Below are 115,343 nucleotides of genomic sequence, written 5' to 3'. Positions count from 1 at the left end.
CCGGACGAGGGTGGTATAGTTGTGCAAACAGAAGTGGTATGAACATGTACGAATACCGCTTCAACACAACATCTCAAAGGAGGGCATTTACTATGAACAAGAAGATCTGGGCAGGCGTGTTTGCCGCATCCATGCTGTTCTCGATGAGCGGATATGCGATGGCCGGAGAGACGGAGGCATCAACGGAGGAAGACCAGACCAAGATTATGGTCGATACGACTCAGTATAAAAAGGACAGGCCGGATGGCGGATATACATTTGCGTATACCTGCATGGATGGATCCAATCCGTTCTTCGTCACGATTCAGAACGAGATTGAGAAGAAACTGAAGGAGAACGGGGACACACTGATCACATCTGATCCGGCGAATGATGTCACGCTTCAGATTTCTCAGATGGAAGACGCAATCTCTCAGAAGCCGGACGGGTATTTCGTCAACCCGGCAGAGGCAGAGGGAATTGTACCGGCGCTGGATGAAGTGAAGGCAGCAGGGATCCCGATGGTCAACTTCGACACAGAGGTTGCGGACATGAAGGATTATGTTGTTTCCTACACGGGGTCTGATAACTACAATGCCGGCAAGGTCTGCGGCGAGGATCTTGTCAAGCAGTGCCCGGACGGCGGCGATATCATTGTTCTTGATTCCCCGACCATGAATTCCATCGTTGACAGAACAAAGGGCTTCCTCGATGCAATCGACGGCCATGGATTCAACATCGTGGCGCAGCAGGATGCGAAGGGCAATCTTCAGGAAGCACAGAAGATCGCTGATGACCTGCTTCAGGCTCATCCGGATGTTGTTGCTATCTTCGGCGGAAACGACCCGACGGCTCTTGGTGCACTGGCATCTGCGGAGGGTGCAGGTCTCAAGAAGGTTCTGATCTATGGTGTTGACGGATCTCCTGATTTCAAGGCAGAGATGTCCAAGGAAGGTTCCCTGCTCCGTGCTACCGGTGCTCAGTCCCCGATTTCCATCGCTGACAAGGCTGTTGAAATCATGTATGACATCATGGCAGGCAAGGAAGTTCAGTTCAGATATCCGGTTGATACATTCCTGATCAGCCCTGAGAATGTTGCTGACTATGGCACTGATGGATGGCAGTAATGATGGGATTCTGAAAATCAGGCAGCTGCAGGAAGGTAGGAACCTGAATCATACTGTAAACATACGGTGATGACAAGACCCGCTGCCGCTGGGCAGCGGGTCTTGTTGGGTCTGGCATCCTGCCAGAATGTAAAACTGCTCTCCGGCGACAGCCCGGGGAACACAGAAAGGAAGGTGGCGGAATTGGCTGAAGAGAAAATCCTGCTGCAGATGAAACATATCACAAAAACATTCCCGGGTGTCAAGGCACTCTCTGATGTCAGCCTTGAGGTAAAAGCTGGAGAGGTACATGCATTGCTCGGTGAAAATGGTGCTGGAAAGTCCACTTTGATTAAAGTGCTTGGAGGCATCTATCATGCGGACAGCGGAGAAATCTACATTAACGGGGAAAAGAAGGAAATCAACAGTGTTCCGGATGCGGAGAAGAGTGGAATTGCCATCATCCATCAGGAACTGGTGCTTGTTCCTTACATGACGGTCGCGGAGAACATCTTCCTCGGCAGAGAGATCATGAAGGGGAAATTTGTCAACCGGAAGGAGATGGAGAAGCGGGCGCAGGCACTCCTGGACGAGTATCACATGCATGTCAGTGCTTCCGATCTTCTGGTGAATCTGACCATTGCACAGCAGCAGATGGTTGAAATCGTGAAAGCGGTATCAACAGATTCAAAGATCATCGTCATGGATGAACCGACCTCCTCCATCTCAGACAATGAGGTCGAGCAGCTCTTCGGCATCATCCGGAATCTGACATCAAGAGGTGTTGGAATTATCTACATTTCCCACAAGATGAGTGAGCTGCAGCAGATCTGCGACAGAGTCACGGTCATGCGGGATGGTACGAAGGTTGGCACGAAAGAAGTGAAGACAACTTCAAACGACGAGCTGATTGCCATGATGGTTGGCCGTACGCTGACCAGCTATTATACGAGAGATTTCCAGACGGGCGGCGACGTGATTTTAAGAGCAGAGCATATCTCGGATGGGGATATGGCGAAGGATGTCACGTTTGAGGCACGGAAGGGAGAAATCCTGGGTTTTGCCGGACTTGTCGGAGCCGGTCGAAGCGAGACAATGAGGGTGATTTTCGGACTCGGAAAACATCGCAGCGGCAAGGTTTACATCGATGGCAAAGAAGTAAAGATCAATTCTCCGGTCGATGCAATGAAAAATGGCATCGCGCTCGTACCAGAGGATCGGAAACTTGATGGACTGTATATGGTACAGGATATCGCCTACAATACGACGATTGAGGTTCTGGAGACCTTCATGCATGGCATGAATGTCGATCAGAAGAAGGAAGAGGAAATTACACAGAAGTATATTGATATGCTTTCTATCAAAACGCCTTCTCAGGAGCAGAAGGTGGGAAACCTTTCAGGCGGAAATCAACAGAAGGTTATGATTGCAAGATGGCTGGCGACCAATCCGAAGATTCTGATTCTGGATGAGCCTACCAGAGGAGTCGATGTGGGTGCAAAGGCGGAAATCTATGCAATCATGAACGAACTGACAAAACACGGACTTACCATTCTGATGATCTCATCAGAACTTCCTGAGATTATCAATATGAGTGATCGCGTATATGTATTTTCAGAGGGGATTGTAACAGGCTGTCTGGACCACTCAGAGGTCAGCCAGGAAGCCATCATGAAACTGGCGGCTTCGTGAGAAGCGTCCTTGGATGTATCGAAAAGAACAGCTTCCTGTAGGGAAGATAAAATACCTGTGATGAAGGAGGATCCTAAATCATGTCCAAGAATATAAAAACCTATTTCCATGAGAATGCGGGCATACTGGCTGCGCTGGTTGCCCTGTGCATTCTGCTGGCAATTCTGCCTGCAACAAGCAAGTCATTTGTCTCGACACGGAATTTCTTCAATGTGCTGAGACAGGTCTCTACGAATATGTTCCTTGCCTGTGGTATGACGATGGTCATTATCCTTGGCGGAATCGATCTGTCGGTCGGTTCCATCATTGCCCTGGCAGGCTGCGTGGAAGCCGGAATGGTTGTCCATCTGAATATGCCGCTTCCGCTGGCAATCCTGATTGCACTTGCCATCGGTCTTGGCGTTGGTATGTTTAACGGCTATGTTGTCTCGACAACAACAATTCCGGCCTTCATCGTTACCCTGGCAACGATGAATATCTGCCGCGGACTTGCATATGTGTATACAGGCGGATCTCCGGTTCGTGTCATGACAGACGCATGGAAGTTTATCGGCGCCGGTTATATCGGCCCGTTCCCGACACCCGTCATCATCATGATTGCCATTCTGATCATCACTGCAATCATCATGAACAAGACAAAGCTCGGACGTCATATCTATGCAGTAGGTGGCAATGCGCAGGCAGCAGAGTATTCTGGAATTAACGTTCGCAAGGTGAAGTTTCTTGTACACTCTTATTCCGGACTGATGGCAGGACTTGCCGGTGTTGTTCTGGCATCCCGCATGTACTCCGGTCAGCCGACTGCAGGAGACGGCGCGGAGATGGATGCGATCGCGGCAACCGTTGTAGGCGGAACCTCCATGGCCGGTGGTTCCGGAAAGATTGGCGGAACAATCGTTGGTGCACTGATCATCGGTGTTCTGAACAATGGCCTGAATCTGATGAATGTCAACTCGTTCTGGCAGTATGTTGTGAAGGGTGTTGTTATCCTTGGCGCTGTCTATGTAGACTTCCTCAGAAACAAGAACAAAAAGTGATCGAGGGGTTCTGGGAAGATGGAGAACAGGAAGATTGTGACAGCCGGCTATGTGTCGCTTGATATCACGCCATCGATCAGGGCAGCCTCCGGAGTGACGCTTCATGATATGATCCGTCCGGGGAAGCTGATCCAGGTCGGAAAGGTAACCGCTGCCCCGGGAGGCTGCGTGAGCAATACCGGTCTTGCGCTCCACAAACTCGGAAGCGACGTCAGCCTTGTTGCGAAGATCGGGGACGATGCGTTCGGGCGGATTCTGACAGAAGCGTACAACCGAAAAGGCGTAAGGCCGGACTTTCTGGTATCGGAGGATACGGAAACTTCTTACACACTTGTCCTGGCTGCCCCGGGCAGTGACCGGTGCTTCCTGGCAGATGCCGGTGCAAACGATACACTGACGGCGGATGAGCTGAGCTATGAGGAGATCGGGGAAGCCCAGTATTTTCACTTTGGTTATCCAACGCTGATGCGTCGGTTCTATCTGAACGAGGGCAGCCAGACCGTGGAGATGGTGAAGAAGGTAAAGGCGCTCGGACTGGTTACAAGCCTTGATATGGCAGCCATCGATCCGTCAAGCGAGGCCGGCGCACAGGACTGGAAGACGATTCTGGCGAACGTTCTTCCATATGTCGACTTCTTTGTCCCGAGCATCGAGGAGCTTTGCTTTATACTCGACCGGGATAAGTATAATTCCTGGCAAAAACAGTATCAGGATGATATCTGTATGCATCTTTCGCTGAGCCGGGATGTAATTCCGCTGGCGCAGAAGGCGCTCGATCTGGGCTGCAGAGCAGTCCTTCTGAAATGCGGGGCAGCCGGGTTATACCTGAAAACGGGGACCGAGGAAGAGATGAAGCAGATCTCGCCACACTTTCAGGGAGAAGGCTGGGGCGGACTGTCGATCTTCGAGGACAGCTATGTGCCGGATCAGATTTTATCAGGGACGGGCGCCGGGGATACCGCGATTGCAGCTTTTCTGTACAGCCTGAGCCATGACTTCAGCCCGGAGGTGTGTCTGGAGATGGCGGCAGGGTGTGGCGCGATGTGTATTACTCAGTACGATGCGCTTTCCGGCCTGATTCCGGCGGACCGGCTTTTGGAAAGGATCCGCAGCGGCTGGGCAAAACAGAAGATGATACACGAGTGATGGAGGAAACGATATGCTGGTCACATTGAAGAGTATTCTGCGTCTTGCAGAAGCAGACAATAAGGCGATTGCGGCATTCAATGTCACAACACTGGAAGGAATCCGCGCGGTGATTGCAGCGGCTGAGGAAACAGGACAGCCGGTTATTCTTCAGTTTGCCAATGCCGCTCACAGCGGGTATATATCTCTGCACGAAATCGGGCAGATCATGCTGCTGTACGCGGATGAAGCGAAAGTGCCGGTCTGCGTGCATCTGGATCACGGTGCCAATCTGGAGGAAGTGCATGAGGCGCTGGAGCTGGGGTTCACGAGTGTCATGATTGATGGCTCCGCGCTTCCCTATGAGAAGAATGTCGCAGTGACCGACGCAACGGTCGAACTTGCGCAGGGGTTCGGTGCATCGGTAGAGGCTGAGATTGGTTCCATGGGCAGGGAAGAGTTCCTCTCTGCGGGCGGATCGGAGGCTGATCTGGGCGAAAGCTCTTACACGGATCCGGATCAGGCAGCCCGCTTCGTAAAGGATACGGGCATTGATGCGCTGGCGTGCTCCTTCGGAACGGTTCACGGCATTTATCTCAAGGCTCCGAAGCTGGATGTGGATCGGATCAAGGTGATCCTTGAAAAGACCGGAAAGCCGGTGGTGATGCACGGAGGATCCGGTCTGAGCGATGAGGACTTCCGCAGATGCATCCAGAATGGTGTACGGAAGATCAACTTCTACACGTATGCTGCAAAATTCGCAGGGGATGCTGTCCGTGAGCACGTGTCGGAGGCAGGAGACGGGAACGTATATTTCCATGATATCGCGACCTGGGGGATGGAGTCGATGAAAAAGACATACATCCATACAATTTCGGTATTCTCGAATCTGAAGGAGAACTGAGGATATGAAGCGATCTGGAATCAATGCGGTAATCATCGGGGAGGATTTCCAGACAATCGCAATGAATCCCCATATCGGCTTCTGTACAATGAGTACCCTGTGGCGGAAAACTGATCAGATCAAACACAGTGTGCTTACGCTTACACCTTGAATGGAGAAGCGGAAACGTGAAGCAAAAAAACGGCGGTCAGTCCGGGACTTGGATTTTTCAGGCCCTGTGAACTGACCGCCATTTCTATATTCAGGACTCCTTCGGGAACTCTGAGGTGTAGTGCGAGCATATAATTGCACCTTCTGAGATACGGACACGGAATCAATTCTTAAATGCACTCATTCGATTTTAGCAATTCTTGTGTTCTTTGTATTCAAGAGCCTTCGCTTCGATTGTCTTTTCTATTGTTTGTTTCCGCCTACAGAAAAACCCAATAATAGTCTGGAGCTGGGTATTGCTGACTTGGACAACATCCTAACAGGTTTTGAGTATTATAAAAAGTAAAAAGTAGCTACAAATGAATGCATGAAATTATTTTCCGTAGAAGAGTATAGTAGGATGAGACGAAAAGATGAATATTATTTGATTATATACGATATATTAAGACAATATGCATAATAATCTATATAGTAATTATACTTAATGCACAATAATATATATTGAAACAAGAAAAATGTTGACAAATTAAACATCGATGCTATTATATGTATAAATGAAATATAATTTCTCGAGCAACATGGAATAAAATTTTATTCCTATTATAGTTATTATTTTATAAGGAGGGCATATGCGTTACAACAGATTTAGTAAAGCCATGACGTACGGTCTTGCGGGGGCGATGGCGCTCGGGCTTGGCGTAGGGGGAACAGCTTTTGCGGGAGAAACAGAGGCTTCTGCACCGGCAAGCGATGTTACGCTGGAATTTCAACAGTGGTGGGGAGTTGAACTGCCAGATGGTGCACTTGATGAGATCTGTAAAGGTTTCACAGATAAAACCGGCATTAAGATTGAAACATTAAGTAATCCGTATGCTGATACAAAAACGCAGATTGCAGCTGGCGCTGCAGCTGGGACAATGGCAGATGTTGTTGGATTGGATGGATCTTGGGTATATGATTTTGCAAAGCAGGGAGCAATTGCAAACTTGAGTGACTTGATGAAGGCAGATAGCTATGATGATAGTCAGCTTTCGGATCAGATTAAATACGAAGGCAGCACTTATATGATCCCAGTTGTTAATTTTGCATACCCCCTTTATTACAATAAGGATATTCTTGATAAAGCGGGCGTAACAGAAGTACCCTCAACTTGGACGGAATTCCTGGATGCATGTCAGAAGATAAAAGATAATACTGATGCGGCAGGATATTGCATTCCATTGAACACAGAGGCTCCGAATGGAATTCAGAATCAGTTCTCTTCCTGGGTTTGGGCATCGGGTGGATCGCTTTTGAAGGATGGAAAGCCGTCATTGACAGATAATGAAACATTGACGAAAGTGACAGAACTCTTCAAGACTATGTATGATAAGGGATATCTTTCTTCTGGTGTTGAAGCAATGAAGGAACAGGATATGGTCAATGAATTTGAAAATGGCCGTCTTGCGTTCATGGTTGATGGAATATCCCATCTTACAACAATCACAAAAGAATCTCCAGATATCAATTTTGACTATGCAAAGATGCCTGTAATGGATGGGTTTACTGGTAAGAGCGGAATGGATGTTGCAAACTGGGGAATTGGTATTGCAGAGAATTGCGAACATAAGACCGAAGCAATGCAGTTTGTTGAGTATCTGATGAGCCCCGAAATCAATGCAAAGCTTGCACAGCTTGCAAATGCTTTCCCGGGTAACAGTAATGCGAAGCCAGATTATTCTTCAAATGATGAGCGTTTCCAGAAGGCATACGAGTTCTTTAATGAAGGTTATGCAATTAATGAGTTTACTGGAGCACCTACTGCTGAAGATCTGATGAGGAGCTTCAATGAACAGCTTGTTCTTTTCCTCGATGGCGACACTTCTTCATCTGCGGATGCACTTTCAGCTATCCAGGGTGAGTGGCAAAGCGTTTATGGAAGCTGAATAGATAATAGATGTATTTAGATAGATAATGTGGGGGCTGCAGCGCAGTGCAGCCCCCTTTTATGAAGGAGCATGGAATATGTCGAATACTCGATTTAAATGGGATAAGAAAGGGAGAAGACGGATCGGCATCTCGTATGCATATTTGGCTCCTACTCTGATTTTGATGGTTATTCTCTTAATGGTCCCCATCATAATGGTCATTAGGTATTCTTTTTTTGATAACGTTATCGTAAATAAAAACCCAGTATTTGTTGGGCTTCAAAACTATAAGACTGTTTTAACAGATAAAAAATTCTGGGAAGCGGTAGGTCATACTTTGTATTTTGTCATTGTAAGCATTATTGCTCACATGATTATAGGAATGGCCTTTGCATTAGTATTGAACACTAGATACCTTAGTAGCACAACAAAAGGAATTTTTCGTGTGCTATTTGCCCTTCCGTGGATGTTTACAGCATCTGTCATAGCTATATTATGGAGAATGCTACTGGATCCGAATGGAGTGTTGAATTTTTTCATCCAGGCACTTCATCTCTCGAAACAACAGGTTCTTTTTCTTGCATCTAGAGACGTTGCATTACGGTCGGTCACTTTAATTAATATATGGTCAGGCTATCCATTTTATATGATTAGTATTTTAGCCGGACTCCAAGGAGTTTCAACGGATATTTATGAAGCCTCCGCATTAGATGGTGCAAATAGTGTCCAAACGTTTCTTCATGTTACAATCCCATCAATTAAACCGATTCTAATCAGTTTAATCATGCTGGACTTTGTATGGACTTTGCAACAATTTGCGTTGATTTGGATGACTACAGGAGGCGGGCCGGTAAATGCAACAGAGACAGTAAGCACATATATTTATAAATATGCTTTTACAAAGTACCAATATTCAATTGCTTCAACAGGTGCAGTTATTCTTCTGATTGTATGTACGATTATCGGTATCTTCTATGTAAAACGTCAGATAGCTGAGGAGTAAGGTATGGTTGGACGGAAAAAGGTATCAGGTAAAATAATAGTATTAATTATTTTGATAATTGGTACGATCTGGGCGGGATTTCCAATCTTCTGGATGATTGATAATTCGTTTAAACCAAATGCGGAGATCTTTGCGAAACCGCCAATTTGGTTTTCAAAGTCATTTAACTTCGAAGCATATGCAAAAATTTTCCAGAATCCGACAGAGATCAGATTCTTTTTGAATTCATACTTGGTTACGGCTTGTGTTGTGGTATTGACTTTGGTAATAGGTCTTTTAGCAGCATATTCTTTTTCTAGATTTGATTTTCCTGGAAAAAAAGTGATTAATACAATTATTGTTGCGGTCCAGGCAGTACCACCGATTACTTTGCTGATCCCGTATCTGAGTCTCATTGTTGCAATAAAATTATATAATACTCTGTTTGCACTAATACTAACTTACCTTGTGACAACGCTTCCATATTGCATCCTGATGATGACGGGATATTTTAACACGATTCCGAAGTCACTTGATGAGGCTGTAAAAATAGATGGAGGCAGTACATGGACAGCACTGTGGAAGATACTTGTTCCAACGGCAGTTCCAGGAATGGTTTCTGTGGGAATGTATACTTTCATGAATGCTTGGAATGAGTATTTGTTTGCGTTAGCATTAACAAAGACGAATGATATGAGAACTGTTCCAGTGGGGATTAATCTTTTAATGGGGCAGCATGCATATGAGTGGAATCAGATGATGGCGATGAGTGTTCTGGGATCACTCCCAGTGTTAGTATTATTCCTTATCTTCCAGAAGTACTTTATCGCAGGAATGACAGCTGGCGCTGTTAAAAACTGATTGAATTGATCAACAGGTGTGAAAGATGGAGAAATCATTTACAGAAAAGTATGCAGGTGCATTTCAATCCTTAGAGCAGAATATAGCAAAACGAAGGAGTAACCATGTATTAACAGCAATGGGATTTACAAGCAACTTGGATTTACTTTGCGATTTTAGCACGAGTCGGCTTAATTCACTTCTTGATGAATTCCTTTCGGGCGAACATTTATCTGAGTTTAAAAGCGTTTCATGCATTCATTCGATGGAGGATTTGTTACACACGATTTGTTACTTTTGCATGAATGGAATTGGCGGAGAGGTGGATGTTGAAAATACGGAGATCATTCGGCAAGCTTTTCACTTTAAAAATGGTATGGGAGGGACTGCGGTTCAGGCAGCACTTGCATTATCAGAACTAGGAGCTGAATCTTTAGTTCACCTTACAGATGACTCGAAGGAAGTGTGTGCGTTACTAGATACGTCGAATATATTTGTGGTAAATCATGACATACTTACGCATACAGGGAATCTTCAACAGACGCATGAACAGGAGCTGCATTTCATTATCCAGTTTCGGAAGGGAGAAGTGATAAGGCTAGGAAGTGAAGAAGTGACGATTCCGACTTCTAATCGCTTGATTTTGACAAAAAATACAGTCAATAAGACGGTTCCATTATCTGAGGAATATTTTGGGTGGATCGAACGAAATGCAAAGAGGGTATCAAGTATCGTACTTTCAAGTTTTAACTGCATATTGGAGCCAGAGATCTTACTGAATAGGATTCATCGGGTTCAACAGCATGTGCAGCAATACAAGGCATCTAATTCTTCGGGAATAGTTTATTATGAGGACGCACATTATCATGATAAGATTGTCAGAAGGATGGTCCTTGATAATCTCTACCCGTGTGTAGATATTGTCGGTATGAATGAGGAAGAGCTTCGCTATACGTTGGATCAAATGTATAGTTTGAATATTGATACTGATAATATATTGGATTGTATTGAAGGTATACATATATTGTTGAACAAGTTTCGAATCCAAAAGGGAATTATTGTTCATACTAAAGACTATGCAATGTATGTTGGAAGACCGTTAGGTGCGGATATTGAGAGCGGATTAATGTATGGTAATATTCTGGCAACCGCAAAGGCAAAAAATGGGTGGTATGGAACTCCAGAGCAGGTAAAAGCTGTTCTTGGCTTGGAGATGAGCGCTAAAGGTCTGGAAAATCGAGCAGTGATTGAAAAGAATACTTATAACGAGGAAGTAGTTCTGGTACCCTCTCGTTATATTGACAAACCTAAATATACTATTGGCTTAGGCGATTCTTTTGTGGGCGGTCTACAGATGTGCTTCTGAATTATTATGGGTGGTAGAGTGACAGATAAAGAAGTATTGGAAGTAATCCGAACGAGTTATATGAAATCTTCGCCGGCTGAGAGAAGAATCATGGATTATATCATGCGTCATCCGACGGAGATAATAAACTGTAATGTCTCAGACTTGGCAGGAAGAAGTGGGACAAGTGATGCAACAGTTGTACGACTTTGTCATAACCTGGGATATAACGGATATAGTCAGTTTCGTCTATCACTCGCAATGGATCTTGGGAGCAAGAAAATAGACGGACGGCCGTCATCGCCTGGAGGTGATATCAAAGGGATGATTGAAGATTTTTGTGATTCTATAACAGCGGTCGGAAAATCTATCAATCAAAGGACACTAGAGTTAAGCACCGGGTTAATCAAACATGCTGGATGTGTCCATTTACTGGCAGTGGGAAATACGGCAAATATTACACAATATATGGGGTTCCGGTTAGAAAAAATTGGGATAAAAAGTTCATATTATCGCGATCCTTTGTATACGATTAGCCAGTTAAGCTTTGCGGACAAAGACGATATTCTGATATCGATCTCAAAATCTGGAGAGTCTTCATCTGTAATTGAAGGAACACAGCTTGCGAAGGATAAAGGGCTTCCGATTATTGCTATCACCGCTGTATCGAGTTCATCTCTCTCCAAGTTGTCAGACTATGTATTTCTAAGCAATGGTGTGGCAAGCTCCGAGTGTTTTCATAAGGTCTATTCATATCTCAATGAGATAGTAATTGTGGACACCTTATTAAATTTCCTGGTAAATGACTGAATTCCATAAAAGGTGTTCAGGTCATGATAACATATTAGTTCAAGCACAAATATTAGGAGGATAGTAATTATGTTATTGAACATGAAGGAACTTCTCGAGGTAGCAGATAAAAATAAGTTTGCGATTCCAGCATTCAATATTGCCGATTATGCAATGTTTAACGGAATCATGGATATTTCTGAGAGAATGAATGCACCAGTGATTGTAGAGATTCATCCAACAGAATTAAAGCATATCGGTTCAGACGTTATTGAAGGAATGATTAAGCGTGCATCTCTATCTCCGATTCCAGTTGTAATCCATCTGGATCATGGAGATTCCTTCAAAAGTGTTATGGCAGCAATTAGGGCAGGGTTTTCTTCGGTCATGATTGATGCATCGGCACTTCCGTTTGATGAAAATGTTGCGATAACAAAAAAGGTCGTTGAAGCAGCCCATGCAGCGGTTTCTTATACGACTGTAGAGGCAGAAGATGATCCCAGAAAGGCAGATGATCCAGAAGATAAGAATCATTGGCATTATGCACAGTCGTACCATTTTGCAAATGTTTCAGTAGAAGCTGAATTGGGAACGATTGGTGTCATTGATGAGAAAAACAAGATTGTCGATAACTCAGTTATTAAATACACAGAGCCGGAAGATGCATTGAGATTCGTAAAGGAAACAGGATGCGATACGTTGGCAATTGCAATTGGTACTTCTCATGGAGACTATCCGAAGGATCAGGTTCCAGAACTGAAACTTGATCGTCTGAAGGCGATTAAAAAGGCATTAGTTGATGCTGGACTGGACACGAAGCTTGTTCTTCATGGAGGATCTGGCAATAAGCCAGAGGAGCTGCAGGAGGCATCCAGACTTGGAATCAATAAAATCAATATTTCAACAGACATAAAAAAACCGTACTACAATAAGATGCGAGAGGTTCTTCAGGACACATCGCTTCGTGAACCGAATGCAATTCAGCCGCCTTGCGTTCAGTCGATGCAGGTAGTGGCTGCCGAGAGAATTCGCTGGTTCGGCTCGGAAGGAAAGGCATCATTGTATTGACATCTGACCTTTCTATACAAAATGAGAAGTAATGCATTTTAGGAAAAATATTTAAAATAGATACTGGCCTGCTCCTTCGGGACGGTCCACGGTATTTATCTCAAGGCCCCAAAGCTGGACGTCGACCGGATCAAGGTGATCCTTGAAAAGACCGGAAAGCCGGTGGTGATGCACGGAGGATCCGGTCTGAGCGATGAGGACTTCCGCAGATGCATCCAGAATGGTGTACGGAAGATCAACTTCTACACGTATGCTGCAAAATTCGCAGGGGATGCTGTCCGTGAGCACGTGTCGGAGGCAGGAGACGGGAACGTATATTTCCATGATATCGCGACCTGGGGGATGGAGTCGATGAAAAAGACATACATCCATACAATTTCGGTATTCTCGAATCTGAAGGAGAGCTGAGGATATGAAGCGATCTGAAATCAATGCGGTCATCAAAGAGATGGAAGGGATGCTGAGGGAGCACAGATGTTTTCTGCCGCCTTTCTGCACTTTTACACCTGAGGACTGGAAAAGCAAGAATCATGAGTACGATGAGATCCGTGACAATATGCTTGGATGGGACATCACGGATTTCGGCCTCGGAGACTTCAACAAGTGCGGGTTTGCGCTGATTACCCTTCGGAATGGGAACCAGCACAACCCAAAGTACAAGAAGGTATATGCAGAGAAGTATATCTACATGCGGGATGATATGTATGCGCCGATGCATTACCATGATTATAAGTCGGAGGATATTATCAACCGTGGCGGCGGCGTTCTGCAGATCAAGGTTTACCTGGATGACGGCAAGGGCGGCCTTTCTGACAAGGATGTGGAAGTGCAGTCGGATGGAAGAAGGTACATGGTGCCGGCGGGTACAGCGGTTACGCTGAACCCGGGTCAGTCGATCACAATCTATCCGCACCTGTATCATGAATTCCATGGCGTACCGGGAACAGGCAATATCCTGATCGGGGAAGTCTCGCAGTGCAATGATGATGAGCACGATAATTTCTTCTATGATAAGCGTGTCGGAAGGTTCCCGGCCATCGACGAGGATGAACCTCCGTATCGGCTGCTGTGCAATGAGTACCCTGCAGCGGAAAATTGATCAAATTGAAGTAGGAACGTGAAATAAAAAACGGCGGTCAGTCCGGGAACTGGATATTTCAGGTCCTGTGGACTGGCCGCCGCTTCTATATTCGGGATTTATATTCAGGATTCCTTCGGAAGCTCTGAGGTGCAGTGCGGGCATCTGGTTGCATCTACCGGAATCTCGCTCTTGCAGAACGGACAGATCTTCGTGGTTGGAGCCTCTGCCGGCTTCGGTTTCTCGAAGGTATCGTGAGCCTTGTTGATTCCCTTGATGACCATGAACAGGACAAAGGCAATCAGCAGGAACTGGATGACATTCTGGATGAAGCTGCCATAGGCAAATACAGCAGCGCCGGCGTCCTTCGCGGCATTCAGGCTGGCGTAATGTTCACCGTTCAGTGCGATGAACATACTGGAGAAATCGATCTTGCCTGTTGCGATCGAAATCACCGGCATGATGATGTCGTTGACCAGTGAGTTGACGATGGTGCTGAACGCGCCGCCGACGATGACACCGACAGCCATATCGACGACGTTTCCGCGCGATATGAACTCTCTGAATTCCTTCATAAGACTCATGGTAATCTTCCTCCCTCTGCAGATAGCGAACGGATACGGATTGCGGCGCCTGGCCGGAAGGGATTCCTCCTGTCACACAAGCCATGGCTGCCATAAACAAACACAGTATAGCATCACGCCAGATAGCTGCCAAGCAGGATGATGAATGAACCAGGGAGGTCAGGCCTCCTGCTCTTCCTTTGCAAGTTTCACCAGGCGGCTGGTTCCGAGTCTGTCTGCGCCGAGCCGGATGAAGGTCTCTGCATCATCAAATGAGGAAATCCCGCCGGCTGCCTTGATGCGCACCTGCCCGCCAACGTACTGCGCAAACAACCTGACATCCTCAAAGGTGGCACCGGCCGTCGAAAACCCGGTCGAGGTTTTGATGAAGTCTGCTCCGGCCTGCGTGACGATCCTGCACATCCGTATTTTTTCCTCTTCTGTAAGCAAACAGGTCTCGATGATAACCTTCAGGATGTGGCTGCCGCAGATTTCCTTCAGGGTCCGGATTTCATTCTGAACGTATGAATCATCGCCCTCTTTCAGCGCGCCGATGTTGATCACCATATCGATCTCATCCGCACCGCCGTCAAGCGCTTCCTTTGTCTCGAATGCTTTTACCGCAGTGGTTGTGTTTCCGTTTGGAAAGCCGATTACCGTGCAGATGCGCATCTGGTCTTTGACATACTCCTTTGCCTGTCTCACATAACAGGGCGGAATGCAGACGGAGGCTGTCTGATAGCGAATCGCATCGTCACAGAGCGATCTGATCTGATCCCAGGTGGCAGTCTGCTTGAGAAGTGTGTGGTCGACTTTTTTTAAAATCTCTTCATGATTCATTCTGGGTGATTCCACCTTTCTCCTTCGTTTGATATGATTATGTTACCATAAGTGAGCATCAATATGCTATGAAATAAAGATGTTGAAGTCAGACGGAAGGAGCAGATTCTATGCGGTTTATTCATATGGCGGATGTGCATCTGGGCTGCACCCCGGACGGAAAGACGGAGTGGGGCAGCCAGAGGCGCCGGGAGATCTGGGAGACGTTTCAGGAATCTGTTCATGACGCAGCAGATATGCATGCAGACCTGGTGCTGATTGCCGGGGACCTGTTTCACAACCCACCGGATGAGCAGATGCTCCGGGAGGTCAGTTACCTGTTCTCGTCCTGCCCGGGCGTATGCTTTGCGCTGATTGCCGGGAATCATGACTGCATGACAAAGGAAAGTGCGTGGCGGCGGTTTCATTTCCCTGAAAATGTCGCTGTGCTTGGTTCTGATGGCTGCGAGTGTATTACGTTCACGCAGTTTGGCTGCGAGGTGTACGGTTTTTCGTATGACCGTCCCCAGATTGACAAGCCGCTCTATGACGGGCTTATGCCAGATGAGAATGGTGCCTTTCATATCCTGCTGGCGCACGGGGGTGATGCGCTTCACATTCCGTATCGGACGGAGGAGATGGAGCGCTCCGGGTTTGACTATATCGCGCTGGGACATATCCACAAGCCGCAGATCCTTCTGAAGGACAGAGCCGCCTACAGCGGGGCGCTTTCGCCAATTGATGCGGGCGATGAAGGACCGCATGGCTATATCGTCGGGGAGACACATGGGCATTCCGTCCATCTTCGGTTCGTGGAGAAGGCGAAGCGGGAGTATGTCACGATGACGGTTACGGTGAATGAGGAAGACACAGCGCTTTCGCTCCGGGACGAGGTCGTATCTGCGATCAGAAAACGCGGCAGTGACAATATCTACAAGATCGTGCTCAGGGGACAGTGCAGAATCGGGGTTCATTTTGACACAGAGCTGCTTGCCGGCTGTGGGATGATTCTGAGCGTCAGTGACCAGACAACGCCGGCGCTTCATCTGGAAATGCTCCGGCAGACATACAAGGGGCAGCTGATCGGCCGCTACATTGAAAGCTTCGAGCAGGATGCGCAGCGGAATTGCGTGGCAGAACGCCAGCCTGCCGGTTCTGACATTTCTTCCAGCCAGACGGATGCGTCTTATGACCAGAGACTGCTGGCGGGGCTGTCGGATGTGCAGCGAAAGGCCCTGATGGCCGGCCTGGAAGCGCTGCTTGCCGGGAGAAACTGAGGATACCGGCACGGTCCTGCCGGGCAGAATAATAACGCTGCCAGGGAGGACTATGGCATGACCGGGGCAACCGGTGGATTGATCAGGCAGAGCAACGGCGTGGCAGGCAGCAGAAATAACGCGCGGGGCGATGCAGGAGGAGAGCGGTATGCAGATTCTTGAGTGCTGGCTGAAGCATTACGGGAAGTTCTCGGATATGCGGATTTCATTTCATGCGGGGCTTAACATTATAGAAGGCGGAAATGAATCCGGGAAGAGTACGATTCTTTCGTTTATCTGTGCAATGCTGTACGGAATCCAGAAAACAAGATCGAAGAATCTCGATGAATATCAGCTTCGGCAGCCGTGGGACAATCCGGACTATTTTGCAGGTGTGATGAAGGTGCATAAGGGGAATTCCATCTACCGGATCGAGCGGAATTTTCTGAAGAAGGATGAAAGTCTTCGCGTTGTCTGTGAGACAGAGAGCCGGGAGCTTGAGAATCCGGAGGCCTTTCTCACAGAGCTGACAGGCGGCATGAGTGAGGGGGATTTTCTGAATACATTCTATATCCGGCAGGCACAAGCCCGGACTGACAGCCAGCTGGGCGAGCATCTTAGGGATTACCTGGTTCGTGTGGAGCAGGCGGGCAGCACGCAGACAGATGTCACGGCGGCGGTTGACCAGCTGAAAAAGAGACATCGGGAGCTTCAGGCGGAAAAAAAACAGAAGCTTGACAAGATTTCCGGGCTTGTGGCCGATAACCTGCAGGAGGCTGAATTTGTGCGCGCGGAAATCGGACGCCTGCAGGCTCGGCTTAGGGAAAGTCAGCAGGACCGCCCGGTTACCTTTGAGAGGAGGCTCCAGACCGGATTCGGGCAGTCTGCCGCGCCTGAGACAGATAACAGGCAGGAAGGCCATGCAGACGGACAGCCGTTAGCCGGGCAAACAGCGGGCATAGCGCCGGACACAAGCTGGAGGCAGGGCAGCGCAGCCACACAATCTGCAGGAGGCGAGCCGGGCACAGGCCGGGGACAGGGCAGTGCAGCCACACAGTCAGCAGGAGGCGAGCCGGACACAGGCCGGGGACAGGGCAGTGCAGCCACACAGTCAGCAGGAGGCGAGCCGGACACAGGCTGGGGGCAGAGCAGTGCAGCCACGCAGTCATCAGGCGGCGAGGCGGACACAGGACTGGAGCGGGTTCCGCCGGTTCTGCCGGTCCTTCTTGCTGCGGCGGCTGTGATGGCGGTGCTGTGTAGCGTCTTTGCACAGAGTGGCATTCTCCGCATTCTTCTTTTTGCCCTTGCCGGCATCTTTGCGGTCCTGGGACTTCTCGCGGCGCTCCGGATCCGGAAAGAGGAGCTTCAGAGTGAACGGAGCCGGCGCAGACTTCGAAAGGCCGAGCGGTCAGTGAAACGATACACAGTTCTGAATCGTCTGCTTGGCTACAGGGATCATTCTGTTGATCCGGAGCTGGAGGCGCGGATGCGCCGACTTGACCGCAGGCGCGAGGACGTCATGCGCGAGGAGGAAAAACGCTCCCGGCAGGAGATGGCGGCGGATGTTGCCAGGATTATGGCAGATGAACGGCAGAGAAGAGCTGAACAGCCCGCGGGGACTGAACAGCAGCCGACAGCCGGCAGGCGTGATGCGTTGGGACAAGAGAATACCGCGCAGGGGCAGGCGGCGGCTTCCGGCCAGCACGGTGCGCAGGGACAGGAGACTGCAGCGCTGAGGGAGGCGGCGGCCTTTGGGCGGAACGATGCGCTGGAGCGAGAGCTGACGGAAAAGCAGCAGAAGCTGGTTCAGCTGGACGAAGCCTTCGGAAAGCTGTCCGGGGAGAAGGACAGCCTTCGGAAACAGGATGAGGATCTGGATGCGCTGAGCCTTGCGATTGAGCGGATTCAGCGCCTGTCCGGTGCGATTTACCGGGAGACGGGAGAAGAATTCTCGCGGAGGGTATCCGAGCTGCTCGTTCAGATGACAGGGGGCAGGTACAGCAGCATTTCTCTGGACGACCGGATGGATGTCAACATCAATACCCCGGACCGGCTGCTGAAAATCTCCCAGGTGAGCTTCGGGACGATGAACCAGATCTACTTTGCGCTGCGCATTGCGGCAGGAGAGCTTTTATCAGGAGGGAAAAATCTGCCGCTTCTGCTGGATGAGCCCTTTGCCATGTACGATGACGAGCGTCTGAAGAACGCGCTGACGTTCCTGGCGGGAAGCGGGAGACAGACACTGCTGTTTACCTGCCAGAGCCGGGAGAAGCTGCTGGCCGGAAAGCTCGAAGCTCTGTAAAGAGGGTAGAAGTTTCTGACAGGAAAGCTCGAAGCCCTGTGAAGTCGGCGGAGGGCTTACGGAAAACCGTATCGCGGGTCAGAATCCGGCCCGGCATCAGCCGAAAAACTGTCAGCTTGACAGCCGGATTGTTTCTTCTTATTCTAACCGTGCCGGCAGAAGATGCCGGTCTGGAATTGGACAGATGCCGGACAGGCATATCGAACAGTGAACAGGGACAGGAGGCTTGCATGGAACTGAGATCACTTGCCGCAGAACTTTCAGGAAATCCGTACCCGGGGCGTGGGATTGTTGTCGGGGTTTCCGAGGATGGGAAAAGCGCCGTCACAGCGTATTTCATCATGGGCAGAAGCGCAAACAGCCGTAACCGCATATTTGTTCAGGATGGAGAGGGGATCCGGACGCAGGCATTTGATCCGTCGAAGATGGAAGACCCGAGCCTGATCATCTATGCGCCGGTCAGAGTGCTTGGAACCAATACCATCGTGACAAATGGAGATCAGACCGACACGGTGTGGGAGGGACTTCAGAAGGGACAGACCTTTGGCCAGTCGCTCAGATGCCGCGAGTTTGAGCCGGACGGTCCGAATTATACGCCGAGGATATCCGCACTGCTGAGTGTGCGGGAAGGTTATTTTGAATACAGGATGTCCATCCTGAAAAGCGCGGACGGGGATCCGTCCTCCTGCGAGCGGTTCACATTCGATTATGAACATCCGAAGGCAGGTGTCGGGCACTTTATCCACACGTATATTTCGGATGGCAATCCGCTCCCGAGCTTTGAGGGAGAGCCGACAAAGGTCGGGATTTCCGGAGATATTGATGCCTTCACGACTCTGGTCTGGAAGAATCTGAATGCGGAGAACAAGGTGTCTCTGTTTGTCCGTTACATCAACATCGAAACAGGACGATACGAATCGAGAATTGTCAATAAAAACCAGGGAGGCGCAGTATGAATGAAATTCAGCTGAAGTATGGATGCAACCCGAATCAGAAGCCGGCCAGAATCTTCATGGAGGATGGATCTGACCTTCCGGTGACCGTTCTGAACGGACGCCCGGGATACATCAATTTCCTGGATGCGCTCAACGGCTGGCAGCTTGTCAGCGAGCTGAAGCGCGAGACCGGCCTCCCGGCGGCCACTTCTTTCAAGCACGTTTCTCCGGCAGGCGCGGCAGTCGGTCTTCCACTGACGGAAACGCTCCGGAAAATCTACTGGGTAGATGACATGAAGGAAGACCTTTCCCCGCTTGCCTGTGCCTATATCCGGGCGAGAGGTGCGGACAGGATGAGCTCGTTCGGGGATTTCATCTCTCTTTCGGACATCTGCGATGAGGACACTGCTTCCGTCATCCGCAGGGAGGTATCCGACGGCGTCATCGCACCGGGATACACGGAGAAGGCGCTGGAGATCCTGAAGGGAAAGAAGAAGGGCAGCTATGTTGTCATTCAGATCGATCCCTCCTATCAGCCGGCTGCGATCGAACACAAGCAGGTGTTCGGAGTGACCTTCGAGCAGGGCAGACAGAACCTGGTCATCGATGATGCATTTCTCTCGAATATTGTGACAAAGAATAAGGAGCTGACACCGGAGGCGGTCCGGGATATCAAGATCTCCCTGATTACACTGAAGTATACGCAGTCTAACTCCGTCTGCTACGTCAAGGACGGACAGGCGATCGGAATCGGGGCCGGGCAGCAGTCCAGAATCCACTGCACCCGCCTGGCAGGTTCCAAGGCGGACAACTGGTGGCTGAGACAGTCTCCGAGGGTGCTGAACCTGCCCTTCCGTGATGATGTGCACCGTGCGGACCGCGACAATGCGATCGATGTCTACATGGGAGAGTGGCCGGAGGACGTGCTCGAGGACGGTGCCTGGGAGCGTGTTTTCACAAGAAAACCGGAGCCGCTCACAGCGCAGGAAAAGAGAGAATGGCTGAGTCAGCTCAAGGATGTCACCTTGGGATCAGATGCTTTCTTCCCGTTCTCCGACAACATCGAGCGGGCGTACAGAAGCGGCGTGAAGTATGTGGCGGAGCCGGGCGGATCGATCCGGGACGACGCTGTCATCGAGTGCTGTGACAAATATGGCATGGCGATGGTCTTCACAGGCATCCGGCTGTTCCATCACTGAAAGCGGCGCATCCCGCATCCATAGAAAACCGATTGTCAGCAAATGATAAGCGGGCTGCCTTCTGCGGAAATCCATCCGCAGCGGGCAGCCCGCTTTTTCTGTTTTTATATATCCGGGGTATGATCGCTGCACCTGCAGCAGCGGGAGTACCCCTTATTTGCTCTTTCAACGGTATAATCAACAAGGCTTTACATTTCTGCAGCGCCAGGAGTACCCTCCGCAGCGTCAGGGGTGTCTCCTCCGTCGGTATTCGTCCAATCTGGTTCTGTCTCCTCCGGTGCGTCAGAAGATCAGGCAATGCCAAGTCATGTCCTCTGCAGTCAGGAGCATGTGGCGGTCAGACACTGGTTTCCGCGTCTGTGGCTCTCACTACGCCCTTCTTGGCGAGAAATTTGTTGATCCGGTCCACCGGATTCAGCAGCTCGCTGAGGGAACCGTCGTGGTTCAGGGTATCAATGATCAGCGCGATGAACTTGGACAGGTCACAGCTCTGGTACCATTCCCGCTCCAGAAGGCCCGGCTTCTGATAGGTCAGGTTTGTCGTCAGGATGGCATTGAACAGCCCCTTCTTGTAGGCCTTATCGAACTTCTCCAGCCCGTCTGTGAACAGTCCGAAGGTTGCACAGATGAAGATCCGTTCTGCCTTGCGCTTTTTGAGCTGCTTCGCAATCTCAATGACGCCTTCGCCGGAGGAGATCATGTCATCGATGATGACGACATCCTTACCGGCCACGTCCGCACCGAGGAATTCGTGTGCAACGATCGGGTGCTGCCCGTTCACGGTGGTGGTATAATCTCTTCTCTTGTAAAACATGCCCATATCGACGCCGAGTACGTTGGCCATATAGATGGCACGTGAAGCGCCTCCCTCGTCCGGGCTGACAATCAGCAGTCTGTCCGGAGAAACGTCAAATGTCGGACACGCGCGATACAGTCCCTTGATGAACTGGTAGATCGGCCGGAAGTTCTCGAAGCCGGAGAGCGGGATCGCGTTCTGGATTCTCGGCTCATGTGCATCGAAGGTGATGATATTTTCGACGCCCATCTGGACCAGATCCTTCAGTGCCTGCGCGCAGTCCAGCGACTCACGTCCGTTTCTGCCGGTCTGGCGGCTCTCATACAGGTACGGCATGATGATATTGATCCGTCTGGCCTTGCCGCCGATGGCGGAAATCATCCGCTCCAGATCCAGAAAATGATCGTCCGGGGACATATGGTTCGTTTTGCCGCGCATCTTGTAGGTGAGACTGTAATTGCAGACGTCGATCAGAATATACAGATCTTCACCGCGGATGGAGTCGTAGATGATTCCCTTGCCTTCCCCGCTTCCGAATCTCGGATTCTCCGTACGGATCAGGTAGTTGTCCCGGGCGTATCCTTCAAGCTGCGGGAGGGCCTTGTGCCGGTGATCCCGCTCGGACCTCCATTCTACGATGTAATCGTTCACCTTGCTGCCGAGCTCTTTGCTCGACTGCAGAGCAATGATCCCAAGGTCGCCGACCGGAAGAGATTCACGATTTCGCTTTGCGGCTGTAGTCATAGTATTCTCCTGTATATGTAGTTCAAAGGCGCCGGCACGCTGCTTTACACCTGCATGGCACGCAGCCGTCCGGATACCCCATAAGGGCTGCCATCCGGACCGTCCGCCGGGCAGTTCATCACGGTGCAGTTCCCATGCCGCGTACATTTTACCATGAAGGGGGAAATGGTCAAGTGTGTCCCAGACTGTCTGCCATCCGTTTCTGAATCCGGATATCCCTTCCGAAGAGGTTCAGCAGCTGAAAATTCTCCAGAATCCGTGACATGATGCGCGGCGAATAGATATCCGACAGCTCCTGCGGAGAAAGGTTCGTCGAAATGATGATGCCTTTCCCTGCGCTGAGCCTTCCGTTCAGCATTCCGAAGAATTCACTCTTGGTGAAATCGTTCGGCAGTTCGGTTCCGAGATCGTCGATGATCAGAAGGTCACTTGTCAGTAGGTACTCCGGATCAAACGAGGAGACGGGGTCAGCCGCCCCCTGACGGTCAGCATCTCCGGAGCGGAAGCGGAGATCCGCCAGGCGGTCAAAGAGCTCCTTCGCCGAGTAGTACATCACGGAGTGGGCGCTGTTCATCAGCTCTCTGGCGATACAGTGGGAGAGAAAGGTCTTTCCCCTTCCGGACTCGCCGTACAGAAGCAGGTAAGGGTGCTGTTGTGAATCGTACCGCGTGGCAAAATCCCGGCACACGCTCAGGACATGCTCCATCGACTTGCGGGAGGACATGCCTGTCGCCGGGCTGATCAGATCCTCCGGATACCAGTCCAGGGAAAACGTCTCAAAGTTTTCCTTTTGAAGGATATCCGCCAGACCGGACTGCGTGTAGAAAAGATTCACAACTGCCTGACGGAAGCAGTGGCACTGCTTCTGCCCGACGAAGCCGGTGTCGCGGCAGTCTGGGCACTGCCAGACCGGATCCAGATAGTCCTCCGGAAAACCGTGCCGGCTCAGGAGCGACCGCTTCCGAGCCTCCGGGGACATGGCTGCCGGGGAGGCAGCTGCTTCCGCATCCTCTGGGTCCAGACGCGGAGAAGCGCCTGCCTGTATCAGCGCGCCGGATTCGCCCTGCGCCCTGGACCTTATGGACGGAGCAGAACCTGACTGGACTGGGGACCCGGCATCCACGGTTTCCTTCGGTTCCAGTCCGAAAAGTCCGCGCAGCCGCCTGACGGCAGCGTCCGCGACGCCTGCATCGATCGATGCAAGCTCCGGAATGGCCGCATAGGCCTTGCGCCGGCGCTCCTCCATGATGCGGTGGTCTTCAATCTGTCTTCTGTCATACAGACGCATGACAGCATCGTACTGTGATCTGGTAAGACTCATACTATTCTCAAGACTCCTGTTTCTGATTCTTCATGATCTGCAGCCCGATTGCGTTCCAGTCCAGATCCTCGTGGCCATAGCTGCTGAAATGCCCGCCTGCCTGAAGCCGGCTTTTTGACTGTCCGGCTCGTTTCTGCCCGCTTTTCGGCTTTTCCACATTCTTCTGGTCGGACTTGGAGGCCTCATGGTCGGCGTCCAGCCTGGCAACATCCTGCAGTGAGCGGACGGAAGCATTGTGCCAGCGCGTCAGGATGCTGTCTGCATAGCTCAGGCTGGGGGAGGAGGCCTGGAGCACCGTCCGCCGGCAGGCTTCCTTGATGAGATCGAGCGAGAATGCATATTCCGACAGCCATTTGTCCATCAGGGCAGTCTCGGCGGGAGCCGGTTTCCGGGTCAGCCCAAGCTCGCGCAGGATCACGGTGTAGTCACCGCCGAAGCTGCGCGACTCATCCTTCGCCTGCTGGACGGTCGTGATGTTCTGCGCAACCCAGTTCTGCGCAACTGTCTCCATGTACCGCACGCTTGTGTGCCCCTTGCCGATGCAGTATTCGAGCAGATACTCGACCAGATCGGCGGACATGTCCAGATCGTTTACAAAATAGTCGATCATGCTCATCTCCGCGGACGAGAGATTCCGCTGGAAATAGATCTCGGCAACGTAGTACAGCTTTCCAAGCTCAGCACGCTTGAGCTGGCGGCTTTGCTTGTGCTGGTGAGCCTCCTCGACCGGAGGTGTCCCGGAGGCCTCTGAGCCGGTGGATGCCGGGATATTTGCCGGATGCATCTCATTTGTCTGCTGCCGCGAATCAGACTGTGGAAGAGGAGTCTCTGCCTGGCTCCCGGCGCCGGACTGAGGCAGACCGGTCTCAGAAGGCATAGAAGCGGCGGTGACGCGGACGGATGCACCTTTTGTCTGAAAAGCTGCGCCTGCAGGGGCACAGCTGCATGACCTCAGAACAATCTGGGAGATCTGGCCGGAGGCATCCTGCACCAGGTCCACCAGTCCCTGTGTTTTCCAATAGTTCAACGCCCGGCGGACATCTCCCTCGGTCTGCTCGAAGAAATCTGCGATGCCGGGGATCGAGACATCCCGGCCCGGGCAGGCGCAGCGGACAAGATACAGGTATATTTTGACAAATTCACCATTGGCGTCTGCCATATAGTGGTCGATGAACAAATTATCAATCAGCGTGACGCCATTATCGGACGGACTGGTTACGATCATGGATCAAGAGCTCCCTTCAGAATCTGATTCCGGTTTGTCTGTGACGAACAGTATAACACAGGAACCGGGAAGACAGCCGCCGGGAAGGCGGCGACTTATCCCCACTTTATCCGCAGAAAAATCCACACCCGTGCTGGCGGCTGTAAAAAGAACACCCCTGCGGGAACGCAGGGGTGAGTGTGGATCATACAGTGCAGGGCGGCATCCTTACTGTCCGCCTGCCAGCAGCTCCTCTCCGATCTTCACGACATCGCCGGCACCCATCGTGATGACCAGGTCTCCGGGCTGAACGCTTTCAGCAAGAAAGTCTTCAATCTGGTGGAAAGACGGGAAATAGTAGGCGTCCGTTCCGAGGTTTGCGATATTCTGCCGGAGCGTGTCGGAGCTGATCCCCAGGTTGTCCTTCTCACGGGCGGCGAAGATATCTGCCAGCACAACCGTATCCGCCATCGACAGCGCGTCCGCAAAGTCATTCATGAGCGCTTTTGTCCGGGTATAGGTATGAGGCTGGAAGACGCACCAGATCTTCCGGTGCGGATAGTTTTCCGCTGCCTTCAGCGTTGCGCGGATTTCCGTCGGGTGATGCGCGTAGTCATCAATGATGGTCGCACCCTTCCACTCGCCTTTGATCTGGAAACGGCGGTCTGCCCCACCGAAGGAAAGAAGGCCCTCCCGGACATCTTCCATGGAGATGCCGAGCAGGTCGGAGACGGCGATGGCTGCTGTGGCGTTCTGGATATTGTGTTCACCCGGGATTTCGAGACGGAAATGGCCGAGGTTTTTCCCGTGATGGCTTACGTCGAAGGAACCGATCCCCCGCTCATCATAGGTAATATTCACCGGATAGTAGTCGGAGCCTTCTGTGCCGTAGGTGACCACATCGGCACTGATGCCCTCTGTGATCTCCGCAGGATTCGGAATTGCGCCGCTGATGACAAGCGTTCCGCCCTTCCTGATATTGCAGGCAAAACGGTGGAAGGAATGGCGGATGTCGTCCAGATCCTTGAAAAAGTCCAGGTGATCCGCGTCGATGTTCAGAATCAGTCCGATTTTCGGGTAGAGGCTCAGGAAGCTGTTCGTGTACTCGCAGGCTTCCGTGATGAAATTCTCTGAATCCCCGACGCGGATATTTCCGCCAATCTCCTTCAGGATTCCCCCGACGGAAATGGTCGGATCCATGGCGGCCTGCAGCTGGATGCAGGAGAGCATGGAGGTCGTGGTTGTCTTGCCGTGTGTTCCGGATATGGCGATGGAATTGTCATAGTTCGCCATAATCTGACCGAGTAGCTGTGCCCGCGTGAGCATCGGCTTGCGGAGGCGTACAGCTTCTGAGAACTCGGGATTGTCCGGATGGATGGCTGCGGTGTAGACGATGACGTCAGCCTCCGGGCGGATATTTTCAGCCTTCTGGGGATAGTCAATCCGGATTCCCTTTGCCTCAAGCGCCTCCGTCATCCTGGACTTCTTCGCATCCGAGCCGGTGACGGTGAATCCTTCCTTGACAAGAACGGATGCAAGTCCGCTCATGGAAATCCCGCCGATTCCGATAAAATGGACATGGCAGGGATGAATGAAATCAATCTGATACACGATTGTGAAACTCCTTCCTTGCGTTTGAATGATGCATCCACAGTATACGCTATTGTCCGTGGTTTGAAAATAGCAGCAGTTGAGTGCAGAGCTTCCGGGGCAACATGCGCAGGACCCCGGAAGGGAAAAGCAGAAAAGGAGTCGGACGGAATGCACAGCTACCGGGGCAATATGCACAGGCCCTTGGAAGGGGAAAAGGCGGGGGAGTTACTGCTTTCATATGCATATACAATGTAAATATTTGCAAGTGTGTATGTATCTTGAAATAACTGAACAATAAGAACAAAAAACGCGCGATATGTTTTATGAATTTGTGAAAATTGTTCACATGCCAAAAGCGATTGTGGTATAATATTGTCATCTAACAAATAAATGACAGGGGGTAGGGGTGATAGCGTGATGAAAAAAGAGATGATCGCAATGCTTCTTGCGGGCGGTCAGGGGTCACGCCTCGGCGTACTGACGGCGAAGGTTGCAAAGCCGGCTGTTACGTTCGGGGGAAAGTACCGGATCATCGATTTTCCGCTCAGCAACTGCATCAATTCGGGAATCGATACAGTCGGTGTTCTGACACAGTATCAGCCTCTGAGACTCAATACTCATATCGGCATCGGCATTCCATGGGATCTGGACCGCAATGAGGGCGGCGTCACAATTCTCCCGCCGTATGAGAAGGCGGGGAAGACGGAGTGGTATACAGGAACTGCGAATGCGATTTACCAGAATCTGGCTTACATGGAGCAGTATCATCCGGATTATGTGCTGATCTTATCCGGCGACCATATCTACAAGATGGATTATGAGGTGATGCTTGACTACCATAAATCGCATAACGCGGATGTGACAGTTGCCGTCATGCCGGTTCCGCAGGAGGATGCCTCCCGGTTTGGAATTGTGATTACGGACGGGAAGGGTAAAATCCAGGAATTTCAGGAGAAGCCGGAACATCCGAAGAGCAATCTGGCATCGATGGGCATCTATATCTTCAGCTGGCCGGTCCTGAGGGATGCGCTGGTGGCGCTGTCCGAGCAGGAAAACTGTGATTTCGGCAAGCATGTCATTCCATACTGCTTCAACAGCGGACGGAATCTGTGCGCATATGAATTCAATGGCTACTGGAAGGATGTCGGGACGCTCGGCTCGTACTGGGAAGCCAACATGGAGCTGATCGATATCGTGCCGGAATTCAATCTCTACGAGGAATTCTGGAAGATCTATACAAAGAACGACATCATTCCGCCGCAGTACATTTCGCCGGATGCGCGGCTGTACCGGTGCCTGATCGGGAACGGGACAGAGGTCAGCGGAGAGGTGACCAATTCCGTCATCGGCAACGGGGTCATGATCGGACGCGGAGCAAAGATCCGGGACTCCATCGTGATGCATGGCGCGGTGATCGAAGACGGGGCGGTCCTGGACAAGGCGATCGTTGCGGAGAATGCCCATATCGGACAGGGAGCGGTCATAGGCTGCGGAGACGCGGTACCGAACCGGGTGAAGCCGAAGATCTACGGCTATGGCCTTGCAGTTGTAGGGGAGGACACGGAGGTTCCCCCGAATGTGCGCATCGGGCGCAATACTGCTGTAACCGGCAGGACAGTTCCGGAGGATTACCCGGACGGACAGCTCGCCAGCGGCGGGATTCTGGATAAGGCAGGTGTTGTGTCATGAGAGCGGTAGGTATGATCCTTGCGGGCGGCAACAGCTACCGCATGAGGGAGTTATCCAACAAGAGAGCGATCGCGGCGATGCCGATTGCGGGCAGCTTCAGAAGCATTGACTTTGCACTCAGTTCAATGTCTAATTCGAGGATCCAGAAGGTAGCGGTCCTGACGCAGTATAATTCACGTTCCCTGAACGAGCATCTGAGCTCCTCCAAGTGGTGGGACTTCGGAAGAAAGCAGGGCGGGCTGTTTGTCTTTCCGCCGACCGTGACGGCAGACAACAGCTTCTGGTACAGAGGAACGGCGGATGCGCTTTACCAGAATCTGGATTTTTTGAAAAACTGCCATGAGCCGTATGTGGTGATTGCCTCAGGGGATGGGGTTTATAAGCTTGATTTTAACAAGGTGCTCGAGTATCATATCGCCAAGAAGGCGGATATCACGGTCGTGTGCAAGCAGCTCCCGCCGGGAGAAGACGTCTCCAGGTTCGGCGTCCTGAGGATGAATGAGAACTGCAGGATTGAGCAGTTTGAGGAAAAGCCGATGGCTTCCGACGCAAATACGATATCGTGCGGAATCTATGTGGTGCGGAGACGGCAGCTGATCGAGCTGATTGAGAAGAGTGCAGAGGAAGGGAGGTTTGATTTCGTCCGTGACATCCTGATCCGCTACAAGGGAGTCAGGAAGATCTTCGGGTATAAGATTGACAGCTACTGGAGCAACATTGCGTCAGTGGAATCTTATTTCCGGACGAACATGGATTTCCTGAAGAAGGAGGTCCGAGATTACTTCTTCCGGGAATACCCGGAAGTCCATTCAAAAGTCGATGATCTTCCGCCGGCGAAGTACAATCCGGGAAGCGAGGTAAAAAACAGTCTCATTTCCGCGGGATCGATCATCAATGGCGCTGTTGAAAATTCGATTTTATTCAGCAATGTATTTGTAGGAGAAAACTGTGTAATCAAGAACTCCATCGTGCTGAGCGATGTGTATCTTGGTGACAATGTTCATTTGGAAAACTGCATCGTGGAAAGTCGCGACACCATTCGCGCCAATACTTATTATAACGGAGATGATGGTATCAAGATCGTCATCGAGTCAGATGAACGTTACGTCCTATAATCAAAAGTAGGGATAGAAAGGCATGTCTGATAGGTGATTTGTATGACGATTACTGATGTAAGAGTAAGGAAGTTCTCCAAAGAAGGCAAGATGAAGGCTGTGGTTTCGATCACGATCGACGGCGAGTTCGTCGTCCATGACATCAAGGTGATCGAAGGCGAGAAGGGGCTGTTTATTGCGATGCCTTCCCGCAAGACTGCGGAGGGGGAGTACCGGGATATCGCGCATCCGATCAATTCCGAGACCCGCCAGCAGATGCAGGACATCATCCTGACCGAGTACGAGAAAGCCATTCAGACGACCGAAGAGTAGACCGGAATGTATTTCTGATGACGGATCCATCACAAACACAAACAGTAATAGATCTGTGAGATGAGCCGTGGGACAAGGGTCCTGCGGCTTTTCTTGCGAACGCCCAGGCGAGCTAGTATACTGGAAAACGACTGTCGGCGGGGCAGAACTGTACAGGCCGGAGATCCTGCGCAGCCGGATGCCTGCGAAAAGGTCTGATTCGCATCTGCGGCAGGAATGGATACCGATATCATGCATAGTCGTCTGCCCAAAGTGGCAGGGCTGTAAGGAGGGGGGTGCAGGAGATGCACCGGGAGGAAATGAGATGCTGAGAGCAATCGGCGCGCTGATCATGGCGGCCCTTTATCTGATTGTGACACTGCCGTATCTGGGAATTCTGGGACTGCTCAGGAAAAAGTGGCCGACGCTCGGCGACCGGACAAGCTTCCGGATGGTGCAGTTCGGCTTCCGGATGGTAAAGCTGCCCTGCGGGATCAGGCTGGATACCTGCGGACTTGAAAATATTCCGAAGGACAGGCCGGTGCTGTTTGTCGGGAACCACAGGAGTTATTTTGATGTGATCCTGACCTATCCGCAGCTGCCGCCGATCACGGCGTTCGTGGCCAAGAGCGACTTTGAGAAGGTGCCGATCCTGCCGATCTGGATGAAACGGCTGTACTGCGAGTTTCTCGTAAAGGATGACATCAGACAGAACCTTGAGAGCATTGTGAGGGCAATCGGAACCGTGAAGAAGGGTGTCTCGATGTTCATCTTCCCGGAGGGGAAGCGGAACACCGGCGATGATGAGCGGGAGCTTCTGCCATTTCATGAGGGTTCATTCAAGATCGTGACCAAGACGAAGTGCGCGATCGTGCCGGTAGCCATCTGCGGGACGAGAGATCTCTTTGAGAATCATTTCCCGAAGGTGAAAGGCGGGCATGTCATCATCGAATACGGAAAACCGATTGAGACAGCCGGTATGTCCCGGGAGGAGCTGAAGGGGATCGGCGCAAAGACCCGGGAGATCGTTCAGGAGATGGTCGTGAAGAACCATGACAGGCTTTGAATCCTGGAAGGCCCGGCAGGAGAAGGCACGATTCAGAAAGTCTTAAGTCTTTCTTCAGGGATCGTGCCGGGAAGATTTGTTAATATATATTTATGATTACACGTCGTGCCGGACTTTTGACACGATGATCATGGGATAGTCTGATGGAAGGGAGTGCGGGATGTACAATATTCTTGTCTGCGACGATGAGAAGGAGATCACGGATGCGATCGAGATCTACCTCAGCCAGGAAGGCTACAGGGTGCTGAAGGCTTACAACGGGAAGCAGGCGCTGGAGATCATGAAGAAGGAAGAGATCCATCTTCTGATCATTGATCTGATGATGCCGGAGATGGACGGCATTCATGCGATCCTGGAGATCCGGAAGACATCCAGCATTCCGATTATCGTGCTGTCGGCGAAGTCCCAGGATGCTGACAAGATTCTCGGCCTGAATGTCGGGGCGGACGATTATGTCACAAAGCCGTTCAACCCGCTGGAGCTTGTCGCGCGCGTCAAGAGTCAGATGCGACGGTATACGGCGCTGGGAAACATCGCAGAGAACGTCTCAGAGGAGGAGAATGTCTTCCACTCCGGCGGACTGGTCATTGACGACAACAAGAAGGAAGTGACGGTGGACGGAGAGCCGATCCGTCTGACCCGGATTGAGTACAACATCCTGCTGTTTCTACTGCAGAACAAGGGAAAGGTGTTCTCCATCGAGCAGATCTACGAGAAGATCTGGAAGGAGGAGGCATTCTGCGCAGACAATACGGTGACCGTGCATATCCGCCATATCCGGGAGAAGATCGAGATCGATCCGAAGAACCCGAAGTACCTGAAGGTGATGTGGGGAATCGGCTACAAGGTGGAGGACCTGGATTCCTGAAGGTAGACAGCGCAGAGGGCGGAAGCAGAGGCTGCCCGGGGATGCGGGCCGCCTCCGGACAGCTGCAGGCGCAGGGCGGACAAACAGAAAGATGCGATTCATGAAGAAAAAAGCGGGTAAGAGCAGCAAGACCAGAGCAGCGGACAGAAAACAGAACAGCAGACAGTTCAGCATGGGCCTGAAGACGGGAATTGCCTGCCTTCAGGCCTTGTGCGTTGCGATCATCACGGTCTGCACGCTGACAGTAGGCTACTGGACGGACAATACGTATAACCTGGCAGAGCTGGGGAGACCCTTCGAGGAGACGTCCATCTTTCTGAATGATGTGGAGCGGATTGTCCGCGCAAAGATCGACTGTACGAGAAATGAAGTCCTGTTCGAGACCGGCGGCGAGGAGGATCTCAGCAAAAAGATCGATATCCGCCAGTATGTGGCGGGCGTCAGCGATACGGCCAATCAGAATGAGAATACGACCTATCTGCTCTCGGACCTGATCAATTTCTACCCGAATACCGGGGCGCTCGAGGAGATCGTCGAGAAGCTGGACAACTCGGAAAACCCGTCGGATGCCTCATTTGACAACCTGGCATCCCTTGCATCCGGGATGGAGAAGATCCTTCCTGTGTCAGGCAGCACGCTCGCGGACACGGCGAAGCTGTCCGGGAGTCCGTACACGAAGCTGTCTGAGTACTACAGCGATCTGTGCCAGACAAGTGCGGACCTGTACAGACGGTACCAGAGCTATACGGCCGAGCACAGTAACCCGAAGGGGGAGGCGCACCAGAAGGCGCCGGGGAACATCTGCTATTTTGCGGAGAACACGACCACCAAGGCGTACTATACGAATCTGGATGCGAGAAGCTGCTCGGAGGCGAAGAGTCTGATCGCAAAGTCGGATGATCTGAAGTTTCTGTTCGAGGGGGTCCGGACGATGAACATCATGGTTGCGGACACGGAGCATTCCCTGAACAAGACAGTTACATCGAAGTTTATCGATACAGTGTTCCTGGGATCAAATGAACGGATTGTCATCGCCTACGAGCCGGGATATCCGGTCGGGGACACCCTGCATCAGGACTACCTGGCGTATCAGAGCCGCAGACCGGTTGCGGTCGGCGCTGTCGTCCTGGGTATGCTGTCCGCTCTGTGCCTGCTGGCACTGCTGGTGCTCGGAGGAATGGTGACTGGCAGGAGGGATTCGGAAACACTGGAGCAGGAGGGCTGGTTTGACCGGATTCCGACGGAAATCGCGGCCGGAATGCTGCTCGGCGTGGTTATGATCTGGTACTGGGTGATGCAGCGTCTGAAGGGAACGATGTTTTTCCCGGCGGATCACCTGAAAAGCTGGTATGTTGTGCTGACCGTGACGGAGTATCTGCTCGGTGTGAGCGGACTCTACAGCATCATCAGGAGACGCCGGCATCAGACATTTGCGACCAACTCTGTCATCTACACAGTCGTCCATGTCAGTCAGCAGGTGATCAATGCCCGCGTGACATCCGGAAAGCTTCTGATGGTCTACTCCCTCTTTATTGCCGCGAACTTCCTGTTTTTGCGCGTCTTCGGCACCATCGGCATCGTTATAGTCCTAGTGCTGGACATGGGCCTGATTCTATACCTGATGCGGGATCAGGTCGGCAAGCTCAGCGTCCGGCAGGGACTCAGGGAGATTTCGAAGGGCAGGCTGGACTACAAGATCGACACGCACGGGCTGACCGGGGACAGCCTGGAGATGGCAAGAGCGGTTAACGAGATGGGGGACGGCCTTCAGGAGGCCGTCGACTCCATTGTGAAAAATGAGCGCCTGAAGGCGGAGCTGATCACGAATGTGTCCCACGACCTGAAGACACCGCTGACCTCTGTGATCAACTATGTGGATCTGCTGAAACGGCTGGATCTGAAGGATGAGCGGGCGAAGGAGTACATCGATGTCCTGGACCATAAATCCCAGCGTCTCAAGTCGCTGATCTCGGACCTGATCGATGCCAGCAAGATCAGTTCGGGCAACATTGAGCTGGATATGCAGCCGCTTGATCTGAGGTCGATGCTGATGATGGCGGAGGGTGAGTTTGAGGAGCGGTTAGAGGATGCGAAGCTGACGGTCCGGATGTCGCTTCCGGAGAGTGCGGAGATGATTTCTGCGGACGGCTCCCAGCTGTACCGGGTGCTGGACAATCTCTTTTCCAATACGGCGAAGTATGCAAAGGAGGGGACGGAGGTCCGCCTCACGATGACGCAGGAGGACGGGTATGTACAGGTGCTGCTTTCCAATACCTCCCGCGACTATCTGGAGAAGAGCGGAGACGAGCTCCTCGAGCGGTTTGTCCGGGGCGACCAGGCAAGGAGCAGCTCGGAGGGCTCGGGCCTCGGACTTTCCATCGCAAAGAACCTGACGGAGCTTATGGGCGGACAGTTCGGCGTAAAAGCCTGCGGCTATACGTTTGAAACCTCACTCAGGTTTCCGGTGCTTTCCGAGTCCGGCTCGTAACTTCAGGCTCCGCGCCGGAGACATGGCCGGCAGCGCCGACACCTGTGTCGGAGGCCTGGCTGGCAGTACCGGCATCTGTGTCGGAGGCCCGGCTGGCAGCGCCGGCACTTGTGTCGGAGGCCTGGCTGGCAGTACCGGCATCTGTGTCGGAGGCCCGGCTGGCAGCGCCGGCACCTGCGCCGGAGAGCCGGTTCGCAGCACCGGTACCGGTGGCGGCGTTTTCGTGAAAGTTTGGTGAATTCTGCCGCATTTGCCTTGCAGATAAATTTAATTGTGCTATCGTGATTACAGTCGCTTCGGCCCGGATGTACCCTGGACGCGGGATGCTTCCGGGCGGGGCAATACGATCTGCAAGGAGTGGGAGATTTTGAGAAATTCGAACTGGCGGGAGCGCTTTCAGAACTTTATGGAGGGACGGTACGGGCAGGACGAGCTGTCTCATTTTCTGCTCGTCGTGACTCTGATTGTCATCATCATCAATTTCTTCACGCACTCAGCCTTTCTTGGGATTGTCGCCGGGCTTCTTCTGGTCTGGGTGTACGTCCGGATGCTTTCAAAGGACACCGCGAGGAGAGCAGAGGAAAACAGGCGCTATCTGGATGTGAAGGACAGGGTAGTTTCATTTTTCAAAGGATTCGGAAGCCGGAGCGGGCATGATTCCTCCGCACAGGCGGATTTCCGCATCTACCGCTGCCCGAAGTGCGGACAGAAGATCCGCATTCCTAAGGGACACGGCATGGTGGAGATTACCTGTCCGAAGTGCAGAACAAGGTTCCGCAAGCGTACCTGAGAGGGGACGCTGCGGAACCGCTTTTGTATCAAAAACCGGAAGGCGGAAGGGCGGCGGGATGAATGTTTGGGTATATCACATTGAACAAGCCGGAGATGAAGGTGAAGAACCTGGAAGTTTATCAGGCCTGCTACTGCGGCCTGTGTCATGAGCTCCAGCACCGCTTCGGCGTGAAGGCGCAGCTGCTGCTGAGCTACGACTGTACGTTTCTGATTCTGCTTCTGGACGGAGTCTATGAGCCGGAGGAGGCGGAGCGGTCTGTCCGGTGCCTTCGTCATCCGATCGTCCGCCACCGGGAGACAGTCAGCCGGTTCACCCCGTACGCAGCGGACATGAATGTTCTGCTGGGATACCTGAAGGCGGCGGATGACTGGAAGGACGAAAGGAAACCCGCAGCGCGTCTGATGCTCCGGGCGTATGCCAAGGATTACCGGAAGCTGAAAAGTCTCTGGCCAAGGCAGGAGAAGGCAATCCGGAAGGCGGTGGCAGATCTCGGCAGGCTGGAGAGTGTGCCGGTTCCGGAGGAGAAGGACGAGATTCTTCGGCGGCTCGATCAGGCAGCCGCCTGTACAGGCCGCTTCCTTGCGGAGGTCTGTGCCCCGCGGAACGACCTGTGGGCGGAGGATCTGCGGGGCACAGGGTTTTACCTCGGCAAGTTTATATACATCCTGGATGCCTGGGATGACAGGGAAAAGGATCGGAAGAGCGGGAGCTATAACCTGCTGGCAGCGCTGGAGGCGGCGGAGCCGGAGCACGCAGAGGAGATTGTGAAGGAAGTCCTGTGCGACATGGCAGCCAGGTGCTGCAGAAGCTTTGAGCGGCTTCCGATCGTGAAGAATGTGGAGATTCTCCGAAATATTCTGTATTCCGGAATCTGGGTGAGGTTCAATGAGAGATCCGTATGAAGTGCTGGGGGTTCCGAGGGGAGCCTCCGATGATGAGATCAAGAAAGCGTACCGGAAGCTGAGCCGGAAGTACCACCCGGATGCCAACATCAACAATCCGGATAAGGCATCTGCCGAGGAGCGGTTCAAGGAGGTCCAGCAGGCCTACAAGCAGATCCAGGACGAGAAGAGCGGACGCTTCGGGTATGGCGGGACAGGCTCAACAGGCGGCTACAGCTATGGCGGCGGGCCTTTCGGCGGCGCAGCAGGCAGCTACGGCCCGTTTGGCGGCTTCGGCGGATTTGGCGGCTTCGGCGGTCAGAGCGCCGCAGGGCAGGAGGATGAGGGAGACATCCGGCTGCGGGCGGCCTCCAACTACATCGGGAGCCGGCATTTCCGGGAAGCGCTCAATACGCTGGACTCGATTCCGGAGGCCTCCCGCACCGCACAGTGGTATTTCCTGAGCGCGCTGGCCAACTCAGGAGCTGGCAACAATGTGACGGCCAGACAGATGGCGGACCGGGCGGTCTCGATGGAGCCGTCCAATGCACAGTACCAGCAGCTGAAGCAGCAGCTTGACAGCGGCTCAGCCTGGTACAGAGGCATGGGGGATTTCTACGGGACACCGATGGATTCGGCAGGGGACGTGTGCTCCAATGCCTGTCTGACAAGCGCATTGTGCAGTGTCTGCGGACCGGGAGTCTTCTGCTGCATCTGAGTGAAAAACAGTTTCAGCCGGACAGGGAGAGCAGTGTATGGACAGCCTTACGCTGATGGAAGCGACAATCAGACAGATTCGCCCGCCGCAGGACGCGTTCCGCAGACGCTGCCAGGCGCGCTGGGACAGCCTCTGCAAACCGATTCACGGGCTTGGAGCCCTGGAGGATCTGGTATCGCAGATCGGCGCAATCCAGCAGACGGAGCAGCCGGACATCAGCAAAGCGGAGATCGTGATCATGGGCGCCGATAACGGTGTTGTCGCGGAGGGCGTCAGTCAGTGCGGCAGCGAGGTGACGGCGCAGGTGCTGCGGAACATGGCAAGGGGGGACAGCACCGTTTGCCAGATGGCGCGGTTCCGGCAGGCGGAGGTGATTGCGGTCGATATCGGGCTGAACGAGCCGGCCGAAAGCCCCGGTGTCCTGAACCGGGCTGTCCGGAGAGGAAGCGGCGACATCCGTACAGGACCGGCCATGAGCAGGCAGGAGACCCTTCAGGCAATCGGAGAGGGGATCCGGATCGTGCAAAAGCGGAAGGCGCAGGGATGTCAGATCCTGATTCCCGGGGAAATGGGAATCGGCAACACGACAACGAGTGCGGCCTGTGTCTGCGCTTACTTTGACAAAGAGCCGGAGGAAATCGCAGGGCCGGGCGCCGGCCTGACGAAGGAAGGCGTCCGGCATAAGGCGGAGGTGATCCGGGACGCGCTGCGCGTCAACCGTCCGGACCGGGGGGACGTTCTCGATGTTCTTTCGAAAGTAGGGGGGCTGGACATCGCCGGAATGACCGGGCTGTTCCTCGGAAGCGCGGCAGAAGGGATTCCGGCGATCATTGACGGGCTCAGCGCCGCGCTCTCTGCCTATATCGCCGTAAGACTGGCTGGCCCGGTGAGGGATTATCTGATCCCGGGGCATCTGGGAACGGAGCCGGGAGACCGGATCCTGATGGAAGCGCTGGGGCTTGCTCCGCCTCTCCGCCTCGGGATGCACCTCGGAGAAGGAAGCGGGGCGGCGCTCCTCCTTCCGCTTCTGGATGAGGCTCTTTATGTATACCGGAATCTGCCTCATTTCGGGAAATGTGGGATTGAAGCTTATAAACCGCTTTGCTGAGTGCTATACTGTATATAGACCAGTCACAACGCATCCCTCTATAGAAAGGTGTGAGCAGTTATGGCAGAAAACAGTATTATCGCCATTGGAAGACAGTTTGGTTCAGGCGGACATGAGGTCGGAAGACGCATCGCGGCGGAGCTCGGGCTGAAGCTTTACGACAAGGAGCTGCTGAAGACGGTCGCGGAACAGAGCAATATCTGCGAGCAGGTTTTACAGGACTACGATGAAAAACCGACGAACAGTCTGCTTTACTCCATCGTGATGGATGTCTATCCGTCCATGAACTATGTGGGAAATACCCTCAGCCAGCAGGTTTACCAGGCACAGTACGAAACGATCCGGCGGCTGGGAGAGAAGGGGGGCTGCGTGATCGTCGGCCGCGCGGCAGACTATATCCTTCGCGATAACCCGAGGCTGACTTCTGTCTTCATTCACTCCAGCATGCGATTCAGGCTTGACAGGGTGATGGAGTTCGAGCATATTGATGAGAACAAGGCGAAGGACATGATCCTCAAGGCGGATAAGAAGAGGGCATCCTTCTATAACTTTCAGACGGAAAAGAAGTGGGGAGCGGCATCCAGCTACAATCTGTCGCTCGACACAAGCGACATTGGCATTGACGGCTGCGTCAGGATGATTGAGCTGTATCTTGAGCAGAAGAAAAAAGGCCAGCACAAATCACAGAACTGAGGACCCGGGAGGGCTGCAGCAGCCGGCATCCGCACAGCCGCATCAGCATCAGGGCGCTCAGCCGGAGGTAATATATGAACGATGACCGCAGAAAGCAGGGACCGGCGAACGGACAGGGAAACAACCACGGATCGATCCTTGCATTTCTCATTGTAACTTTTATCACGCTCGGCATCATGAGTCTGGTGAACCGGGCGATGACGAGCACAACAACCAAGGAGATCACGTACGACCAGTTCCTCGACCTTCTGGACAACAACCTGGTTGAATCGGTAACGGTCGATACGAACAAGCTGGAGATCGTCACAAAGAAGGATCAGCCGCTTGCCAGCCAGGGCATCGAGGTGACCTACTATACAGGCCGCATGGATGACGACAAGCTGGTCGACCGGCTGCAGAAGGCAGGCGTGGAGTTCAAGGAGGAGATTCCGGACAATACGACCAGCCTGATTCTGAATGTGCTTCTTTCATTTGCACCGCTGGTTCTGATCTGGGTTCTGATGGGCGTCCTGCTCCGCAGAATGAACAGCAGCACCGGCATGATGGGCGTTGGCAAGAGCCGCGCCAAGATGTATATGCAGAATGAGACCGGCGTGACGTTCAAGGATGTCGCCGGCGAGGATGAGGCCAAGGAGTCTTTGCAGGAAGCAGTCGACTTTCTCGAGCATCCGGAACGGTATGCGGAGATCGGCGCAAAGCTCCCGAAGGGCGCTCTTCTGGTCGGTCCTCCAGGAACCGGCAAGACGCTTCTGGCAAAGGCGGTTGCCGGGGAGGCGAAGGTCCCGTTCTTCTCCCTGACCGGATCAGATTTTGTGGAGATGTTCGTCGGTGTCGGCGCATCCCGTGTCCGCGACCTGTTCGATGAGGCCAAGAAGAACGCGCCGTGCATCATCTTTATCGATGAGATTGATGCCATCGGAAAGAGCAGAAACGCCGGCGGCTACGGCGGCAATGACGAGCGGGAACAGACGCTGAACCAGCTGCTGTCCGAGATGGACGGCTTCGATTCCTCCAAGGGAATTCTGATCCTGGCGGCGACCAACCGCCCGGAGGTACTGGATCAGGCCCTGCTGCGTCCGGGCAGATTCGACCGACGCGTCATCGTTGACAAGCCGGATCTGGAGGGACGGATTCAGATTCTGAAGGTTCACGCAAAGAACGTGAAGATGGACGAGACGGTCGATTTCCGCGAGGTGGCGCTTGCAACCTCCGGTGCAGTCGGCGCGGATCTGGCGAACATGATCAATGAGGCAGCCATCCTGGCGGTCCGGAACCACAGGCAGGCGGTCAGTCAGAAGGATCTGCTGGATTCCGTCGAGGTCGTCCTTGTCGGAAAGGAGAAGAAGAGCCGCGTTCTCAGCAAGGAGGAGCGGAAGATCGTATCCTACCATGAGGTCGGACATGCGTTGGTGTCTGCGATTCAGAAGCATTCGGAGCCGGTGCAGAAGATTACGATTGTCCCGAGAACCATGGGAGCGCTCGGCTATGTCATGAATGTTCCGGAGGAGGAGAAGTACCTCAACTCCGAGGAGGAGATCCGGGCCATGCTTGTGGAATTCACAGCAGGGCGTGTGGCGGAGGAGCTCGTTTTCGGCTCCATCACAACAGGCGCTTCCAACGATATCGAGAAGGCAACCCGGATCGCCCGGGCGATGGTGACCCAGTACGGCATGAGCAAACGGTTCGGCTTCGTACAGCTGGAGAGCCAGACATCCCAGTACCTGGATGACGGCCGGCGCGTGATGAATTGTTCTGAGCAGACTGCCGCAGAGGTGGATGAGGAAGTCATGACCATCATGAAGCAGTCTTACGAACAGGCAAGGAAGATCCTGACGGAGCACAGAAAGGCGCTTGATCAGATCGCCGCGTTCCTGATTGAGAAGGAGACCATCACCGGGAAGGAGTTCATGGATATCCTGGCGAAGGTTGAACAGCCGGACAACACAGCGGGTTCAGAGAGTACAGAAAAAACAGAAGCCTGAAAGCTGAAGGATGAGGGAAGGAAGCCCAAGTCAGGGTTCGGACCGTCCGGAGCAGCCGGATCAGGAAGCTTGACAAGAATAGCCCCGGGGCTGTAAGATGCAGTCCCGGGGCATGTGTATATGTGAATAGTGAATATTGTCATGCTGACCGGGGAAATTGATATCCGTGCAAATATGTCCGGACGGCGCAGGCGTCCGCAGAGCTTACGGTGAAACAGATGAAGATGATCAGGAAACTGAAAACATACAAGCATGCACTGTGGTTTCTTCTGTACAGTGCCTTTTATATGACAGCGTTCAGTGCCGTGGAGAAGGCGGGACATGTTCATTATCATGTGATTCACACCTGGCTGGATGAGCAGATCCCGTTCTGCAGATTTTTTATCATACCCTACTTTCTGTGGTTCGGCTTCATCGGCGCGGCCGTCACATGGTTTATCATGTGCTGTAAAAACAGGGATGAGTACTATAAGCTGATCACGATGCTGATGATGGGGATGACCATTTTTATCGTTGTCTCTGTTGTCTATCCGAACAGGCTGGATCTGAGACCAGCCCAGGTAGAGGGGAATGATATCTTTGCCATCCTCTGCAGATATCTTTACAGGACCGATACCCCGACGAACGTGCTGCCGAGTATCCATGTGTACAACTCCATGGCAGTCTGCTACGCGGTCAATGCGAACGAGACACTGAGAAGGAAGAAGTGGGTGATTGCGGGCACAGATGTCCTGACGCTTCTGATCGTGCTGTCCACCATGTTTCTCAAGCAGCATTCCGTCATTGACGTCACGACGGGGATGGTCATGAGCGTTGTGCTCCAGGTGATCTGCGATCATATATTCGAGACAGAACCGGAGCGTGCGGGTGCAGATGCCCGGATTTATTCTTCAAAACAGGGAGAGTCAGGCTCGCGGGCCTGAATCATGAGCATGTCGAAAGGCCTTTCCACCAGACTCCGCATTCGCCGGAGAGGCGGAAGGGCCTTTTTATTTCAGTATCCGTGCCATGGCCGGCAGGTGGCTGCGTATGAATGACAGGATGGGTTATGGAAAATGAATTTCATTTTGATCTGAAGGAGGAGCTGAGGAAGCTTCCTGAGAAACCGGGCGTCTACATCATGCACGACCATACCGATGCGATTCTGTATGTCGGGAAAGCGGTCAATCTCAGGCGCCGGGTCCATCAGTATTTTGTAAAAAAGCTCAATCGCGGACCGAAGATTGAGTATATGGTCACGAAGATCGCGTATTTTGAGTACATCGTGACCGACTCCGAACTGGAGGCGCTGATTCTCGAGAACAACCTGATCAAGGAGCACCGGCCAAAGTACAATACGCTTCTGAAGGATGACAAGACATACCCGTACATTAAGGTGACGGTTGGGGAGACTTACCCCCGGGTGCTGTTTACAAGAAAACTCAAGAAGGATGGGTCCAGGTACTTCGGTCCCTTCAAGAGCGCCGGGGCGGTCCGGGACACGATCGAGCTGATACGGAAGCTGTTTCAGATTCGAGACTGTACACGGAATCTGCCGAGGGATCAGGGGAAGGAGCGGCCGTGTCTGAACTATCAGATCGGCCAGTGCAAGGCGCCCTGCCAGGGGTATGTCTCCGAGGAGGAATACCGCAAAAAGGTGGACGAGGCGGTCAGCTTCCTGGGCGGGAGCTACAAGCCGGTGGTCCGGCTTCTGACAGCGCGGATGGAGAAGGCATCGTCCGAGCTTGATTTTGAGCAGGCGGCAGAGTGGCGGGACCTACGCGCCAGCGTCCTCCAGGTATCCGAGAAGCAGAAGATGGAGTCGGAGGATGGAAATGACCGGGATGTGATCGCGATGGCGGCCGACGGGACGGAGGCGGTGGTCTCCGTGTTCTATGTCCGCGGCGGGCGGGTCATCGGGAGGGACCATCAGTTCCTCCATATCGGACTGGACGAGGACAGAAAGGAAATTCTTTCAGATTTTGTCCGTCAGTTCTATGCCGGAAACATGATGCTTCCGTCCGAGGTGATGCTGGAGACGGAGATCAGCGACCGGGCGCTCCTTGAAAAGTGGATGAGTCAAAGGAAAGGCCGGGCGGTCCACATCAGGGTTCCGCTTAGAGGCGCCAAGGAAAAGCTGGTTGCGATGGCCAGGGAAAACTCTGAGATCGTCCTCAGGCAGGACCGCGAGCGGATCAGACAGCAGGAGGGACGCACGATCGGCGCCATGCAGGAGATTGCCACGCTGCTTGGGATCAGCCACATCAGCCGGGTCGAGGCGTACGATATCTCCAACACAAGCGGGGTGGAATCGGTCGGCTCGATGGTTGTCTTTGAGAAGGGGATGCCGAAGCCGGGCGATTACCGGAAGTTCCGGATCAGGACAGTGCAGGGGCCTGATGACTATGCCTCGCTGAAGGAGGTTCTGACCCGGCGGTTCACACACGGGCTTGAGGAGACAGCACAGCTGAAGGAAAAGGGAATGGATCCGAAACTCGGCAGCTTCTCGGTGTTCCCGGATCTGGTCATGATGGATGGCGGACGCGGGCAGGTGAACATCGCGGAGAATGTTCTGCGGGAGCTGGGGCTGCCGATCCCTGTCTGCGGAATGGTCAAGGATGACTACCACAGGACCAGGGGACTCTATTTTCGGAATGTCGAGCTGCCGATCGACACCCACTCGGAGGGGTTCAAGCTGATCACACGGATCCAGGATGAGGCGCACCGCTTTGCCATCGAGTACCATCGCTCACTTCGCTCAAAGGCGCAGACCCATTCTGTGCTGGACGAGATCAAGGGGATCGGGCCGGCAAGACGCAAGGCGCTGCTCCGTGCGTTCGGGTCCGCGGAGGCTGTGCGGGATGCCGGACTTGACCAGCTTGCCCATGCGCCCTCGATGGATGCCAGAAGCGCAAGGAGTGTCTGGGATTTCTTTCATCCGGCAGAATCTGCAGAAAAAGCAGATGCAGATGGCAGTCTTTTTCTATCCGGGCAGTTGCCCGGACAGGACGGACGTGATAAGATAAATTGATTTACATGTTTAAACTTCAGTGCATTTCTGTATATTCTGCGGAGTGGTTCGGCGGGTGCAGGCGGAGCGATTGCTGTGTCTGGCGCGGTCAGGAGGAATCCGAAGCGGACTTTGGCAGGAGACGGAAATGCTGAAAAGGGGTGTGCCGGATGAACACGCAGTCTACCGTACCGCTGACAAAGATGGTCGAACAGATGAGGCTCAAGTGCCTGACGCCGGAGATTGACATCACAAACAAACAGCTTGTAACGCCGCAGATCAACCGGCCGGCGCTTCAGCTCACCGGGTACTTCGATCATTTTGACGCGGAGCGTATCCAGATCATCGGATACGTCGAGTATACGTATCTGGAGCATCTGACGAGAGAGCAGAAGCTTCCGATCTATGAAAAGCTGCTTTCCTACAAGATTCCATGCCTGGTCTATACGACGCGGACGGTGCCGGACCAGGATATGATCAATCTGGCAGGGAAGTACAACATTCCGATCTTCGCGACGCAGCGAAGCACCAGTGCCTTTATGGCCGAGGTAATCCGCTGGCTGAATGTGGAGATGGCGCCGAGCATCACGATTCATGGCGTACTCGTGGACGTATTCGGCGAGGGTGTTCTCATTATGGGCGAGAGCGGGATCGGCAAGTCGGAGGCTGCGCTGGAGCTCATCAAGAGAGGACACAGACTCATATCCGACGATGTCGTCGAGATTCGCCGAGTGTCGGACACTACCCTTGTCGGAACGGCGCCCGATATTACGAGACATTTTATAGAGCTGCGGGGAATCGGCATCATCAATGTCAAGACACTGTTCGGTGTCGAGTCTGTCAAGGACACGTCGAATATCGACCTGGTCATCAAGCTGGAGGAATGGGACAAGGACAAGGAATACGACCGGCTTGGTCTTGAGGAGGAGTACACGGAATTCCTCGGGAACCGGGTGACTTGTCATTCCCTGCCGATCAGGCCGGGAAGAAATCTTGCCGTGATTGTCGAAACGGCGGCTGTCAACCACAGACAGAAGAAAATGGGGTATAATGCCGCTCAGGAGCTCTATGACAGAGTCCAGGCCGGCCTGAAGAAAAACATGAACGGTGACTGAAGAAGGAGTGGAGGGCATTATGAAGAAATATTGTTTTGGAATCGATATCGGGGGGACCACGGTAAAGTGTGGTTTCTTTAATACAGAAGGCGATCTTCTGGAAAAGTGGGAGATTCCGACGCGGACAGAGGAGAACGGCAGCAGGATCCTGCCGGATATCGCGCAGACGATCAATGACAAGATCGCGGAGAGAGGACTCGACAAGGGCGAGATCGAGGGAATCGGCATCGATGTGCCGGGGCCGGTCCATGAGGACGGGCATGTGGATTTCGCGGTGAACCTCCACTGGGGTGTCGTGGATATTGTCGGAGAGATGGAGAAACTGACCGGGATTCGCACAAAGGCACTCAATGATGCCAATGCGGCGGCGCTCGGCGAGTGTTGGAAAGGCGGCGGCGCCGGCTATCACAATCTGATTATGGTGACGCTCGGAACGGGCATCGGCGGCGGAATTGTCATCAACGACAAGGTGATTGCGGGAGCGCATGGAGCCGGCGGAGAGATCGGACACGGGCATGCGACGGAGGAGCTGACGGAACCGTGCAACTGCGGCAATGTCGGCTGTCTGGAGCAGGTTGCCTCCGCGACCGGGATTGTCCGGCTGGCGAAGATGCGTCTTGAGAAGGATGACAAGCCGTCTGTCCTGCGCGGGAGAAATTTCAGCGCAAAGGACATCTGGGATGCAGTCAAGGCGGGCGATGAGGTAGCGGATGAGATTGCCGAGAAGTTCGGCTTCTATCTTGGGAGAGAGCTTTCGATCTATACGGTTGTCTCTGATCCTCAGCTGATTGTCATCGGCGGCGGCATGTCGAAAGCCGGGACGGTTGTTCTGGACTATATCCAGAAGTATTACCGCCAGTATGCATTTGCGGCCTGCAAGGAAGTGGAGTTTGCACTTGCCACGCTTGGCAACGACGCAGGTATCTACGGGGCAGCCAAGGTGGTTCTGTAACGACAAAATAGGCTGCAGTCTGTGAGGGGTGCCCGATCAGCGGGGATAAAGTCAGGAATATTCAGGAGAAATCAGCCGCCGGCGCTTTCAGCAGGAAGCCCGGCGGTTTTGTGTTCACAAATTTTTAAGAAAGGTTTCCTTGTGACGGACAGGGAAATGAGTTAGGATTAGGAAACAGCGCGGAGCGCTGCGTGGATGAAACGCATCCGTTCAGATCTGAAACAGGAGAATGCATATGAGCAGCAGATTGAAAAATACAGAGGAGACCGCCCGGAGACCGAAGGGGAACAAGCGGCAGAGAAGACAGCAGATCATCGCTGCCGTGATTGCGATCATTCTAGCCGGCGCGATGGTCGCGACCCTGATCCCGAGCTTCCTCATGTAAAGGAGCAGCGGACAGGCGGCAGGAATAAAGGAGTATAGATTGCGGATAAGGCTACAGAATATGAAGGGAAGACGGCTGGCGCTTGCCGTCTGCGGCGGTCTGATGATGATCGCGGCAGCTGCGGGGAGCGCACAGGCGTCGGAGGCAACCATTACAAAGGGCGTCAGCATCGAGGGGGTTGACGTCGGAGGTATGACAAAGAGCCAGGCGGAGGCGGCCCTTGAAGAGAAGGCACAGCAGCTGGGGCAGACGAAAGTGACGTTGATGATGGGAGACAACCCGGTCACGACGACGCTGGGCGAGCTGGGATATACCTGGACGAATACCGATATCGTCGGAAAGTGTCTCACGCTTGCATCGTCTGGCAATATTGTCGAGCGGTACAAGGAAAAGAAGGATATCGAGAAGGAACCAAAAGCTTATACGATGACCTTCTGCGCGGATAACGCGAAGGTACAGTCATTTGTGGAAAGCTGCTCGGCCTACAATTCAGATCCGGTAGAAGGGTCGATCCAGATGGGCAGCGACGGGATCCCCTATGTGGAGGGCGGAACGGACGGCCTGACGCTGAATGTCGACAAGTCCGTCGCGGCGGTTGAGAATGCCATCAGCGGATGGACGGGCGGCGATCTGAAGGTGGATCTCGTTGTCGATAAAAAGAGCCCCGATGTATCGGCTGAAACACTCTCAAAAGTGAAGGATGTGCTGGGAACGGCCACGACCGACTACTCGGCGTCCACTGCCGCGCGGGCGGTCAACGTGGAGAATGGCTGCAGACTGATCAGCGGAACCCTGGTCTGGCCGGGCGATGAGTTTTCCGTCACCCGGGCGGTGACACCGTTCGCGGCGGAGAACGGGTATGAGCAGGCCCCGTCCTATGAGGAGAACAGGGTGGTTGATTCCTATGGCGGCGGAATCTGTCAGGTCTCCACGACACTGTACAACGCGGTGCTGAAGGCAGAGCTTGATGTGACAGCCAGATCGAACCACACGATGATTGTCAATTATGTCCAGCCGAGCAAGGATGCGGCGATCGCCGAGGGAATCATGGACATGGCGTTCGTGAACAACACGGACTCTCCGATCTATATCTACGGGTACTGCTACGGCGGACAGATCACCTTCACCATCTACGGGCATGAGACGAGGCCTTCCAACAGAAGCATTGAGTTTGAAAGCAAGGTCACGTCACAGACCGATCCGCAGGGGATCCAGCTTGTGGCGGATACCTCCCAGAATGTCGGGTACATCAATCAGGTACAGAGTCCTCATACGGGTTACACGGCGGAGCTGTGGAAGAATATCTATGTGGACGGACAGCTGACCGACTCCGTGCAGGTCAATTCCAGCACGTACCAGGCTGTCGGAACAATCTATGACGTCGGTGTCGTGAGTCAGAGCAGTGCGGTGACACAGGCGATGTACAGCGCCATTGCCTCCGGGGATGTCAGCCAGGTTCAGAACGTGATCAAGTACGGGACAGGCGCGGCGCAGAGGCAGACGAATGCGCAGGGGCAGAACGGTGCATCCGGCCAGACGGATGCGGCACAGGGACAGACGAATGCCCAGACGCAGACAGACGCATCCGGTCAGTCAGGCACCTCGCAGACCGATGCATCCGGGAATGCCGTGATATCTGTACAGTGATGAGGAAAAAATCATATGAGGAGAGGAATTGTCAGTCAGGCAGTGTATGAGCGCTCCATCGAAAGACCGCTTTCTGCGGCAGGCGTTTTCAGCGGAGGAGCGGGACATTGCCGGGACCTTTCCGGGCGTATACTGGCCGTCCACAGCACCGCATCCGGTGCTGTGGACGGCTTTTGCCTTCCCGGGGCGGAAATGATTTTTGATGAAGCGGTCAACAGGCTGGATGAGACACCAGACTGCATACAGAAGCGGATGCCGGCATCGGAAATTAGTTACGCAGAAGAAGCGGGTGCCGGCTGTGGGATGACAGTGGTATCCGTTTCTGTGCTTCTTCCGCCGGATATGGAGGAAGACGGTCTGAAGAAACTGGTACAGCGGCTGGGACAGGAAGCGAAGAAGGCCGGCGTGGAGGTGGAGGCATTTTCTGCATCTGTCAGTGGATCGGTGCTGAATCCGGTTATCAGCGTTTCAGCGGGGAGAACATGGGCGTTCGAACCGGCTGCGCCTGCGATGCAGTCTGCAGGGATTGGCAGTATAGCCACTGAATTCATGGAGAAAAGCGGTCTCACAGATGACAGGATGTCAGAAGGCTGTGATCTCCTGATGGTCGGGACGTGCGGGGCCGCCGGGACAGCCGTTCTGCTGCGGAGCTTCCAGGAACGGCTTTCCGGACATTTTCCGGCGGGATTCCTGAAGGGCGCAGAGCGGATGGAAGAGAACCTGCTGACGGTAAGGGCGGCGGCTCTGATCCGGACGGAGGAAAAGCAGGCACAGCTTCAGTGTATCGGAGAGGGAGGCGTCTTCTCGGCGATGTGGACGCTGTGCGGGCGCCTTTCCTGCGGGATGGATGCGGATATTCATCTGATTCCGATCCGGCAGGAGACGATCGAGATTTGCGAGGCTCTGAACCGGAATCCATACAGGCTGTATGGGGTGGGCGATCTTCTGGCTACTGTGCGCAGCGGGGAAGCCGTTTTGCGGAAGCTGGAGAAGGAAGGTCTTGAGGCGGCTGTGATCGGAAAGCTGACGAAGGGACCTGGACGGTATATCCGCAACCGGGATATCACCCGGTGCCTGGAGAAGCCGCAGTGCGACGCCCTGTTTGAGGAGGGCTGAGGCACGGAATGAGCCGGTTGACAGAGTCTGTGCCAGCAGGTAGAATGAAAAAATATAGAAAACAAAGGTGACTTACCGAAAAGTTTTCGAGGCATATTCATATCAGACAGATAGGAGCGAAAAATTTATGAGAGAACAGATTCTGGAGCTTCTGGAACGCAATTCCAGAATGACTCCTGCTGAGATTGCCGTCCTCCTCGGGTCGGGAGAGGAAGTCATCGCCTCCGAGATCAAAAAGATGGAGGAAGAGAATGTCATCTGTGGGTATAACACACTGATTGACTGGGATAAGACCGGTGCCGACAAAATTACGGCGCTGATCGAGGTGCGCGTGACCCCGACCAGAGGACAGGGCTTTGACAAGATTGCGGAGCGCATCTACAACTATCCCGAGGTTCAGTCTGTCTATCTGATTTCAGGCGGGTATGATCTGCTTGTGATTCTTGAGGGAAAGACGCTGAAGGAGGTATCACACTTTGTATCGAGCAAGCTTTCCACGCTGGATTCTGTGATCTCAACAGCCACCCATTTCATTCTGAAGAAGTACAAGGATGACGGAATCATCTTCGACAAGAAGAAAAAAGATGAAAGGATGCTGGTGGAGCCGTGAGAGATCCAATCGGGAAAAAGGCCGCAGAGCTGAAGCCCTCCGGCATCAGAAAGTTTTTTGACATTGTGGCAGAGATGGATGATGTCATCTCGCTCGGCGTCGGGGAGCCGGACTTTGACACGCCCTGGGCGATCCGGGACGAGGGCATCTACTCTCTTGAGCGCGGACGGACCTTCTATACATCGAACTCCGGTCTGAAGGAGCTCCGCACGGAGATTGCGGCTTATATCCGCAGACGGCTGGGCGTGAACTATAATCCGGTATCCGAGGTTCTCGTCACGGTCGGCGGGTCGGAGGGAATCGATCTGGCGTTTCGTGCCATGATTAACCCCGGAGACGAGGTGCTGATTCCGGAGCCCAGCTATGTTTCCTACAAGCCGTGCGCGATCCTTGCGGATGCGGTTCCGGTCGTTATCCCGCTCAAGGAAAAGAATCAATTCCGGCTGACAGCGGAGGAGGTGGAGGCGGCGGTCACACCGAAGACGAAGATCCTCGTGCTTCCATTTCCGAATAATCCGACCGGGGCGGTCATGACACGGGCGGACCTCGAGGCGGTCGCGAAGGTCTGTATCGAGCATGATCTGTACGTGCTCTCCGATGAGATTTATTCGGAGCTGACCTACACGGGAGAGGATCACTGCTCGATCATCCAGATTCCTGGCATGAAGGAGCGGACGATTCTGATCAACGGCTTCTCCAAGGCGTACGCCATGACGGGCTGGCGGCTCGGATACTGCTGCGGTCCCGAGGAGATCATTCATCAGATGACAAAGGTCCATCAGTTCGCGATCATGTGCGCGCCGACCAACAGCCAGTATGCCGCGGTAGCGGCGCTTCGGGACTGCTATGGCGAGGTAGTGAAGATGCGGGAGGCCTATAACCAGAGAAGACGGTTCCTTCTGCATGAGTTTGAGAAGATGCAGCTTCCGTGTTTCGAGCCCTTCGGCGCCTTCTATATGTTCCCGTCGATTCAGGAATTCGGCATGAGCAGCGATGAGTTTGCGACGGAGCTGCTGAAGGATCAGAAGGTGGCGGTCGTACCGGGCAGCGCATTCGGTGACAGCGGGGAAGGCTACGTGCGGATCTCCTATGCCTACTCACTGGACAGCCTGAAGGTGGCGATGGAGCGGCTTTCTGCGTTTATCACGAAACTGCGGCAGCGATGAGTGACTGAAAAGTCTGTTCCGGGATCCAGCGTTATTCAGAAAATTTGATTTGTGAAAGCCTGAAATCCGGCGGAAAAGGGTGAATATCTTACAAAAACAGATACGGCATACCGGCCTGAAAACAGCATATTGAAAAAAATAAACCTCCGTGTTATCATCAGTTTAACTTGTTAAAGTGCCTGGCTGCTCAATTGTTTCCGGCGTAATGCTCTGATTCCAGGACAGGGTTAGCGCCGGATATTTTGTGCGACACCGCGCTATGCGGATGCACAAAAGGGAGGGAAAACATTATGTTTGGCTTTTTGCTTTGTCTGGTGATCCTGATCGCCGGGTATTTCACGTACGGCAAGTTTGTGGACAACACATTCGCGCCGGATGACCGTGAGACCCCTGCGGTTGCGATCAACGATGGTGTGGACTATGTTGTCATGCCTGCCTGGAAGCTGTTTCTGGTACAGTTGCTGAATATTGCCGGTCTGGGACCGATCTTCGGCGCCATCACCGGTGCGATGTGGGGACCGATTGTCTTCCTCTGGATTACCTTCGGAACCATCTTTGCTGGCGGCGTACACGATTATCTGTCCGGGATGATGTCCGAGCGTGAGAACGGTGCGTCGATCTCCGAGGTAACCGGAAGACTGCTCGGTCCGGTGATGCAGAACATCATGCGTGTCTTCTGTGTCATCCTTCTGATTATGACCGGCACGGTCTTCGCGGTCGGCCCGGCAGGCCTTCTGAAAGCGCTGTTCACCGATACCGGCATGAAGTCCGGCATCCTGGTCAATTCGACCTTCTGGCTGGCAGTGATCCTGGTCTACTACTTCATCGCGACCTTCATCTCCATCGACAAGATCATCGGAAAGATCTATCCGGTTTTCGGTGTTGCGCTGATTGTGATGGCGCTTGGTGTCGGCGGCGGGACGCTGATCCTCCGCGGAAAGGACATCCCGGAGCTGTTCACGCATTTCTACAACATGCATCCGGCAGGAAAGGCTGTCTGGTCTTACATGTTCATCACGGTTGCGTGCGGTGCCTGCTCCGGCTTCCACTCCACACAGTCTCCGCTGATGGCGCGCTGCATGAAGAGCGAGCGTCAGGGACACTTCGTCTTCTACGGTGCGATGGTTGCGGAGGGCATCATCGCTCTGATCTGGGCGGCTGCAGCCTGCACCTGGTACACAGGAGCGGATCTTCTTGCGGCCGGCGGCGGTAATTCCACGACCGTCTACTTCATGAGCAAGAGCACGATGGGCGGCATCGGATTCGTGCTTGCAATGCTCGGTGTCATTGCCTGCCCGATCACTTCCGGCGACACAGCGTTCCGTTCTGCCCGTCTGACCATCTGCGACTGGTTCAAGATTGACCAGCAGGGCTATGGCAAGCGGCTTGCAGTCTGCATCCCGGTGCTGGGCGTCGGCGCGCTTCTTGGTTTCGGTCAGACCTTCGGATGGCTGAACTACAACGTCATCTGGAACTACTTCGCGTGGTCCAACCAGACACTGGCAATGCTGGTGCTGTGGGCCGGCGCAATGTTCCTGGCGAAGGAGAAGAAAAACTACTGGATTGCCGCAGTTCCGGCAACCTTCATGAGCGCGGTGACATCCACCTACTTCATGATGGCTCCGGAGACACTCGGCCACATCAAGGCACTGAATGACAACCATGCAGTCGCTTATCCGGTTGGCATCATCTTCGCAGCGTTCTGCCTGTGCCTGTTTATGGTCAACTCGAAGAAGTACCGCAAGGCTTGACGGAACAAGGGAATAACTGAATTGTACGGCGCAGGCGCCTGGACCTGCGCGGAAGAAGGCGGAAGGCGGAAGCCTCCCGCCTTTTTCAAAATGAACGAAGCAATACACGACGCAGGCAATTACGGAAGCGGGAGCATAACGAACGAGATATGATAGTCGCACCTACAAGACTTGGACAAACAGCCCTGAGCCGGGAGACACTGGCTGAGGATAAGAAGCAGTGCCATAAAATCGGCCCGGTCGGAATCGGCGGGCGTGCCCTGTATACAAACAGTTTTTATATCAGCCGATGCTACTATACCTGCTGGCAGGACATCCGGAGGGTATTCAAGAGAGTCGCCATGTCGAAGGGCGGCTTTACAGGAAAAGGAATTTTTGCGACAACACCGTACCTGGTTGTCCAGAGAAGCGATGGCACTGAGCAGCAGTGCAACTTCAAGATCGAGGCGGAGGTCGACGAGGCTCTGGAGGAGATTCACAAAAGGCATCCGGAGATTCCGGTCTACAGTGCGGAGGCTGAAAAAAAGCTGCGGAAGGCAAAGGCAGAGCAGGAAGCCAGGTACCTGAAGGAGCTGCCGGAGGACGCGCTTGAAACAATTCAGGAGCTGGAGAGAGCGAAGGCATATCTGCAGAAGGATGAGCGCTACAGCAAGCTGATTGTCTTTGCGGCAAAGCAGAAGCGTTCGCTCGACGGGACAAAGACATCCCTGAAGACTTTGGCTGCCCTGATTGATGCCGGCTCTGTGGCGCTCATCGCGGCAGGGCTGTATCTCAGGATGGTAAAAGGGAACAGCATGGGCATTTACCTTGCCCTGTTCGGCGGTGCATTTATCCTGTCGGTGGCGGCTTCGCAGATTCTGCCGACGCCGCACCGCAACCGGAAGACGGCGCAGGCGGACTGGGAAGAGGCCCTGAGGCAGATGAAGGGTTACATCGGGAAGACAGATACATTCCCGGTGCCACCGCAGTACGCGCACCCGGTCGTGCTGGACCGGATGATCCGCGTCGTGCGGGAGGGCAGGGCGGCGGACGAGGAAGGCGCGCTGGAGGCTGTCAAGAAGGATCTGAAGGCGCTCAACGCCAGTGTGACCGTCTCGCAGCAGGAATATGATGAGGTTGTGACGATCAAGCCGCTGTTCATCGTGAGCGGTTATCAGTGATGATCCAGGTACAGGCAAGGAGAAGGGAAGAAGAAACAGGACAGTAAAGGAGTGCAAGCGAATCTATGAAAAGCCTGATGGAGTTTCTGAGTCAGGAAGGAGTCAGCAGCATGCTGCTGGATCGTGTAGCCGAATACAGAAAGACATATGACGCCATGGAAATTCCGGAGGATACCAGCCGGCGGATCCCGCAGTCGGAGGTTCGTTACTATGGGACAGGCGTCTGGGAGAAGGCAATTGCCGCGCTGCTGAGCGGGGAAAATCTGTTGCTGGCGGGACCGAAGGCGACCGGCAAGAATGTCCTTGCCGAGAATCTGGCGGAGTTGTTCGGGCGTCCGCTCTGGGATGTCAGCTTCCATGTCAACGTTGACGCATCCTATCTGATCGGAACTGATACCTACGATGGCAGCAGGGTGACATTTCGCCCCGGCCCGATCTACAACTGTGCGGTTTACGGCGGCTTCGGGATACTCGACGAGATCAACATGGCAAGAAATGAAGCACTGGCGGTTCTTCACGCCACGCTGGATTTTCGTCATGTGATCGATGTGGCCGGATACGACCGGATTTCGGTCAGTCCGGCTGCCCGGTTTATCGGAACCATGAACTACGGCTATGCAGGGACAAGAGATCTGAACGAGGCGCTCTGCTCGCGGTTTGCGATTCTGGACATGCCGCTGATCGGGGAGGGGGATCTTCAGCGGCTTCTGCAGGATGTTTTCCCGACAATCAGGCCGAAGATCTGTCAGCAGTTTGTCTATCTGTTCTATGAGATTGAGAGGAAGGCGCAGGCGGCAGAGATTTCCGAGCGGGCGCTGGACCTGAGAGGCCTGATCGACGCGATCCGGCTGGTGGAGAAGGGGATCAGCTCGGGCGATGCGCTGGAGATGTGTATTGTCAACAAGACCTTCGACGCGTATGAGCGCAGGCTTGTGACGGATGTCATCAAAAGCAGGATTCCAACCGATCTGAAGCGGGAGGATGTGTTTGAACAGACGGCAGGACAGGGAGAATGAGCGGTGATCAGACAGCACTATACGGGAAGCAGCCGAAGGGCCGTCAACGTCATATGGAATGCATCCGGGAGATATGACTTTGATCCTCCGTTTCTGGCCTTTTTTCCTAATGGGGATGCGGACGATTACTTCAATCTCGTGATCGGTCTTGCGGCAAAATGGCTGGATCTCGACCGGCTGAACGCTTTTTTTGACGGGCTTGGACTGTCAAACACGGCGCAGGAGACATCTGCGGTTCTGTGGCTTGGCATTGAAAGCTGTGTCTATCAGAAGGAGTTCCCGGATCGTCCCATCCTGGCGCAGCTTCGGAAAGAACGGGCAGAAGCCTTTTACGTATACACTGCGGGGCTGTCGAGGCAGCAGATGATGCTGCAGAGCATGAAGGTGTTCGACCAGGAACAGGCCAGATGGGCAGATGTGCTCGGGAAGAAGGCTGTGCTGTCGCCGGCTGCAGTGAGCCTGTCAAAGGAGCTGATGTTTTCGGGAGATCTCGATACCGATGGTGTCATCAGGGAAATGACCCGGATCTGCGAGGAGAGGTTTCGGCTCAGAGGCGGTTATGGAGCAGAGCTGTCTTATAGGAAGATCGCGGTCAGAGGACTTGCGGATGCATTTGCAAGACGATTCATGAAAAGAGAGCTCCGGAGCACAGACCTATTGATTCTGAGGAAGGGATCCGGAAATGGAGACCGGAAGGGCAGCATCCAGCTGGGGCACCGGATCGGACAGGCGCATACATCCGGCAGCTCGGAGAAGGATCAGTCTTACATACGGGACTGCTTCGGCCCCTGCCTGTATTCGGACAGGGAGATGCGTATTCTGGAAAATGCGCTCTGCACTGGGACAGATGCCGCCTGCAGGCTGTGGATTGCGGATGGTAGTGGATCCAGGCATGGGGGCGCTGCTGCAGAAGTGCCAGACACAGATCATTCTGTGATGGACGCAAGTTCTGCTCAGAGCCAGGAAAGGCTCCTTCAGCAGGAGCAGGAAAATCAGCGGCTCCGGAATGTCCGGTTCTATCAGGATCATATCTTCCGGATTCAGGAAAACATCCGCGATCTGACGGCCCAGACGGATACGATCTTTGCATCCTATATGAATGATCTGCCGAAGCGGTCGAGGAGGGGCAGAATCGATGCGGAAAAGGCCTGGAGACTTCCGGTTTTGTCGGATCCGGATGTGTTCTGGTCTGACTCGGATATCACGGAGTTCTCCGTGACCGTCGATCTGCTGCTCGATGCCTCCCAGTCCCGGATGAACAATCAGGAAATGATCGCCTCACAGGCATATATCATCGCAAAGAGTTTTGAGAGCTGTGGCATCCCGGTCCGGGTCAGCGCATTCCGCTCGCTGCGCGGTTACACGGTTCTGCAGCGGCTGAAGCCGTACAAGGATAAGAAGTGCGAGGGAATTTTCCAGTATTATGCCGGTGGGTGGAACAGGGATGGTCTGTGCCTGAAGATGATGGATTATCTGATGAAGGATGAGCAGGACACGATGGCTTCCCAGCGCATCCTGCTGGTGCTCACGGATGCCAGCCCGAATGACTCCATGCAGGTTCCGCCTGATGAGAAGCATCTGTTTGCCAGAGAATATGAGGGGGATCTGGCGGTTCAGGACGCGGCGGATGCGGTCCGTCAGATGCAGCGGGACGGCATCCGGACAGCAGCGATATTCTTCGGGGCATCCGCCCATCTTGACAATGTCCACCGGATCTACGGACAGAACTACACCCGGATCCGCAGCCTGAGCCAGTTCTCAGACGCCGTCGGCGCCCTGCTCAAGAGAGCACTGGAAGACAGGGGGACTGCCTGAACGCATCCAGGACCGATAAGAATCATGACAGCCCGGAATGGCTGTACGGTTGTTCTGCAGGAGCGTACTGGGATGGAAGTACAGACCTGAAGGACACAGCCACCAGGCCGTAGTTTAGCGGTTTAATTCAGGAAATTTTTTCGGGGCATCCTCCATCATCTGGTCGACGGTCAGGACTTCCGTTACGAGTCCGGCCGCGCGGATGATGTCGAGCGCATGCTCCTTCTCAGATACCGGGACATTGACATAGTAGATGTCCCGGTCAATTCTACCCTTTGGTCCAAGGTTCCGGATGTCGAGACCGGCGTACCCGGCCTGGACGATATTTTCCATCTGGTAGTGGCCGCTCTTGCAGCGGATCCCCGCCTCCCTGAGTGCAGCCCTGATTTTCTCACAGGTTTCCCTGTCTCTCTTCCTGAATACAGGGATCTTCTTTTCAAACAAACTCATGTGATCGTTTCCTCCTTTCACTCAGATGTCCGGACCTGTGCGCAGCAGCCATTTGCTAGACGATCTGGCAGGATGTGGGGACATCTGTTCTGAGTGTAACACATTCGGAGAGCCGCATGGCGGGAATCTGTGCTATCATCAGGATCACAGACCCAGGATGGGAAAGAATGGCCTGAGATGATAAAAGTTGGTCTGAGATTACAAGAATATCAGAGTACCCTGCCCGTGCGGCATAGAGATGATGTGAGACACATATGAGTATATCCAACCTTCCTTCCGTCTATCTGGATGACATGAAAAAGATACTTGGCAGCGAGTACGAGGCCTTTCTGGATTCTTACAGCCGTCCCTGCCGCAAGGCTCTTCGGATCAATACGCTGAAGCTGGGCGTCAGGGATGCAGCAGCATTTGCTGAAGAATTCGGGAGGGAGACCGGATTCCATCTGACACCGGTGCCGTGGACACAGAATGGGTTTTACTTTGAGGAGGAAGACCAGCCTTCCCGCCATTCTTTCTACAGCGCGGGACTTTACTACCTGCAGGAGGCCAGCGCGATGGCACCTGCGCAGATCCTGCCGGTCAGCCCGGGGGAGACCGTTCTGGATCTCTGTGCGGCGCCGGGCGGCAAGGCAACCGAGCTGGGAGCACGTCTTCAGGGGCAGGGCTTCCTGGTGGCGAACGAGATCTCGGCGCCTCGTGCTCGTGTTCTGATGAAGAATCTGGAGCTGTTCGGCATTCCGAATGCCTGTGTGACAAACACAGAGCCTGCCCGGCTTCTGGAACGCTGTCCGGCCTTCTTTGACCGGATCCTGGTGGACGCGCCGTGCTCAGGGGAAGGCATGTTTCGGAAGGACACGGCGGTCGTTCAGGCGTGGTATCCCGAAAAAGTGTTGGAGTGCGCCCGCGTGCAGCGTGAGATTATCACATGTGCGGCGGATATGCTCAGACCGGGCGGAATGATGCTGTATTCAACCTGTACATTTGCACCGCAGGAAAACGAGCTGACCATCCTGCATCTTTTGAAAGAGCGTCCGGAGATGGAGCTGATGGAGATTCCGTACGATGCCTTCCGGCGGTATTTTTCCGAAGGACTGAGCCTGGAGCAGCTCGTAAGACTTGGAGTTCTGGAGGCGGGGACGGTGGGAGCATTGGACGTGGACCTCACGAAAACCTGCCGGCTCTGGCCGCATAAAATCGAGGGGGAAGGGCATTTCTGTGCTCTTCTGAGGAAGCGGAAGCCCGGGGAGAACGAGGAGATGCAAGAACAGCAGCCCGGAGAAGCAGTCAGGGAAGCCGGCAGGGCGCATGGAGCCGGCAGAGCGGAGAAGCGCGGCGGAACGTATCGAGTGGGCAGAGCGGGAAAAACGGACAGGACGTATCGGACGGACAGGTCAGGCAAGGCTGGCAGGAGAGGTGGCTCCGGCAACACATCTCGCGCGGCAGGACAGGAGAAGCTTCAGCCAGCCGAGACGCAGATGATTCAGAACTTTATGGCCGGTTATCTGGAGCAGCCGCAGCCTGGGCGGCCGTCTGCCTCAGAAACTACGAGAAGCCTGGCCGGGCTGCTCCGGGAAGGACTGCAGGAAGGCAGGCTGGAGGTGCATGACGGCCAGGTGTACCTGATGCCTGCGGGCGTGGAGTGGATGCCTGGGATCCCGACCCTGCGGGCAGGTCTGTACCTTGGAGAATTGAAGAAAAACCGTTTCGAACCGGCACAGGAGCTCGCCATGGTGCTGCCGGAGGTTCCATTTCCGGATAGAGAATTGCAGACGGATGCAGCACAGCCACTGCCTGTGGAGGAGAACTTGAGGGAAGATGTTGAAGACCACTATGTCTGCCTCGATCCGGCGGATGACAGGCTCGAACGCTATCTCCATGGAGAAACAATCCCTGTCCGGCAAGCCGGCCAGAATGGCTGGAGACTGCTGTGCGCCGGAAGATATCCGATCGGCTGGGGCAAGCTCGTAGGTGGGCAGCTGAAGAATAAATTCCCGGCAGGCTGGCGGATTCCCGGGTAATAGCGATGATCCGGTTCGGAATGACTTTCTCCCAATACGTATACGTATTTTGGAAGCATAAAGAGCCTCCCGGATGGCATGGATTTGTAGCGGAGGGTTCGCGATGAATGGAATTGAACGGAATTAAACGTATGAAATTGTAAAAAAATACTTGCAATCTCTGAAAGATAGCGGTATACTAACGAAGCTTGCTTAAGAAATTGCGAGTATCGATGCGTGGCTCAGTTTGGTAGAGCGCTGCGTTCGGGACGCAGAGGCCGCTGGTTCAAATCCAGTCGCATCGACTTCTTAGCAGGGGCACCGGGCGATGGTTTTAGATAAGCCATCTCCCGGTTATTTTTATATTTCCGGAGTTCCTGCTTTTTCCTCTGAAATTATCCCAAAACAGGGCGTTCCTATTTTCGTTCCCATCTTTCCTCAAGAAACGATCCGGCATTATCATGAAAATATATCTCCGGCAGCCTCTGATATTGGGGCAAGGTCGTTCGTGCTGGTATTCAGCCGCTCCTTGTTAAAGTGGGAATAAATATTCAACGTGGTTGAGGCATCTTCGGTCATAAGGAGCATCTCTTCACTGTAAGCTCTGTTTTTCTGGCCATGAACCTGCACGCTGGCAGCAGCATAGTTTGTCGGGATCAAACCATCGATGATGGCCTGATTAAACAGGGCATACAGGATGCTTTTATAGCTCCTCACGGAACGGACGGAGAGCGGTCCCGGCGCATGTGTCTTCCTTCAGATCGCGTTTCTTTTCGGCCAGTCAGCGGTCAAGATAGCATGTCAGTTTGATGTGCGGATCAACGTTCGCGTTTAATTGTTTCGGCGGTTGTTTAAGATAGGCATTGGTATCCAGCAATTCCATGAGAACCTGCTCTGCCCGCCGCTTGTTATTTTTTGTTTCAAGGCCGGTGGCCAGGCATTTGTGGCAGATTTTCCCGCTGAGTGGATCTGTATAAGAAATTCTGGCATAGTAATACTGCTTGCCAGACGGCAGTTTTTTTGCTTGCAATGATCCTATCATAGTATTTTACTGACATCCTGAACGGTCAGAATATCAGGATATTCATCAGATATAGGCATTCTTCCTTTCTGACTGTGATCAGCGGGAGTGCGACAGCTTCCACTGCGCTATTGTGTATAAGAAATCTGATACTTTCCTGTCATTTAATCGCTCCCTCCGTTCTCTGAAGATAGCGGTTGCATTCCTCCGTCCAGTTTCTGCGCTACTCCAGAAGTTTCTGCTTTGAGTTCCAGTCGTTGGACTGAACATCTTTATGTCCCCAGAGTTTTTTCTCCCACTCCTTTCCCTTACGCGCCCTGACTTTCTGCTTTTCGGTCTTCGGGTCAATGACCGGGATCCGGTTTCCGTCCGCATCGAGTGCGATAACTTTTTTCTCCATCCTCGCCCAGCTTCTGTCTCTGTTGAAGCCGCGGACCGTACACATGACATGGACGTGCGGATTCCCGGGCTTATTGTGAAGAGCCCAGTCCACCGCCATGCCGGCAGCTACAGAGTTTTCCTGTATAAAGTGCCGGGAAAGTGCCGGGCCAGCTCAATTTGCTGTGTTGTGTCAAGTTCTACCGGCAGCGCCATATCAAACTGTCGGGCATTTCGCGAGTTAGCTTTGTTCTGGACCCGTTCAAACTCGTTCCACAAAGTCTGCCTGTCTTTCAAAGATGCCGGAGTGTTCTCAGGCAGGCAGATTTCCGAAAAAATGACCTCCTCCTTGTGAGTGTAGGAGAAGGTCAGACCTCTGGCATCATCGTTATAGAGCCTTGTCCCTGAAATATATGCCGCTGAGGCAACGGCACATTTCCCGGAACTGGCGCGGATGATGCCTGTATGAAAATGAAAGATAGCCATGCCGTCTTCCCTATAACCGTCAGTCGACGGTGTATTATTTTTGAATCGGAGCGAATACTTTTACAGCTACAGACTATTGCAAGTCCTAAATAAATATAGTGATTACATATAAAAAAATGCAATAATGTTTAGCAATATTTAATATGGGCATAAGCATAAAGGAATAGTATATTGCAGATTGTAAGAAACGAATGTAATACAAGAAAGAAGCATGAAAACTAAAGTATCTGGAGCGGAATTGGAGATTTTGGAATATCTATGGAAAGTAAGGGAAGCATGCACATTTGCAGCTCTTCTTTATCATTTCAATACGGTAAAGAACAAACAGTGGTGCAGACAAACATTGAATACCTGTTTGCTAAGGTTAAAAAAACGAGGGTTACTTCAGCAGGATAAAATTGGAACAAAATCTTTTTATACACCAACCCTAACGCGTGTGGAATATGAACAGAAATGTGCCGAGGAAATATTGCAGGAAGCATATGGCGGCACACTAGCTAATTTTATTGCTGCACTGACTGGTAAAGATTCTATCACTGAAATTGATAAAGACGAATTACTTGACTACATATTGAGCAGGAAGTAAGAATGAATCTGCTATTCACAATGTCACTGGCGGGGGTTATCCCACTTGTACCATATTATTTTTTAAAGGCAACGGGAATTTGTACGGGAATTCAGCTTAGAAGATTATTGAAACTCTCCATTTTTTTCTTTCTCTGCCCGATTCAAGTGTTAAAATATATTTTCCCATTTAAATTCCCAGCTTTTATGTATCAATTGTCAAATAAGATATATTTGAAGCGCGAAGGGTACACCATAATCAAAATGTATGATGGCAGCTATTATCCTGTACCTAACTGGATGCTGATCATAGCCATAGTTTGGACAGCAACTGTAATATGTATTGCTACTATATATTCCCTAAAATACAGAAAATTCAAAACACTGCTATTAGAAAAAAGTAATCCTGTTCCGGAGAAGCAGATAGATATCACCATATATTCGAATCATAGTGCACATATTCACTGTAATATAAGCACACTAATTCGAACGCCATTTGTGATTGGCATTTTGACACCTGAAATTTTTTTGCCGGATACGAAATTGACGGAGGAGGAGCTTAGTATGGTCCTCCTTCATGAGACAGCGCACGTAAGGTATAAGGATTTATTATACAAATCATTGTGTTTTGTGATATGTCTGATCCATTGGTTTAATCCATTTGCATGGCTTTTGCTGCAGGAGTACGCAGATGTATCCGAAATAGTCTGCGATGAATGTGTGATTCATACATATACAACGAAAGAACAGAGGAAAAGGTACGCGACTTTCCTTCTTCAATCAATTACGGAAGGAGAATACATCGCGGATTGTTCCATAACAAAGCAGTATGATTTTTCTAATACGGATACTATCTTTATAAGTGGTAGTGAAGAAAGCTCACATAATAATGAACTAATGAAAAATTCAGTTATTGAGGAACAATATAATTTTTCCGTTTTCAATGAAATTTTTATAGAAGAAAGCGGTAAACAGAGGGCGGTATTATCTGGAAACGAGCAAAGGAAAGCATTATGTAGACACAGCTTTATATCTGGTTTCATTGTAAGGCATATCAAGAATCACAAGGGGGATGCACTGTAAAAAAATACAGCGCCGATATCTGCACGAAGTGCAAATACTCAAGATTGGGAAAACTCTTATCAGAAACGAAATATAATAAATGCCCTCATTGATCGGGTGTAAGAAAGTACCTTAAGGTAACAAAGTCAGAGTACCTGCTTCATTACATGTGTATTAAAGATAAGGGAGAGATTAACTGGCAGTATGCTGATTGATCTGCCGTGGTGATAACTATGGAAAAAATGGCACACAAATTGAGAATAATAGGTATTTTAATCATTTCATTTGCATGCATGACGAGTACGGTGTATGCAAAGGGCATAGTGGACAATCCTGATCAACCATTTTCTATCACTGTATCCGAACCTTATATCTCTGAAGAGTCGGTACAATATTTTAATGATAACAATAAATTGGAAACGGCAGCAGAAGGAACTCAGAACCGGCTTAACTTTACTGTGGAGATCAATAACATCACGAACCAGGATTATAAGAATGTATGGTATAGAATATCCTTGAACGAGGAAGTCAAGCCTTTTCTGGCAGCCGGGATCGTAACATTCACAAGTGATAAAATGGATATTCTTTCAAAAGAACATGCATTTGACCCTTCCATCGAGGATAAAGAGGATTCTCCTAAAATATGGGGCTTCACATATGAATGGGGATCCCTGTTAACAACCACAGAGGAATTTCAGGAAGTTACCTATTATGATAAAACAGGTAAAGAAATCCATTATACCCCAGAAGAGATCATGGAGGCCCTGAAAAATGTATCCATATCTGTTCACTGGAAGGGTGGAAAACAGGAAGTGACGTTGCCACTTATTCTGGAAAAGTATGAGCCTGTGACAGAAAATGTGACAGAGAAGGCTGATGATTAAGAACTCTGCATTAATAATCAAACACTGGAGCTTCATAGGTGTGGCACAATGAAAATGGTGAAGTTGGGTTTAACAGTTATTCAGGATCAGCATCGACTCTTGGCAGGGGTACCGGAGAATAACTTTTCCAAGTTATTCTCCGGCTTTTTTGTTCTCTAAAAGTTTCTGAATGATGGCTTTTTCCCTGTAGGATGCATTTTTGTGTGTAGGACAAGGCAGCAAAAGTGTCTGTGCCCATGGGCAGCAGTGAAGCGATGAAAGGCAGCTTGACAGTATATTCACCGTTTTATATGATGAACATAACAATCAATCAGGGAGGAAGTATGATGAAGCGAAGGATGATTGCTGGATTGCTTTGCGGGCTGATTGCTACAGCACCGATTACAGCGCTGGCAGATTCGAAGGATGATCGAATTGCAGAACTGGAATCAGAGGTCGCGGCATTACAGGAAACGGTCGCTGATCTGAAGGAACAGCTGGCTGCTGGAAAGCCAACAAGCCAGGATGAATACAATATTGGAGAACCATGGGTCGTCGAGGGACAGTGGAAGCTGACGGTTGATTCTGTTGAAGAGACGGACGAGAGAAATGAATACTCTGATTATCATCCGGCAGCCGTTTACATTGTAACCTTTACGTACGAGAATATTGGATTTGAGGATCCGGATGGATTTTCAGATGGTTTATATTTTGTACTTGATGACAGTATTGTCGATGCTGGAGGAAAGATGGGTTACTCATACCCGGGAGAGGTCACGATGTATCCTCAGGAAACTCCTGTCGGCGCAACCTGTGAGGGACAGGTGTGCATTGGTGTGGATCATCCAGGCAGCTTCAAAATCAATGTGGAACATTATGATGGAAACGATGTTGAACAAAAGGCCACTTTCAATGTGACAGTCGACCAGTAACTTCAGCAATGGCAGGGAGAAAAAGAAAGGGGGAGAGCGTCTGAGGCGCCCTCCCTCTTTTTTGATGGATCTTGTCTGTTCTGAGCCTGTTTTCTCGCATTAACTGTCCTGTGCGTTCAGAAATGCTGTCACTTCCGCCTCGGCTGGAATGGACGGAGCCGCGCCTTTTCTGGAGCAGGCAATCGATGCGGCAGCGGAGGCAGCCTTCATTGAGTCCGGAACGGAGCTGCCATGAAGTAGACTGGCAAGGAAGTAGCCTGTGTAGGTATCCCCGGCAGCGGTTGTATCCGCAACATGGGTCTTGTACGCAGGCTGGAAGAAGGTTCCATCGCTGCAGACACAGACAGAGCCATCCCCGCCCAGTGTCAGGACGACGGTGGCATTCGGGAACCGTTCTCTTAAAGCGGCGGCAAGCGCTCTGCCTTCTGCTGTATGGCTCCCCAGAATCTGACCGGCTTCCACCTCATTGAGAAGGAAGATATCGATCTCATCGAGCGGAAGCTGGAGGACTTTTTCATTCATCGGCGACGGGTTCAGGACGATTGTCATCCCAAGCGCGTGCGCTTTCTCCACAATATAGGGGAGCTGGTTGATCTCATTCTGCAGGACAAGATAGTCCCCGGCTGAAAAGTGGCTGAGTACGCTGTCAGACTGCTCCTTTGTGATCAGCTGGTTGGTTCCGCCATAAAGCAGGATGCAGTTATCCCCCTCCTTGTCCCGCTGGATGATCGCATGTCCGGTGTGCGCATCCGGGATCATGGTAACATAGTCGGTGTGGACGCCAGCTTCTTTCATCATATCCAGAAGAAAAGATCCGTCTGGTCCGATGGCGCCCGCATGGTATGTCTCAGCCCCGGCCCTGGCGAGGGCGACAGACTGGTTGAGCCCCTTTCCGCCGGTGAAGGTCTCGAGCTTCTGGGATGACAGAGTTTCCCCCTTTGCAACAAAATGATCGACCGAATAGACATGGTCGATGTTCAGGGATCCGAAGCAAAGAATTTTGTGATGCATCGTGTCTGACATGGTACAGACCTCTCTTTCTGCGGCATTGCGCCAAATTATCTTATACATATCATAAGCTGGAAAATGTTTCAACAAGATACACGATCTTTCCGCTGGATGCCTGTCACCTGCAGCCTGTCACCCGCGGCCTGCCATCCAGAGCCTGTCACCCGCAGCCTGACAGTACAGATTGTCAGCGCAGACCGGGAGGACAGTGATGATACGGACACTTTACACACGTTGCTTTAAAAATGTGATACGATACCTTCTGAATATTCATTTCAAGGGGAATCAGAATGGAAACTAAAAGGAAAGAGAAGAAGCAAATGCCTGTTCTTCTGGAGCTGCTTCTTCTGTTTGCGGAGATCGGAGCGACAACCTTCGGCGGCGGATACGCCATGCTTCCGATTCTGCAGCGGGAGCTGGTGGAGAAGCGGCACTGGACGACGGAAGAGCAGCTGATGGACTATTACGCAATCGGCCAGTGCACGCCGGGAATTATCGCGGTCAATACCGCGACCTTCATTGGCAATACGAAGGCCGGCATGATCGGCGGGATTGTCGCGACACTTGGCGTCGTATCGCCGTCCGTCGTCATCATCACCATCATCTCGATCTTTCTTCAGAATTTTGCGGACCTGTCGGTTGTGAAGCATGCATTCAATGGAATCCGTGCGGCCGTCTGTGTCCTGATTATGGACTCTGTGATCAAGCTGGGGAAAAAGTCGATCCGGGACCTGTGGGGATGGATCATCTTTCTGTGTGTGCTGCTGGCTTCTCTGCTGAGCGGCATCTCACCGGTTCTCCTCGTTGTGCTCTCTGGTGTGGCGGGTATTGTTCTGAAGCCGGTGGCAGACAGAAGCGCAGCGAAGGCGGCTGACGATGCTGCAAAATCCGGGACGGAGCCAGAGGCATCCGGCACACTAGATGGTGAGAAGGAGGACAGGACGTGATGATCTATCTTCAGCTGTTCTGGGAGTTTTTCAAGGTCGGGCTCTTCTCTGTCGGAGGCGGGCTTGCAACGCTGCCGTTTCTGTATGATATTTCGGCCAAGACAGGCTGGTTTACGACGGCGGACATCGCCGACATGGTCGCGGTTTCCGAATCAACGCCGGGCCCCCTGGGCATCAACATGGCGACCTATGTCGGGCACAAGACAGCCGGGGTCACAGGCGGGATTGTTGCCACCCTCGGACTGATAGCCCCGGCAATTGTGGTGATTATGATCATTGCGAGGATTCTGACTGCCTTCAGGGAGGCGAAGGTGGTTCAGGATACCTTCTATGGACTTCGCCCGGCATCGACCGGTCTGATCGCGGCCGCCGGCATTGGGGTCGCGAAGATCGCCCTGCTCCGAATCGACCTGTTCCGCCAGACGGGTTCTGTGCTCAGTCTCTTCAACTGGAAGCTGATCCTTCTGGCAGCGGTGATCTACATCACGCTGGTGAAGTTCCGGAAACACCCGATCCTGTATATCGCGGTCGCCGCAGCAGCTGGAATTATCTTTCAGCTCTAAGACACCGATCAATCAGCGTCAGGATCAGAACGCTGCCTTGAAGATTTCGATGATGTCCTCCTTGCTCAGCGGGACGAAGCACCCGACGCAGCCGGCAGCGGCCTTCTCGGCCATTTTCTCAAAATGCGTCTGCTCGGTGATGCCGACTTCGCGGAGGTTCTTCGGAAGCTCCATGGTTGTGAAGAAGAATTCTCTGGTCTTCTCGATGGCTTCTTTCGCGGCGCTCATGTCATTGGCAGCTGTGATCCCCCAGACATTGCGGCCGTATTCGGCGAATATCGGTGCGGTCTTGTCGGAGAGAATGTGCTCCATCCAGACCGGGGTCAGGATTGCAAGCCCCTGCCCATGGGTGATGTCGTAGAACGCGGAGAGTTCATGCTCCATCGGGTGGACACACCATGCAGGTGCGTTGCCGACACGGGTCAGTCCGTTGATTGCGAGGGAGGCTGCCCACATCAGATTCGCGCGGGCATCGTAGTTCTCCGGCTCGTGGAGCGCCACCGGGCCATACTTGAACATGACTTTCAGCAGGCTTTCACCGAAGCGCTTCTGGACATCAGCGCCGGTTTCAAAGCTGAAGTAATTCTCGAAGGTGTGGCTGATCATGTCTGCGGTTCCTGCCGCCGTCTGCTTCTTTGAGACGGAGTAGGTGTAGGTCGGATCCAGAACGGACATCTCCGGTTTCAGGCACGGAGCAGCGGTTCCCCACTTTTCATTCTTTGTCATATCGGAAATGACGGCGAACTCATCCATCTCTGAGCCGGTTGCCGACAGCGTCAGGACAGAATAGATCGGAAGGGCACCCTGGATCTTCTCCGGGTGGATGACCAGATCCCAGGCATCGCCATCATACTTTGCACCGGCAGCAACAACCTTGGCGCAGTCGATGGTGCTTCCGCCGCCGATGGCCAGCACCATATCGATGCTGTCTTCCTTGCAGAGCGCGACACCTTTTCGAACGGTTTCAATCTTCGGGTTCGGCTCGACACCGGACAGCTCTTCGACCGTCAGACCTGCCTCCTTCAGAATCTTCATGGCAGCATCATAGATGCCGTTCCGCTTGATGCTTCCGCCGCCATATACGAGCAGAACCTTGCTGCCGCTTTCCTTCAGCTCGCTCAGGTGAGAAATCTGTCCCTTCCCGAAATGAATCCGGGTGGGCATCTGAAGTGTGAAATTGTACATATATACCTCCTCCATATGAAAGATTTTCATCAGAATTCACTGCTATTATAGCGCATAGGATCTATTCTGCCACTGTTTTCACAGGAATTCCACATTCATGTTCGAACATATCGGTTGCTGGCCTGTGTGCTTTCGGGTATGATATATACAGTTGTAAACAGGCCTTTTGGAGGTGGAGGATGGATCTTCAGAAATTCTATGACGGGCAGGAGTTTTCTCTCTATGAATTCTTAGGTGCGCACGTGACCCCGTCAGGTGTAGTGTTCAGAACCTACGCGCCGTCGGCGCGGGAGGTATCCGTGATCGGGGCGTTCAACGGCTGGAGGGGGACACCGATGCACCGGATTCTGAATGGCCAGTTTTTTGAGGCAGAGATTGCGGAGGCAAAGCCGGGGCAGATGTATAAGTTTCAGATTACTTCCGGAGCTGGGACGCATGATCATGCCGATCCGTATGCCTTCAGCTCCCAGCTTCGCCCGGAGACGGCCTCCATCATCTGGGATATGGATGCTTACAGGTTCCGCGACGGCGCCTATATGAAACGGCGCAGAAACGGCAGAGCCGGCATGACTGGAACCGGGGCGGCCGATGCAAACAGTTTTCCAGGCAGTGGAGACGTGACTGTCCGGCCGGGGCAGCCGCTGTTCTTCGACAGACCGCTCAACATCTATGAGCTTCACCTGGGCTCCTGGAAGCGCAGGGACGATCCGGAGGAGCTGGCCAGGAAGCTTGACGAGGCGAAGGAGAAGGGGGAGGGCATTGATGTCTCCTCCGGCTGGTACCGGTATGAGGAGATCGCAGATCTCCTGGTCCCGTATCTGAAGGAAAACCATTTTAATGCGGTGGAATTTATGCCGCTCAATGAATATCCGGCGGACGAGTCCTGGGGCTACCAGGCGACCGGGTTTTTCAGCGCGACCTCGCGCTATGGCACGCCGGACGGTCTGAAGAAGCTGGTGGACCGGCTTCATCAGGCGGATATCAGCGTGATTCTGGACGTCGTGACCGTCCATTTTGCAACAAATGACTACGCGCTTGCCCGCTACGATGGGACGCAGCTGTATGAATACCCGAATGACGCGGTCAATGTGAGCGAGTGGGGGAGCTGCAACTTCAACCATTCAAGAGGAGACATCGCAAGCTTTTTGAATTCCGCCAGCGCCTTCTGGCTGGACAAGTATCATTTCGACGGACTGCGATTTGATGCTGTCGGCAATCTGATCTACTGGATGGGGGACGAGCGGCGGGGCGTCAATACGAATACCGTCGAATTCCTGAAGAAGATGAACAGCGGGCTGAAGCGGCTGTATCCGGACACAATGCTGATAGCGGAGGACTCGTCGGCATATCCGGGGGTCACAAAACCGGTCCCGGAGGGTGGCCTGGGCTTTGACTATAAGTGGGATATGGGCTGGATGAATGACACACTGAACTTTTTCCGGACCGATCCGCCGTACCGCCGGCAGGAGTATCACAAGCTGACCTTCTCGATGGCTTATTTCTATAACGAGCGATATCTGCTCCCACTTTCCCATGACGAGGTGGTTCATGGGAAGGCGACGATCATCCAGAAGATGGCGGGGGATTATGACAGAAAGTTCCCGCAGGCGCGGGCCCTTTATCTGTACATGTTCCTGCATCCGGGCAAGAAGCTGAACTTCATGGGCAATGAATTTGCGCAGTTCCGCGAGTGGGATGAGAAGCGCCAGCAGGATTTCATGCTGCTGAAATACCCGGTACATGATGCGTTTCACCGCTATTTCCGGGATCTGAGTGCTTTATATCTGAAGTATCCGGCACTGTGGCAGGAGGACTATGTGGAGAATGGCTTCCACTGGCTGTCTGCCGATGATACGGAGCATGTTGTCTACGCCTTCGAGCGGAGGACGATGGGGCAGACAATCCTCTGTGTCTTCAACCTGTCAGATCAGAGGCAGGAGTTTCTGTACAGGGAAGAGCAGGGGGCTGCCCGCGCAGCAGCCGGGAGTACCCTTGGCCTTCAGCTTCTGATTGATTCGGATGATGAACGATATGGCGGCGGAACAAGGGTGACAGAGAAGATACGGCCTTTAGTGGAGCCCATTGAGCTTCCGCCATTTACCGGGAGAGCTTATCTGGAGGTGGAAGTGTAAAACCTTCCTGCCTGTGCTATACTGGGACAACTACAGGAGGGATATACCTTGAATACGATGAAAATTCAGAAGAAGGTCCTGACGCTGTCCTGCGCGGCGCTTCTCACGCTTCCGCTCTCCGCAGCCGGGCCGTCCGCCATGCGCATATATGCGGAGGATGAGGTCGCAACGGAGGATGCCTCCGGCGGGGAATCCTCTCTATCCGCTGTTCAGGATGACGGTGCCCAGTCCGGCGGAAGCCTGTTTGAGGATCAGAATACAAATATACAGTCCAGGGACGGGATTCCTGCCGACGAAAGCGGAAAGAAGAAGCAGTCCTCGAAAAAGATGATCATCGGCTACCGCACGCCGGGGCTTGTGAAAAGCGTGACCTTTGATGAGGGGAGCAAGCCATCTCTGCAGACGCTTGCGGCTCAGTTTCCGGCGGCGGTGGATGTCTACTTCGCCGGCGAGAGCAAGCCGGTAACACTGAAGACAAGCTGGAAGTGTGCAGAGGGAGACTACGGGTCCTCCTCCGGCGGGTATTTCATCTTTGTGCCTGCGTTTGATGAGGGAAAGTACGTCGTGCGGGGCATGAGCCTCACGGCGGACATGCCCTATATCGAGGTAAAAAAGAATCCTGGCGTTGCGGTTGAGATGATTGCGTCCGCTCCGCCGACGGTGAACGAGAAGAAGGTCTTTGATTACTGTATAAATGAGCTGGGCCTGAACAAGGCTGCTGCCTGCGGCATTCTGGCAAACATGTACTGCGAGTCCGGATTCCGGACGAATGCGCTGGGCGACGGCGGGACATCGGTCGGCGTCTGCCAGTGGCACAACGGCCGATGGACGTCTCTGCGCGCTTATACGTCGGACTGGCAGACGCTTGAAGGCCAGCTGTCGTACATGAAGTGGGAGCTGGAGCATGGCTACAGTGCGACGCTGAATGCGCTGAGGGCGGTCTCTGATGACGCGCAGGGCGCCTACGATGCCGGATATTTCTGGTGCATGCATTTTGAGATGCCGGACAGCGCACACACGAGAGGCATCACGAGAGGCTATCTGGCAAAGAACGTCTACTGGCAGCGATATGGCGCAGAGGATGAGCCGGATGAGGAGGGCTGCAATGATTCCTTCGAGGGCGAGTATGTCTTCGACGGAGAGGGAAACCTGAATATCCGTGCGGGCCACTCCGAGGAAAGCGATGCGATCGGCTCCATCAAAGCCGGCGATAAGGTCGAGGTGACAAAGGGAAACGGCAAGTGGGCGCACGTTCTCTATGAAGGGAAGACCGGCCTGGTGAAGATGGAATATCTGACAGCTGTGGATACAGAAGAGGAAGACGGCGCAAAAAGGCAGGGAGACGCAGGAAAAGCAGAGACAGCACAGGAGACGGAAGGCGGCCGGGAAACAGAGGCAGACGAATAATATCAGAGCAGCCGGATGAGGACCCGGTAGGCTTCCAGGCTGCTGACGAAAGAGAGGGTGGCTGCACCGGACTGGTGCAGTCACCCTCTCTGTGTGTACAGGCTGATTCGGATGCCGGAAATTATGCTTCTGTCTCTGTCTCCGACTCTGCAGTTGTCGGGCTGATGGACATAAAGATGTTCTGCATGACCGGCTTGAAGTCCTTGTCGTCATTCGGTCCGAGCTGGACGGTGTACATACCGCCGTCGGCATCTGCAAATGCAACACCGCTGACCTTCTGGTCATCGATATCGAATCCAACTGCAGGGATGCCGTTCAGATCCATCTTGTACAGCGACTTGTAGCCAGCGTCTCCCAGCTGCTTGTAGATGTCGTCAACAGTAACCTGCATGCCTTCATGATAGGAGACAGCAATGTTCCAGCCCTTCGCGGAGTCTGCAGCCTGGTAAACAATGCCCTGCTTGGCGTTCTCATCCGAGACCTCCAGAACATCCCAGTCGCTTGGAAGATAGAGATCAAATCCCAGTCCGGTGGAAATCCAGGTTCCCTCATAGGCATTCGGATCCATGTCCTTATAGTTGAAAACGATCTCCGCTGCGCTGCTCTCCGTGGTGACCTCTGTCTCTGCTGCCATCGCGCCGACCGGGCTGAGGCTCATCATCATTCCTGCGAGCATGATCACTGCAAGTCTTTTCTTCATCATCTTTAAAGTTCCTCCTTTGTATGGCGGCGGGATCTTCCATAGTCTGCTGATGCCTGCCCGCCGGATTTCTGATTCAAGATTCAAACAGAGTATAGGGGGTTCCATGTGCTGAAAAAAGTCCCGAAGAGGACGGTAAAATTGCTGAAAATGGGTCTTGACAACTGAGAAAATGTATGATTTATTTTCTGCCATTTGCTTCTCTGGTATAATGTGGCATGAATCAATGCAGATAAAGACAGACAAGCAGAGACGGCCGGGAAAAGTGCCGACGGAGATGCTGCCGCAGTGGTCAGTCGGGACAACTGGAGGAAAAATACAGGCATGATGAGGGGACTGAAAATCGCGGTCTGCGAGGATGAACCGGAGGAATACGAGAAGCTGAAGAGGCTTCTGGATGAAAGTGGAAGGGAAGTTGAGATTGATTACTTTCCGGAGGGGAGTGCGCTTCTTAAATCTTTCTATGCGGGCAAATATGATCTTGTCCTGCTTGATATTTATATGAAGGGAATGGGCGGAATTGAGACGGTGGCGGGCATCCGTCAGACAGACGAGGAGGTGCCGGTAGCCTATCTGACCGGGAGCGAAGATTTTGCGCTTGAGGCCTACCACTACCATGTGCTTCGGTATCTGGTGAAGCCGCCGAAGAAAGAAGAGGTGGAGGAGCTGCTCTCCATGGCGGAGAAGATGAGAGAACACCTGCCTTCCCTGACAATCCGGACAGACGGGCGGGAACGAAAGGTGCCGCTCCGGCAGGTTCGGTATATAGAACAGAATAATCGGAACCTGAACTATTATCTGACTGGCGGGGAGGAACTGACGTCCAGAGGACGACTTGACGAAGTGGAACAGAGTGTCCCCCGGCCTCCATTTTACCGGTGCCACAAGAGTTTTCTGGTCAACCTGGCACATGTGAAGGACTTTGATGAGGATCTGAATGTGTTTGAGATGAGCGAGGGCGGAGTTGTCTACGTCCGCAGGCAGAGTACCAGGGAGGCGGTCCGGGCGTTCAGAGGCTTTATGTTCGCACAGCTGCGGGAGAATCCGTGACAATCAGCCTTTTATGGACCAGGGAACCTGGAAGGGCGGGGCATCGCCGGACAGACAGCAGATGACATGGAAGAAACTGGAACCGAGACGGGAGGACAGGATATGGGCGGACAGCATCCGGGGCACAGGAGACACTGTATCAGGGAAAAACAAGACCGGCAGGGTCAGGGAGCTGGTGTGAAAAACAGTCTTCGATCCGGAGCCCGGATGGTTTTCCGGCTGGAGCCTGTTCTTTTTATAAGCCTGTTTTCGGTTCTGCTTCTGGCGCTGCTCCTTCAGATCAGAGGCGCCCGGCAAAGCATCGGGACGGTCCGGCAGAACCACTGGAATCTGGTGCGGAATGTCCGTGTCCGGGTCGGAACCGGAAAGAACGCATCCTGGAAGAAGGTCACGCTTCCGGAGACCATCGGGAATCTGCCGGGCGGGACGACGGTAACGGTTTCTTTCCGGCTCCAGAGCGATGGCTCCAGCATGCTGTTTCTGAATCCGGTATATTCCCCGGTCGACATCTATGCGGACGATAAGCTGATTTACAGTTACGGGACTCAGGGAACCTGGCCGTCCTACATGCCAGATCCGCCGACGGGCGCGTTTTCCGTGAAGCTTCCGGCCCACAGAGACGAACACCTGCTCCACGTAGAACTTGTCTACACGTCTCCGAAATCACGGTCTTCCCTTGTCCTGCATTCAATGGTGACCGGATCGGGGGATGCCGTTCTGCGGTATCTGTTTGAGCGGTACGGGTATTCGTGGGTGTCTTCTCTGCTGTTTATCATCGCGGGGATTATTATGTGTGGTCTGTCCCTCTTCTATATCACTTTTGAGAGGCACGGACTCAGGCTGGCACTGCCGGGGCTTTTGATTGTGCTGGCCGGCATGTGGGAGTTCTCGGAAAATACGATGAGCGTCTATCTGATGCACAGACCGGTACTTCTGTACATTCTGGGATTCACGGGAATGTATGCCATGCTGCTGCCGCTGATTGTCTTTGTGCAGAAGTTCACGAAGATGGAAGGCAGCCTGTTTCTCAGCGTGCTCCGGTGGATCCTGGAGGCAGCGGTTCTGGGGAGCCTGTTTCTGCAGCTTGCCGGGGTTGTTCCATTTACGCGGAGCCTGTATCTTTTCCATGTTCTCCTGCCGGCTGTTCTGATCCTCATTGCTGTCTACATGCTGTACCTTGGAATCCGGAAGAAGAACAGGCCGGCGATCGCCATGTTTCTTGCCATCCTGGTTCTTGCGGTGGCGGCTGTGCTGGAGCTTCTGAATTACTATTTTGTCTTTACAGAACGAAATTCGATCCTGTTTCAAAACGGACTTCAGCTTTTCTGCCTGATCATTCTGGTTTTCGGCTGCGTGGAGGTGCGGCGGAACATGGAGCTTCGGTACAGGAATCTGGAGCTGGCGCATGACATAGAAATGCTGGAGCAGTCGGTGGAGATCCAGAAGGAGAGAGGCCGCGTGCTGACGGCCTATGAGTCGGAAATCCGCAGGCAGCGGCATGATCTGAGGCATCATCTGAGGTATCTGCGGCAGCTTCTGCAGGACGGAAAGGACAAGGAGGCAGCGGCTTACATCGAATCCTTGGATCAGGCCATCCCTGCCGGCACAGTCACCCGCTACTGTGAAAACAGTATGGTGAATGCGGTTATCAGCTACTACGCCGCGCTGGCGCACAGTGACCAGATCCGTATGGAGGTCAGCGTGCGGATCCCGGCGGTCAACCCCCATATCAGTGATACGCACTTGTGTGTGATTCTGGGCAATCTGCTTGAGAATGCAGAGGAGGCCTGCCGGCGGATGAAGGAGGGTGAACAGTGGGTCAGGCTCCGGACAAAGGTTCATGGGGAGCAATTGTTCATCTCGATGGACAACAGCTGCGGGGGGACGGTGCAGCCGCAGGACGGCCGGTATCTGTCCAGTAAACGAAGCGGGGAGGGCATCGGCCTGCGGTCCGTCCGATCCCTTGCGAAGGCACACGGCGGGTCTGCGGAGTTTTCGTCCGGTGATAACTGGTTCCGGTCGGAGATCTGTGTGAGACTGTGACGGTGTTCACATTTTTTCCAAATTTGTGACATAATTCGAACAAACACAGCCGTTATGATAGGACTCAGAAAACAGGAAAAGGGAACAGACAGATGATGTTCCCGAAACACATAGAAGATGAAATACCTGGACACAAAGGAGGTTGTTATTTATGAAGAAGAGATTATTCGCGGTTCTGATTGCGGCTGCAACGATCGGTGCATTTGCCGGCGGAACAACGATGCTGCAGGCGAATGACAATGGTGCAAAGCTCCAGATTGCTGGAGGGGAGACTGAGGCCTCCTCTGAGGATCAGACAGAAAGCACAGGAAGTTCAGACAGTTCTTCCCAGAGTGCGACGGAGGTTGCGGCAGCGCTTCCATCCGGAAACATCGCGAAGGCTGATCAGCCGGATGTGACAGAGCAGCAGGCTGAGAATTCGGGCGTCTCGGAGGTTGCGTCAGATGCGATGCCGGCGCTGGTTTCGATCACAAATATGTCTGTCCAGAAGGTTCAGGACTGGTTCAGCGGCAGGACGTACGAGGCACAGGGTGAATCGGCTGGCACGGGTGTCATCATGGGTGAGAACGATGATGAGCTTCTGATTGTCACAAACAATCACGTCGTCGCGGACAGCGATGAGCTGACGGTTTCCTTCATCGATGAACAGTCCGTGAGCGCAAAGGTGAAAGGGACGGATGCCAGCAACGACCTGGCTGTGGTGGCTGTCAGTCTGTCGGATATTCCGGACGACACGCTGAAGAAGATTCGTGTCGCGAATGTCGGCGACTCGGATGATGTCAAGGTCGGTGAGCAGGTTGTCGCAATCGGCAACGCGCTGAATTACGGGCAGTCTGTCACGACCGGTATCGTCAGTGCCCTGAACAGAGATATCACCGTCACGGACGGTAGCACACAGGTCAACTATGAGGATCTGATCCAGACCGATGCGGCGATCAACCCGGGTAACTCCGGCGGAGCGCTTCTCAACATGAGCGGTGAGGTGATCGGCATCAACTCTGCGAAGGCCGGTGAGAATGGAGTCGAGGGCATGGGCTATGCGATTCCGACATCCAAGGCGCTTCCGATCATCGAGAAGCTGATGAACAAGACGACCCGCTCGAAGGTCGATGAGAAGGATGCCGCTTACATCGGCATCACCGGAGAGGAGGTCACTTCCGATGTGCAGCAGCTCTACGGAATGCCGGCAGGCATCTACATCGCGAATGTCGGCGACAATACGCCGGCGTCTGAAGCAGGACTGACTCGCGGCATGATCATCACGAAGTTTGATGATACCTCTGTCTCGAGCATGAGCGATCTGACTGATCTTCTTCAGTACTACAAGGGTGGCGAGAAGGTTACAATCACGGTGGCTCAGCAGGGAGAAGGCGGCAAGTACAAGGAGAGTGACATCAGTCTGAAGCTCGGACTGAGATCCGACTACGTCAGCAGCACGCAGTAATTGACAAACCGGCTTTTTGTCGGGTATAGTAACAAGTGCCGTGCAGCCGGGGAGATAGCGGTGCCCTGTACCTGCAATCCGCTACAGCAGGGGTCATGCCGAACCGAGGCTGTTTCTCTGCGGAGCAGCCCTTCACAAGTGATGTTGACGTCTGGGTCCCTCGCAACAGGATCCTGTGAATCGTGTCAGGGTGGGAACACAGCAGCACTAAGCAGATCATTCTGTGTGCCGCGGGATCGCCTGGATCGAGTTAACTATGAAGGTACCGTCCGTGGGGAGCCGTCGAAGCGAGGCGCACGGTTAAAGAATGAAGTTGAGGGGCAGCTCAGGGAGCTGCCCCCTTTTTTCAGTCCTGTGTTTGGTCGGCTTCCTGGATTTCTGCAATCAGGCCGCTTTGCCTATATGAAGTAGAGGACAAGCAGATCCCGCAGCAGGCAGGCTCAACAGGCGGGGCGGTGCATGTCTGGGGCGGGAGGCATGGACAAGGAGGGACGGCAAGCAGCTGGCGGTAGTGTACAGGGATGGACGGACATTTCGATGGCGCTGGGAAGAAAAGTGGAGACAGGAATCAGAAGGCGGGAGGATTGTCTGTGAGCAAGATCGCAACCAGAATCGCGCGAAGGCAGCTGCGTCAGAAGCAGGAAGAAGAGCACGCCGCCGAGCAGAAAAAAACAGATGAACACTATATGCGGCTGGCACTGCAGCAGGCCCGCCGTGCACAGGCGCTGGGGGAGGTCCCGATCGGCTGTGTCATTGTCAAAGAGGGCGAGGTCATTGCCAGAGGATACAACCGGAGAAACACCGACCACAACACGCTTTCTCATGCCGAACTCAATGCGATCCGGAAAGCCTCCCGGAAGCTTCAGGACTGGCGGCTGGAGGGCTGTACCATCTACATCACACTGGAGCCTTGTCAGATGTGCAGCGGCGCGATCGTTCAGTCCAGGATTGACCGCTGCGTGGTGGGTGCCATGAACCCGAAGGCCGGCTGCGCCGGCTCTGTCATGAATCTGCTTCAGGTGAAGGGCTTCAACCATCAGGTCGATCTGACGACAGGCATTCTGGAGGAAGCCTGCAGCCAGATGCTCAGCGAATTCTTCCAAAGGCTTCGACAGGAGAAGCAGGGAAAAACCGCGGAAAATCTGCCGGAGGAGAAGCAGGAGAAAGCTGAGGGAAACCTGCTGCGGCAGCAGGAGCGCACGGACAGATAGCATTCATTGAAACAGGGAATGGAGTGGAATCTGCACGCGGAAAACACAGAGGCTTCAGCAACGGCAGATCGAAGCTATAGAAAAAAGCCTGTGGCCTCAGCTGCTGCTGATGTCACGGGCTTTATTGAGCGGAGAGAGTGGGATTCGAACCCACGCGCCCAATAATGGACGACCGCATTTCGAGTGCGGCTCGTTACGACCACTTCGATATCTCTCCACGAAAGTGATGCAAAAAATATTTTAACATATCTCGGTCAGATTTCAAGCAGAAATTGCTGCAGAACAGCCTCAGTCCTCGTCCCGGCTTCTGACGATATACATGGACTGGCGCTCGGATGGCCGGATCTGTTTTCCGTTTTCATCCAGGAGGCGGTAGGCATAGAGCTTCACGATCCTCGCGCTGTGGGCGCCCCAGTTGTCAGACCAGCGGGTTCCGGGGAAGGCAGAGTCGCCAATCAGAAAGTCTCCGTCTTTCAGGAAGGAGTCGATGAAGATGTAGTGGCCTTCCGAGTAATACTCTTCATTCTGGTAGTTGGTGACATCCCCGACAACACAGGCGATCAGAAACCATCCCTTCTTTTCTATCATCTGGCGCATCAGCCGGGTGACTTCGTCCTGATTTGCGCACTGAAGGACGGCAGTCTGGCCCTCATAGTAATTGGCCGGATCATTCCCTTCCTCGACGAACTGGACCCGGCCGTCTGTCAGCTTCGAGATCGACCGGGGGTCAAAATAGCCGGTTCCCTCGCGGGAAAGCTTCTTCCGCTTGCATTCCATTGCAAACTGCCAGGCTGTGTCGGTCAGAGGATTTTTGATGCCCATCCGGCAGAGCATAAAAAAGGTCGCATAGTAGCTGCAGCCCATCGAGGAAATCGGAGAATCACCGTCCACGGAGAGAAGCTTGTTCTGCGGAAAGCTGTCGCCCCGCTGCGTCCAGGTGGAGAGATCGCCTTTGATCAGACCATGCCGGCTGATTTTGCCTGCATCGTAGGCAAAGGCTTTGCCAGTGAGCCCTGGTGCCTCGGGACACAGCGCCAGGGCAGAAGCGAGCGCCCATACAGGCAGCCTTCTCAGGAGGTGGGCGTGAGCTGCCGGCCGGGATGACTTTGATACCGGATGCAGAATAGAGTTGATATGGGAAAGAAGGTGTTTGAATAATTGCATAGGTGATTGTCTGTGTCTCCGCGTGCTGCCGTACTGTTCGACCCATCATAGCATACCCGGGGACAGACTTCTATCCCGGCTTCACACGTTCCCTCAGCGTATTTTTTTCAGAGCAAAATGACGAAAAATTCACAAAGACACAAATTCTTCACCATTCATGCTATACTCACTATGTATGCGTTTCGGCTGAAAGAGGGCGGCTGCCGGCTGCCTCTCCGTCAGAGCCGGGCGAACGGGTAACTGTCAACCACGCATGGAGGCCTTTTATTATGTGGTGGAGTATTCCATTTCTCATCATCTTCCCGATGTGCATCGGGGCTCTTCTGTACTGTATTCACGTGCAGAAGATTCGCAAGGGCATTGCGTACATCGCGACACCGGCCATTATGGCGGCGACGATCGATCTGGTCGTCACCTATTTCCGCAACGGCGGAAGTCCGGTCGACCTGTACGTCGACGTCCCTGTCGCGTCTCATTTCATTACTGCCGGTGAGATTGTACTGATGATCTACGTGACCATCAAGTGCATCCTGGCGAAAAAGTACTGGATCTCGGTCCTTTCCATTGTTCCGACGGTCATGATTGTCAACATGGAAGCGCATCTCGGGGAACTGGGCGGCGCGCACATCAGGCTTGATCACCTGTCTCTTCTGATGTGTCTCATCGTGGCTTTCGTCGGCGGACTGATCACGATCTACGCGATGGGATACATGGATGGATATCATCAGCACCACACCGAGGTGCCGGAGAGAAGACACTTCTTCTTCATGGTCGTCTATGTCTTCATCGGGGCGATGTTCGGCTTCGTGCTTTCCTCGGATCTGGTCTGGATTGATTTCTTCTGGGAGACCACGAGTGTCTGCTCCTTCATGCTGATCGGATATACAAAGACGGACGAGGCTATCACCAATTCCTTCCGCGCTCTGTGGATGAACCTTCTCGGCGGAACGGCACTTGCGTTTGGAATCGTCTACTTTGAGACAGCGACTGGCCTGTCAACGCTTCAGGGTCTGGTCACTGCCTCCCAGCAGGGCGGCCGCGCAGGAGCGGTTGCGGTCATGCTGATGGCATTTGCGGCGCTGACAAAGGCGGCGCAGCTGCCGTTCTCGACCTGGTTGATCGGCGCCATGGTGGCTCCGACTCCGTCCAGCGCTCTTCTGCACTCTGCAACGATGGTCAAGGCTGGCATCTATATTCTGTTTCGCCTGGCTCCGGCGATGGCCGGAACGACGACGGGCTATTTCATCGCAGGAATCGGCGGATTTACCTTCTTCATGACCTCGATCATCGCGATCGGACAGGTCGACGCAAAGAAGGTTCTGGCATACTCCACGATCTCGAACCTCGGGCTGATGGTTGCCTGTGCCGGGATCGGAAGGCCGGAGACTATCTGGGCCGGCGTGTTCCTGATGATGTTCCACGCCATCTCGAAGTCTCTGATGTTCCAGGATGTTGGGGCAACCGAGAACTGTCTGCACAGCCGCAACCTGGAGGACATGCACGGCCTTCTGTACCGTCTCCCGAAACTGGCGGTCTTCATGTTCATCGGGATTGCGGGCATGTACCTGGCTCCGTTCGGCATGCTGATCTCCAAGTGGTCTGCGCTGAGGGCGTCTGTCGATTCGAAGAATGTGATGGTCATCCTCTTCATCGTCTTCGGTTCCGCGACGACTTCTTTCTACTGGTCCAAGTGGCTGGGGAAGATTCTGTCCCGCACGATGCACAATGACCAGGTGAAGGATATCACCAAGAACAATGAGATGTTCTCGCTCACGGTCCATGCGGTCGCGATGGTTGCGCTCTGCGCGCTGTTTCCACTGGTATCGGCGACCTACGTGCATCCGCTGCTGAATGAGACCTTCGGCGTCTACAAGGATGTGCTTTCCAGCAACATCCTGAACATGCTGGTTGTGCTGATCCTGGTTGTGTTCCTGGTGCCGTTTATGGCCTATGCTTCGAGCAAGCGGCTTCACACAAACATGAAGCTTTCCTATATGAACGGCATCAACCTTGGCAACGACAATACCTTCACGGATTCCTTCGGTGAGCCGAAGAAACTCCATATGGCAAATGACTACTTCACGGAGAAGATCGGCCGCCATGCGCTGATGGTTCCGTGTCAGCTTGCTGTCACAGCCGTGATTGTCGTCATGTTCTGCATCGTTCTGGGAGGTGTGGCATGAGAATTGCAATGATCATCCTTTACCTTGTGCTGGCGCCACTGCTCGGCGGTCTTCTTGACGGTATTGACCGCAGGATCTCTGCCCGCATGCAGCGGAGGGTCGGACCGCCGATCCTCCAGCCGTTCTATGATGTCCAGAAGCTTTTCGCAAAGCAGCGGATCGTCGTCACGAACTCGCAGACCTTCCTGATGATCACCTACCTGGTACTGATGGTTTTCACCGGCTGCATGTTCTACTCAGGTGCGGATATGCTGATGTGCTTCTTCGTGCTCTCGACAGCCGGCATCTTCCTGTATTTTGCGGCTGTCGTCACGGACTCACCCTACAGCTATATCGGCGGCCAGCGTGAGCTTTTCCAGGAGATGTGCTGCGAGCCGGCTGTTCTTCTGACCGGAGTGGGCTTCTATCTGCTGGAGGATACCTTTGAGACTGCAAAGATTGTGCAGGCGGACCGCTCTGCCATCGTTGCGCTGCCCGGGTTCTTTGCGGCATTTTTGTTCATCCTGACCATCAAGATGCGCAAGTCACCGTTCGATGAGAGCACCTCCCATCATCCGCATCAGGAGCTAGTCAAGGGTGTCACGACAGAGCTCGGCGCCTCGAATCTGGCGCTGTTCCAGATCACGGAGTGGTACGAGAACATCCTGATGCTCAGCGTGATCGCGCTGTTCATCATCAATAAAAACCCGTGGAGCATTCCGGCAGCAATCCTGGTGGTCCTCGCTGCATATTTCCTTGAGATTCTGATCGACAACACGAGCGCCAGAATGAAGTCCGGGAAGATGCTGGAGCTGTCATGGGCGGTCACGATTGCGGCGGCAGGCGTGAACCTGCTGATCCTGATTCTCGTTCGCTGACAGGAGGTACAGATAGATGGGTAAAGTAAAAAGATCTCCGTGGCTGCTCCACTATGACGCATCGAGCTGCAACGGATGTGATATCGAGGTTCTGGCATGCATGACGCCGGTCTACGACGTTGAGCGTTTCGGCGTCGTCAACACGGCGGACCCGATGCAGGCGGACATTCTGCTGGTGACGGGCGGGGTCAACTCCCAGTCGGCAGAGGTTGTGAAACAGCTGTATGACCAGATGGCAAGACCGAAGGTGGTTGTTGCGGTCGGTATCTGTGCATGTACCGGCGGTGTGTTCAAGGACTGCTACAACATCAACGGAGGTGTCGACACAGTGATCCCGGTTGATGTCTATGTTCCGGGATGCGCGGCTCGTCCGGAGTCGATCATTGACGGTGTTGTCAAGGCTGTTCAGATCTTCCAGGAGAGATCGGATGCGCACGACAAGTATGTGAAGGAACACGGTGAGTCGGAGCGCAACCTGAATGACCCGGATGCTGCAGCGAGAGAGGGCAATCCGGCGGACTTCTTTGATGCAATCACCAAGACATCGGAAGGCAGCAGAAACAAGGAGGCGGAGAAGAAATGAGCGCGAAATTCACCCCGAAGGAAACCATCCGCGTCATCGAGAAGGACGGCCTGCTCCGCGAGGTCATGGCGATGAAGAGCCGCGGAATGAGACTGTCCCAGGCCTGCGCCTCCTACAAAGACGGCAAGTATGAGCTGAGTTATTCATTTTCGGACGACGAGACGCTGGACTATGAGACGCTCCGCGTTGTCTGCGATCTGGCGGACAGGATTCCGAGCATCCATGACTTTTATTCCTGCGCTTCCTTCTATGAGAATGAGATGCGTGAGCTCTTTGGCGTCAAGATCGAGCTGATCGAGCCGGACTACCACAACAAGCTGTACCGGATCAAGGCAGAGACACCGTTTCTGCCGGAGGACGCGAAGGCTGAGCAGAAGAAGCAGGAGCAGGAAATCAGCCTGAGCGGGGCTGACAGCGACCTGGATCTTGCGCAGGCTGCCGCGGACGAGAAGCTTGCGTCCGGAAAGAAGGAGGAGAAGTGATGGAAGAGAGAGAGAAGAAGAGAAGCGTTGTCCCGTTCGGACCGCAGCATCCGGTTCTTCCAGAACCGATCCACCTGGATCTTGTCCTTGAGGATGAGAAGGTTGTGGATGTCATTCCGTCCATCGGCTTCATCCACCGCGGGCTGGAGGATCTTGTAAAGAAGAGAGATTTCAACGAGTATGTCTACGTTGCGGAGCGCACCTGCGGCATTTGCAGCTTCGGCCATGGTCTCGGGTATGTTGAGGCGGTTGAGAAGTGCATGAACGTCGAGGTCCCGATCCGCGCAAAGTACCTGCGCACGATCTGGAGTGAGATGAGCCGCATTCATTCCCACCTGCTCTGGGCAGGACTGATGGCAGATGCCTTTGGCTTCGAGAATCTGTTCTATCAGTGCTGGAGACTTCGTGAGAAGAACCTCGACCTTGTGGAAATGACGACCGGCGGCCGTCTGATCTACTCGGTCAACAAGGTCGGCGGTGTGCTGAAGGACATCACGCCGGATATGCAGAAGGTGATTCTGAACAATCTTTCCGAGCTGGAAGCAGAACTGAGGGATGTGTACAAGACCTTCATGACAGACTATTCTGTCCAGGAGCGCACGAGAGGCGTCGGCGTCCTGACGAAGGAGCAGGTGCATGATCTTGGCTGCTGTGGGCCATATGCAAGAGCGTCAGGTGTCGCCCGCGATATCCGTCAGCTTGGATATGAGGCGTACGGAGAGCTCGACTTTGAGCCGGTCGTATCGAATGACGGGGACAACTATGCGAGATGCGATGTGCGTCTGCGTGAGGTCTTCCAGTCCATCGACCTGATCCGTCAGGCGATTGCAAAGATTCCGAACGGAGAGCTTTCCGTTCCGGTCAAGGGCAACCCGGACGGCGAGGCGTTTATCCGGATTGAGCAGCCGCGCGGAGAGGCCATCTACTACGTGGAAGGCAATGGGACAAAGTTCCTGAACCGCTTCCGGCTTCGCACGCCAACGTTCGCCAATATTCCGGGCATGTGCGAGACGATGAAAGGCTGCAGCTATGCAGATATCCCGCTTCTGGTTGTGACAATCGACCCGTGCATCAGCTGCACAGAAAGATGAGGAGGATATCATGCCAAAAACAAGAATCATGGCGTTCACGTGGTCAACGCTGAAGAACCTCTTCTCCAAACCGGCCACGAAAAACTATCCGGCTGAGCCGATCAAGTACCCGGAGAGAAGCCGCGGACACATCGAGATTGACATCGAGGACTGCATTTCCTGCTCCATGTGCGCGAGAAGCTGTCCGACGGGTGCCATCACGGTCGATCGCAAGGAGCTGACCTGGGCGATCAACCGGTTCGACTGTCTGGCATGCGGCTACTGCGTGATCAAGTGCCCGAAGAAGTGCCTGCATCTCGTTCCCGGGTATCAGACACCGGAGGGTGAGAAGAAGGAGGTATCCTTCAAGCGCCCGGCTCCGGCACCGAAGCCGGCAGCGGCTCCTTCCGCAGCGCCGAAGGCAGCAGGCTCCGCGTCTGCGGCCGGAAAAGCAACGTTGAACGGCGACATCGTGACGATGGCGAACGGAAAGACGATGGATCTGTCGAAGTTCCCGGCGGAGAAGAAGGCAGAGATCCTGAAAAAACTCGGGCTTGATGCCGCACCAGCGCCGAAGGCGGAGGCTGAAGGGAAGGCAACGCTGGAAGGCGATATTGTCAGGCTGCCGAACGGCAAGACGATGGATCTGTCAAAGCTGCCGGAGGCAAACCGCGAGAAGGTTCTTCAGAAGCTTGGGTTAAAGTAAGAAGACCTGTAAGGTCAGACGGCGGAGGGTTTGTTTCATGTGTGTTGCAGCAGAAGGAACCGTCCTTTCTGTGGAGGGCCGGGATGCCGTCGTGGATTTCCATGGCAATGAAGTCACGGCGAAGTGCGGCCTCGTGCAGGTGAAGCCCGGAGACCACGTGCTGGTTCACGCAGGCTGTATCCTGCAGGTGCTTTCGCAGAGGGAACAGAATGAAATGACCGACCTGTCGGCGATCTTCGCCGAGGTTGGCGCATACTGAAGTGGATGAGAGCCCGCGGGGAGATCCTGCGGGCTTCTGTGTCTGGCAAAGCTTCAGAACAAGACCGCAGGGCAGGGGAAACGCAGGATATGGCAGCCTGGGCCAGGGAGGCATGGACATAGCCTGCTTCAGCAGGTGTGGGGAGAAACGGCAGAAAAGAAAGATATGGGGCATCATGGATAAAAGAAACACGGAGCTGCTTCGGGCGATTACAGACTATCTCAAAAACTATGACGGGCCGGAGCTTCGGATTATGGAGGTCTGTGGGAGCCACACGGGAGCGATCGCAAAATATGGGATTCCTCAGCTATTGTCGGACAGAATCCACCTGATTTCAGGCCCGGGCTGCCCGGTCTGCGTGGCACCGTCTGCATACATTGACCGCATGATCGAGCTGTCCCTGCAGCCGGACGTGATCGTCACGACCTTCGGGGATCTGCTTCGGGTGCCGGGGAGTCGGGAATCTCTCAGCGAGGCGAAGGGCCGCGGCGCGAAGGCAAGAATGGTCTATTCTCCATTCGACACCATCGATCTCGCAAAGAAGGATCCGGCGCATACCTATGTCTTCGCGGCGCTCGGTTTCGAGACGACGGCGCCTGTCTATGCACTGATGGCCAGGCAGGTGCTCGAGGACGGGATTCCGAATGTAAAGCTTCTGACAGCGATCAAGACGATGCCAGCGGTCATCAGAGCTCTGATGGACAGCGGAGCACCGGTCAATGCATTTCTGGCGCCGGGGCATGTGTCTGTCGTGACCGGCAGCCGGATCTGGGAACCGCTGGCGGAGCAGTACGAAATTCCGTTTGCTGTCGCAGGGTTTCAGGGGATCGAGATCCTCGAGGCGCTTTATGGAATTGCACGGTGGACAAACGGGCGGTCGGGAGGAAGGGTCATGAACTTTTACCCGTCCGTCGTCAGCAGAGCCGGAAATGAGGAGGCGCAGACTCAGATCCGGGAGGTGTTTGAACCGGTATCAGCCGTCTGGCGCGGGATCGGGGAAATTGAGGGATCCGGGCTGGCGCTCCGGGGACCCTATGCGGCGCTGGATGCCGGGAGCCGCGGCCTGAGCAGAGACGTCCGGAAGAACAAGGCCTGCAGGTGCGGGGAGGTCTTGTGCGGGAAGATTCCGCCGACAGCCTGCCCGCTGCATGGCAAGGTCTGCACGCCGCTGACTCCACAGGGCGCCTGCATGGTGTCTCCTGAGGGCAGCTGCCGCACATGGTTTGAAGGCGGCCGGAAACGGTAAACAGGATACAGGAACAGTCCGGGAAGAAAGCTGCCGGTATCAGACAACGGCAGATGCGGACGGCGCGAAGGCGGATTCAACAGGAAGAAAGCAGGGATCAGATGAGCGGCAGAGTAGCAATGGTACACGGCAGCGGCGGAAAGGCAACGGGAGAGCTGATTGATCAGATCTTCGCCTCGGAGTTTCAGGATCAGACGCTGGATGAAATGGAGGACAGCGCGCTTGTCGCGGGCTGCGGGAGACTCGCGCTCACGACCGACAGCTTTGTTGTGACGCCGGTGAAATTCCGGGGCGGAGACATCGGGCGTCTGGCGGTCTGCGGAACGGTGAATGATCTTCTGATGCGCGGGGCGGTTCCGAAATATCTGACATGCGGCTGGATTCTGGAGGAGGGGACGGAGATCGACCTGGTCCGGGAGATGGCGCATTCGATGGCGGAAACAGCCCGGGAGGCCGGCATCCGTATCGTGGCCGGCGACACGAAGGTGATTGACGGAAGCATTGCGGAGAAGAGCGCCGGGGATGCGGCCGGGAGATATGCGGGTGGTATTCTGATCAATACAGCCGGGGTCGGTTTTGTCCCCGAGGGAGTCAGCATTTCTGCGCGGAATGCGCAGACCGGAGATGCCATCCTGGTTTCAGGAACCATGGGGGACCACCATGCAGCCATCCTGTCGGAGCGGATGAGCATCCGGACAGATATTGAGAGCGACAATGCGCCGCTGACAGAGATTGTCTCAGCGCTCGTGCAGTCAGGGCTTCATATCCATACGCTCCGCGATATCACCCGCGGCGGACTGGCGACCGTTCTGAAGGAGCTGGCAGAGACCTCCGGACGGACATTTGAAATCGAGCAGGAGAAGATCCCGGTGACAGCAAAGGTGCAGGACTTCTGCAGCCTGCTCGGTCTGGATCCTCTGTATATGGGCAATGAGGGCAAGCTTGTCTGTATCCTCCCGGCCGAAGAGGCGGAGGAAGCACTTCGGCTGATCCGCAGCTGCCGCTATGGCGCAGGTGCCGTGAAGGTCGGGGAAGTCACTGGCGATGAGCCGGGCATTCTGGTCATGAAGACCGAGATCGGCGGAAAACGCCTGCTGGATGTCCTGCAGGGAGAGGGCCTGCCGCGAATCTGCTGAGAAGAGCGGGACGGCAATCGGAGAGAATCGTACATGCATGAGATGAGTACAATTGTAAGGATGGTGAATCTGGCTTGTGAGGCTGCCCGGAGGGAGGGCGGCGGAAGGCTCAGATCGCTTTCCATCCGCGTCGGGGCGATGACGGGGATTCTGCCCTATTATCTGGAAAAATACTTTCCGGAGGCATCTAAGGGGACGCCGGCGGAAGGAGCTGTACTGAAGATTACAGAGGTGCCTGTCACCGTCTCCTGCATGGACTGCGGAACTGTCTATGAACCGGAGAAGACGCCTGGACGCCGATGTCCGAGGTGCGGGAGCATCCGCGGGCGTGTACAGACCGGCCGGGAGCTGATGCTGGATCAGATTGAGCTGGAGGAAGTGCCGCAGGAGACCGGGAAAGACTTGTGAGCGGACGCACAGGAAGGTGCTTCCTGTGCGATGGCAAAGTGAATCGACAGAAAGGTGGTAGAAAGATGGCTGAGACAAATGTTGTACTGGACGCAATCAGATCCCGCAGGAGCTGCAGGGCGTACAAGAGCGAGATGGTGCCGAAGGAGCTGATCGAGACGGTTGCAGAGGCCGGAACCTGGGCAGCCACAGGGATGGGCAGACAGTCCCCGGTGATCGTGGCAGTGACCGACAAGGCGGTCCGGGATGAGCTGTCAGAGATGAATGCAAAGATCATGGGCACAACGTCCGACCCGTTTTACGGTGCACCGGTGATTCTGATTGTGCTGGCGTTGAAGAAGCGTCCGACCCATGTCTACGATGGCAGCCTTGTCCTCGGCAACATGATGCTTGCCGCGGAATCGCTCGGGCTCGGGAGCTGCTGGATCCACAGGGCAAAGGAAGAGTTCGAGAGCGAGGAAGGAAAGAAGATTCTGGAAAAGGCCGGAGTGAACGGAGATGAATATGAAGGCATCGGCCATCTGGCACTTGGATATCCTTCATATGAAGAAAAGCCGAAGGCTGCACCGCGCAAGCCAGGCTATGTAAAGTGGGTGGAGTGACCCATTTGATGCGACTTGGCATCTGCCGCATGTTCCCGGAGTGCCGGGGAGGGCAGCGTAAAGCGGCCAGGGGTGATCGGATCAGGAGAAGGGCAGGTCGCGGGTGAAGTACCGCTCCATGAGCTGCTTTACCTGCTCATCGGCCTCCTTTACAAAGGCGTCATAGGTATCGAGAAGCCACTGTCCCTCCTCTGTGAGCTGGCTGCCTCCCCCACCTTCGCCGCCGGCCGCCGGCCGTGTCAGTTTCGCTCCACAGATCTGCTCTGCCCGGCGCACATGCGTCCACGCCTTGCTGTAGGACATCTCCATCGCGGCAGCAGCCTGGCGGAGGGAGCCGAGCCGTTCTACGCCGTGCAGCAGCTCCGCAAGTCCCGGCCCCATGATGAAAGTCCGCACCTCACCTGTCTTCTTGTCCCGCAGGGAAAATTTGTAGGATGTCTTGCAGGACAGGATCGAGGATGGGAGTTCTTTCTCTACCATATCAAAGCAATCCTTTCCGGAAAGCCGCCGCGATGCCGGGAGCGATGCTGGCGCTGTGCAGCCGGCATTGGGAATAAAGACCATCTGGCAGCGGGTCAGGCTTCTGTCTCTTCTGAAAGGCTCTCGGTTTCCGGTTCTTTCACGATTGGTGTAAAGCCGACTTCCTCAAAAACTTGTTGTGCCTCCGGTGTCTGCAGGTACGCAAGGAAAGCCTTTGCTTCATCCGGATGGGCACTGTTCTTCAAAACAGCCGCCGGATAGATGACCTGTCCGCACATATCAGCTGAGGCCGTATCGACTACGGTCAGCTTTGCGCTGAAGGCGTCTGTCTGATATATGATACCACAGTCGACCGAGGCCTCGGAGACCTGAACGGTAACTTCCTTGACATTCGACCCGTATGTGATGCAGCCATCTGATGTAAGCTGATCCTCCGAGAGCCCGTAGTATGCGAGAATCTTCTGCGTGTACTGCCCGACGGGCACATCGCTGTTTCCCATCGCAAGCAGGACTGAGCCCTTCTTCAGGTCATCCGCCAGGTCATCAAAACTCCGGATGTTCTTCGGATTTCCGTCCGGAACGGCAAGGGCAACCTTGTTTTCCAGCAAGTCGACACGTGTGCCGGCCAGAAGCTCATCGTTCCCGTCCGGATTCGTATCAGGTGCGGCATCCTTGTCCAGCTCATTCATCTGCTTCAGAGCGGCGGACAGAAAGAGATCGCAGTCCGAGCCTTCCAGAATCTGTGTTTCAAGTGTTCCCGAGGAATCAAAGTTGAAGGAAATGGCGATTTCCGGATGTTTCTGTTCATACGTCTCTGCCAGCTTCGTGAGCGTCTCTGTCATGGAAGCTGCCGCAAACACGGTCAGCTCCGTCTGTTCGGTTCGGTGCCCACCCTTCTCAGATTCTTCTGTCTCCCCTGCCGCGGCTGACAGTACAAAGCCGGAAGCAAGTGCCGTGCAGAGCAGAACCGATCCGAAAGCCATTCTCCAACGTTTGCGCATCGTGAAACCTCCTCTCTGAAATGTCGTACCATGCGTTATTCTTTAAAAAATATAACGATGCGTTCATTATAGAGAATGTGTCCCCATTTTGCAAGACGGACGATTGCGGGATCAGCGGGCGGTATGGGAGGAGGCAGGTCCCTGCCATTCGTGCAGAGTGACGACGGGAGGCATACAATCAGAACGTATCCCTGCAGATCCGGGGCTTGCCGGGATATGATACAATAGCTGGAAATTATGCAGATCAGAGGGGCTGACGGCAAGACGACCGGTCAGGCGATGCAGAGGGCTCATACATGCGGATCAGAGATCAGGCAGCCAGCGGGAGAGCATTTGCCACGAAGTGTCGAAGCTGGAGTCCGGATTGCTCTGGTGCGCGGAGAGAAAGGGAGGATGCAGACAGAATGCAGAGCGAAGACAATCCAATCTACAGAGATGTACCGATTCCGGACAGGAACCGCGAAAGTCTTCGCCAGCGGTATCCTGAGGGGGACAGCGGGAGACAGATCCGGCCTGTGCGTGAACACGCAGCGCAGAGCAGCGGACAGATCTGGGGAGGAAAAGACGAGGAACTGCGGCGCATGATCCTGGCAGGCAGAGCGCCGGAGTTGCAGCGCAGGCTCCAGGAACGCGGGAAACAGGAGCGGTCGTACCTGGAGACAGTGAATGCCTGCCGCAGGCGGATGCGTGAGATACTGAGTCCGGACAGGAAGGAATCAGCGGAGGATGGATTCCAGGTCCTGAAAAGCATGGGGGACGCAGACTCTGGCTGGAACGGGGAGTCGGTTTTCGACCCGGACAGCATCCGGACAGCTCTGCAATACTATGTCATCACGGCAGATCTTCCAAGATCATATGTTGCAGAGGTTTTTGAGAAGGAAATCGCGGAGGATGAGCGGATCCTTGCGCTGATGCTGTACCAGGAAGCGGAAACGGACCAGCTCTATGAGTCCATATCCGAATTTGGCAGATACAGGGGGAGCAAGTCGGCGTTTTTCCGGGCACACGAGGAGGATATGAAGGCGGTACTCGTGCGCGTCTACCGCACCTGGGCGGATATGTACCAGTCAGAACATGGACGTGCACTCGCGGACGAGCTGGCCGGGAAGAGTGAGACGAGACCCTGGCTGCTGAGCCGGGTCAGATCCGGGGAAAATGTGGCGGCGGACCGAAAAAAGGACCGCATCTTTCTTGTGGATCCGCTTCTGGTCTACTGGTGCCGGCGGGGAAACTGGACCATCACGCAGTATTTCCCAAGGTTGTTCGGGAGCAGACTTCTTCAGAAAACACTGGGAGAGGTCTGCAGAGAAACGGAGCGGCAGATGAGAGCGACAGCCAGGTATCGGAACCTGAAACCGGGGACGCTGGATGAGAAACTGAGGAAGCTGGTGGAACGGACGGTTCAGGAGTATCTCAGAGATCGGGCGAAGGAGCAGGCGAAGGCTGCCCGGCAGGAGATCCGGCTCGATCTGGGGAAGCTCAGCGCAATCCGCTCTGATGCAGATTATACGAGAGATCAGCTTCTTGATGGCATCGAGGATGAAACAGATTTGGCCGCAGCCTTTCCGTCTCCCCGGCCCCGACAGGCTGAATCTGTACAGACATCCGCCCGGCAGCCTGGCTCCGCTGACGCAGTGCCGGCGCAGGCCTCTCAGGCGCATCAGCCCGCCGACAACACGGCCGGTTCAGCACAGACATCCGCCCGGCAGCCTGGCTCCGCTGACGCAGTGCCGGCGCAGGCCTCTCAGGCGCATCAGCCCGCTGACAACACGGCTGATGAAGCCACCCGGCCATCCGAGTCTGCCGTTGCAGCACCGCAGCAGTGCCGCGTGTCAGAGCAGGCAGACTTCGGGCTCTCTGCGGAGGAGACTGATATTCTGCGCATTCTCTTTACAGGAGAGAATCCTGCATCGTATATCAGAGCGCACCATCTGTATCCGGCTGTCGTCGCAGATTCCATCAATGAAAAACTGTTTGAAGAAATCGGAGACTCGGCTGTGACGGAGGAGGACGGAACGCTCTCACTGATCGAGGACTATCTCGATGATCTCAGGTTACTTCTGCCGCAATAAAAGCATTGGCAGAATATTCCTGTATGAGTTTCTGCACCATGTAAGCTAGGCAGGTATGAATACCTTGCCGAGATGGGATAAGACTTCATTAAAATAATGACATAGCAATTCATTCAATTCATCCGGTGTCTCCTGCATACCTCTTTCAATCCATTCCTCAATCCATCCACTGATTCCGTCCGCAAAGAATACTTTTTGATAAGCATCGTCATTGGGGAGTTTCCCTGTTAATCCGATTTTCTCGCGGAGAGATACCCGTAAAATGGCATCTCTTCCAGTTTTATGAAGTACTTCATAAAAAGTCTGGTGTTTCTTTATGTGGTTGAACAGGCTTTCGAATACGTTCCATGGTTTTGCGCCGGGATCTGATTCTAATTCTTTTGCCCATTCCTTGATCAGAAATTGTGCATGCCGCTCCAGAATTTCTTCTTTACTCTGAAAATGGCGATAGAAGGAAGCGCGTCCGACACCCGCCCTGACACAGAGCTCCCGAACGGATATTTCATCCAAAGACATGCTTTTCAGTAATTCAATCAGGGTTTCTGCAAGCTGCTGTTCAACATAATATACCTTATTAAAGTCATTCTGCATGAGTCATTTCGTACCTTTCTGTCCCATTATATTTGAGACACTTGTCTCAAATATTTTCTTATGATAAAGTTTCCGAAAAGGAAAGGCAAGGAATATTATGAGAAAACATCGTTTGTTAAGAATCATAGGCATAATTGTGAGCATAGTTGCTGCAACTGCGGGTGCAGGGATACTAGCCGTAGCCATTCATCCTCAGCTTGCGGTAGGTGGGATTCAGAAGCTGATGTATCAGAAGAATCCTGTGAATACGTATGCACCTTTGCATGAACCATCTGAAGGAACGACAGAATCTGGACTTTACAAGATAACAGACCGCGAGTATGGTACCGAATATCCGAACAGTTTTCTGGACATCACTTATCCTTCGGAGGATGTCAAAGAGAAGCATCCGACACTGTTTTATTTTCATGGCGGCGGTTTCTTCGGCGGCAGTAAGGATATGGGCGATCCGATGGCTGCTACTGAGGCGACCGCATTGCTGGACGATCTGTGCGCGGCGGGCTATACAATCGTCAATGTCGACTATGCGCTGGTGCCGGATTACCATTTTCCGGTTCCGCTCATTCAGGCAAGTCAGGCATTTGCATGGGCGAAGGAGCATGCGGATGAATATCATCTGGACATGGAGCATGTTATAATCATGGGATCCTCTGCTGGCGCAATCATGGCATCCCAGATGGGAAGCGTGATCACGAACAGTGATTATGCGGATCTTATCGGCGTTACGCCATCCCTGTCTACAGATCAGGTGAAGGCTGTTGTAATTGATGATGCGCCGCTGGATTATGATACGTTTTCTTTTGCATGCAGGCTGCTGATCGGAAACTATGTCAAAGGAACCACGTTTCTTTCGAAAGAGGATAAATCGCGTTATAACAACATTCTGCATGTGACAGGCACCTATCCACCTTCATTCCTGCTTGGAAGCGAATATAGGACCGATATGAATGAAATGCACGATGCGCTTGAGAAGGCGGGGGTGGTGAATGAACTCGTTGATCCGCTGAAGGAAGAGGGAAAAAAGATGCCGCATTGCTTTGTCGCTGAAGAGAGAACAGATCCCACTGCCCAGAAAGCGTTTCTGAGATTGACTGACTTCCTGAAAAAACATTGTTTTTAATCTGAAGAGGGAAACGGAATGAGATACATATTTGAAAATCTGAAGCAGTACTGGCGTTCTGTACTGCTGCTCGCTGTGCTTTTGGTTGTCCAGGGCTTCTGCGAGATGTCCATGCCGCAGTACACGCAGAACATCATCGATGTGGGCATTCAGAACAAAGGACTTGAGCACATCACACCGTCCAGCATCACGGCAGGAGAGTTTGAGGCGGCGCAGATCTTCATGGACGATGCGCAGAAACGGGTATGGACGGATGCCTATGAGAAAGACGGGGATCACTATTCCCTTCAGAACCTCAGTAGAGAGAAGCTGAAGGAGCTGGATGGAGACCTCCTGACACCGCTGGTGATGGCTTACCAGCTCGGGCATATGTCGGAGGAATCGTTCCGCACGATGATGAAGACCCAGGCAGAGAACGCTCTTCAGTCACAGAAGCTGAAGGGCGCGCTTCTGGATGCTGCAAAGAAGCAGGCAGACCGTCTGGATTCAATGTCAGTGAAGGAGATCGCCGATGCATATGGCCTGGATATCACCACCTTCGAGGCAGAGGATGAAAAGGGAAATGCATCTACATATGTCGATGTAAGACCGGCAATTCAGAAGATGATTGACAGCGGCCGGATGAGCGAAGACAGCCTCAGCCAGATGAAGAAGCAGATCACGGACACCATCAGTCAGACGGGCTCCCAGACCATGCGCGCGATGGCGATCCGGTATGCCGCGGAGGCGGACAAGGCCGCCGGGACCGATATCGACAAGATACAAAGGCAGTATCTGTGGCTCAGCGGCGGGCGGATGATTCTGATGGCACTCCTGATGGGAGCGGCCGCCGTGGCTGTATCATTTGTCGCGTCCAGGGTTGGCGCTGCTGTCGGGAGAGACCTTCGCCTGAAGGTTTTCGGGAATGTCATCGGGTACTCGAACGCAGAGATGGATCATTTTCAGACCTCCTCCCTGATCACCAGGGCGACCAATGATGTCCAGCAGGTCCAGATGGTCACGACGATGATGCTCCGGATGGTGCTCTATGCGCCGGTGCTGGCAGTCTGGGGAATCGTGAAGGTCTATCAGTCCCATGCCAACATGAGCTGGGTGATTCTGCTGGGGATCGCAGTGATTGTGGGTATCATCCTCACGCTTGTCGTGCTGGCGATGCCGAAGTTCAAGAGTATGCAGAAGCTGGTGGACCGGCTGAATCTGGTTTCCAGAGAGATCCTGACCGGACTGATGGTGGTTCGGGCATTCGGAAGGGAGAAGACAGAGGAGGAGCGTTTTGACGATGCCAACACCGATCTGATGCGCACACAGCTCTTCACGAACCGCGTTATGACCTTCATGATGCCGTCGATGATGTTCATCATGAGCGGGCTCGGTGTTCTGATCACCTGGGTGGCTGCGCACCGCGTCGATGCCGGGACGCTCCAGGTCGGCGCGATGACCTCCTTCATCACCTATGCGATGATCATCATTTCCTCGTTCATGATTCTGACGGCGATGTCGATCATCCTGCCGCGTGCAGGCGTCGCGGCGGAGCGGATTCATGAGGTGACCTCCACAAAGTCCTCAATTGAGAATCCGGAGCATGAGGAGATCCCGCAGGAAAAGAAAGGGGTTGTAAGGTTCGATCATGTGAACTTCCGCTATCCCGGTGCGGAAATGGATGCCCTTCATGATATTTCATTCACGGCAAGACCGGGCGAGACGACAGCCATCATCGGAAGCACAGGTTCCGGCAAGAGTACGCTGGTGAATCTGATTCCGAGATTCTACGATGTCACAGAGGGCTCGATCACGGTGGACGGAGTGGATATACGGAAACGGGATCTCCATGATCTGCGGGCGGAAATCGGGTTTGTGCCGCAGAAGGGAACCTTGTTCTCCGGGACGGTTGCCTCCAATATCCGGTTCGGAAAACCGGACGCGCCGGATGAGGCGGTAAAGCGCGCGGCTCAGATCGCACAGGCAGATGATTTCATCATGGAGAAGGAGGATCAGTACAACAGCTTCATTTCCCAGGGCGGTGGCAATGTGTCAGGCGGTCAGAAACAGCGGCTTTCGATTGCGAGGGCGATTGCGAAGAATCCGCTGGTGCTGGTTTTCGACGACAGTTTTTCGGCACTTGACATGAAGACAGACGCGAGGCTGCGGGCGAAGCTCTCTGAGGAGGAGAAGGACGCGACAAAGATCATTGTCGCGCAGCGGGTCAGCACCATTCTGAGCGCGGACCAGATTCTGGTGCTCGATGAGGGAAGACTGGTCGGCTGCGGGACGCACACGCAGCTGCTTGATACATGCGAGGTCTACCGGCAGATCGCGGCGTCTCAGCTTTCGCAGAAGGAACTGGAGGAAACGCGCCATGCAGAATAAATATAGAAAGAACAAGCCCTCCGGATTCGGAAGGGGCTCTGAGGAGGAGGCAGCAAAGCGCGCAAAGGAGCAGCAGCTGGAGGAATTCCGGAAGAGGCAGCGCGCTTCAGCGCCCAAGCACGGACCTGGCAGAAACCAGGTGGTTGAAAAGCCAAAGGACTTCAGGGGCTCATTCGGTAAGCTGCTGCGTTATATGGGACGGTACAAGGCGGCTGTCTTTGCAGTCATGATCTTTGCCGCTGCCTCGACGGTGTTCAATGTATTCGGCCCGAAGATCATGGGACATGCGACAACGGAGCTGGCGCAGGGGCTGATGCGGAAGGTCCAGGGGACTGGCGGGATCGATTTCGGAAAGATTGGACGGATTCTGCTCTGGACACTCGGCCTTTATCTGGCATCAGCTGTCTTCAGTCTGGTCCAGGGCTGGATCATGACGACGGTCAGCCAGAAGGTCGCCTACCGGATGCGCCGGGAGATAGCCGAGAAGATCGACCGGATGCCGATGAAGTATTTTGAGAGCCGCCCGTACGGCGACGTCCTCTCGCGAATCACAAACGATGTCGATACGCTCGGGACAGGTCTGAACCAGAGCATCACGATGATTATTACCTCCATCGCGACCCTTGTGGGCGTCGTTGTGATGATGCTTACCATATCTCCGGTGATGACCCTGATTGCGGTGGTCGTGATTCCGGTGTCCGGTGTGCTGGTTGCCTTCATCGTGAAGAAATCGCAGAAGTATTTTATGCGGCAGCAGGAATCGCTCGGCATGATCAACGGGCAGATTGAGGAGGATTTCTCCGGACAGCTGGTCATCAAGGCCTTCAACCGGGAGAATGTCGTCCTGAGTGAATTCGGGAAGACAAACAATGATCTCTATGATTCAGCGTGGAAGTCGCAGTGCATATCCGGTGTCATGATGCCGGTCATGAATTTCATCAGCTACCTTGGGTACGCAGGGGTCGCGATCTCGGGCGGGATGCTCTCCATCCGCGGTGTGATCGGGGTCGGAGATATCCAGGCGTTCATCCAGTATGTCGGGAACATCAAACAGCCGCTGGCACAGATGGCGCAGGTGTTGAACCAGGTGCAGTCGATGACGGCTGCGGCGGAGCGTGTGTTCGAGTTTCTGGATGAGGAGGAGGAAACCCAGCTTCCTGCTGGTCAGAATGCTGCAGAAGCACAGGAAAACGAATCCGTTGAAAATACGAGTCAGACCAGCGTGCAGGGCGCGGAGGGACAGACGGCCGGAAGAAATGAGCGCGCGGAGCAGGCAGTCCTGCCGGGGAGGGTCTCAGGGAAAGTGGATTTCGACCATGTCCGCTTCGGGTACAATCCGGATCAGATCATCATCCATGATTTCACGGCCCATGTAGAGCCCGGGCAGAAGATTGCGATTGTCGGGCCGACGGGCGCCGGCAAGACGACCATTGTCAAGCTCCTGATGCGTTTCTACGATGTCAACAGCGGTTCCATCAGCCTGGACGGCAGGGATATCCGGCGCTTTGACCGGCATGAGCTGAGGGCGCATTTTGCCATGGTACTGCAGGATACATGGCTGTTCTCCGGAACAATTCGGGAGAACATCCGCTATGGCAGACTGAATGCGACCGACGAGGAGGTCGAAGCGGCTGCAAAGGCTGCCTACGTTGATCACTTTATCCGCACCCTTCCGGGTGGTTACGATCTGGTGTTGAATGAGGACGCGACAAATGTGTCCCAGGGACAGAAACAGCTTCTCACCATTGCGCGGGCGATGCTTGCAGACCGCAGTGTACTGATTCTGGACGAGGCGACCTCCTCCGTCGATACTCGTACAGAGCAGCTGATTCAGAGCGCCATGGATCGTCTGATGAAGGGCAGGACAAGCTTTGTGATCGCGCACAGGCTGTCGACCATCCGCAATGCGGATCTGATCCTTGTCCTGAATCACGGAGACATCGTCGAGCAGGGGACCCATGAAGAGCTCCTCGCAAAACAGGGATTCTATGCGGATCTCTACAACTCCCAGTTTGCGCAGGCTGCGGAGGCGTAACAGACGTGGGGCGTGCATAACCAAAACTGACAGCAGGAAAATGATGGCAGGGCGCAGGCAGGTTCCGGGTGCGGAACTTCTGCTTGACAGCCCTGCCGTTTTCGTGTTACCATCACGTCCATGGTACTTTAGCATGGTAAAGCAATAAAGCGATTTCGGAATCAATCGCGCGGCACCATACATGACAGCATGCAGGGGATGTCGGGAATGATTGAGACGGAATCAAATACAGGATGCAGGGCATCAGGAGGAGTGACGATGATGAAGAAAAGGGTTCTGGCAGGTGTACTGAGTGCAGCGATGGCGGTTTCGATGTCTTTCACAATGGCATATGCGGGGGAGACAGAGGCAGTTTCCGGAACGGAGGCGGCTGCGAACGCGGACGGACTGGCGACAGAGGGCAAGTTTGTCGTCGGCTTTGACGCCGAGTATCCGCCGTACGGATATATGGATGACAATGGCGATTACACGGGCTTTGACCTGGAACTGGCACAGGCGGTCTGTGACCTGGAAGGCTGGGAGCTGGTCAAGACACCGATCGACTGGGACTCCAAGGACATGGAGCTCAATTCCGGCAACATCGACTGCATCTGGAACGGCTTCACGATGAACGGGAGGGAGGATTCCTATACATTCTCTGTACCGTATGTCAATAACAGCCAGGTCATTGTGACAGCAGATGATTCCGGCATCAATTCGCTGGCTGACCTCGCTGGCAAGACGGTCGGTGTTCAGGCGGATTCAGCAGCGCTGGCATTGCTCAGCAAGGATGGGGATCAGGCAGACCTGGCGGAGACCTTCGGTGACCTCCAGCAGTTCGCGGATTACAATACAGCCTTCACAGAGCTGATGGCAGGCTCTCTCGATGCAGTCGCCATCGACATCGGAGTCGCGCAGTATCAGATCAACGGGCGGGACGGATACAAGATCCTGGATGAGTATCTGAACGCAGAACAGTATGCGGTCGGATTCAAGAAGGGGAACACCGCACTGTGCGATACGGTCAACAAGGATCTCAAGACGCTGCTGGATAATGGAACCTTCGACAAGATTGCGAAGAAATATGCAGGGCAGGGTGTCGATCCGACCATGCTTTGCCTCAGGGAGAGCTTTGGCGAGGCTTCCACGGAGGCTTCAACCGAGGCCGAGACCGAGGCCTGAGGGAGCTTTAGGGGGTTCGAACGAAGAGACTGGGAGCGCAGACCGGAGTCTGAGGGATGATGGTGCAGCGGACGAGCGCCCGGGAAGAGCACAGCAGTGCTGCTGCCTGACGGCAGACAGGTCTCAGCCAGGCACCCGCATGAGAGAGCCGGACAGGCGGAAGCGGAAATATGGACAGCATCTGACGCAGAAAAACGGCTGCGGCCGCTTCTCTGCGTCAGTTCTTGTGTTCAGCAGGAGGATATATGAGTTTTCAGGTCATGATGATGCAGCTCGGGCAGGGGATGCTGAAGTCGATGGGAATCTTTTTCCTGACGCTTCTGTTTTCGCTGCCGCTGGGGCTTCTTGTAGCGCTGTGCCGCATGAGCAAAAGCGGCATTCTCCGGACAATCATGCGCGTGTATATTTCGATTATGCGCGGAACGCCGCTGATGCTGCAGCTGCTCGCCGTTTATTTCGGGCCTTATTACCTGTTCGGGGCAAAGCTGGGAAAAAACTGGAGATTCTCGGCAATCATTATCGCATTCGCGGTGAACTATGCTGCATACTTTGCCGAAATCTACCGCTCTGGAATCGGCTCCATGCCGGCCGGCCAGTACGAGGCGGCCAGACTGCTCGGCTACTCAAAGTCAGGAACCTTCCTGCGGATCATTTTTCCCCAGGTTATCAAACGGATCCTTCCGGCGATTACGAACGAAGTAATCACACTGATCAAGGACACGTCCCTCTCCTTCTCGCTGGCCTATGCAGAGATGTTTACCATCGCGAAGCAGATCGCTGCGAAGGAGACTTCCTTTATGCCGTTCCTCGCGGCAGCACTGTTCTACTATGTGTTCAATGCCATTGTCGCCTTTGCGATGGAGCGCATTGAGAAAGCGATGAATTACTATTCGGCATAAGGCGGAAAGGAGAAGAGCATGGCACTTCTGGAAATGAAAAACATCCGGAAATCCTTCGGAGATCTCGAGGTGATCAAGGATATCTCCCTTCGCGTGGATGAGGGAGAGGTCCTCTCCATCATCGGGCCCTCCGGATCCGGCAAGTCGACGATGCTGCGCTGCGCAGCCATGCTGGAGACCATCGACTCCGGCGAGATCTGGTACATGGGCGAGCGGGCAGCCTGGGCGGACGGACATGGCGGGCTGCACTATCCGAAGAAGGCGGAGCTGAAGAAGGTACGCTCCTGTTTCGGACTTGTATTTCAGAATTTCAATCTGTTCCCGCATTTCTCTGTCATCAAGAACATTACAGATGCGCCGATACACAATCAGAAGCGTGACAGAGACGAGGTCTATGCAGAGGCGAAGGAGCTCCTCGCGAAAATGGGGCTTTCGGACAAGGCTGACGCCTATCCGTGTCAGCTCTCCGGCGGTCAGTGCCAGCGTGTCGCCATCGCACGCGCACTGGCGCTGAACCCGAAGATCCTCTACTTTGACGAGCCGACCTCCGCGCTTGACCCCGAGCTGACCGGGGAGGTGCTGAAGGTGATCAAGTCCCTGGCGGACCTGCACATCGCGATGGTGATCGTCACACACGAGATGAACTTCGCGCGTGAAATTTCAGATCACGTCATGTTCATGGACAAAGGCATCGTGGAGGTGGAGGGCAGCGCCGAGTCTGTTTTCAACACAGACAACGCGAGGATGCAGGCCTTCCTTGGAAAACTCAGGCACTGAAACAGTAGTGACATGGATATCAGACCGGGCACAGCGCCTGCGGCAGAAAAGACCGCAGGCGCTTTTTTATGAAGACGACCGCTCATCATCGAATGCGGAGTACGAGATGACGGCAACCGTGACAGTCTGCCCCTTGCAACCTTCGTGAGGATGTACTATAATGCCGTTTGATTGAGCACAATTATTCTGTATGAACGAGCGCCGTGCCCGAAGCAGGGCAGAGGTATCATGGCGCAGGTTGAAGAAAAGAGGAAAAGCATGGCAAAGATTGACATCATTTCAGGATTTCTCGGCGCAGGCAAGACCACGCTGATCAAGAAGCTGATCAAGGAAGTGTTTGCGGGACAGAAGGTTGTCCTGATTGAAAATGAATTTGGTGAGATTGGTATCGATGGCGGGTTCCTGAAGGACGCCGGCATCGAGATCACGGAGATGAATTCGGGCTGCATCTGCTGCTCGCTGGTCGGTGATTTCGGAAGAGCGCTGAAGAAGGTTGTGGAGGAGTACCATCCGGATCATATTCTGATCGAACCGTCCGGGGTCGGCAAGCTTTCGGATGTCCGCCGGGCTATCGAGAAGGAAGCGGAGGAGTGCAGTCTCGAGATCGGCTCTCTGGTCACCGTTGCGGATGTGAAGAAGGTCCGTATGTATATGAAGAACTTCGGCGAGTTCTACAACAACCAGATTGAAAGCGCCGGGACGATCATCCTTTCCAGAACTCAGTTTGTCGATCAGAAGAAGCTTGATGAGGCGATCGAGATGATCCGCGGAAAGAACCCGGACGCCACCATCATCACCACACCGTGGGATCAGCTCTCAGGGAAGACCATCCATGACGCGATGGAGAAGTCTGTCTCCCTTGCGGACCAGCTGATGGCGGAGTACAAGGCAGCTCATCCGGATGAAGATGAAGAAGACGATGATGAGTGCTGCGGCCATGATCATGAGCACCACCATGACCACGACGGCCATGATCATGAGCATCACCATGATCACGACGATCATGATCATGATGATGAGTGCTGCGGCCATGATCATGAGCATCACCATGACCACGACGGCCATGATCATGACGGAACATGCTGCGGCCATCACCACCATCATCACCACGGTCATGACGCGGACGAGGTCTTCACGAGCTGGGGCAGAGAGACAGCGAAGAAGTATACGGATGATGAGATCCGCAGGATTCTGAAGACCTTGTCAGAGTCCGATGAGAACAGCTATGGCATCATTCTCCGCGCAAAGGGCATGGTTCCGAGAGCGGATGGCACCTGGATCAACTTTGACATGGTACCGGAGGAGAGCGAGGTCCGCGACGGTGCCGCAGACTATACAGGCCGTCTGTGCGTCATCGGGTCGAAGCTGAATGAAGAGAAAATTGCGGAGCTGTTCGGCGTCTGAGGACACCCTGTGAAGGAGCAGCAGGACACAAATCGAAAATTGGAGCAAATGATATGCTGGAAGTACCCGTATATGTGATTACCGGTTTCCTGGAAAGCGGGAAAACGACATTTATCCGAGAAGTGCTTGCCAGTCCGGATTTCGCGGACGGCGAGCGGACTCTGCTTCTTCTCTGTGAGGAAGGCGAGGAGGAGTATGATGAGGCGGATCTGCGCAGACATAATATCTACATTGAGCGCGTGGAGAACGAGGCGGACCTGACGGCTGCCTACATGGAAAGTCTCCAGAAGAAACATAAGCCTGAACGCGTCTTCATCGAGTTCAACGGAACCTGGGACTCGATGAAGTTCTGTTCCTCGGACTGGGCGAAGCGCTGGGAAATGGCGCAGGTGATCACACTTGTGGACGGATCGACATTCGAGGTGTACCTCCAGAACATGCGCCAGATGATGAGCAACATCTTCATGTACACAGAACTCGTCATCTTCAACCGCTGCTCGCCGGATCAGGATCTTCAGAAGTTCCGCAGAACCGTGAAGGCGGTCAACACCCAGGCAGTCTGCTCCTTTGAGGATGCCGAGGGAGAGGTGATCGACATCGGGAAGGCGCAGCCTCCGTTCGACCTGTCGCAGGATCCGGTTGTCATTCCGGACGAGGAGTTCGGGCTCTGGTATCTGGATGCACTCGACAACCGCGAGCGCTATGACGGAAAGACGGTGGAGTTCAGGGGCAAGGTGATGATTCCGAGAAAGTTCCCGGAGAATGCGTTCATCCCGGGCAGAAACTGCATGACCTGCTGTGCCAATGACATCCGGTTCATGGGGTTCATCTGTCATTCGAAATATACGGACCGGCTGAAACAGAAGCAGTGGCTGGATGTGACCGCAGAGGTCCGCTATGAGTTTGTCCCGGAATATGAGGGGACCGGGCCGGTTCTGTATGCCCGCCATCTCAAGTCTGCGGAGCCGCCGGCTGAGGATACCGTTCTGTTCAACTGATTCCGTGTTGAAAATAGTATAATTCTGCCAAGCAGGCAGGTGAAATGGAGAAAAAACCGGCTCACCTGCCTGCTTTTTTGATTGCCTGCGTGATGATACAGAAAAATATCATGGCAGGATTATCCTGTTATTGCGTGGAGGACGATGGCAGTATTGTACGAAAAAATATGAGAATTATGATAAATTTATATGAATACCACAAACATCTTGACCATCAAAAACGGGGATGATATATTAAATACAACAAATTACAGGACGTCGAAAACTCATATTTCGGCGAATACACAGGAGGCGCAATATTATGAGAAAAAAGGCACTTTCAGCAGTCGCCCTTGCCGCTGTCGGCGCAATGGCAGTCAGCTCCCTCGCAATGGCAGGAGATGTGGCAAACAAGGATAAGCCGCTGGTATGGTTTAACCGCCAGCCGTCCAACAGCTCCACCGGTGAGCTTGACAAGGATGCGCTGAATTTCAACACCAGCACGTACTATGTCGGATTCGATGCAAACCAGGGCGCCGAGCTTCAGGGCGAGATGGTTGCAAAGTATATTGAGGATCACATCGACACGATTGACCAGAATGGTGACGGTACAATCGGTTATGTCCTCGCAATCGGTGACATCGGACACAACGATTCCATCGCGCGTACCAGAGGTGTCCGCAAGGCGCTCGGAACGGCTGTCGAGAAGGACGGCGGAATTGATTCCAATCCGGTCGGAACCAACACCGACGGATCCGCGACCGATGTTCAGGATGGGAAGATCACAGTCAACGGCAAGGATTATGTCGTCCGCGAGCTGGCTTCCCAGGAGATGAAGAACTCCGCCGGCGCTACATGGGATGCGGCAACTGCCGGTAACGCAATCTCCACCTGGTCTGCTTCCTTCGGCGATCAGATCGATGTTGTCGTATCGAACAACGATGGCATGGGCATGGCGATGTTCAACGGCTGGGCACAGGCAAACAACCGCCCGACCTTCGGTTATGACGCAAACAGCGACGCAGTCGCGGCAATCGCGGACGGCTACGGCGGAACTATTTCACAGCACGCGGATGTCCAGGCTTATCTGACGCTTCGTGTTCTTCGCAACCTGCTGGACGGTGTGGATGTCAATACCGGTATCACCACAGCTGACGAGAAGGGCAATGTCCTGACCGATCAGGATTGCAAGTATGTCGATGACGAGCGTTCCTACTACGCTCTGAACCTGGCTGTTACGGCTGACAACTACAAGGATTTCCTGGATTCCACAAAGATCAACGATGCAGTCTCCACACAGCTTGACGAGTCCACCTCTCCGAAGAAGAAGGTATGGCTTGACATCTACAATTCTGCTGACAACTTCCTCGGATCCACCTATGTCCCGCTGCTTCAGCAGTATGACAAGCTTCTGAACCTCGATGTCGAGTACATCCAGGGCGATGGACAGACAGAGTCCAACATCACCAACCGTCTGGCAGATCCGAGTGCTTATGATGCATTCGCAATCAACATGGTCAAGACGGACAATGCAGCTTCCTATACGGCTCTGCTTCAGTAAGAATAGGAGATCCTGACCAGACAAACTGAACAGTCAGGCAGAAAACGGTCAGGAGTGAACGAAGAGGGAATTCCTAACGGGATTCCCTCTTTCATGTTATGCAGCAGGAACTGACAAGCACGGGAGGAGTAAAGCAGTGGCAGAAAAGAAAGAGGATATCATTCTGTCGATCCGTGATATGTCCAAGTCTTTCGGGCGAAACAGGGTTCTCGACCACATCAGCATGGATGTGAAAAGAGGCATCGTCATGGGACTGATGGGGGAGAACGGAGCCGGGAAGTCTACCATGATGAAGTGTCTGTTCGGCATATACCATATGGACGAGGGCTCCATCTATCTGGATGGAAAGCCGGCGAGCTTTTCCGGACCGAAGGATGCTCTGGAGAACGGGGTGGCGATGGTCCACCAGGAACTGAACCAGTGTCTGGAGCGTTCCGTGGTCGACAATCTGTTCCTGGGGAGATACCCGGTGAACAACGGCGTGATCGATGAGGCACGCATGAAGAAGGAAGCTGCGGATCTGTTCCGCAGACTTGGGATGACTGTGAATCTGACACAGCCGATGAGAAGAATGTCTGTCTCCCAGAGGCAGATGTGTGAGATTGCGAAGGCAATCTCCTATAATTCGAAAATAATTGTTCTGGACGAACCGACTTCCTCGCTGACAGAGCCGGAGGTCAGGAGGCTGTTCGCAATCATGAGACAGCTTACCGCCCAGGGCATTTCCATCATTTATATTTCTCACAAGATGGATGAGATCTTCGAGATCTGCGATGAGGTCTCGGTCCTGAGAGACGGAAATCTGGTGATGTCGAAACCGGTCGGAGAGACATCATTCAATGAGCTGATCGCAGCGATGGTCGGCCGCTCGCTCGAAAAACGCTTCCCGCCGGTGGACAATGAACCGGGCGAGGTGATCCTCTCGGTGCAGCATCTCTCCACAAAGTTTGCTCCGTATCTCCAGGATATCTCCTTTGATGTCAGGGAGGGTGAGATCTTCGGACTGTACGGCCTGGTCGGAGCGGGCCGGACAGAGCTTCTCGAGACCATCTTCGGTGTCCGGACAAGAGCTTCCGGAAGAGTTTACTATAATGGACAGCTGATGAACTTTGACAGTGCAAAGGAAGCGATGGAACACGGCTTTGCGCTGATCACGGAAGAGCGGAAGATGAACGGAATGTTCGCGAAGGGAGATCTGATTTTCAATACAACCATCACGAACCTTTCGAAGTATATGTCGGGTGCCGCGCTCTCGAATCCGAAGATGCGCCGGGCGACGGAGAACGAGATCCGCATCATGCATACCAAGTGCATGGGACCGGACGATTCCATTTCCGGTCTGTCCGGGGGAAACCAGCAGAAGGTCATCTTCGGAAAGTGGCTGGAAAGAGATCCGGTTGTCTTCATGATGGATGATCCGACGAGAGGCATCGATGTCGGCGCGAAGTACGAGATTTACCAGCTGATCATCGAGATGGCGAAGAGAGGAAAGACCATCCTCGTGGTCTCCTCCGAGATGCCTGAGATCCTCGGGATTACAAACAGGATCGGGGTTATGAGCAATGGCCGGCTTGCCGGTATTGTGAATACAAAGGAGACGGACCAGGAAGAGCTTCTGAGGCTCAGTGCAAAGTATCTGTAATTGAGGAGAAAGAATATGGCTGAGAATACGAAAATTCTGTCCGCGGAGGACGCGGAGAAGCTGCTGCGGCCGATTGACGAGCATATCGGGGAGATCCAGAAGAAGATTGATGCGCTTCGTGTTGACGGTGCGGACAAGGTAGCGGAGCTGACCGATGAACTGAGAATGGCGAAGGAAAGCAAAACGCTGACGGCAGAGCAGAAGGAGAAGATCCGCAGAAAGGATGAGGCGCTGCTGGCAGGGGCAAAGAAGACGGAAGCGGCGAACAAGGCGCAGGTCGAAAAGCTGATCGCGGAGGGAGAAGCATACCTGAAGGCGCACTATAATACGGAGTACCTTGACAGAATCAAGGCATCCGGCGCAGGAGAGCGGGAGGCTGCCGCAACGGCCTATTCCAGGAAAGTGGAAGCCCTGAAGGAGGAGCATGAGAAGAGCCTCGAAGCCTTGAAGGGGAAACTGGCCTCAGCTTCCGGCGAAGAGAAGACAACACTCCAGAAAGAGATCAAGGATGAGACCTATGTCTTCAAGAACCGGATGTTCGACGCGAAGATGGTCTACAGGAAGGATCTGCAGGCGGTCAAGGATCGTGAGCATGAAGCTTTCACGCACCAATACCATCTGATTGACCTGCTCAGAAAATCGAAGTTCACCTTCGCACAGCAGAGGGCACAGAGCAGAGAGCTTTCCCGCTACTCCTTCTCCTGGAAGCAGTTCTTCCTCAGAAACGGGCTGTATATTGTCATTGTGGCAGTCTTCATCGCGCTGGGCTTTATCACACCGGCAGTCAAGCATACACAGCTGTTCACGGCGACCAACATTCTGAACATCCTGCAGCAGGCATCGCCGCGTATGTTCCTTGCACTTGGCGTTGCCGGACTGATCCTGCTGACAGGAACCGATCTTTCAATCGGCCGTATGATGGGGATGGGCATGGTGACCTGCACGATTATCATGCACAAGGGACCGAATACAGGAACGGTGTTTGGAAAAGCCTTTGATCTGTCCGGCATGCCGCTGGCTGGCCGTGCAATCCTCGCGCTTGTCCTGACCATCCTTTTCTGCGTGATCTTTACATCAATCGCCGGCTTCTTCACTGCACGGTTCAAGATGCACCCGTTCATCAGCACCATGGCAAACATGCTGATCATCTTCGGCCTGGTTACCTATGCAACGAAGGGAGTGTCCTTCGGTGCCATTGAGAATGCCATCCCGAACGCTGTGATTCCGAAGATCAAGGGATTCCCGACCATCATTCTCTGGGCGGTGGCAGCCATCGTCATCGTCTGGTTCATCTGGAACAAGACAAAGTTCGGCAAGTACCTGTATGCGGTCGGCGGAAATCCGGAGGCAGCGGCAGTTTCCGGCATCTCTGTCTTCGCTGTCACACTCGGTGCATTCATGCTGGCCGGCGTCCTGTATGGCTTCGGTGCATGGCTGGAGTGCAACAGAATGATAGGATCCGGTTCGGCGGCATACGGGCAGGGCTGGGATATGGATGCCATCGCGGCCTGCGTCGTCGGCGGCGTCTCATTTACCGGTGGAATCGGCAAGATTTCCGGTGTTGTTGTCGGTGTGCTGATCTTCACGGCGCTGACCTACTCGCTGACGATTCTAGGTATTGACACGAACCTTCAGTTCGTATTTGAAGGCATCATCATTCTGGCAGCTGTCACACTGGACTGCCTGAAGTATGTGCAGAAGAAGTAATTGAAGTGTTAATTGAAGAATTGAATGTTCTGAGAGAACAGATGGATTCAAAAAGTGCCGCGGGGCAGAACCCGCGGCACTTTTAATATGGTGGAAATCTGGTGATAACGGGTTTCTGAAAGGCCGTTATTCGTAAAACGGAGCGGATGGCCTGTGACATTCGCGATGGAGCAACTCGAAAACAGTTGTCCGGGAGGGCAAAAAGCACTATACTTTGTTTAAACAGTATGCTTCGGCATACAGGGGAACGACGGATAGATTCACGTAAGGAAAGGCAGGGAGCGGAATGAAGAGAGTAGGTCTGCTGACTTCCGGGGGCGATTGCCAGGCGCTGAACGCGACAATGCGCGGCATCGTAAAGGCATTGTCCAACAACATTGACGAGCTGGAAGTATATGGGTTCATGAACGGGTATCAGGGCATGATACATGGGGATTACCGGCTTCTGACAAGCAAGGATTTCTCCGGCATCCTGACAAAGGGCGGAACCATCCTTGGCTCCTCCCGGACGCCTTTCAAGACAATCAATGACCCGGATGAGAATGGGCTGAACAAGGTTGAGGCGATGATGCAGAATTACTACAAGCTTCGCCTGGACTGTCTGTATGTTTTAGGGGGGAATGGGAGCCAGAAGACGGCGAACCTTCTGAGCGAGAAGGGACTCAATGTCATCCATTTGCCGAAGACCATTGACAATGACATCTGGGGAACCGACATGACGTTTGGCTTCTACAGCGCTGTCAACATCGCGACGGAGGCGATTGACTGCATCCACACGACGGCGGCATCTCACAATCGTGTCTTTATCGTCGAGATCATGGGGCACAAGGTTGGCTGGCTGACCCTGTACGCCGGAATTGCCGGAGGAGCGGATGTCATCCTGATTCCAGAGATCCCGTATCGGATAGACAAGGTCATCGAGGCCATCAACAAGAGAACAAAGTCGGGCAAGGGCTTCACGGTTCTGGCCGTCGCGGAAGGCGCGGTCTGCGCGGATGACCTGAAGCTTTCCAAGAAGGAATACAAAAAGAAGATGGAAAGCAACCATTATCCATCTGTTGCCTATGAGCTGGCAGACCAGATCCTCGCGAAGACCGGCAACGAGGTGCGGATTACCGTCCCGGGTCATACACAGCGAGGCGGGGCTCCGTGCCCGTACGACCGTGCGCTTTCGACAAGGCTCGGTGTCGCCGGGGCAAAGGCATTCCTGGATGGAGAGTTCGGCGTGATGATCGGCATTGTCCACGACAAGACGGTTCGCCTGCCGATGAAGGAGAGCGCAGGCAAGCTGAAGGTTGTTGAGAAGGACAACCAGTTTGTCAAAGAGGCGAAGATGCTTGGCATCAGTTTCGGCGACGAGGATGTCTGACAGACCGGCCGCTGCCGCGGAGGGAGACTGACGGCCGGGGGCGGGAACCTTGTCCGGTCAGGCGTCAGAAGCACTGCGCGGCCGGAAAAGAAAACCGGAGACTCGGACCGGGCCGGAATGAATAAAGAAAAGAGAAGGTGACAGACTGCCGCTCCGGATTCACTGGGGCGGCAGTCATTTTGTCAGGCAGTCGCCCGGGCAGGAGCGTACAGGTGGGTTGACAGGAGGAGAATTCGTGGGTTATCAGGCACTTTACAGGAAATACCGCCCTCAGACATTTGAGGATGTAAAAGGGCAGGATGTGATCATCAGAACACTCCGCAATCAGATCCGGACGGGACGGATCGGCCATGCCTATCTGTTCTGCGGAAGCCGTGGAACCGGTAAGACAACCGTGGCGAAGATCTTTGCGAAGGCGATTAACTGTGAGAACCTGCAGGATGGCGATCCCTGTCTGACTTGCAGAAGCTGCAGGGCGATAGCGGACGGGGCTTCCATGAATGTCATCGAGATGGATGCCGCGTCCAGAAACAGCGTCGACGATTTCAGACAGATCATCGATGAGATTGCCTATCCGCCTGCTGACGGCCGGTATAAGGTTTACATCATCGACGAGGTGCACATGCTGTCAGGGGCGGCCTTCAACGCGTTTTTAAAGACACTCGAGGAACCGCCGGCATATGCGGTATTCATTCTGGCTACCACAGACCCGCAGAAGCTGCCGGATACCATCCTGTCGCGCTGCCAGCGGTACGACTTTCACCGGATTTCGTCAGATGTGATCGAAAAGAGGCTGCAGGAGGTCCTTACACAGGAACAGATTGAGGCGGAGGAGAAGGCGGTCCGGTACATTGCCAGAAAGGCGGAGGGCGGCATGCGTGATGCCCTAAGCATCATGGATCAGTGCGTCTCCTTTTACACGGGCGGGAGACTGACCTATGAGCAGGTGCTCGATGTCCTTGGAACGGCGCCGCGGACGCAGTACGCGGTCATGCTGAGCCAGACGCTGCAGTTCGACTGCTCCGGCCTTCTTACAACATTTGACAGCCTGCTGATGAGCGGGCGGGATACGCGGCAGATCATCGGGGATTTTACCTGGTATCTGAGAGACCTGCTGCTGTTCAAGGCTTCCGGCGGCACGGCAGAATCTCTGAATCTGACGGATGAGGATGCGGAGGAGCTGCTCAAGGCAGGGAAAAATGTCTCAGAGGACAGGCTGATGTACCTGATCGCGGTCCTTTCCGAAGTTGCAGGCGATCTCCGGAACGCTTCGAATCCCCGTATCACGGCGGAAGTCGGGCTGATCAGACTGTGCCGGCCGGAAACATCCGGGGCAGATCCCCTTGCTGCTTCCGCCCGCCTTGATGAGGTGGCGCAGCAGACCGCAGGGCTGTCAGAACGCCTGAATCGTGTGGAGGAGGCCATCCGGGACGGCAGGATGATCGCTGCTCCCGGAGCAGGACAGGACGGAGAGAAGGCTTCGGGAAAGGCGGGGGACGCAGACCGACGGGAAGTGCCGAAGCTGGTGGCGCCGGAGCTGTTTTCACGGATACAGGGACAGTGGAAGAACACCCTCCAGGCAATGAAGGACCCCGGAACGGGAAGCATTATGGCGAATCTTGCAGAGCCGTGGTACAATTCCAGTGATCAGGAGACCTTGTATGTCGCCTTTGACGACGACTGGGTGAAAGCGTACCGGGACAACCAGAAGGTAAAAGAGGAATTTCAGGATATTCTGGAGGCTAAGTACGGTGTGCGACCGGAGGTCCGGTTTGTTTCAAAGTGCGAGATGCAGCAGCGGACGGATTCTGTGCGGGTTCAGGACGCGGCAAAGATCGAGGGAATTGATTTTCCGATTGAGGAAGAGGATTAAGGAATAACGAAGAGGAGAAGAGAGATGGCAAGAAGAGGCGGTTTTCCAGGCGGTATGGGCAATATGAACAACCTGATGAAGCAGGCGCAGAAGATGCAGAAGGCGATTCAGGAGCAGCAGGCCGCCCTGGAGGAGAAAGAGTATACGGCCAAGGCGGGCGGCGGCGCTGTCAGTATCACAGTCAGTGGGAAGAAGGAAGTCACGAAGGTGACAATCGATCCGGATGCGGTCGATCCGGAGGATGTTGAGATGCTGCAGGATATGATTCAGGCAGCTGCAAATGAAGCGCTCCGGGCGGCTGACGAAGATGCACAGAAAGCGATGGGCGGACTGACCGGCGGACTTGGAACAGGATTCGGGCTGTAAAAGATGGAGTATTATGGAAGTCAGATCAACAATCTGATCCAGCACCTGGCAGCGCTGCCGGGAATCGGCGGAAAGACAGCGCAGAGGCTGGCGTTTCATATCGTAAGGATGCCGAAGGACCAGGCGGACGCGCTTGCAAAGTCGATTACAGACGCGAGAGAGCATGTCCGCTACTGCAAGGTATGCGGGACAATGACGGACGCTGAGATCTGTCCGATCTGCGCAGACGGGAAGAGAGACCACAGCACCATCATGGTGGTGGAAAACAGCAGGGATCTCGCGGCCTATGAGAAGACCGGGAAATATAGCGGCGTCTACCATGTGCTCGGCGGAGCCATTTCCCCGATGCTGGGAGTCGGGCCGTCTGATATCCGGCTGAAGGAGCTCATGCAGCGGCTGCAAGGGGATGTAAAGGAAGTGATTATCGCAACCGGATCCAGTCTGGAGGGCGAGACGACGGCGATGTACATCAGCAAGCTGATTAAGCCTACCGGAATCAAGGTTTCCCGCATTGCGAGCGGAGTGCCGGTCGGAGGGGATCTGGAGTATATTGACGAGGTGACACTCCTGCGGGCGCTGGAGGGCAGGACCGAGCTCTGAGAAGATCAGGTCAACGATCGCATCGGCGCCGGGCGGTCTTGGCGGAAGGATAGGCTGATGAAGGATCAACTGAAAAAGCTCTGGGAGATGATCTCCTTCAGAACCCTCTGGGATCAGGATGAGGAGGACGACTGGGAGGACTTCGACACCAGGGACGACTATATTTCCGGCTCGGACGGGAGAAAGCATGCCGGGCTGATGATGAATCCGGTCTATATCTGGCTCATTGTGGCGGCACTGTGCGCAGTCGCCATCGCGGGATGGCAGGGGATGAGCAGGAGGCATCTGTATACCTCTTATAAAAAGACAGCCTCCTACAAGGGAGAAGATATTTCGGGCACATCCTACGCCAGGCTTGGCAGCGATTTTGTGAAATATGGCTCGGACGGTGTGACGCTTGTCAATGCAAGCAACGAGACACTCTGGAGCAATGCCTACACCATGCAGGCGACGGCGTTTGATCAGTGCGGGAAATCAATCCTGATCTATGAGCTGCAGGGGAACCAGGTCCTTGTAGCAGACAAGAGCGGAGTAATCGGACAATATCAAACCGACCTGCCGATTCTGAAGGGTTCTGTTGCGTCAAATGGTGTGAGTGCATTCCTGCTGAAGAACGATTCGGATGTCCTGATCAGACTGTATTCACCGAACGGCTCTACGCTCGCAGAGGTAAAGCCAACGCTGGAGCAGACAGGGCAGCCGATCGCACTCGACCTTTCTGAAAACGCAACCAGGCTTATGGTATCGGCAGCGAAGGTCGGATCCGGAACAGTGGATGCGGAGATTTTGTTTTATGACTTTTCATCTGCATCGGAGTCGGAAGAAAAACATGTGACCGGGAAAATCAGCTATACGGATGAGCTGTTTGGAGAAGTGTTTTTTGCGGATGACCGGACCCCGGTTGCAGTCGCGAATGACCGGTTTATCGTTTTCTCCGGAACAAAGGATCCGAAGGAACGGGCGAATGTAGAAATTACCGGTGAGATTTCAAGTGTTTTTCACGACGAAGACCATGTGGGCTTCGTGTGCCTGAGCGATGATGCCGCGAACCGGTATGAGCTGTCCGTGTATACGATGAGGGGAAAACAGACAATGGATACCTTGTTTAATGAAGGGTACCAGTCTGTTGTGTTTGACTCGGGCGAGATTCTGCTCTGGTCACAGCGGCACATGATGTCGTACACGCCAGGCGGGGTCAAACGATTTGACAGTGACTTTGACCAGAAAATAGGATTGTTCGTAAAAATACCTGGATTCAGAAGATACTGTATTCTGTCCAACTCTGGAATCACAAGAATCAAAGCGGAGTGAGCAGGATCATCAGAAGGGGAACTCTATGAATATCATGCTGATCATTGTAAGCCTGGTACTGTTTTTGTGTTCTGTAAGCGGTCTGATCGCCGGATTCCTGAAGAAGGCATCCGGCCTTCTTTCATTTATCCTCGCAGGGATGCTTGTGACGGCACTTCTTCCTACTGTGACAGGCTGGCTTCGAAACGACACACCGCTTTATGGGCTGATCAGGGGACAGTGCGCAGCGGCAGCAGGCGAAATAGCAAAGAACACCATCGCGGGAACCTTTTCTTCCGCATCCGGTGAGACGGGGAGCGGGAGCGCCTCTGGACAGCAGCCGTCCTTATCTTCAGGATCATCCTCATCCGGAAATGGAGCCTTCTACAATGCAGACGGGTCGGTCGACAGAGTTGCGGTGAAGTCCATGCTGAATCAGTATGGCTATGATGACTCTGCGATTGATACTCTGACAGATGACCAGATCAAAGCGCTGATTGCCCAGTATGCCGGCATTTCAGCCGGTGTTCTGGGCGTAGGGAAAACGCCCCTGCTGATACTGGACCTTCCGGGAAATGCTTCGAATACTTTACGGCGCTGGAATCTGTCCCGGTCCGAAATGCTTCTGACGACTGCAGATGACGCAGCTGGCAGCACATCGGACAGCCAGAACCAGGGTTCAGCTGCAGAATCGGAGAAGCTGAAGGCACTCTCTGCCCTGATGGGGAATATGACGGCGGCTGACAAGCGCAAATTTATCGAATCACTTCCGATTCCGCAGTATCTTCAGGAGCAGATGGAGACCTTTAACAACAGTGAGGGATACAGGAAGCTGGGGGCTGATGACTTTGCGTCGTATATTGTCAATTACTTTGCCAGTCTGATTCTGAACGTAGCAGCATATATCGTAACCTTGCTGATTGCCTGGGGGCTCATCAGGCTGGTGATCGGCGCAGCCGGTATTTTCTCGCGGCTTCCGACTATTCGGACAGCGAACCATGCACTGGGGCTTGGAGCGGGTATTCTGCAGGGGCTCCTGATTGTATGGATGCTGATGATGGTTCTCTCGTTTTTTGCAGCAACACCTGCGGGACAAAATCTGATGGCACAGGTCTACGATAATTCGTTCCTGGAGCTGCTTTACAATGCCAATCCGCTGATGAAGGGGGCTTCCTCTGCCCTGAAAGGCATTATGTAACAGAAGAAGCATGGTGCGGCGGCAGTGACAGGACAGTGAAATAAACAGTGATAAAAGATATGAGGGTCAAAAGTACCTTTTGCCACTCATTTATGATTACGCGTGGTTTTGTTGCTCCGCAACTCCCATCACGCTGCCAAATTCGGCATTCTCATGCCGCCTGCGCGCCACTTCATGCCTCATGTGGGGCGTGTCAATAAGTCCTGCCACCACTCACATGCAAGCATGCGTGGTGGCGGATTTTTAACACTGTAATCATAAAAAGGTCATAAAAACATAAAAAACAAGAAAAAGGTGTTGACATCCATTTGGCCGGGTGTTATTATAGCCGAGTCGCCGATGAAAAGGCAGACTTCATTAAACAAGTAAGCCAGATCGGTGTTATGAGTACCTTGATAACTGAACAGTGAAACAACCTTGAAAGTTCTGAAAAGTTTTATTTAAGGAACTGACCTTTAAACAGTAAAAGGGATAAGAGATGTCAGTAACATCTTTGATCCGAATCAAATTTTATTCGAGAGTTTGATCCTGGCTCAGGATGAACGCTGGCGGCGTGCTTAACACAT

At 53.6% G+C, this 115,343-nt stretch carries 104 protein-coding genes, 2 tRNA genes, 1 other RNA gene and 2 pseudogenes; 91 read left to right on the top strand and 18 right to left on the bottom strand.

Going from position 1 to position 115,343, the window contains the following annotated elements; all coding sequences use genetic code 11:
* Positions 1–92: 92 nt before the first annotated feature.
* The 14 genes and pseudogenes from FYJ35_RS10645 to FYJ35_RS10580 all read left to right on the top strand — a co-directional run bounded on the left by FYJ35_RS10645 (position 93) and on the right by FYJ35_RS10580 (position 14,023).
* Positions 93–1,106: a sugar ABC transporter substrate-binding protein gene (locus FYJ35_RS10645; RefSeq protein WP_154526345.1), complete on the top strand. Its 1,014-nt coding sequence runs from the start codon at positions 93–95 to the stop codon at positions 1,104–1,106.
* A gap of 210 nt (positions 1,107–1,316) precedes the next feature.
* A complete protein-coding gene (locus FYJ35_RS10640; RefSeq protein ID WP_154526361.1) occupies positions 1,317–2,777 on the top strand; it encodes a sugar ABC transporter ATP-binding protein in 1,461 nt (486 codons plus the stop codon).
* An 80-nt stretch (positions 2,778–2,857) separates the two neighbouring features.
* On the top strand, positions 2,858–3,814 hold the full coding sequence (locus tag FYJ35_RS10635) for an ABC transporter permease (RefSeq protein ID WP_154526343.1): 957 nt from the start codon (positions 2,858–2,860) through the stop codon (positions 3,812–3,814).
* A gap of 18 nt (positions 3,815–3,832) precedes the next feature.
* Complete coding sequence (locus tag FYJ35_RS10630) at positions 3,833–4,960, top strand: carbohydrate kinase family protein (RefSeq protein ID WP_154526341.1); 1,128 nt, start codon at positions 3,833–3,835, stop codon at positions 4,958–4,960.
* A gap of 13 nt (positions 4,961–4,973) precedes the next feature.
* Positions 4,974–5,843 (top strand): class II fructose-bisphosphate aldolase, encoded by an 870-nt coding sequence (locus FYJ35_RS10625; protein WP_154526339.1) that lies wholly within the window; start codon positions 4,974–4,976, stop codon positions 5,841–5,843.
* 4 nt (positions 5,844–5,847) lie between these two features.
* Positions 5,848–5,994 carry a hypothetical protein gene (locus tag FYJ35_RS10620; RefSeq protein ID WP_154526337.1) on the top strand — a complete coding sequence of 49 codons (147 nt, stop codon included), beginning with the start codon at positions 5,848–5,850 and terminating at the stop codon, positions 5,992–5,994.
* 628 nt (positions 5,995–6,622) lie between these two features.
* A complete protein-coding gene (locus FYJ35_RS10615; protein ID WP_154526335.1) occupies positions 6,623–7,918 on the top strand; it encodes an ABC transporter substrate-binding protein in 1,296 nt (431 codons plus the stop codon).
* 79 nt (positions 7,919–7,997) lie between these two features.
* Positions 7,998–8,903, top strand: coding sequence for a carbohydrate ABC transporter permease (locus tag FYJ35_RS10610; RefSeq protein ID WP_154526333.1), 906 nt, complete (start codon positions 7,998–8,000; stop codon positions 8,901–8,903).
* Positions 8,904–8,906: 3 nt separating this feature from the next.
* Positions 8,907–9,743: a carbohydrate ABC transporter permease gene (locus tag FYJ35_RS10605; protein ID WP_154526331.1), complete on the top strand. Its 837-nt coding sequence runs from the start codon at positions 8,907–8,909 to the stop codon at positions 9,741–9,743.
* A gap of 25 nt (positions 9,744–9,768) precedes the next feature.
* The gene (locus FYJ35_RS10600) at positions 9,769–11,088 is read left to right on the top strand and encodes an ADP-dependent glucokinase/phosphofructokinase (protein WP_154526329.1); all 1,320 of its coding nucleotides are present in this window, start codon (positions 9,769–9,771) and stop codon (positions 11,086–11,088) included.
* 6 nt (positions 11,089–11,094) lie between these two features.
* Positions 11,095–11,877, top strand: coding sequence for a MurR/RpiR family transcriptional regulator (locus FYJ35_RS10595; protein WP_154526327.1), 783 nt, complete (start codon positions 11,095–11,097; stop codon positions 11,875–11,877).
* Positions 11,878–11,946: 69 nt separating this feature from the next.
* Positions 11,947–12,924, top strand: a complete 978-nt coding sequence (locus FYJ35_RS10590) for a class II fructose-bisphosphate aldolase (RefSeq protein ID WP_154526325.1) — start codon at positions 11,947–11,949, stop codon at positions 12,922–12,924.
* A gap of 63 nt (positions 12,925–12,987) precedes the next feature.
* Positions 12,988–13,332 (top strand): annotated as a pseudogene (locus FYJ35_RS10585) (class II fructose-bisphosphate aldolase); the annotation flags it as partial.
* Positions 13,333–13,336: 4 nt separating this feature from the next.
* Complete coding sequence (locus FYJ35_RS10580; RefSeq protein WP_154526321.1) at positions 13,337–14,023, top strand: D-lyxose/D-mannose family sugar isomerase; 687 nt, start codon at positions 13,337–13,339, stop codon at positions 14,021–14,023.
* Between the two features lie 104 nt (positions 14,024–14,127).
* On the opposite strand, the gene mscL is transcribed toward FYJ35_RS10580, so the two are convergent.
* Both mscL and deoC read right to left on the bottom strand, forming a co-directional pair.
* The gene (mscL, locus tag FYJ35_RS10575; RefSeq protein WP_154526319.1) at positions 14,128–14,586 is read right to left on the bottom strand and encodes a large conductance mechanosensitive channel protein MscL; all 459 of its coding nucleotides are present in this window, start codon (positions 14,584–14,586) and stop codon (positions 14,128–14,130) included.
* 159 nt (positions 14,587–14,745) lie between these two features.
* On the bottom strand, positions 14,746–15,405 hold the full coding sequence (deoC, locus tag FYJ35_RS10570; RefSeq protein WP_154526317.1) for a deoxyribose-phosphate aldolase: 660 nt from the start codon (positions 15,403–15,405) through the stop codon (positions 14,746–14,748).
* Positions 15,406–15,515: 110 nt separating this feature from the next.
* Between deoC and FYJ35_RS10565 the strand changes: the two genes are divergently transcribed.
* The 4 genes from FYJ35_RS10565 (at position 15,516) to FYJ35_RS10550 (ending at position 21,076) form a co-directional block, all read left to right on the top strand.
* Positions 15,516–16,661, top strand: coding sequence for a metallophosphoesterase family protein (locus FYJ35_RS10565; protein ID WP_154526315.1), 1,146 nt, complete (start codon positions 15,516–15,518; stop codon positions 16,659–16,661).
* Positions 16,662–16,809: 148 nt separating this feature from the next.
* Positions 16,810–18,942 (top strand): ATP-binding protein, encoded by a 2,133-nt coding sequence (locus FYJ35_RS10560; protein WP_205839807.1) that lies wholly within the window; start codon positions 16,810–16,812, stop codon positions 18,940–18,942.
* A gap of 230 nt (positions 18,943–19,172) precedes the next feature.
* Complete coding sequence (locus tag FYJ35_RS10555; protein ID WP_154526311.1) at positions 19,173–19,898, top strand: IMP cyclohydrolase; 726 nt, start codon at positions 19,173–19,175, stop codon at positions 19,896–19,898.
* Positions 19,895–21,076, top strand: coding sequence for a phosphoribosylaminoimidazolecarboxamide formyltransferase (locus FYJ35_RS10550; RefSeq protein ID WP_154526309.1), 1,182 nt, complete (start codon positions 19,895–19,897; stop codon positions 21,074–21,076). The genes FYJ35_RS10555 and FYJ35_RS10550 overlap by 4 nt, the downstream gene beginning before the upstream one ends.
* Positions 21,077–21,413: 337 nt before the next feature.
* On the opposite strand, the gene FYJ35_RS10545 is transcribed toward FYJ35_RS10550, so the two are convergent.
* From FYJ35_RS10545 to murC, 4 genes are all read right to left on the bottom strand, one after another.
* Positions 21,414–22,616: a ribose-phosphate pyrophosphokinase gene (locus tag FYJ35_RS10545; RefSeq protein WP_154526307.1), complete on the bottom strand. Its 1,203-nt coding sequence runs from the start codon at positions 22,614–22,616 to the stop codon at positions 21,414–21,416.
* A 169-nt stretch (positions 22,617–22,785) separates the two neighbouring features.
* Positions 22,786–23,937, bottom strand: coding sequence for an ATP-binding protein (locus FYJ35_RS10540; protein WP_154526305.1), 1,152 nt, complete (start codon positions 23,935–23,937; stop codon positions 22,786–22,788).
* 7 nt (positions 23,938–23,944) lie between these two features.
* Positions 23,945–25,162, bottom strand: coding sequence for a DnaD domain protein (locus FYJ35_RS10535; protein WP_154526303.1), 1,218 nt, complete (start codon positions 25,160–25,162; stop codon positions 23,945–23,947).
* A gap of 207 nt (positions 25,163–25,369) precedes the next feature.
* Positions 25,370–26,752, bottom strand: a complete 1,383-nt coding sequence (gene murC, locus FYJ35_RS10530; RefSeq protein ID WP_321049569.1) for a UDP-N-acetylmuramate--L-alanine ligase — start codon at positions 26,750–26,752, stop codon at positions 25,370–25,372.
* Positions 26,753–27,148: 396 nt separating this feature from the next.
* Here murC and FYJ35_RS10525 point away from each other — a divergent pair, with 396 nt between their 5' ends.
* The 26 genes from FYJ35_RS10525 (at position 27,149) to FYJ35_RS10400 (ending at position 56,148) form a co-directional block, all read left to right on the top strand.
* Positions 27,149–28,423 carry a glucose-1-phosphate adenylyltransferase gene (locus tag FYJ35_RS10525; protein WP_277067914.1) on the top strand — a complete coding sequence of 425 codons (1,275 nt, stop codon included), beginning with the start codon at positions 27,149–27,151 and terminating at the stop codon, positions 28,421–28,423.
* Positions 28,420–29,538: a glucose-1-phosphate adenylyltransferase subunit GlgD gene (glgD, locus tag FYJ35_RS10520; RefSeq protein ID WP_154526299.1), complete on the top strand. Its 1,119-nt coding sequence runs from the start codon at positions 28,420–28,422 to the stop codon at positions 29,536–29,538. The genes FYJ35_RS10525 and glgD overlap by 4 nt, the downstream gene beginning before the upstream one ends.
* 42 nt (positions 29,539–29,580) lie before the next feature.
* A complete protein-coding gene (gene spoVG, locus FYJ35_RS10515) occupies positions 29,581–29,850 on the top strand; it encodes a septation regulator SpoVG (RefSeq protein ID WP_154526297.1) in 270 nt (89 codons plus the stop codon).
* Positions 29,851–30,154: 304 nt separating this feature from the next.
* Complete coding sequence (locus tag FYJ35_RS10510; protein WP_154526295.1) at positions 30,155–30,895, top strand: lysophospholipid acyltransferase family protein; 741 nt, start codon at positions 30,155–30,157, stop codon at positions 30,893–30,895.
* Between the two features lie 160 nt (positions 30,896–31,055).
* The gene (locus tag FYJ35_RS10505) at positions 31,056–31,763 is read left to right on the top strand and encodes a response regulator transcription factor (RefSeq protein ID WP_154526293.1); all 708 of its coding nucleotides are present in this window, start codon (positions 31,056–31,058) and stop codon (positions 31,761–31,763) included.
* 100 nt (positions 31,764–31,863) lie between these two features.
* Positions 31,864–34,251, top strand: coding sequence for a sensor histidine kinase (locus tag FYJ35_RS10500; RefSeq protein WP_205839806.1), 2,388 nt, complete (start codon positions 31,864–31,866; stop codon positions 34,249–34,251).
* Between the two features lie 44 nt (positions 34,252–34,295).
* Complete coding sequence (locus FYJ35_RS10495; protein ID WP_154526289.1) at positions 34,296–34,478, top strand: hypothetical protein; 183 nt, start codon at positions 34,296–34,298, stop codon at positions 34,476–34,478.
* A 140-nt stretch (positions 34,479–34,618) separates the two neighbouring features.
* Positions 34,619–35,041, top strand: coding sequence for a hypothetical protein (locus FYJ35_RS10490; protein WP_154526287.1), 423 nt, complete (start codon positions 34,619–34,621; stop codon positions 35,039–35,041).
* A 62-nt stretch (positions 35,042–35,103) separates the two neighbouring features.
* Positions 35,104–35,946, top strand: a complete 843-nt coding sequence (locus tag FYJ35_RS10485) for a DUF5685 family protein (RefSeq protein ID WP_154526285.1) — start codon at positions 35,104–35,106, stop codon at positions 35,944–35,946.
* Positions 35,930–36,643 carry a DnaJ domain-containing protein gene (locus tag FYJ35_RS10480; protein ID WP_154526283.1) on the top strand — a complete coding sequence of 238 codons (714 nt, stop codon included), beginning with the start codon at positions 35,930–35,932 and terminating at the stop codon, positions 36,641–36,643. The genes FYJ35_RS10485 and FYJ35_RS10480 overlap by 17 nt, the downstream gene beginning before the upstream one ends.
* Positions 36,644–36,680: 37 nt before the next feature.
* Positions 36,681–37,751: a nicotinate-nucleotide--dimethylbenzimidazole phosphoribosyltransferase gene (gene cobT, locus FYJ35_RS10475; RefSeq protein WP_154526281.1), complete on the top strand. Its 1,071-nt coding sequence runs from the start codon at positions 36,681–36,683 to the stop codon at positions 37,749–37,751.
* 60 nt (positions 37,752–37,811) lie between these two features.
* On the top strand, positions 37,812–38,444 hold the full coding sequence (locus tag FYJ35_RS10470; RefSeq protein WP_154526279.1) for a cytidylate kinase-like family protein: 633 nt from the start codon (positions 37,812–37,814) through the stop codon (positions 38,442–38,444).
* 74 nt (positions 38,445–38,518) lie between these two features.
* The gene (gene ftsH, locus FYJ35_RS10465; RefSeq protein WP_154526277.1) at positions 38,519–40,426 is read left to right on the top strand and encodes an ATP-dependent zinc metalloprotease FtsH; all 1,908 of its coding nucleotides are present in this window, start codon (positions 38,519–38,521) and stop codon (positions 40,424–40,426) included.
* Positions 40,427–40,644: 218 nt separating this feature from the next.
* Entirely contained in the window at positions 40,645–41,349 is a 705-nt protein-coding gene (locus FYJ35_RS10460) for a phosphatase PAP2 family protein (RefSeq protein ID WP_205839805.1), read from the top strand.
* Positions 41,350–41,474: 125 nt separating this feature from the next.
* Positions 41,475–43,436, top strand: a complete 1,962-nt coding sequence (gene uvrC, locus FYJ35_RS10455) for an excinuclease ABC subunit UvrC (protein ID WP_154526273.1) — start codon at positions 41,475–41,477, stop codon at positions 43,434–43,436.
* Between the two features lie 149 nt (positions 43,437–43,585).
* Positions 43,586–44,530 (top strand): HPr(Ser) kinase/phosphatase, encoded by a 945-nt coding sequence (gene hprK, locus FYJ35_RS10450; RefSeq protein ID WP_154526271.1) that lies wholly within the window; start codon positions 43,586–43,588, stop codon positions 44,528–44,530.
* 19 nt (positions 44,531–44,549) lie between these two features.
* A complete protein-coding gene (locus tag FYJ35_RS10445; protein WP_154526269.1) occupies positions 44,550–45,482 on the top strand; it encodes an ROK family glucokinase in 933 nt (310 codons plus the stop codon).
* Between the two features lie 235 nt (positions 45,483–45,717).
* Positions 45,718–45,867 carry a hypothetical protein gene (locus tag FYJ35_RS10440; protein ID WP_154526267.1) on the top strand — a complete coding sequence of 50 codons (150 nt, stop codon included), beginning with the start codon at positions 45,718–45,720 and terminating at the stop codon, positions 45,865–45,867.
* 60 nt (positions 45,868–45,927) lie between these two features.
* Positions 45,928–47,514, top strand: a complete 1,587-nt coding sequence (locus FYJ35_RS10435) for a VanW family protein (protein ID WP_154526265.1) — start codon at positions 45,928–45,930, stop codon at positions 47,512–47,514.
* A gap of 15 nt (positions 47,515–47,529) precedes the next feature.
* Positions 47,530–48,630, top strand: coding sequence for an AIR synthase-related protein (locus tag FYJ35_RS10430; RefSeq protein WP_154526263.1), 1,101 nt, complete (start codon positions 47,530–47,532; stop codon positions 48,628–48,630).
* A 127-nt stretch (positions 48,631–48,757) separates the two neighbouring features.
* Positions 48,758–49,240: an Lrp/AsnC family transcriptional regulator gene (locus tag FYJ35_RS10425; protein WP_154526261.1), complete on the top strand. Its 483-nt coding sequence runs from the start codon at positions 48,758–48,760 to the stop codon at positions 49,238–49,240.
* Positions 49,237–50,406, top strand: coding sequence for a pyridoxal phosphate-dependent aminotransferase (locus FYJ35_RS10420; protein ID WP_277067925.1), 1,170 nt, complete (start codon positions 49,237–49,239; stop codon positions 50,404–50,406). Before FYJ35_RS10425 ends, FYJ35_RS10420 begins: the two co-directional genes overlap by 4 nt.
* 290 nt (positions 50,407–50,696) lie before the next feature.
* On the top strand, positions 50,697–52,157 hold the full coding sequence (locus tag FYJ35_RS10415; protein WP_154526259.1) for a carbon starvation CstA family protein: 1,461 nt from the start codon (positions 50,697–50,699) through the stop codon (positions 52,155–52,157).
* 149 nt (positions 52,158–52,306) lie between these two features.
* Positions 52,307–53,317, top strand: a complete 1,011-nt coding sequence (locus FYJ35_RS10410) for an ATPase P (protein ID WP_154526257.1) — start codon at positions 52,307–52,309, stop codon at positions 53,315–53,317.
* Positions 53,318–53,382: 65 nt separating this feature from the next.
* Positions 53,383–54,333, top strand: coding sequence for an AAA family ATPase (locus tag FYJ35_RS10405; RefSeq protein ID WP_154526255.1), 951 nt, complete (start codon positions 53,383–53,385; stop codon positions 54,331–54,333).
* Between the two features lie 3 nt (positions 54,334–54,336).
* Positions 54,337–56,148 (top strand): vWA domain-containing protein, encoded by a 1,812-nt coding sequence (locus FYJ35_RS10400; RefSeq protein WP_154526253.1) that lies wholly within the window; start codon positions 54,337–54,339, stop codon positions 56,146–56,148.
* A gap of 114 nt (positions 56,149–56,262) precedes the next feature.
* Here FYJ35_RS10400 and FYJ35_RS10395 read toward each other — a convergent pair whose 3' ends face one another.
* Positions 56,263–56,598 carry a hypothetical protein gene (locus FYJ35_RS10395; protein WP_154526251.1) on the bottom strand — a complete coding sequence of 112 codons (336 nt, stop codon included), beginning with the start codon at positions 56,596–56,598 and terminating at the stop codon, positions 56,263–56,265.
* A 254-nt stretch (positions 56,599–56,852) separates the two neighbouring features.
* Between FYJ35_RS10395 and FYJ35_RS10390 the strand changes: the two genes are divergently transcribed.
* The 3 genes from FYJ35_RS10390 to FYJ35_RS10380 all read left to right on the top strand — a co-directional run bounded on the left by FYJ35_RS10390 (position 56,853) and on the right by FYJ35_RS10380 (position 59,142).
* The gene (locus FYJ35_RS10390; protein WP_154526249.1) at positions 56,853–58,616 is read left to right on the top strand and encodes an RsmB/NOP family class I SAM-dependent RNA methyltransferase; all 1,764 of its coding nucleotides are present in this window, start codon (positions 56,853–56,855) and stop codon (positions 58,614–58,616) included.
* Between the two features lie 210 nt (positions 58,617–58,826).
* Positions 58,827–58,900 (top strand) — tRNA-Pro (locus FYJ35_RS10385).
* A 23-nt stretch (positions 58,901–58,923) separates the two neighbouring features.
* Positions 58,924–59,142 carry a hypothetical protein gene (locus tag FYJ35_RS10380; RefSeq protein ID WP_154526247.1) on the top strand — a complete coding sequence of 73 codons (219 nt, stop codon included), beginning with the start codon at positions 58,924–58,926 and terminating at the stop codon, positions 59,140–59,142.
* 234 nt (positions 59,143–59,376) lie between these two features.
* Here the strand turns inward: FYJ35_RS10380 and FYJ35_RS10375 are convergent, their stop codons facing one another.
* From FYJ35_RS10375 to FYJ35_RS15415, 3 genes and pseudogenes are all read right to left on the bottom strand, one after another.
* Positions 59,377–59,637 carry a hypothetical protein gene (locus tag FYJ35_RS10375; protein WP_154526245.1) on the bottom strand — a complete coding sequence of 87 codons (261 nt, stop codon included), beginning with the start codon at positions 59,635–59,637 and terminating at the stop codon, positions 59,377–59,379.
* 202 nt (positions 59,638–59,839) lie between these two features.
* A pseudogene (locus tag FYJ35_RS14865) lies at positions 59,840–60,145 on the bottom strand (MobA/MobL family protein); the annotation flags it as partial.
* A complete protein-coding gene (locus FYJ35_RS15415; protein ID WP_154526241.1) occupies positions 60,124–60,480 on the bottom strand; it encodes a MobA/MobL family protein in 357 nt (118 codons plus the stop codon). The gene FYJ35_RS15415 and the pseudogene FYJ35_RS14865, both read right to left, overlap by 22 nt.
* Before the next feature lie 211 nt (positions 60,481–60,691).
* Here FYJ35_RS15415 and FYJ35_RS10360 point away from each other — a divergent pair, with 211 nt between their 5' ends.
* The 4 genes from FYJ35_RS10360 to FYJ35_RS10345 all read left to right on the top strand — a co-directional run bounded on the left by FYJ35_RS10360 (position 60,692) and on the right by FYJ35_RS10345 (position 63,901).
* Entirely contained in the window at positions 60,692–61,066 is a 375-nt protein-coding gene (locus FYJ35_RS10360) for a BlaI/MecI/CopY family transcriptional regulator (RefSeq protein ID WP_154526239.1), read from the top strand.
* 2 nt (positions 61,067–61,068) lie between these two features.
* The gene (locus tag FYJ35_RS10355; RefSeq protein WP_154526237.1) at positions 61,069–62,127 is read left to right on the top strand and encodes a M56 family metallopeptidase; all 1,059 of its coding nucleotides are present in this window, start codon (positions 61,069–61,071) and stop codon (positions 62,125–62,127) included.
* A 212-nt stretch (positions 62,128–62,339) separates the two neighbouring features.
* Entirely contained in the window at positions 62,340–62,990 is a 651-nt protein-coding gene (locus FYJ35_RS10350) for a hypothetical protein (RefSeq protein ID WP_154526235.1), read from the top strand.
* A gap of 323 nt (positions 62,991–63,313) precedes the next feature.
* Complete coding sequence (locus tag FYJ35_RS10345; protein WP_154526233.1) at positions 63,314–63,901, top strand: hypothetical protein; 588 nt, start codon at positions 63,314–63,316, stop codon at positions 63,899–63,901.
* A 99-nt stretch (positions 63,902–64,000) separates the two neighbouring features.
* On the opposite strand, the gene FYJ35_RS10340 is transcribed toward FYJ35_RS10345, so the two are convergent.
* Entirely contained in the window at positions 64,001–64,924 is a 924-nt protein-coding gene (locus FYJ35_RS10340; RefSeq protein WP_154526231.1) for a ribokinase, read from the bottom strand.
* Between the two features lie 275 nt (positions 64,925–65,199).
* On the opposite strand from FYJ35_RS10340, the gene FYJ35_RS10335 reads away from it, so the two are divergent.
* Positions 65,200–65,856, top strand: a complete 657-nt coding sequence (locus FYJ35_RS10335) for a chromate transporter (protein WP_331469235.1) — start codon at positions 65,200–65,202, stop codon at positions 65,854–65,856.
* Entirely contained in the window at positions 65,856–66,419 is a 564-nt protein-coding gene (locus FYJ35_RS10330; protein WP_154526229.1) for a chromate transporter, read from the top strand. Before FYJ35_RS10335 ends, FYJ35_RS10330 begins: the two co-directional genes overlap by 1 nt.
* Positions 66,420–66,443: 24 nt before the next feature.
* Here the strand turns inward: FYJ35_RS10330 and FYJ35_RS10325 are convergent, their stop codons facing one another.
* A complete protein-coding gene (locus FYJ35_RS10325) occupies positions 66,444–67,604 on the bottom strand; it encodes an iron-containing alcohol dehydrogenase (RefSeq protein WP_154526227.1) in 1,161 nt (386 codons plus the stop codon).
* A gap of 179 nt (positions 67,605–67,783) precedes the next feature.
* Here FYJ35_RS10325 and FYJ35_RS10320 point away from each other — a divergent pair, with 179 nt between their 5' ends.
* On the top strand, positions 67,784–69,736 hold the full coding sequence (locus tag FYJ35_RS10320; RefSeq protein ID WP_154526225.1) for an alpha-amylase family glycosyl hydrolase: 1,953 nt from the start codon (positions 67,784–67,786) through the stop codon (positions 69,734–69,736).
* A gap of 57 nt (positions 69,737–69,793) precedes the next feature.
* The gene (locus tag FYJ35_RS10315; protein WP_235906548.1) at positions 69,794–71,143 is read left to right on the top strand and encodes a phage tail tip lysozyme; all 1,350 of its coding nucleotides are present in this window, start codon (positions 69,794–69,796) and stop codon (positions 71,141–71,143) included.
* A gap of 121 nt (positions 71,144–71,264) precedes the next feature.
* On the opposite strand, the gene FYJ35_RS10310 is transcribed toward FYJ35_RS10315, so the two are convergent.
* On the bottom strand, positions 71,265–71,846 hold the full coding sequence (locus FYJ35_RS10310; RefSeq protein ID WP_154526221.1) for a hypothetical protein: 582 nt from the start codon (positions 71,844–71,846) through the stop codon (positions 71,265–71,267).
* A 321-nt stretch (positions 71,847–72,167) separates the two neighbouring features.
* Here FYJ35_RS10310 and FYJ35_RS10305 point away from each other — a divergent pair, with 321 nt between their 5' ends.
* The 6 genes from FYJ35_RS10305 to tadA all read left to right on the top strand — a co-directional run bounded on the left by FYJ35_RS10305 (position 72,168) and on the right by tadA (position 77,591).
* On the top strand, positions 72,168–72,893 hold the full coding sequence (locus FYJ35_RS10305) for a LytR/AlgR family response regulator transcription factor (RefSeq protein ID WP_154526219.1): 726 nt from the start codon (positions 72,168–72,170) through the stop codon (positions 72,891–72,893).
* Positions 72,894–72,959: 66 nt separating this feature from the next.
* Complete coding sequence (locus FYJ35_RS10300) at positions 72,960–74,936, top strand: GHKL domain-containing protein (RefSeq protein ID WP_154526217.1); 1,977 nt, start codon at positions 72,960–72,962, stop codon at positions 74,934–74,936.
* Positions 74,937–75,087: 151 nt separating this feature from the next.
* Positions 75,088–76,380 carry a S1C family serine protease gene (locus tag FYJ35_RS10295; RefSeq protein ID WP_154526215.1) on the top strand — a complete coding sequence of 431 codons (1,293 nt, stop codon included), beginning with the start codon at positions 75,088–75,090 and terminating at the stop codon, positions 76,378–76,380.
* Positions 76,381–76,418: 38 nt separating this feature from the next.
* Positions 76,419–76,680: signal recognition particle sRNA large type (gene ffs / locus FYJ35_RS10290), an RNA gene on the top strand.
* A gap of 159 nt (positions 76,681–76,839) precedes the next feature.
* Complete coding sequence (locus FYJ35_RS14860) at positions 76,840–76,974, top strand: hypothetical protein (protein ID WP_268892548.1); 135 nt, start codon at positions 76,840–76,842, stop codon at positions 76,972–76,974.
* 92 nt (positions 76,975–77,066) lie between these two features.
* The gene (gene tadA / locus FYJ35_RS10285; RefSeq protein WP_235906544.1) at positions 77,067–77,591 is read left to right on the top strand and encodes a tRNA adenosine(34) deaminase TadA; all 525 of its coding nucleotides are present in this window, start codon (positions 77,067–77,069) and stop codon (positions 77,589–77,591) included.
* A gap of 129 nt (positions 77,592–77,720) precedes the next feature.
* Here tadA and FYJ35_RS10280 read toward each other — a convergent pair.
* Both FYJ35_RS10280 and FYJ35_RS10275 read right to left on the bottom strand, forming a co-directional pair.
* A tRNA-Ser gene (locus tag FYJ35_RS10280) sits at positions 77,721–77,808 on the bottom strand.
* A 71-nt stretch (positions 77,809–77,879) separates the two neighbouring features.
* Complete coding sequence (locus tag FYJ35_RS10275; protein WP_154526211.1) at positions 77,880–78,755, bottom strand: hypothetical protein; 876 nt, start codon at positions 78,753–78,755, stop codon at positions 77,880–77,882.
* 269 nt (positions 78,756–79,024) lie between these two features.
* Between FYJ35_RS10275 and FYJ35_RS10270 the strand changes: the two genes are divergently transcribed.
* The 11 genes from FYJ35_RS10270 (at position 79,025) to FYJ35_RS10220 (ending at position 88,287) form a co-directional block, all read left to right on the top strand.
* Complete coding sequence (locus FYJ35_RS10270; RefSeq protein WP_154526209.1) at positions 79,025–80,938, top strand: NADH-quinone oxidoreductase subunit 5 family protein; 1,914 nt, start codon at positions 79,025–79,027, stop codon at positions 80,936–80,938.
* Entirely contained in the window at positions 80,935–81,795 is an 861-nt protein-coding gene (locus FYJ35_RS10265; RefSeq protein ID WP_154526207.1) for a respiratory chain complex I subunit 1 family protein, read from the top strand. The genes FYJ35_RS10270 and FYJ35_RS10265 overlap by 4 nt, the downstream gene beginning before the upstream one ends.
* 16 nt (positions 81,796–81,811) lie before the next feature.
* A complete protein-coding gene (locus FYJ35_RS10260; protein ID WP_154526205.1) occupies positions 81,812–82,378 on the top strand; it encodes an NADH-quinone oxidoreductase subunit B family protein in 567 nt (188 codons plus the stop codon).
* Positions 82,375–82,860 (top strand): NADH-quinone oxidoreductase subunit C, encoded by a 486-nt coding sequence (locus FYJ35_RS10255; RefSeq protein WP_154526203.1) that lies wholly within the window; start codon positions 82,375–82,377, stop codon positions 82,858–82,860. The genes FYJ35_RS10260 and FYJ35_RS10255 overlap by 4 nt, the downstream gene beginning before the upstream one ends.
* Complete coding sequence (locus tag FYJ35_RS10250) at positions 82,860–83,951, top strand: hydrogenase large subunit (protein ID WP_154526201.1); 1,092 nt, start codon at positions 82,860–82,862, stop codon at positions 83,949–83,951. Before FYJ35_RS10255 ends, FYJ35_RS10250 begins: the two co-directional genes overlap by 1 nt.
* A gap of 10 nt (positions 83,952–83,961) precedes the next feature.
* Positions 83,962–84,636 carry a 4Fe-4S dicluster domain-containing protein gene (locus FYJ35_RS10245; RefSeq protein WP_235906535.1) on the top strand — a complete coding sequence of 225 codons (675 nt, stop codon included), beginning with the start codon at positions 83,962–83,964 and terminating at the stop codon, positions 84,634–84,636.
* A gap of 37 nt (positions 84,637–84,673) precedes the next feature.
* The gene (locus tag FYJ35_RS10240; RefSeq protein ID WP_154526199.1) at positions 84,674–84,895 is read left to right on the top strand and encodes a HypC/HybG/HupF family hydrogenase formation chaperone; all 222 of its coding nucleotides are present in this window, start codon (positions 84,674–84,676) and stop codon (positions 84,893–84,895) included.
* 175 nt (positions 84,896–85,070) lie between these two features.
* Entirely contained in the window at positions 85,071–86,141 is a 1,071-nt protein-coding gene (gene hypD, locus FYJ35_RS10235; RefSeq protein ID WP_154526197.1) for a hydrogenase formation protein HypD, read from the top strand.
* A 101-nt stretch (positions 86,142–86,242) separates the two neighbouring features.
* Entirely contained in the window at positions 86,243–87,277 is a 1,035-nt protein-coding gene (gene hypE / locus FYJ35_RS10230; protein ID WP_154526195.1) for a hydrogenase expression/formation protein HypE, read from the top strand.
* A 33-nt stretch (positions 87,278–87,310) separates the two neighbouring features.
* Positions 87,311–87,685, top strand: a complete 375-nt coding sequence (locus tag FYJ35_RS10225) for a hydrogenase maturation nickel metallochaperone HypA/HybF (RefSeq protein WP_154526193.1) — start codon at positions 87,311–87,313, stop codon at positions 87,683–87,685.
* Positions 87,686–87,750: 65 nt separating this feature from the next.
* Entirely contained in the window at positions 87,751–88,287 is a 537-nt protein-coding gene (locus FYJ35_RS10220) for a nitroreductase (protein WP_154526191.1), read from the top strand.
* Between the two features lie 81 nt (positions 88,288–88,368).
* Here the strand turns inward: FYJ35_RS10220 and FYJ35_RS10215 are convergent, their stop codons facing one another.
* Both FYJ35_RS10215 and modA read right to left on the bottom strand, forming a co-directional pair.
* Positions 88,369–88,767 (bottom strand): winged helix-turn-helix domain-containing protein, encoded by a 399-nt coding sequence (locus FYJ35_RS10215; RefSeq protein ID WP_205839804.1) that lies wholly within the window; start codon positions 88,765–88,767, stop codon positions 88,369–88,371.
* 95 nt (positions 88,768–88,862) lie between these two features.
* Entirely contained in the window at positions 88,863–89,768 is a 906-nt protein-coding gene (modA, locus tag FYJ35_RS10210; protein ID WP_235906534.1) for a molybdate ABC transporter substrate-binding protein, read from the bottom strand.
* Positions 89,769–90,064: 296 nt separating this feature from the next.
* Between modA and FYJ35_RS10205 the strand changes: the two genes are divergently transcribed.
* Positions 90,065–91,840, top strand: coding sequence for a tellurite resistance TerB C-terminal domain-containing protein (locus tag FYJ35_RS10205; protein ID WP_154526187.1), 1,776 nt, complete (start codon positions 90,065–90,067; stop codon positions 91,838–91,840).
* A gap of 45 nt (positions 91,841–91,885) precedes the next feature.
* On the opposite strand, the gene FYJ35_RS10200 is transcribed toward FYJ35_RS10205, so the two are convergent.
* The gene (locus tag FYJ35_RS10200; RefSeq protein ID WP_154526185.1) at positions 91,886–92,431 is read right to left on the bottom strand and encodes a TetR/AcrR family transcriptional regulator; all 546 of its coding nucleotides are present in this window, start codon (positions 92,429–92,431) and stop codon (positions 91,886–91,888) included.
* 241 nt (positions 92,432–92,672) lie between these two features.
* Between FYJ35_RS10200 and FYJ35_RS10195 the strand changes: the two genes are divergently transcribed.
* The 18 genes from FYJ35_RS10195 to FYJ35_RS10110 all read left to right on the top strand — a co-directional run bounded on the left by FYJ35_RS10195 (position 92,673) and on the right by FYJ35_RS10110 (position 114,777).
* Positions 92,673–93,551 (top strand): alpha/beta hydrolase, encoded by an 879-nt coding sequence (locus FYJ35_RS10195; RefSeq protein WP_205839803.1) that lies wholly within the window; start codon positions 92,673–92,675, stop codon positions 93,549–93,551.
* 18 nt (positions 93,552–93,569) lie between these two features.
* Positions 93,570–95,918 carry an ABC transporter ATP-binding protein gene (locus FYJ35_RS10190; RefSeq protein ID WP_154526181.1) on the top strand — a complete coding sequence of 783 codons (2,349 nt, stop codon included), beginning with the start codon at positions 93,570–93,572 and terminating at the stop codon, positions 95,916–95,918.
* Positions 95,908–97,953 carry an ABC transporter ATP-binding protein gene (locus tag FYJ35_RS10185; RefSeq protein WP_154526179.1) on the top strand — a complete coding sequence of 682 codons (2,046 nt, stop codon included), beginning with the start codon at positions 95,908–95,910 and terminating at the stop codon, positions 97,951–97,953. The genes FYJ35_RS10190 and FYJ35_RS10185 overlap by 11 nt, the downstream gene beginning before the upstream one ends.
* Positions 97,954–98,214: 261 nt before the next feature.
* On the top strand, positions 98,215–99,114 hold the full coding sequence (locus tag FYJ35_RS10180; RefSeq protein WP_154526349.1) for an amino acid ABC transporter substrate-binding protein: 900 nt from the start codon (positions 98,215–98,217) through the stop codon (positions 99,112–99,114).
* A gap of 245 nt (positions 99,115–99,359) precedes the next feature.
* Entirely contained in the window at positions 99,360–100,013 is a 654-nt protein-coding gene (locus tag FYJ35_RS10175) for an amino acid ABC transporter permease (RefSeq protein WP_154526177.1), read from the top strand.
* A gap of 18 nt (positions 100,014–100,031) precedes the next feature.
* Positions 100,032–100,790, top strand: a complete 759-nt coding sequence (locus FYJ35_RS10170) for an amino acid ABC transporter ATP-binding protein (protein ID WP_154526175.1) — start codon at positions 100,032–100,034, stop codon at positions 100,788–100,790.
* A 258-nt stretch (positions 100,791–101,048) separates the two neighbouring features.
* Positions 101,049–102,194, top strand: coding sequence for a CobW family GTP-binding protein (locus FYJ35_RS10165; RefSeq protein WP_154526173.1), 1,146 nt, complete (start codon positions 101,049–101,051; stop codon positions 102,192–102,194).
* A 53-nt stretch (positions 102,195–102,247) separates the two neighbouring features.
* Entirely contained in the window at positions 102,248–103,192 is a 945-nt protein-coding gene (locus FYJ35_RS10160) for a TIGR03943 family putative permease subunit (protein WP_154526171.1), read from the top strand.
* Between the two features lie 44 nt (positions 103,193–103,236).
* Positions 103,237–103,422: a hypothetical protein gene (locus FYJ35_RS10155; RefSeq protein ID WP_154526169.1), complete on the top strand. Its 186-nt coding sequence runs from the start codon at positions 103,237–103,239 to the stop codon at positions 103,420–103,422.
* Positions 103,423–103,493: 71 nt separating this feature from the next.
* Positions 103,494–104,732 (top strand): substrate-binding domain-containing protein, encoded by a 1,239-nt coding sequence (locus FYJ35_RS10150; protein ID WP_154526167.1) that lies wholly within the window; start codon positions 103,494–103,496, stop codon positions 104,730–104,732.
* Between the two features lie 136 nt (positions 104,733–104,868).
* Positions 104,869–106,374, top strand: a complete 1,506-nt coding sequence (locus FYJ35_RS10145; RefSeq protein WP_277067959.1) for a sugar ABC transporter ATP-binding protein — start codon at positions 104,869–104,871, stop codon at positions 106,372–106,374.
* 15 nt (positions 106,375–106,389) lie between these two features.
* The gene (locus FYJ35_RS10140) at positions 106,390–108,081 is read left to right on the top strand and encodes a galactose/methyl galactoside ABC transporter permease MglC (protein WP_154526165.1); all 1,692 of its coding nucleotides are present in this window, start codon (positions 106,390–106,392) and stop codon (positions 108,079–108,081) included.
* A gap of 286 nt (positions 108,082–108,367) precedes the next feature.
* Entirely contained in the window at positions 108,368–109,450 is a 1,083-nt protein-coding gene (locus FYJ35_RS10135) for a 6-phosphofructokinase (RefSeq protein ID WP_154526163.1), read from the top strand.
* A 235-nt stretch (positions 109,451–109,685) separates the two neighbouring features.
* Positions 109,686–111,323 carry a DNA polymerase III subunit gamma/tau gene (gene dnaX, locus FYJ35_RS10130; protein ID WP_205839802.1) on the top strand — a complete coding sequence of 546 codons (1,638 nt, stop codon included), beginning with the start codon at positions 109,686–109,688 and terminating at the stop codon, positions 111,321–111,323.
* 24 nt (positions 111,324–111,347) lie between these two features.
* Entirely contained in the window at positions 111,348–111,689 is a 342-nt protein-coding gene (locus FYJ35_RS10125; protein WP_154526159.1) for a YbaB/EbfC family nucleoid-associated protein, read from the top strand.
* 3 nt (positions 111,690–111,692) lie between these two features.
* Positions 111,693–112,289, top strand: coding sequence for a recombination mediator RecR (gene recR, locus FYJ35_RS10120; RefSeq protein ID WP_154526157.1), 597 nt, complete (start codon positions 111,693–111,695; stop codon positions 112,287–112,289).
* Between the two features lie 57 nt (positions 112,290–112,346).
* The gene (locus FYJ35_RS10115; RefSeq protein ID WP_154526155.1) at positions 112,347–113,600 is read left to right on the top strand and encodes a DUF5711 family protein; all 1,254 of its coding nucleotides are present in this window, start codon (positions 112,347–112,349) and stop codon (positions 113,598–113,600) included.
* Between the two features lie 25 nt (positions 113,601–113,625).
* Positions 113,626–114,777, top strand: coding sequence for a CvpA family protein (locus FYJ35_RS10110; RefSeq protein ID WP_154526153.1), 1,152 nt, complete (start codon positions 113,626–113,628; stop codon positions 114,775–114,777).
* The last annotated feature ends 566 nt before the right edge of the window (positions 114,778–115,343 follow it).

The organism is Porcincola intestinalis (assembly GCF_009696445.1).
Taxonomy (GTDB): domain Bacteria; phylum Bacillota; class Clostridia; order Lachnospirales; family Lachnospiraceae; genus Porcincola; species Porcincola intestinalis.
The sequence above is the reverse complement of the archived record's forward strand: the minus strand, read 5'-3'. Positions and strand labels throughout refer to the sequence as shown.

Coding starts and splice junctions, on each gene's coding strand:
- FYJ35_RS10550 (WP_154526309.1), top strand. CDS start 19,895: ATGAATGAAATTCAGCTGAAGTATGGATGCAACCCGAATCAGAAGCCG.
- uvrC (WP_154526273.1), top strand. CDS start 41,475: ATGGAAAATGAATTTCATTTTGATCTGAAGGAGGAGCTGAGGAAGCTT.
- FYJ35_RS10275 (WP_154526211.1), bottom strand. CDS start 78,755: ATGCAATTATTCAAACACCTTCTTTCCCATATCAACTCTATTCTGCAT.
- modA (WP_235906534.1), bottom strand. CDS start 89,768: ATGCGCAAACGTTGGAGAATGGCTTTCGGATCGGTTCTGCTCTGCACG.
- FYJ35_RS10500 (WP_205839806.1), top strand. CDS start 31,864: ATGAAGAAAAAAGCGGGTAAGAGCAGCAAGACCAGAGCAGCGGACAGA.
- FYJ35_RS10265 (WP_154526207.1), top strand. CDS start 80,935: ATGAGAATTGCAATGATCATCCTTTACCTTGTGCTGGCGCCACTGCTC.
- tadA (WP_235906544.1), top strand. CDS start 77,067: ATGCGGCTGGCACTGCAGCAGGCCCGCCGTGCACAGGCGCTGGGGGAG.
- FYJ35_RS10335 (WP_331469235.1), top strand. CDS start 65,200: ATGGAAACTAAAAGGAAAGAGAAGAAGCAAATGCCTGTTCTTCTGGAG.
- FYJ35_RS10135 (WP_154526163.1), top strand. CDS start 108,368: ATGAAGAGAGTAGGTCTGCTGACTTCCGGGGGCGATTGCCAGGCGCTG.
- FYJ35_RS10215 (WP_205839804.1), bottom strand. CDS start 88,767: ATGGTAGAGAAAGAACTCCCATCCTCGATCCTGTCCTGCAAGACATCC.
- FYJ35_RS10470 (WP_154526279.1), top strand. CDS start 37,812: ATGGCAGAAAACAGTATTATCGCCATTGGAAGACAGTTTGGTTCAGGC.
- FYJ35_RS10340 (WP_154526231.1), bottom strand. CDS start 64,924: ATGTCAGACACGATGCATCACAAAATTCTTTGCTTCGGATCCCTGAAC.
- FYJ35_RS10360 (WP_154526239.1), top strand. CDS start 60,692: ATGAAAACTAAAGTATCTGGAGCGGAATTGGAGATTTTGGAATATCTA.
- FYJ35_RS10615 (WP_154526335.1), top strand. CDS start 6,623: ATGCGTTACAACAGATTTAGTAAAGCCATGACGTACGGTCTTGCGGGG.
- FYJ35_RS10540 (WP_154526305.1), bottom strand. CDS start 23,937: ATGAGTCTTACCAGATCACAGTACGATGCTGTCATGCGTCTGTATGAC.
- FYJ35_RS10445 (WP_154526269.1), top strand. CDS start 44,550: ATGAAGAAATATTGTTTTGGAATCGATATCGGGGGGACCACGGTAAAG.
- FYJ35_RS10305 (WP_154526219.1), top strand. CDS start 72,168: ATGATGAGGGGACTGAAAATCGCGGTCTGCGAGGATGAACCGGAGGAA.
- FYJ35_RS10590 (WP_154526325.1), top strand. CDS start 11,947: ATGTTATTGAACATGAAGGAACTTCTCGAGGTAGCAGATAAAAATAAG.
- FYJ35_RS14860 (WP_268892548.1), top strand. CDS start 76,840: ATGTCTGGGGCGGGAGGCATGGACAAGGAGGGACGGCAAGCAGCTGGC.
- FYJ35_RS10560 (WP_205839807.1), top strand. CDS start 16,810: ATGCAGATTCTTGAGTGCTGGCTGAAGCATTACGGGAAGTTCTCGGAT.
- FYJ35_RS10485 (WP_154526285.1), top strand. CDS start 35,104: ATGTTTGGGTATATCACATTGAACAAGCCGGAGATGAAGGTGAAGAAC.
- FYJ35_RS10260 (WP_154526205.1), top strand. CDS start 81,812: ATGGGTAAAGTAAAAAGATCTCCGTGGCTGCTCCACTATGACGCATCG.
- FYJ35_RS10245 (WP_235906535.1), top strand. CDS start 83,962: ATGCCAAAAACAAGAATCATGGCGTTCACGTGGTCAACGCTGAAGAAC.
- FYJ35_RS10180 (WP_154526349.1), top strand. CDS start 98,215: ATGAAGAAAAGGGTTCTGGCAGGTGTACTGAGTGCAGCGATGGCGGTT.
- FYJ35_RS10555 (WP_154526311.1), top strand. CDS start 19,173: ATGGAACTGAGATCACTTGCCGCAGAACTTTCAGGAAATCCGTACCCG.
- FYJ35_RS10440 (WP_154526267.1), top strand. CDS start 45,718: ATGAGCAGCAGATTGAAAAATACAGAGGAGACCGCCCGGAGACCGAAG.
- FYJ35_RS10635 (WP_154526343.1), top strand. CDS start 2,858: ATGTCCAAGAATATAAAAACCTATTTCCATGAGAATGCGGGCATACTG.
- glgD (WP_154526299.1), top strand. CDS start 28,420: ATGAGAGCGGTAGGTATGATCCTTGCGGGCGGCAACAGCTACCGCATG.
- FYJ35_RS10170 (WP_154526175.1), top strand. CDS start 100,032: ATGGCACTTCTGGAAATGAAAAACATCCGGAAATCCTTCGGAGATCTC.
- FYJ35_RS10310 (WP_154526221.1), bottom strand. CDS start 71,846: ATGATGAAGAAAAGACTTGCAGTGATCATGCTCGCAGGAATGATGATG.
- mscL (WP_154526319.1), bottom strand. CDS start 14,586: ATGAGTCTTATGAAGGAATTCAGAGAGTTCATATCGCGCGGAAACGTC.
- FYJ35_RS10115 (WP_154526155.1), top strand. CDS start 112,347: ATGAAGGATCAACTGAAAAAGCTCTGGGAGATGATCTCCTTCAGAACC.
- FYJ35_RS10300 (WP_154526217.1), top strand. CDS start 72,960: ATGGAAGAAACTGGAACCGAGACGGGAGGACAGGATATGGGCGGACAG.
- FYJ35_RS10140 (WP_154526165.1), top strand. CDS start 106,390: ATGGCTGAGAATACGAAAATTCTGTCCGCGGAGGACGCGGAGAAGCTG.
- FYJ35_RS10600 (WP_154526329.1), top strand. CDS start 9,769: ATGGAGAAATCATTTACAGAAAAGTATGCAGGTGCATTTCAATCCTTA.
- FYJ35_RS10610 (WP_154526333.1), top strand. CDS start 7,998: ATGTCGAATACTCGATTTAAATGGGATAAGAAAGGGAGAAGACGGATC.
- hprK (WP_154526271.1), top strand. CDS start 43,586: ATGAACACGCAGTCTACCGTACCGCTGACAAAGATGGTCGAACAGATG.
- FYJ35_RS10505 (WP_154526293.1), top strand. CDS start 31,056: ATGTACAATATTCTTGTCTGCGACGATGAGAAGGAGATCACGGATGCG.
- FYJ35_RS10565 (WP_154526315.1), top strand. CDS start 15,516: ATGCGGTTTATTCATATGGCGGATGTGCATCTGGGCTGCACCCCGGAC.
- FYJ35_RS10380 (WP_154526247.1), top strand. CDS start 58,924: ATGGTTTTAGATAAGCCATCTCCCGGTTATTTTTATATTTCCGGAGTT.
- FYJ35_RS10415 (WP_154526259.1), top strand. CDS start 50,697: ATGTTTGGCTTTTTGCTTTGTCTGGTGATCCTGATCGCCGGGTATTTC.
- FYJ35_RS10200 (WP_154526185.1), bottom strand. CDS start 92,431: ATGCAGAATGACTTTAATAAGGTATATTATGTTGAACAGCAGCTTGCA.
- FYJ35_RS10160 (WP_154526171.1), top strand. CDS start 102,248: ATGCTGGAAGTACCCGTATATGTGATTACCGGTTTCCTGGAAAGCGGG.
- FYJ35_RS15415 (WP_154526241.1), bottom strand. CDS start 60,480: ATGGCTATCTTTCATTTTCATACAGGCATCATCCGCGCCAGTTCCGGG.
- FYJ35_RS10320 (WP_154526225.1), top strand. CDS start 67,784: ATGGATCTTCAGAAATTCTATGACGGGCAGGAGTTTTCTCTCTATGAA.
- FYJ35_RS10510 (WP_154526295.1), top strand. CDS start 30,155: ATGCTGAGAGCAATCGGCGCGCTGATCATGGCGGCCCTTTATCTGATT.
- FYJ35_RS10375 (WP_154526245.1), bottom strand. CDS start 59,637: ATGATAGGATCATTGCAAGCAAAAAAACTGCCGTCTGGCAAGCAGTAT.
- FYJ35_RS10595 (WP_154526327.1), top strand. CDS start 11,095: ATGGGTGGTAGAGTGACAGATAAAGAAGTATTGGAAGTAATCCGAACG.
- FYJ35_RS10645 (WP_154526345.1), top strand. CDS start 93: ATGAACAAGAAGATCTGGGCAGGCGTGTTTGCCGCATCCATGCTGTTC.
- FYJ35_RS10270 (WP_154526209.1), top strand. CDS start 79,025: ATGTGGTGGAGTATTCCATTTCTCATCATCTTCCCGATGTGCATCGGG.
- recR (WP_154526157.1), top strand. CDS start 111,693: ATGGAGTATTATGGAAGTCAGATCAACAATCTGATCCAGCACCTGGCA.
- FYJ35_RS10345 (WP_154526233.1), top strand. CDS start 63,314: ATGATGAAGCGAAGGATGATTGCTGGATTGCTTTGCGGGCTGATTGCT.
- FYJ35_RS10405 (WP_154526255.1), top strand. CDS start 53,383: ATGAAAAGCCTGATGGAGTTTCTGAGTCAGGAAGGAGTCAGCAGCATG.
- FYJ35_RS10110 (WP_154526153.1), top strand. CDS start 113,626: ATGAATATCATGCTGATCATTGTAAGCCTGGTACTGTTTTTGTGTTCT.
- FYJ35_RS10460 (WP_205839805.1), top strand. CDS start 40,645: ATGAAGATGATCAGGAAACTGAAAACATACAAGCATGCACTGTGGTTT.
- FYJ35_RS10125 (WP_154526159.1), top strand. CDS start 111,348: ATGGCAAGAAGAGGCGGTTTTCCAGGCGGTATGGGCAATATGAACAAC.
- FYJ35_RS10605 (WP_154526331.1), top strand. CDS start 8,907: ATGGTTGGACGGAAAAAGGTATCAGGTAAAATAATAGTATTAATTATT.
- FYJ35_RS10250 (WP_154526201.1), top strand. CDS start 82,860: ATGGAAGAGAGAGAGAAGAAGAGAAGCGTTGTCCCGTTCGGACCGCAG.
- hypD (WP_154526197.1), top strand. CDS start 85,071: ATGGATAAAAGAAACACGGAGCTGCTTCGGGCGATTACAGACTATCTC.
- FYJ35_RS10640 (WP_154526361.1), top strand. CDS start 1,317: ATGAAACATATCACAAAAACATTCCCGGGTGTCAAGGCACTCTCTGAT.
- FYJ35_RS10620 (WP_154526337.1), top strand. CDS start 5,848: ATGAAGCGATCTGGAATCAATGCGGTAATCATCGGGGAGGATTTCCAG.
- FYJ35_RS10330 (WP_154526229.1), top strand. CDS start 65,856: ATGATCTATCTTCAGCTGTTCTGGGAGTTTTTCAAGGTCGGGCTCTTC.
- FYJ35_RS10295 (WP_154526215.1), top strand. CDS start 75,088: ATGAAGAAGAGATTATTCGCGGTTCTGATTGCGGCTGCAACGATCGGT.
- FYJ35_RS10315 (WP_235906548.1), top strand. CDS start 69,794: ATGAAAATTCAGAAGAAGGTCCTGACGCTGTCCTGCGCGGCGCTTCTC.
- FYJ35_RS10580 (WP_154526321.1), top strand. CDS start 13,337: ATGAAGCGATCTGAAATCAATGCGGTCATCAAAGAGATGGAAGGGATG.
- FYJ35_RS10220 (WP_154526191.1), top strand. CDS start 87,751: ATGGCTGAGACAAATGTTGTACTGGACGCAATCAGATCCCGCAGGAGC.
- FYJ35_RS10410 (WP_154526257.1), top strand. CDS start 52,307: ATGATAGTCGCACCTACAAGACTTGGACAAACAGCCCTGAGCCGGGAG.
- FYJ35_RS10545 (WP_154526307.1), bottom strand. CDS start 22,616: ATGACTACAGCCGCAAAGCGAAATCGTGAATCTCTTCCGGTCGGCGAC.
- FYJ35_RS10625 (WP_154526339.1), top strand. CDS start 4,974: ATGCTGGTCACATTGAAGAGTATTCTGCGTCTTGCAGAAGCAGACAAT.
- FYJ35_RS10355 (WP_154526237.1), top strand. CDS start 61,069: ATGAATCTGCTATTCACAATGTCACTGGCGGGGGTTATCCCACTTGTA.
- cobT (WP_154526281.1), top strand. CDS start 36,681: ATGGACAGCCTTACGCTGATGGAAGCGACAATCAGACAGATTCGCCCG.
- FYJ35_RS10205 (WP_154526187.1), top strand. CDS start 90,065: ATGCGGATCAGAGATCAGGCAGCCAGCGGGAGAGCATTTGCCACGAAG.
- FYJ35_RS10240 (WP_154526199.1), top strand. CDS start 84,674: ATGTGTGTTGCAGCAGAAGGAACCGTCCTTTCTGTGGAGGGCCGGGAT.
- FYJ35_RS10430 (WP_154526263.1), top strand. CDS start 47,530: ATGAGGAGAGGAATTGTCAGTCAGGCAGTGTATGAGCGCTCCATCGAA.
- spoVG (WP_154526297.1), top strand. CDS start 29,581: ATGACGATTACTGATGTAAGAGTAAGGAAGTTCTCCAAAGAAGGCAAG.
- FYJ35_RS10390 (WP_154526249.1), top strand. CDS start 56,853: ATGAGTATATCCAACCTTCCTTCCGTCTATCTGGATGACATGAAAAAG.
- FYJ35_RS10535 (WP_154526303.1), bottom strand. CDS start 25,162: ATGATCGTAACCAGTCCGTCCGATAATGGCGTCACGCTGATTGATAAT.
- FYJ35_RS10190 (WP_154526181.1), top strand. CDS start 93,570: ATGAGATACATATTTGAAAATCTGAAGCAGTACTGGCGTTCTGTACTG.
- FYJ35_RS10325 (WP_154526227.1), bottom strand. CDS start 67,604: ATGTACAATTTCACACTTCAGATGCCCACCCGGATTCATTTCGGGAAG.
- FYJ35_RS10255 (WP_154526203.1), top strand. CDS start 82,375: ATGAGCGCGAAATTCACCCCGAAGGAAACCATCCGCGTCATCGAGAAG.
- FYJ35_RS10350 (WP_154526235.1), top strand. CDS start 62,340: ATGGAAAAAATGGCACACAAATTGAGAATAATAGGTATTTTAATCATT.
- FYJ35_RS10480 (WP_154526283.1), top strand. CDS start 35,930: ATGAGAGATCCGTATGAAGTGCTGGGGGTTCCGAGGGGAGCCTCCGAT.
- FYJ35_RS10175 (WP_154526177.1), top strand. CDS start 99,360: ATGAGTTTTCAGGTCATGATGATGCAGCTCGGGCAGGGGATGCTGAAG.
- FYJ35_RS10155 (WP_154526169.1), top strand. CDS start 103,237: ATGGAGAAAAAACCGGCTCACCTGCCTGCTTTTTTGATTGCCTGCGTG.
- FYJ35_RS10165 (WP_154526173.1), top strand. CDS start 101,049: ATGGCAAAGATTGACATCATTTCAGGATTTCTCGGCGCAGGCAAGACC.
- FYJ35_RS10395 (WP_154526251.1), bottom strand. CDS start 56,598: ATGAGTTTGTTTGAAAAGAAGATCCCTGTATTCAGGAAGAGAGACAGG.
- FYJ35_RS10425 (WP_154526261.1), top strand. CDS start 48,758: ATGAGAGAACAGATTCTGGAGCTTCTGGAACGCAATTCCAGAATGACT.
- ftsH (WP_154526277.1), top strand. CDS start 38,519: ATGAACGATGACCGCAGAAAGCAGGGACCGGCGAACGGACAGGGAAAC.
- deoC (WP_154526317.1), bottom strand. CDS start 15,405: ATGAATCATGAAGAGATTTTAAAAAAAGTCGACCACACACTTCTCAAG.
- hypE (WP_154526195.1), top strand. CDS start 86,243: ATGAGCGGCAGAGTAGCAATGGTACACGGCAGCGGCGGAAAGGCAACG.
- FYJ35_RS10225 (WP_154526193.1), top strand. CDS start 87,311: ATGCATGAGATGAGTACAATTGTAAGGATGGTGAATCTGGCTTGTGAG.
- FYJ35_RS10435 (WP_154526265.1), top strand. CDS start 45,928: ATGAAGGGAAGACGGCTGGCGCTTGCCGTCTGCGGCGGTCTGATGATG.
- FYJ35_RS10185 (WP_154526179.1), top strand. CDS start 95,908: ATGCAGAATAAATATAGAAAGAACAAGCCCTCCGGATTCGGAAGGGGC.
- FYJ35_RS10150 (WP_154526167.1), top strand. CDS start 103,494: ATGAGAAAAAAGGCACTTTCAGCAGTCGCCCTTGCCGCTGTCGGCGCA.
- FYJ35_RS10630 (WP_154526341.1), top strand. CDS start 3,833: ATGGAGAACAGGAAGATTGTGACAGCCGGCTATGTGTCGCTTGATATC.